At 44.5% G+C, this 101631-nt stretch carries 90 protein-coding genes and 6 tRNA genes (1 of these 96 cut by a window edge); 51 read left to right on the top strand and 45 right to left on the bottom strand.

Annotation, left to right across the window (positions count from 1 at the left end; genetic code table 11):
- Positions 1-63 precede the first annotated feature (63 nt).
- The 9 genes from NL626_RS04120 to lolB form a co-directional block, all read right to left on the bottom strand.
- A tRNA-Met gene (locus tag NL626_RS04120) sits at positions 64-140 on the bottom strand.
- 77 nt (positions 141-217) lie between these two features.
- Positions 218-292: transfer RNA gene (locus NL626_RS04115), tRNA-Gln, on the bottom strand.
- Between the two features lie 32 nt (positions 293-324).
- A tRNA-Leu gene (locus NL626_RS04110) sits at positions 325-409 on the bottom strand.
- Between the two features lie 40 nt (positions 410-449).
- A tRNA-Met gene (locus NL626_RS04105) sits at positions 450-526 on the bottom strand.
- 284 nt (positions 527-810) lie between these two features.
- Positions 811-1902, bottom strand: a complete 1092-nt coding sequence (gene ychF / locus NL626_RS04100) for a redox-regulated ATPase YchF (protein WP_005393178.1) — start codon at positions 1900-1902, stop codon at positions 811-813.
- Positions 1903-1912: 10 nt separating this feature from the next.
- Positions 1913-2503: an aminoacyl-tRNA hydrolase gene (gene pth, locus NL626_RS04095; protein WP_042524127.1), complete on the bottom strand. Its 591-nt coding sequence runs from the start codon at positions 2501-2503 to the stop codon at positions 1913-1915.
- Between the two features lie 151 nt (positions 2504-2654).
- Positions 2655-3599 (bottom strand): ribose-phosphate pyrophosphokinase, encoded by a 945-nt coding sequence (locus NL626_RS04090; protein WP_005393176.1) that lies wholly within the window; start codon positions 3597-3599, stop codon positions 2655-2657.
- A gap of 27 nt (positions 3600-3626) precedes the next feature.
- The gene (gene ispE / locus NL626_RS04085) at positions 3627-4499 is read right to left on the bottom strand and encodes a 4-(cytidine 5'-diphospho)-2-C-methyl-D-erythritol kinase (RefSeq protein WP_021034139.1); all 873 of its coding nucleotides are present in this window, start codon (positions 4497-4499) and stop codon (positions 3627-3629) included.
- On the bottom strand, positions 4496-5134 hold the full coding sequence (gene lolB, locus NL626_RS04080; protein ID WP_085570134.1) for a lipoprotein insertase outer membrane protein LolB: 639 nt from the start codon (positions 5132-5134) through the stop codon (positions 4496-4498). Before lolB ends, ispE begins: the two co-directional genes overlap by 4 nt.
- 134 nt (positions 5135-5268) lie before the next feature.
- Between lolB and hemA the strand changes: the two genes are divergently transcribed.
- From hemA to ybaK, 8 genes are all read left to right on the top strand, one after another.
- Positions 5269-6525, top strand: a complete 1257-nt coding sequence (gene hemA, locus NL626_RS04075) for a glutamyl-tRNA reductase (protein ID WP_005384104.1) — start codon at positions 5269-5271, stop codon at positions 6523-6525.
- A 29-nt stretch (positions 6526-6554) separates the two neighbouring features.
- Positions 6555-7643, top strand: a complete 1089-nt coding sequence (gene prfA, locus NL626_RS04070; protein WP_005382222.1) for a peptide chain release factor 1 — start codon at positions 6555-6557, stop codon at positions 7641-7643.
- Positions 7644-7646: 3 nt separating this feature from the next.
- Positions 7647-8501 (top strand): peptide chain release factor N(5)-glutamine methyltransferase, encoded by an 855-nt coding sequence (prmC, locus tag NL626_RS04065; protein WP_017634841.1) that lies wholly within the window; start codon positions 7647-7649, stop codon positions 8499-8501.
- A 40-nt stretch (positions 8502-8541) separates the two neighbouring features.
- Positions 8542-8925 (top strand): SirB2 family protein, encoded by a 384-nt coding sequence (locus NL626_RS04060; protein WP_005382225.1) that lies wholly within the window; start codon positions 8542-8544, stop codon positions 8923-8925.
- 6 nt (positions 8926-8931) lie between these two features.
- Positions 8932-9741, top strand: a complete 810-nt coding sequence (locus NL626_RS04055; protein ID WP_005384098.1) for a SirB1 family protein — start codon at positions 8932-8934, stop codon at positions 9739-9741.
- Positions 9742-9794: 53 nt separating this feature from the next.
- Complete coding sequence (gene kdsA / locus NL626_RS04050; RefSeq protein ID WP_005384095.1) at positions 9795-10646, top strand: 3-deoxy-8-phosphooctulonate synthase; 852 nt, start codon at positions 9795-9797, stop codon at positions 10644-10646.
- Positions 10647-10866: 220 nt separating this feature from the next.
- Entirely contained in the window at positions 10867-12549 is a 1683-nt protein-coding gene (ushA, locus tag NL626_RS04045) for a bifunctional UDP-sugar hydrolase/5'-nucleotidase UshA (protein WP_253657015.1), read from the top strand.
- Between the two features lie 102 nt (positions 12550-12651).
- Positions 12652-13125 (top strand): Cys-tRNA(Pro) deacylase, encoded by a 474-nt coding sequence (gene ybaK, locus NL626_RS04040; protein ID WP_154204786.1) that lies wholly within the window; start codon positions 12652-12654, stop codon positions 13123-13125.
- A 64-nt stretch (positions 13126-13189) separates the two neighbouring features.
- On the opposite strand, the gene rluF is transcribed toward ybaK, so the two are convergent.
- The 3 genes from rluF to NL626_RS04025 all read right to left on the bottom strand — a co-directional run bounded on the left by rluF (position 13190) and on the right by NL626_RS04025 (position 15296).
- Positions 13190-14347 carry a 23S rRNA pseudouridine(2604) synthase RluF gene (gene rluF / locus NL626_RS04035; protein WP_213901876.1) on the bottom strand — a complete coding sequence of 386 codons (1158 nt, stop codon included), beginning with the start codon at positions 14345-14347 and terminating at the stop codon, positions 13190-13192.
- A 94-nt stretch (positions 14348-14441) separates the two neighbouring features.
- Positions 14442-15023 (bottom strand): DNA endonuclease SmrA, encoded by a 582-nt coding sequence (smrA, locus tag NL626_RS04030; RefSeq protein ID WP_213894378.1) that lies wholly within the window; start codon positions 15021-15023, stop codon positions 14442-14444.
- A 132-nt stretch (positions 15024-15155) separates the two neighbouring features.
- Positions 15156-15296: a DUF3149 domain-containing protein gene (locus NL626_RS04025; protein ID WP_005382236.1), complete on the bottom strand. Its 141-nt coding sequence runs from the start codon at positions 15294-15296 to the stop codon at positions 15156-15158.
- Positions 15297-15555: 259 nt separating this feature from the next.
- On the opposite strand from NL626_RS04025, the gene NL626_RS04020 reads away from it, so the two are divergent.
- Positions 15556-15632: transfer RNA gene (locus NL626_RS04020), tRNA-Pro, on the top strand.
- Positions 15633-15953: 321 nt separating this feature from the next.
- On the opposite strand, the gene NL626_RS04015 is transcribed toward NL626_RS04020, so the two are convergent.
- Together NL626_RS04015 and NL626_RS04010 are read right to left on the bottom strand one after the other, a co-directional pair.
- Entirely contained in the window at positions 15954-16376 is a 423-nt protein-coding gene (locus tag NL626_RS04015; RefSeq protein ID WP_005382000.1) for a hypothetical protein, read from the bottom strand.
- A 112-nt stretch (positions 16377-16488) separates the two neighbouring features.
- The gene (locus NL626_RS04010; RefSeq protein WP_253657014.1) at positions 16489-17361 is read right to left on the bottom strand and encodes a TraB/GumN family protein; all 873 of its coding nucleotides are present in this window, start codon (positions 17359-17361) and stop codon (positions 16489-16491) included.
- A 494-nt stretch (positions 17362-17855) separates the two neighbouring features.
- Between NL626_RS04010 and NL626_RS04005 the strand changes: the two genes are divergently transcribed.
- Together NL626_RS04005 and NL626_RS04000 are read left to right on the top strand one after the other, a co-directional pair.
- Complete coding sequence (locus NL626_RS04005) at positions 17856-20507, top strand: beta-N-acetylhexosaminidase (protein WP_253657013.1); 2652 nt, start codon at positions 17856-17858, stop codon at positions 20505-20507.
- A 439-nt stretch (positions 20508-20946) separates the two neighbouring features.
- A complete protein-coding gene (locus NL626_RS04000) occupies positions 20947-21639 on the top strand; it encodes an oligogalacturonate-specific porin KdgM family protein (RefSeq protein WP_005382004.1) in 693 nt (230 codons plus the stop codon).
- 65 nt (positions 21640-21704) lie between these two features.
- Here the strand turns inward: NL626_RS04000 and NL626_RS03995 are convergent, their stop codons facing one another.
- Entirely contained in the window at positions 21705-22154 is a 450-nt protein-coding gene (locus NL626_RS03995) for a DUF411 domain-containing protein (protein WP_104975943.1), read from the bottom strand.
- Between the two features lie 21 nt (positions 22155-22175).
- Positions 22176-24872: a copper-translocating P-type ATPase gene (locus NL626_RS03990; RefSeq protein ID WP_213973555.1), complete on the bottom strand. Its 2697-nt coding sequence runs from the start codon at positions 24870-24872 to the stop codon at positions 22176-22178.
- A gap of 478 nt (positions 24873-25350) precedes the next feature.
- Here NL626_RS03990 and chiP point away from each other — a divergent pair, with 478 nt between their 5' ends.
- The 4 genes from chiP to NL626_RS03970 all read left to right on the top strand — a co-directional run bounded on the left by chiP (position 25351) and on the right by NL626_RS03970 (position 30399).
- Positions 25351-26472, top strand: a complete 1122-nt coding sequence (chiP, locus tag NL626_RS03985; RefSeq protein ID WP_005382007.1) for a chitoporin — start codon at positions 25351-25353, stop codon at positions 26470-26472.
- Positions 26473-26597: 125 nt separating this feature from the next.
- Positions 26598-27191, top strand: coding sequence for a DUF2057 domain-containing protein (locus tag NL626_RS03980; protein ID WP_213973554.1), 594 nt, complete (start codon positions 26598-26600; stop codon positions 27189-27191).
- A gap of 177 nt (positions 27192-27368) precedes the next feature.
- On the top strand, positions 27369-28796 hold the full coding sequence (gene gltX / locus NL626_RS03975; RefSeq protein ID WP_005384075.1) for a glutamate--tRNA ligase: 1428 nt from the start codon (positions 27369-27371) through the stop codon (positions 28794-28796).
- A gap of 640 nt (positions 28797-29436) precedes the next feature.
- Positions 29437-30399 (top strand): OmpA family protein, encoded by a 963-nt coding sequence (locus tag NL626_RS03970; RefSeq protein ID WP_006743033.1) that lies wholly within the window; start codon positions 29437-29439, stop codon positions 30397-30399.
- Between the two features lie 114 nt (positions 30400-30513).
- Here the strand turns inward: NL626_RS03970 and NL626_RS03965 are convergent, their stop codons facing one another.
- The 3 genes from NL626_RS03965 to NL626_RS03955 form a co-directional block, all read right to left on the bottom strand.
- On the bottom strand, positions 30514-31020 hold the full coding sequence (locus tag NL626_RS03965; RefSeq protein ID WP_005382011.1) for a hypothetical protein: 507 nt from the start codon (positions 31018-31020) through the stop codon (positions 30514-30516).
- 279 nt (positions 31021-31299) lie between these two features.
- Positions 31300-31376: transfer RNA gene (locus NL626_RS03960), tRNA-Arg, on the bottom strand.
- A 175-nt stretch (positions 31377-31551) separates the two neighbouring features.
- Entirely contained in the window at positions 31552-32685 is a 1134-nt protein-coding gene (locus NL626_RS03955; protein ID WP_005382012.1) for a flagellar assembly protein FlgT, read from the bottom strand.
- Between the two features lie 169 nt (positions 32686-32854).
- Between NL626_RS03955 and NL626_RS03950 the strand changes: the two genes are divergently transcribed.
- On the top strand, positions 32855-33493 hold the full coding sequence (locus NL626_RS03950; RefSeq protein WP_005382013.1) for a FlgO family outer membrane protein: 639 nt from the start codon (positions 32855-32857) through the stop codon (positions 33491-33493).
- A gap of 9 nt (positions 33494-33502) precedes the next feature.
- Positions 33503-33934 (top strand): flagellar assembly lipoprotein FlgP, encoded by a 432-nt coding sequence (flgP, locus tag NL626_RS03945; RefSeq protein WP_005382014.1) that lies wholly within the window; start codon positions 33503-33505, stop codon positions 33932-33934.
- 102 nt (positions 33935-34036) lie between these two features.
- On the opposite strand, the gene NL626_RS03940 is transcribed toward flgP, so the two are convergent.
- The 3 genes from NL626_RS03940 to flgA form a co-directional block, all read right to left on the bottom strand.
- The gene (locus tag NL626_RS03940) at positions 34037-34462 is read right to left on the bottom strand and encodes a flagella synthesis protein FlgN (RefSeq protein WP_005382015.1); all 426 of its coding nucleotides are present in this window, start codon (positions 34460-34462) and stop codon (positions 34037-34039) included.
- A 27-nt stretch (positions 34463-34489) separates the two neighbouring features.
- Positions 34490-34804: a flagellar biosynthesis anti-sigma factor FlgM gene (gene flgM / locus NL626_RS03935; RefSeq protein ID WP_005382018.1), complete on the bottom strand. Its 315-nt coding sequence runs from the start codon at positions 34802-34804 to the stop codon at positions 34490-34492.
- A gap of 116 nt (positions 34805-34920) precedes the next feature.
- Positions 34921-35667: a flagellar basal body P-ring formation chaperone FlgA gene (gene flgA / locus NL626_RS03930; protein WP_005382020.1), complete on the bottom strand. Its 747-nt coding sequence runs from the start codon at positions 35665-35667 to the stop codon at positions 34921-34923.
- Positions 35668-35743: 76 nt separating this feature from the next.
- On the opposite strand from flgA, the gene NL626_RS03925 reads away from it, so the two are divergent.
- The 16 genes from NL626_RS03925 to NL626_RS03850 all read left to right on the top strand — a co-directional run bounded on the left by NL626_RS03925 (position 35744) and on the right by NL626_RS03850 (position 53245).
- Positions 35744-36670, top strand: coding sequence for a chemotaxis protein CheV (locus NL626_RS03925; protein WP_005382022.1), 927 nt, complete (start codon positions 35744-35746; stop codon positions 36668-36670).
- Between the two features lie 11 nt (positions 36671-36681).
- Positions 36682-37509: a protein-glutamate O-methyltransferase CheR gene (locus tag NL626_RS03920; RefSeq protein ID WP_005382024.1), complete on the top strand. Its 828-nt coding sequence runs from the start codon at positions 36682-36684 to the stop codon at positions 37507-37509.
- Positions 37510-37812: 303 nt separating this feature from the next.
- On the top strand, positions 37813-38208 hold the full coding sequence (gene flgB / locus NL626_RS03915) for a flagellar basal body rod protein FlgB (RefSeq protein WP_005382026.1): 396 nt from the start codon (positions 37813-37815) through the stop codon (positions 38206-38208).
- 5 nt (positions 38209-38213) lie between these two features.
- Positions 38214-38627 (top strand): flagellar basal body rod protein FlgC, encoded by a 414-nt coding sequence (flgC, locus tag NL626_RS03910; protein WP_005393132.1) that lies wholly within the window; start codon positions 38214-38216, stop codon positions 38625-38627.
- A 17-nt stretch (positions 38628-38644) separates the two neighbouring features.
- Entirely contained in the window at positions 38645-39355 is a 711-nt protein-coding gene (gene flgD, locus NL626_RS03905) for a flagellar hook assembly protein FlgD (protein WP_005382029.1), read from the top strand.
- A 30-nt stretch (positions 39356-39385) separates the two neighbouring features.
- Positions 39386-40699 carry a flagellar hook protein FlgE gene (gene flgE, locus NL626_RS03900; RefSeq protein ID WP_253657012.1) on the top strand — a complete coding sequence of 438 codons (1314 nt, stop codon included), beginning with the start codon at positions 39386-39388 and terminating at the stop codon, positions 40697-40699.
- A 330-nt stretch (positions 40700-41029) separates the two neighbouring features.
- Positions 41030-41779, top strand: a complete 750-nt coding sequence (flgF, locus tag NL626_RS03895) for a flagellar basal-body rod protein FlgF (RefSeq protein ID WP_005382031.1) — start codon at positions 41030-41032, stop codon at positions 41777-41779.
- 18 nt (positions 41780-41797) lie between these two features.
- Positions 41798-42586, top strand: a complete 789-nt coding sequence (flgG, locus tag NL626_RS03890; RefSeq protein ID WP_005382032.1) for a flagellar basal-body rod protein FlgG — start codon at positions 41798-41800, stop codon at positions 42584-42586.
- 30 nt (positions 42587-42616) lie between these two features.
- Entirely contained in the window at positions 42617-43396 is a 780-nt protein-coding gene (gene flgH, locus NL626_RS03885) for a flagellar basal body L-ring protein FlgH (protein ID WP_005382033.1), read from the top strand.
- 43 nt (positions 43397-43439) lie between these two features.
- Positions 43440-44531, top strand: coding sequence for a flagellar basal body P-ring protein FlgI (locus NL626_RS03880; RefSeq protein WP_005393118.1), 1092 nt, complete (start codon positions 43440-43442; stop codon positions 44529-44531).
- Between the two features lie 16 nt (positions 44532-44547).
- The gene (gene flgJ / locus NL626_RS03875) at positions 44548-45474 is read left to right on the top strand and encodes a flagellar assembly peptidoglycan hydrolase FlgJ (protein ID WP_253657049.1); all 927 of its coding nucleotides are present in this window, start codon (positions 44548-44550) and stop codon (positions 45472-45474) included.
- A 160-nt stretch (positions 45475-45634) separates the two neighbouring features.
- On the top strand, positions 45635-47575 hold the full coding sequence (flgK, locus tag NL626_RS03870) for a flagellar hook-associated protein FlgK (protein WP_253657011.1): 1941 nt from the start codon (positions 45635-45637) through the stop codon (positions 47573-47575).
- Between the two features lie 13 nt (positions 47576-47588).
- On the top strand, positions 47589-48782 hold the full coding sequence (flgL, locus tag NL626_RS03865; protein ID WP_005382037.1) for a flagellar hook-associated protein FlgL: 1194 nt from the start codon (positions 47589-47591) through the stop codon (positions 48780-48782).
- Positions 48783-49209: 427 nt separating this feature from the next.
- Positions 49210-50364 (top strand): flagellin, encoded by a 1155-nt coding sequence (locus NL626_RS03860; protein ID WP_005382038.1) that lies wholly within the window; start codon positions 49210-49212, stop codon positions 50362-50364.
- A gap of 506 nt (positions 50365-50870) precedes the next feature.
- A complete protein-coding gene (locus tag NL626_RS03855; protein WP_005380447.1) occupies positions 50871-52004 on the top strand; it encodes a flagellin in 1134 nt (377 codons plus the stop codon).
- 116 nt (positions 52005-52120) lie between these two features.
- A complete protein-coding gene (locus NL626_RS03850) occupies positions 52121-53245 on the top strand; it encodes a flagellin (protein ID WP_005382040.1) in 1125 nt (374 codons plus the stop codon).
- Between the two features lie 94 nt (positions 53246-53339).
- Here the strand turns inward: NL626_RS03850 and crr are convergent, their stop codons facing one another.
- The 5 genes from crr to cysZ form a co-directional block, all read right to left on the bottom strand.
- Complete coding sequence (gene crr, locus NL626_RS03845; RefSeq protein WP_005382041.1) at positions 53340-53849, bottom strand: PTS glucose transporter subunit IIA; 510 nt, start codon at positions 53847-53849, stop codon at positions 53340-53342.
- Positions 53850-53970: 121 nt separating this feature from the next.
- On the bottom strand, positions 53971-55695 hold the full coding sequence (gene ptsI, locus NL626_RS03840) for a phosphoenolpyruvate-protein phosphotransferase PtsI (protein WP_005389298.1): 1725 nt from the start codon (positions 55693-55695) through the stop codon (positions 53971-53973).
- A gap of 140 nt (positions 55696-55835) precedes the next feature.
- Positions 55836-56093: an HPr family phosphocarrier protein gene (locus NL626_RS03835; RefSeq protein ID WP_005382043.1), complete on the bottom strand. Its 258-nt coding sequence runs from the start codon at positions 56091-56093 to the stop codon at positions 55836-55838.
- A 300-nt stretch (positions 56094-56393) separates the two neighbouring features.
- A complete protein-coding gene (gene cysK / locus NL626_RS03830) occupies positions 56394-57362 on the bottom strand; it encodes a cysteine synthase A (protein ID WP_005382045.1) in 969 nt (322 codons plus the stop codon).
- Between the two features lie 164 nt (positions 57363-57526).
- Positions 57527-58270 carry a sulfate transporter CysZ gene (gene cysZ / locus NL626_RS03825; RefSeq protein WP_025998633.1) on the bottom strand — a complete coding sequence of 248 codons (744 nt, stop codon included), beginning with the start codon at positions 58268-58270 and terminating at the stop codon, positions 57527-57529.
- A 251-nt stretch (positions 58271-58521) separates the two neighbouring features.
- Between cysZ and zipA the strand changes: the two genes are divergently transcribed.
- From zipA to NL626_RS03810, 3 genes are all read left to right on the top strand, one after another.
- Positions 58522-59478 carry a cell division protein ZipA gene (gene zipA / locus NL626_RS03820; protein WP_253657010.1) on the top strand — a complete coding sequence of 319 codons (957 nt, stop codon included), beginning with the start codon at positions 58522-58524 and terminating at the stop codon, positions 59476-59478.
- 90 nt (positions 59479-59568) lie between these two features.
- Positions 59569-61581 carry an NAD-dependent DNA ligase LigA gene (ligA, locus tag NL626_RS03815; protein ID WP_213893627.1) on the top strand — a complete coding sequence of 671 codons (2013 nt, stop codon included), beginning with the start codon at positions 59569-59571 and terminating at the stop codon, positions 61579-61581.
- A 510-nt stretch (positions 61582-62091) separates the two neighbouring features.
- Positions 62092-63501: a porin gene (locus NL626_RS03810; protein WP_154204773.1), complete on the top strand. Its 1410-nt coding sequence runs from the start codon at positions 62092-62094 to the stop codon at positions 63499-63501.
- A gap of 40 nt (positions 63502-63541) precedes the next feature.
- Here the strand turns inward: NL626_RS03810 and NL626_RS03805 are convergent, their stop codons facing one another.
- From NL626_RS03805 to bcsE, 6 genes are all read right to left on the bottom strand, one after another.
- Positions 63542-63724, bottom strand: a complete 183-nt coding sequence (locus NL626_RS03805) for a hypothetical protein (RefSeq protein WP_021707681.1) — start codon at positions 63722-63724, stop codon at positions 63542-63544.
- Between the two features lie 617 nt (positions 63725-64341).
- Entirely contained in the window at positions 64342-64803 is a 462-nt protein-coding gene (locus NL626_RS03800) for an NfeD family protein (RefSeq protein WP_253657009.1), read from the bottom strand.
- Between the two features lie 3 nt (positions 64804-64806).
- Positions 64807-65724 (bottom strand): SPFH domain-containing protein, encoded by a 918-nt coding sequence (locus NL626_RS03795; protein WP_047102903.1) that lies wholly within the window; start codon positions 65722-65724, stop codon positions 64807-64809.
- Positions 65725-65877: 153 nt separating this feature from the next.
- Positions 65878-67503, bottom strand: coding sequence for a cellulose biosynthesis protein BcsG (gene bcsG, locus NL626_RS03790; RefSeq protein WP_253657008.1), 1626 nt, complete (start codon positions 67501-67503; stop codon positions 65878-65880).
- Positions 67503-67679: a hypothetical protein gene (locus tag NL626_RS03785; RefSeq protein WP_191116321.1), complete on the bottom strand. Its 177-nt coding sequence runs from the start codon at positions 67677-67679 to the stop codon at positions 67503-67505. Before NL626_RS03785 ends, bcsG begins: the two co-directional genes overlap by 1 nt.
- Complete coding sequence (bcsE, locus tag NL626_RS03780; RefSeq protein ID WP_253657007.1) at positions 67676-69259, bottom strand: cellulose biosynthesis protein BcsE; 1584 nt, start codon at positions 69257-69259, stop codon at positions 67676-67678. The genes NL626_RS03785 and bcsE overlap by 4 nt, the downstream gene beginning before the upstream one ends.
- A 673-nt stretch (positions 69260-69932) precedes the next feature.
- Between bcsE and bcsQ the strand changes: the two genes are divergently transcribed.
- Genes bcsQ through NL626_RS03755 form a run of 5 tightly spaced genes read left to right on the top strand, consistent with a single transcriptional unit; the run spans position 69933 to position 80485 of the window.
- Positions 69933-70712 (top strand): cellulose biosynthesis protein BcsQ, encoded by a 780-nt coding sequence (gene bcsQ / locus NL626_RS03775; protein ID WP_253657006.1) that lies wholly within the window; start codon positions 69933-69935, stop codon positions 70710-70712.
- A 3-nt stretch (positions 70713-70715) separates the two neighbouring features.
- On the top strand, positions 70716-73349 hold the full coding sequence (gene bcsA / locus NL626_RS03770) for a UDP-forming cellulose synthase catalytic subunit (protein ID WP_253657005.1): 2634 nt from the start codon (positions 70716-70718) through the stop codon (positions 73347-73349).
- Positions 73339-75624 (top strand): cellulose biosynthesis cyclic di-GMP-binding regulatory protein BcsB, encoded by a 2286-nt coding sequence (gene bcsB / locus NL626_RS03765; RefSeq protein ID WP_253657004.1) that lies wholly within the window; start codon positions 73339-73341, stop codon positions 75622-75624. The genes bcsA and bcsB overlap by 11 nt, the downstream gene beginning before the upstream one ends.
- Positions 75624-76730, top strand: a complete 1107-nt coding sequence (gene bcsZ / locus NL626_RS03760; protein ID WP_253657003.1) for a cellulose synthase complex periplasmic endoglucanase BcsZ — start codon at positions 75624-75626, stop codon at positions 76728-76730. Before bcsB ends, bcsZ begins: the two co-directional genes overlap by 1 nt.
- Positions 76721-80485 (top strand): cellulose synthase subunit BcsC-related outer membrane protein, encoded by a 3765-nt coding sequence (locus NL626_RS03755; RefSeq protein WP_253657002.1) that lies wholly within the window; start codon positions 76721-76723, stop codon positions 80483-80485. The genes bcsZ and NL626_RS03755 overlap by 10 nt, the downstream gene beginning before the upstream one ends.
- 60 nt (positions 80486-80545) lie before the next feature.
- Here the strand turns inward: NL626_RS03755 and NL626_RS03750 are convergent, their stop codons facing one another.
- From NL626_RS03750 to NL626_RS03740, 3 genes are all read right to left on the bottom strand, one after another.
- A complete protein-coding gene (locus NL626_RS03750) occupies positions 80546-81400 on the bottom strand; it encodes a co-chaperone YbbN (protein ID WP_005388628.1) in 855 nt (284 codons plus the stop codon).
- Positions 81401-81872: 472 nt separating this feature from the next.
- Positions 81873-82700, bottom strand: a complete 828-nt coding sequence (locus NL626_RS03745) for an SDR family oxidoreductase (RefSeq protein ID WP_025766996.1) — start codon at positions 82698-82700, stop codon at positions 81873-81875.
- Between the two features lie 44 nt (positions 82701-82744).
- A complete protein-coding gene (locus NL626_RS03740; RefSeq protein ID WP_253657001.1) occupies positions 82745-83659 on the bottom strand; it encodes a TIGR01777 family oxidoreductase in 915 nt (304 codons plus the stop codon).
- A 255-nt stretch (positions 83660-83914) separates the two neighbouring features.
- On the opposite strand from NL626_RS03740, the gene NL626_RS03735 reads away from it, so the two are divergent.
- From NL626_RS03735 to yfcE, 6 genes are all read left to right on the top strand, one after another.
- Entirely contained in the window at positions 83915-84649 is a 735-nt protein-coding gene (locus NL626_RS03735) for a DUF1538 domain-containing protein (RefSeq protein ID WP_005382077.1), read from the top strand.
- Positions 84646-85437 carry a DUF1538 domain-containing protein gene (locus NL626_RS03730; protein ID WP_253657000.1) on the top strand — a complete coding sequence of 264 codons (792 nt, stop codon included), beginning with the start codon at positions 84646-84648 and terminating at the stop codon, positions 85435-85437. The genes NL626_RS03735 and NL626_RS03730 overlap by 4 nt, the downstream gene beginning before the upstream one ends.
- Complete coding sequence (locus tag NL626_RS03725; protein WP_005382084.1) at positions 85427-85777, top strand: P-II family nitrogen regulator; 351 nt, start codon at positions 85427-85429, stop codon at positions 85775-85777. The genes NL626_RS03730 and NL626_RS03725 overlap by 11 nt, the downstream gene beginning before the upstream one ends.
- Positions 85774-86181: a CBS domain-containing protein gene (locus NL626_RS03720; RefSeq protein WP_005382085.1), complete on the top strand. Its 408-nt coding sequence runs from the start codon at positions 85774-85776 to the stop codon at positions 86179-86181. The genes NL626_RS03725 and NL626_RS03720 overlap by 4 nt, the downstream gene beginning before the upstream one ends.
- 149 nt (positions 86182-86330) lie before the next feature.
- Positions 86331-86540, top strand: coding sequence for a hypothetical protein (locus NL626_RS03715; RefSeq protein ID WP_005382086.1), 210 nt, complete (start codon positions 86331-86333; stop codon positions 86538-86540).
- A gap of 75 nt (positions 86541-86615) precedes the next feature.
- Positions 86616-87161: a phosphodiesterase gene (yfcE, locus tag NL626_RS03710; RefSeq protein WP_017634822.1), complete on the top strand. Its 546-nt coding sequence runs from the start codon at positions 86616-86618 to the stop codon at positions 87159-87161.
- A gap of 39 nt (positions 87162-87200) precedes the next feature.
- On the opposite strand, the gene NL626_RS03705 is transcribed toward yfcE, so the two are convergent.
- Genes NL626_RS03705 through NL626_RS03690 form a run of 4 tightly spaced genes read right to left on the bottom strand, consistent with a single transcriptional unit; the run spans position 87201 to position 89708 of the window.
- The gene (locus NL626_RS03705; protein ID WP_005382088.1) at positions 87201-87479 is read right to left on the bottom strand and encodes a SelT/SelW/SelH family protein; all 279 of its coding nucleotides are present in this window, start codon (positions 87477-87479) and stop codon (positions 87201-87203) included.
- Between the two features lie 21 nt (positions 87480-87500).
- Positions 87501-88256 (bottom strand): sulfite exporter TauE/SafE family protein, encoded by a 756-nt coding sequence (locus tag NL626_RS03700; protein WP_253656999.1) that lies wholly within the window; start codon positions 88254-88256, stop codon positions 87501-87503.
- Between the two features lie 46 nt (positions 88257-88302).
- Positions 88303-88818: a transmembrane regulator ToxS gene (gene toxS, locus NL626_RS03695; protein ID WP_005382091.1), complete on the bottom strand. Its 516-nt coding sequence runs from the start codon at positions 88816-88818 to the stop codon at positions 88303-88305.
- A gap of 11 nt (positions 88819-88829) precedes the next feature.
- Positions 88830-89708, bottom strand: coding sequence for a transcriptional regulator (locus tag NL626_RS03690; protein ID WP_158173724.1), 879 nt, complete (start codon positions 89706-89708; stop codon positions 88830-88832).
- A gap of 271 nt (positions 89709-89979) precedes the next feature.
- Between NL626_RS03690 and htpG the strand changes: the two genes are divergently transcribed.
- The 3 genes from htpG (at position 89980) to hemH (ending at position 93979) form a co-directional block, all read left to right on the top strand.
- On the top strand, positions 89980-91884 hold the full coding sequence (gene htpG / locus NL626_RS03685) for a molecular chaperone HtpG (protein WP_017819957.1): 1905 nt from the start codon (positions 89980-89982) through the stop codon (positions 91882-91884).
- Positions 91885-92204: 320 nt separating this feature from the next.
- The gene (adk, locus tag NL626_RS03680) at positions 92205-92849 is read left to right on the top strand and encodes an adenylate kinase (protein ID WP_005382094.1); all 645 of its coding nucleotides are present in this window, start codon (positions 92205-92207) and stop codon (positions 92847-92849) included.
- Positions 92850-93016: 167 nt separating this feature from the next.
- Positions 93017-93979 (top strand): ferrochelatase, encoded by a 963-nt coding sequence (gene hemH / locus NL626_RS03675; RefSeq protein ID WP_253656998.1) that lies wholly within the window; start codon positions 93017-93019, stop codon positions 93977-93979.
- Positions 93980-94028: 49 nt separating this feature from the next.
- Here the strand turns inward: hemH and NL626_RS03670 are convergent, their stop codons facing one another.
- Positions 94029-95417, bottom strand: a complete 1389-nt coding sequence (locus NL626_RS03670) for a peptide MFS transporter (RefSeq protein ID WP_005382097.1) — start codon at positions 95415-95417, stop codon at positions 94029-94031.
- 334 nt (positions 95418-95751) lie between these two features.
- Between NL626_RS03670 and rfaH the strand changes: the two genes are divergently transcribed.
- A complete protein-coding gene (gene rfaH / locus NL626_RS03665) occupies positions 95752-96252 on the top strand; it encodes a transcription/translation regulatory transformer protein RfaH (protein WP_054701866.1) in 501 nt (166 codons plus the stop codon).
- A gap of 115 nt (positions 96253-96367) precedes the next feature.
- On the opposite strand, the gene asnB is transcribed toward rfaH, so the two are convergent.
- From asnB to nagA, 4 genes are all read right to left on the bottom strand, one after another.
- Positions 96368-98032, bottom strand: coding sequence for an asparagine synthase B (asnB, locus tag NL626_RS03660; RefSeq protein WP_130546539.1), 1665 nt, complete (start codon positions 98030-98032; stop codon positions 96368-96370).
- 230 nt (positions 98033-98262) lie between these two features.
- Entirely contained in the window at positions 98263-99852 is a 1590-nt protein-coding gene (locus tag NL626_RS03655; RefSeq protein WP_047102890.1) for a cation:proton antiporter family protein, read from the bottom strand.
- 81 nt (positions 99853-99933) lie between these two features.
- On the bottom strand, positions 99934-101148 hold the full coding sequence (locus tag NL626_RS03650; RefSeq protein WP_005382105.1) for an ROK family protein: 1215 nt from the start codon (positions 101146-101148) through the stop codon (positions 99934-99936).
- A gap of 2 nt (positions 101149-101150) precedes the next feature.
- Positions 101151-101631 carry the 3' end of an N-acetylglucosamine-6-phosphate deacetylase gene (gene nagA, locus NL626_RS03645; RefSeq protein ID WP_253656997.1) on the bottom strand. Its footprint extends 656 nt past the window's final position, so the window shows 481 of its 1137 coding nt (coding positions 657-1137); its start codon lies beyond the right edge, outside the window; it ends in the stop codon at positions 101151-101153.

Here is a 101631-nt window from a genome sequence, read left to right as displayed (position 1 = left end):
CACTTCCGCAACTTATTCTGTAGTTATCAAGGTAATTGGTAAAAACCTAAATAACGTTGTTTATGGTGGCTACGACGGGATTCGAACCTGTGACCCCATCATTATGAGTGATGTGCTCTAACCAGCTGAGCTACGTAGCCATCTTTTGGAGCGAGACAATATAAACCTTCACGCTCTCAGTGACAACCCCTTTTATAAAGGAATCGCACTTGAATAATGGCAGGTCTACCTGGATTCGAACCAGGGAATGGCGGCATCAAAAGCCGCTGCCTTACCGCTTGGCGATAGACCTGCAGGCAATAGTCACAATGACTATTTAAAATATGGTGCGGAAGGAGAGACTTGAACTCTCACACCTTGCGGCGCCAGAACCTAAATCTGGTGCGTCTACCAATTCCGCCACTTCCGCATCTATTTCTAACTGCTCTGATAAAAAGAACATTTAGGAATGGTGGCTACGACGGGATTCGAACCTGTGACCCCATCATTATGAGTGATGTGCTCTAACCAGCTGAGCTACGTAGCCAAAACCATATTTTTTGTTCTCAACGCTTTGTTGCCTTGTCGTTGGGAACGGCGCGCATTATGCGAAGTTGAGTGAGATCCGTCAACAGTTTTTTTTAATAAATTTCGGAAAAAACCTCGTTCGCTTCCTTTTTAAACAAAGAGGCGTGTTTATGATCTAAAACTGGAAATAAATTAGCTTGCAGTTGCGTAATTTATTTTTGTTCATTTACTTAAGGTATTAAAAAAGCCAGCTTAACAGCTGGCTTTTAGTGTAAATGAAGTGTTTAGAATTCATTCATTTAATTAAACATTGAAGCGGAAGTGTACAACATCACCATCTTTTACGATGTAGTCTTTACCTTCTAGACGCCATTTACCTGCGTCTTTTGCGCCATTTTCACCATTGAATTGGATGAAATCGTCGTAACCGACTACTTCTGCACGAATAAAGCCTTTCTCGAAGTCAGTGTGGATCTTACCTGCCGCCTGAGGCGCAGTTGCACCAACAGGGATTGTCCAAGCACGTACTTCTTTAACACCTGCTGTGAAGTAGGTGTGTAGAGTCAGTAGTTCGTAACCAGAGCGAATTACACGGTTCAGACCCGGCTCTTCGATCCCCATATCTGCTAGGAATTCTTCGCGATCTTCATCTTCTAGTTCAGATAGTTCAGATTCGATAGCTGCACATACAGGTACAACGACATTGTTTTCTTTTTCTGCGAACTCACGAACCGCATCTAGATATGGATTATTTTCGAAGCCATCTTCGTTTACGTTTGCAATGTACATAGTTGGCTTCAGTGTTAGGAAGTTTAGATAGCCGATTGCTGCTAACTCTTCTTTAGATAGCTCAACTGTGCGTGCCATGCCGCCTTCAGTTAGTACTGGTAACAGTTTTTCTAGTACGGTTAGTTCAAATTTTGCGTCTTTATCGCCGCCTTTTGCCTTCTTCGCGTTACGTTGAATCGCTCGCTCACAAGAATCTAGGTCAGCCATTGCAAGTTCAAGGTTGATCACTTCGATATCTTCAATGGGTGAAACTTTACCTGAAACATGAACAATGTTTTCGTTTTCAAAACAACGTACAACGTGGCCAATCGCGTCTGTTTCACGGATGTTAGCTAGGAATTTGTTACCTAAACCTTCACCACGTGATGCACCAGCAACAAGACCAGCGATGTCCACGAACTCCATCGTCGTTGGAAGAACTCTCTGTGGGTTAACGATCTTAGCTAGTGCGTCTAGACGTAGATCTGGCACAGGAACCACACCAGTGTTTGGTTCAATGGTACAGAACGGGAAGTTTGCTGCTTCGATACCCGCTTTAGTTAGTGCGTTGAACAGAGTTGATTTACCTACGTTAGGTAGACCAACGATGCCACATTTAAAACCCATGATAGTAACCTTATTCAGCTTTGAACGTGTGGAGGCGATTTTGTGCTTTAGATAGGCCATCCTTAATCAGGATATCTAGACAACGAACAGCCTCATCAGCTGCTGCATCTAAAAGCTCTTGCTCTTTAGCTGGCGCTTTACCTAATACAAAACCCGCCACTTTATCTTTGTGTCCCGGATGACCAATGCCAATACGAAGACGATAAAAATCTTTGTTATTGCCCAGTTTGCTAATGGTGTCACGCAGACCGTTGTGTCCACCGTGACCCCCACCTTTTTTAAACTTAGCGACACCTGGCGGTAAGTCTAGCTCGTCATGAGCAACCATGATCTCTTCAGGTTTAATTTGATAAAATTTCGCAAGCGCAGCGATCGATTTACCTGATAGATTCATGAAGGTGGTTGGGATAAGCAAACGGAGATCCTGGCCATTGACCATAATGCGTCCTGTTAGACCAAAAAACTTTGGTTCATTCTTCAGTGTAACGTTGTGAACGCGTGCTAATTCTTCTACAACCCAAGCGCCCGCATTGTGACGAGTTCTGGCGTATTCTGGTCCCGGATTAGCAAGACCAACAAGAAGTTTGATTGGTTGAGTCAAGGTTAGGATCTCTCTGGAATCTCAAAAAGCGCAGTATGATAGCACAGAATTCTCGCAGTGGGCGACCAAGGGATTTTCTGCCTATCGATACAAATAAAAAAACACCCCAAAGAGGGGTGCTTTTGAAATCAGTTTAACTGAAATGTTCGTATTAGTTGAACATTGCAGAGATTGACTCTTCGTTGCTGATACGACGAATCGCTTCAGCCAGCATGCGAGATAGGCTTAGTGTTGTCACTTTACCTGTTGCAGCCATCTCTTTAGACAGAGAGATAGAGTCAGTTACGATAACTTGGTCAAGAACTGAGTTCTTGATGTTATCCGCAGCGTTGCCTGAGAATACTGCGTGAGTAGCGTAAGCGAATACACGCTTGGCACCGCGCTCTTTTAGTGCTTCAGCTGCTTTACATAGTGTGCCACCTGTGTCGATCATGTCATCAACGATCACACAGTCACGACCTTCAACATCACCGATTAGGTTCATTACTTCAGAAACGTTTGCACGTGGACGACGCTTATCTACGATTGCGATGTCGATGTCGCCTAGTGCTTTTGCTGTTGCACGAGCACGAACAACGCCACCTAGGTCAGGAGATACCACTACAGGGTTATCTAGACCGCGAGCCTGCATATCTTCAAGTAGCACTGGCGTGCCGAAGATGTTGTCTACAGGTACATCGAAGAAGCCTTGAATTTGCTCTGCGTGTAGGTCGATAGTTAGAACGCGGTCAACACCAACGTTAGATAGGAAATCAGCAACAACTTTTGCAGTAATTGGCACACGCGCAGAACGTACACGACGGTCTTGGCGAGCGTAGCCGAAGTAAGGGATAACTGCAGTGATACGGCCTGCTGAAGCACGGCGCATTGCATCAATCATAACAACCAATTCCATTAGGTTGTCGTTAGTCGGTGCACAAGTGGATTGAATGATGAAAACATCGCTACCACGAACATTCTCATTGATTTGAACTGCAACTTCGCCATCAGAAAAGCGAGAAACAGATGCATCACCAAGAGAGATGTAAAGACGATCAGCAATACGTTGGGCTAGTTCAGGTGTTGCGTTACCAGCAAATAGCTTCATATCAGGCACGGTGGAAACCTCGGGTTTGCGTCCAGTTTAAATAGGTCGGTGTGAGGCTGATTGGTATTCAGCCAAAGTCTCTTTTAGTGGCGAAATATTGCGCCCTTGAGCGACAAATGCCGAGACTTTATCAGAGAGTTGTGCAAGGATAGTTTCTGCTTCAGATTTGCTCGAAAATTCAGCAAAAACGCAAGATCCTGTCCCCGTCAATCTTGACGGCGCGTATTGTAGCAGCCAAGAAAGTTGCTTATCAACCTCTGGGTAGAGCATTCGTACAATTTTTTCGCAATCGTTTACGCTTGGCGTATTTAAAAGTGTTTCTAGATCTCGTTTTGGGGTGTTTCGCGTTAGATCTGGATGACAAAAAACGTCGACGGTTGCGATAGATACATTCGGTCTGACGACTAAATACCACTTTTCTTCGGGATAAGCAGGAGAGAGTTTTTCACCAACACCTTCAGCAAAAGCTGCAAATCCGCGCACAAATACGGGCACGTCTGCGCCTAGTTTTAAACCTATTTCAGCCAGTTCGTCGTCAGTTAGGTTCAGTTGCCATAAGTAATTCAGTGCCACTAATGCTGTAGCTGCATTCGATGAGCCCCCACCAATGCCTCCACCCATAGGCAGCACTTTCTGTAGCTCAATATGCGCGCCAAAAGGGCAGTTTGAGTAAGTTTGAAGCGCGGTTGCTGCTTTCCAAATTAAATTGTCTTGAAGGGGCACACCTTCTATGTCTGGAGAAATCGTAATATCACCAGAATGGTTCGCTTGAATGGTGAGCTCATCGCCGTGATCGACGAATTGGAATAAGGTTTGTAACTCGTGGTAGCCATTCTCTGTACGGCCGTTGATATATAGAAAGAGATTCAATTTCGCTGGTGATGGCCAGCGTGTTGAAAGTTCAATCATTGGGTGATGTTCCATTTTGTGATCACTAGATTTATTTTGACATCAGCTGTGGTGAGTTTCAGCTTATTTGGCAGAGGGAGAGACTGTTCATGCCATTGAACGTCGCCATATCTTTGATAAGCAATACTCCAATCATTTAAACCAATTTGTTTGTTTAACGCTTGCAGTGTATTGGTTGGAGACAGTTGGAATTTGTCGGCATCGGTCGGTAGACCTAATAGCCAGTCAGGCATGTGTTCGACGGGCATCATCAACCCTGTAAGACGGTAAATCAGCTGGTTAGCACTGCGAGAAGAAAGGACCTGATCGTCGTAAGTTTCTACTGTGGCGCCTTGTGGGGTGATGGTGAGCTTTAATGCCGTTTGTCCGAGAATCGTTGTTAAACGCAACTGGCTTAGTGCTGAAGAATGTTTCCAGTAGAAGTTTAAATTTTGTCTTTGGTCTGGGCCAATATAACCAAGTTTCCCCGTTGCTTGAAAATCTTGGATGGTTTCGAGTCGCTGCTCATGAGCTTGCCATTCAACGCTGGTAACACTTTCAGGAACGGACGAACAACCAGCGAGCAGTAAGCTCGACAAGAAAAAAAGAATAAAGGAGCGTAACGTCATGTTTGATGGCTTATTAATCAGTTTCATCGGGAATCGCTCACAACTATAGCATTGAAAAGTCGCACTTAGGAAAACAAATCCGGCTTACCCTTTCAATAAATGCGTGCTTACAGTAAAATTCTGGACCTATTTTATAACCTATCCCAGAGATACCACGTTAGATGTCCTTGCTTGCTATTGGAATTAATCACAATACAGCGTCTGTCGACTTGCGAGAGAAGGTGGCGTTTGGTCCGGATAAACTCGGCCCTGCACTCGAGCAACTTAGAGAGCACGAAGCAGTTAACGGCAGTGTGATTGTTTCAACCTGTAACCGAACTGAGTTGTACTGCGATGTTAAGCAAGGAGCGCGAAACAAGTTGATCGATTGGCTTGCTCAATTTCATCAAGTGAGCCGCGAAGATTTAATGCCGAGTTTGTATGTTCATGAAGAACAAGCTGCAATAAAGCATTTGATGCGCGTATCGTGCGGTCTTGACTCTCTGGTGTTGGGTGAGCCTCAAATTTTGGGGCAGGTAAAGCAAGCATTTTCTGACTCGCGAGATCATCAAGCCGTCGATGCCTCGATTGATAAACTGTTTCAAAAGACGTTCTCAGTCGCCAAACGGGTAAGAACAGAGACAGATATTGGTGGTAATGCCGTGTCCGTGGCTTATGCGGCATGTACACTGGCAAAACATATTTTTGAGTCGTTATCAGATTCAACCGTGCTTTTGGTTGGTGCGGGTGAGACGATTGAATTGGTCGCGAAGCATTTAGCGTCCAACGGTTGCACAAAAATGATTGTCGCGAACCGCACTAAAGAGCGCGCGCAAGGCTTAGCGGACCAATTTGGCGCAGAAGTGATCAGTTTGAACGAAATTCCTGAACATTTGGCGAAAGCGGACATTGTGATTAGCTCAACGGCGAGCCCATTGCCTATTATTGGCAAAGGTATGGTCGAAACGGCTCTAAAGCAGCGCCGGCATCAACCTATCTTGTTGGTCGATATTGCGGTGCCGCGAGATGTAGAGTCGGAAGTCGGTGAACTGAACGACGCATATCTGTATTCTGTTGATGACTTGCAATCTATCATCGACAGCAACATTGAGCAGCGTAAAGTCGAAGCGATTCAAGCTGAAGCGATTGTTAGTGAAGAAAGCGCTGCATTTATGACATGGTTGCGTTCACTGCAAGCCGTCGATAGTATTCGCGACTATCGCAAATCAGCCAACGAAATTCGTGAAGAGTTACTGAGCAAAAGTTTGCAATCTTTAGCGGCAGGCGCAGATCCGGAGAAAGTGCTGCGCGAGCTGAGTAATAAACTCACCAACAAACTGATTCACGCTCCAACTCGCGCATTGCAAAGTGCAGCAGAGCAAGGCGAACCAGCAAAATTAACGATTATCCGCCAAACACTTGGCTTGGATGATCTATAACTCACGCTTTTTATTAAGAAAACGACACTATGAAAGCCTCTATTCTGACTAAGCTAGAAACGCTAGTAGAACGTTACGAAGAAGTTCAACATCTTCTTGGTGATCCTGATGTAATTGGAAATCAGGACAAATTCCGTGCTCTATCAAGAGAGTACTCTCAGCTAGAAGAAGTAACCAAGTGCTTCCAAGCTTATCAACAAGCACAAGAAGATCTTGTCGCCGCTGAAGAGATGGCAAACGAAGACGACGAAGAAATGCGTGAAATGGCGCAAGAAGAAATCAAAGAAGCGAAAGCGACGATTGAGCGTCTTACTGATGAGTTACAGATTCTTCTTCTGCCAAAAGATCCGAACGATGATCGTAACTGTTTCCTAGAAATTCGTGCAGGTGCGGGTGGCGACGAAGCGGGTATCTTCGCGGGTGATCTATTCCGTATGTACAGCAAGTACGCAGAAAAGCGTGGCTGGCGCATCGAAGTCATGTCTTCAAACGAGGCAGAGCACGGTGGTTACAAAGAGATGATCGCGAAAGTAAGCGGCGACGGTGCATACGGCGTGTTGAAATTTGAGTCAGGCGGTCACCGTGTACAGCGTGTTCCAGCAACAGAGTCTCAAGGCCGTGTGCATACTTCTGCTTGTACAGTAGCAGTAATGGCGGAAATCCCAGAAGCGGATCTGCCAGAAATCAAAGCAGCAGACCTGAAAATCGATACGTTCCGTGCATCTGGCGCGGGTGGTCAGCACGTTAACACCACGGATTCTGCAATCCGTATTACCCACTTACCAACGGGTACGGTAGTAGAGTGTCAGGATGAGCGTTCACAGCACAAGAACAAAGCGAAAGCAATGGCGGTTCTTGCTGCTCGTATCGTTCAAGCGGAAGAAGAGCGTCGTGCCGCAGAAGTGTCTGATACACGTCGTAACCTTCTAGGTTCTGGTGACCGTAGTGACCGTATTCGTACCTACAACTACCCACAAGGTCGTGTGTCTGATCACCGTATCAACCTGACCATCTATCGTTTGAACGAAGTGATGGAAGGTGACCTGCAGAGCTTGATTGATCCTGTGATTCAAGAGCACCAAGCAGACCAACTTGCGGCGCTCGCAGAGAACGGCTAATCGATGAGCCAAGTTCAATCGATTGAGCAAGCACTGAAAAGTGCGACGGCGAAACTGGCAGAAGGCGGCAAAGAGTCGCCTTCTCTCGATGCAGCTGTACTCCTTTGCCATGTCCTTGGCAAACCACGAACTTACCTGCTGACCTGGCCAGAAAAAGCATTAGAAGCAGAGCAAAAATCTCAGTTTGACGCTCTACTTGAACGACGTTTAACTGGTGAACCCGTCGCTTATATTATTGGTGAGCGAGAGTTTTGGTCTTTACCATTCAAAGTTTCTCCCTCTACCTTGATCCCAAGACCGGATACAGAACGTTTGGTCGAAGTTGCACTCGATAAGACCTACGAGCAGACTGGGCCTATTTTAGATCTTGGAACGGGGACGGGAGCTATCGCCATCGCGCTTGCATCTGAAATGCCAAAGCGTCAAGTGATGGGCGTAGACCTTAAGCAAGAAGCGAAAGCACTTGCAGAGTACAATGCTGAGCAGCTAAACATCAAAAATGTGACCTTTGCTCAAGGCAGTTGGTTTGAGCCTATTACAGAAGGTACGAAGTTTGCTTTAATTGTCTCCAACCCGCCATATATTGATGAAAAAGATCCACATTTATCCCAAGGCGATGTGCGCTTTGAGCCAAAATCTGCATTAGTTGCTAAAGAGAATGGCTTAGCTGATATTCGTCATATCTCGGATCTTGCTCGTCAGTATCTTGAAGTGGGCGGTTGGCTGGCATTTGAACATGGTTATGATCAAGGTGAGGCGGTGCGTGAGATAATGCGTGGCTTTGGTTACCAACAGGTCGCTACGGAAAAAGATTATGGCGGTAACGATCGAGTAACACTTGGTTGTCTGGCCAGTTAATCATGGAAGTCAGCAAACACTAACTAAAAAGAGAAGAAAAATGTACGTAGCTCTAAAACACATACACTTAGTGACGATCGCTCTCAGCGCGACGCTACTATCGATCCGATTCGTGTTAATGATGATGAACTCACCGAAGCGAAATAATCGCTTTTTGAAAGTGTTTCCCCACATCGTTGATACTGCATTGCTAGTGTCAGGTATCGCGCTTATTTTCATTACGGGTTTCATCCCGTTTACCGATGCCGCACCGTGGTTAACAAACAAAATCACCTGTGTACTGGCGTACATTGCGCTTGGATTCTTCTCATTGAAACTTGCGAAAAACAACCTACTGAAGATATTTGGCTTTTTCGGCGCATTAGGTTGGTTGGTCATGGCTGCAAACATTGCTGTGTCTAAGAGCCCTACGTTATTTGGATAAGACGTCATGTTAGAGTTTTTTGACGAAGATTTTGACAATATACCGTTGGTGGAAGGTGCGCTTGAGCTAAACAAAGCGATTAACCCAGAAACCAAAGTACATTGGGCGAAACAAGAGTTAGAGCGTCTTTACAAAGATGCAGAAGCCACGCTTGTTCATGAAACCGATGAAGAGCAACGATTTGATGCATTCCTACGACTGTTTTTCCATGAGTGGGGATTCAAAGGCGACGAGCAGGAATACTTTATTTCGGACAACAGCTTCATCGATAAAGTGTTGGAGCGCAGAAAAGGTATTCCTGTGAGCTTAGGTTCGATTTTGTTATACCTAGGCAAAAAGCTGGGGTTCCCGTTGAAGGGAGTTACTTTCCCTACTCAGTTCCTGTTAAAAGTCGACTGGATGCATAAGAAGCCAGACTACATCAACCCATTTAATGGTGAGTATGTAGGTGAAAGGATTCTTCAAGCTTGGCTTATTGGCCAAGAAGGACCGCTAGCTCAGCTAAAGCCTGAACATTTTGAGGAAGCTGACAACCCAACAATTATTGGTCGCTGGTTGGCGTTGATTAAAAGTGCGATGTTGCGCGAAGAGCATTATACGCTGGCATTACGTTGTACGAATCTTGCTCTAACGTTTGTGCCAGATGATCCATACGAAATTCGTGACCGTGGTTTTATTTTCCAACAGCTAGAGTGCCCTCAAGTAGCGGTATCAGATTTTCAGTACTTTATTGACCAATGCCCTGACGATCCGGCTTCCGAGCTACTAAAATCACAAGTTAATGTGATGAGTGAAACGCACGTCACACTTCACTAATTTTATCGATGTGCCGAACTGTGGCGTATCGTGGACAGAAAAAGAGAATCAAAATGGAACAGAAAATCGTTAATATCGGCGACATTCAGGTTGCTAACGACAAGCCATTCACCCTATTTGCAGGTATGAACGTTCTTGAGTCTCGTGATCTTGCGATGCAGATCTGTGAGCACTACGTAAAAGTAACGGAAAAACTTGGTATTCCTTACGTATTTAAGGCGTCGTTTGACAAAGCAAACCGCAGTTCTGTTCATTCATACCGTGGTCCAGGTCTGGAAGAAGGCATGAAAATCTTTCAGGAGCTGAAAGACACTTTTGGTGTAAAGATCATCACGGACGTTCACACTGAAGCGCAAGCTCAACCTGTCGCTGACGTGGTAGACGTTATTCAGCTTCCTGCATTCCTAGCTCGTCAAACTGACCTTGTTGAAGCTATGGCCAAAACAGGTGCGGTTATAAACGTGAAGAAACCTCAATTTATGAGCCCTGGTCAAGTGGGTAACATCGTTGAGAAGTTCGCAGAATGCGGTAACGACAAGATCATCCTATGTGAGCGCGGTTCTTGCCACGGTTACGATAACCTAGTTGTAGATATGCTTGGTTTTGGTGTGATGAAAAATGCTTCAAAAGGTAGTCCAATCATCTTTGACGTAACGCACTCACTACAAATGCGTGACCCATCAGGCGCAGCATCTGGCGGCCGTCGTGAGCAGACAGTTGAGCTTGCAAAAGCGGGTCTAGCGACAGGCATCGCAGGTCTATTTATCGAAGCGCACCCAAACCCAGACCAAGCGCGTTGTGATGGCCCATCTGCACTGCCTCTAGACAAGTTAGAGCCATTCTTAGCACAAATGAAATCGCTTGATGATCTAATCAAGAGCTTTGCAGATATCGATATCAAGTAAACGCCAGATGACTGGTGGTAACAAATACTATAGCCAACCGAGTGTTGGCTATTTTTTTATCTGAAAAACTGTAAATTCTCAAACTTGTTACTGATGAATTTGTTATTGCTAAACAATGCATCATAATTATTAAATCAATGTGTTAGGGTGCACGTGGTTTTCAAATAGATCGAATGCTTAAAATGTGCGTCAGTAATCCCAATAAGAAAAAGGTAAATAAATGAATCAGCGTCTGATGATCAAAACTGTTTTGAGTGCCGCTATCTTGGCCTCGTTAGCTGGGTGTGCTACGCAACCTGCACCAGAATGGAATGCCGATACAACCTATAAATTGACCGTGTTGCACACTAACGATCATCATGGTCGCTTTTGGCAAAATCGATACGGTGAATATGGCATGGCGGCGCGTAAAACGTTAATCGATGATTTGCGCGAAGAAATACAGGCTGAGGGGGGCAGCGTGTTACTGCTTTCTGGTGGTGACATCAACACAGGAGTACCTGAGTCTGATTTACAAGATGCCGAGCCGGATTTTAAAGGCATGAGCAAAATTGGTTACGATGCGATGGCTCTAGGTAATCATGAGTTTGATAATCCATTGGACGTGCTATTCAAGCAGCAAGAGTGGGCAAACTTTCCGATGTTGTCTGCCAATATTTACGATAAAAATACTGGCAAGCGTTTATTCCAACCATACGCGATGTTTAACAAGCAGGGCATTAAAATTGCGGTCATTGGTCTTACAACCGAAGACACAGCGAAACTTGGCAACCCTGAGTTCATTGAACAAATTGACTTCCGTGACCCAAAAGAAGAAGCCAAGAAGTTGATTGCAGAACTGAAAGAGACAGAGTATCCAGATCTGATTTTTGCTGTCACGCATATGGGACACTATGAAAATGGTAATAGAGGCATCAATGCTCCTGGCGATGTGGCGTTAGCTCGTTATTTGAATGACGGCGATCTCGACATGATCGTTGGAGGACACTCACAAGAACCTGTGTGCATGGAAGGTCCAAACGTTATCAAAAAGAACTTTAAACCAGGTGATGAATGTCAGCCCGATAAACAAAATGGTACCTTTATTGTTCAGGCACATGAGTGGGGGAAATATGTGGGACGCGCCGATTACGAGTTTCGTAATGGCGAACTCTCGATGGTGAGCTACGATCTAATCCCTGTAAACTTGAAAAAGAAAATTAAAGTTGATGGTCAGTCGCAACGAGTCTTGATCCAAGATGAGATTAAACAAGACGAAATGATGCTTGAGTTTCTTCGTCCTTATCAAGAAAAAGGTCAGGGCAAGCTAAACGTGAAGATTGCAGAATCTAACGGTAAGCTTGAGGGTGACCGCAATGTGGTTCGTTACCAGCAAACAAACTTAGGTCGATTAATTGCAACGGCTCACATGGAACGTGCGAAAGCAGATTTTGCTGTAATGAATTCTGGTGGTGTTCGAGATTCGATTGCTGCGGGTGATATTACTTATAAAGACGTGCTCACTGTTCAGCCATTTGGCAATATGGTTTCTTACGTTGATATGACGGGTAAAGAGGTATTAGATTATCTAAATGTCGTTGCAACTAAGCCTGTTGACTCTGGTGCTTATGCACAGTTTGCCGGCATTGCGATGAGTATCAATAATGGTGAGGTAACCAATGTGTTTATTGGTAATAAGCAACTTCGCTTAGATGGTAATTACCGCTTTACAGTACCAAGCTATAATGCTGCTGGTGGAGATGGTTACCCTAAAATCGACGATCATCCAGGGTATGTAAATACAGGTTTTACCGATGCTGAGGTTCTGAAGGATTATTTAGAAACACACAGCCCTATTGATGTTAATGAGTATGCCCCTTCAGGTGAAATCACGTATTTAGTTGATACGGCGATTGATCAGTAACCCAACAGAGAAAAAGCGATTGACTCAAACTCGCTGATATCATTAACTAAAAGCGCAGATCCAATTCAGTCTGCGCTTTTTGTTTTTATGAGGAGAATCTTGATGACTCCGGCCATTAATCTTGCGAAAAAGAAAAAAATTCCACACACCATCCATCAATATGAGCACGATCCTAGAGCCGATAGTTATGGTTTAGAAGCTGCTGAAGTGCTAGGACAGGATCCGAAAACAGTATTTAAAACCTTGTTGTTCTGCTTGAACGGGGAGCCAAAGAACCTTGCGGTTGCGATTATCCCTGTTGATCAAAAGCTGAACCTAAAACTGGCGGCGAAAGCAGCGAAGGGCAAAAAGGCCGATATGGCTGATCCGGAAATCGCGCAAAAGACCACAGGTTATGTCGTTGGTGGAATTAGCCCACTAGGGCAGAAGAAAGCCTTACCTACTTTTTTGCACGAAAGCGCAGTAGAGCAAGACACAATCTGTGTGAGTGCTGGTAAACGTGGTTTAGAAATTGAGTTAGCCCCGAGAGATTTGCTGAGCTTAACTCGCGGTCAGTTTGCACCTCTTTGTTTGTAAACTCATGACAAATAAAAAGGACGCTCATGAGCGTCCTTTTTTGATCTTGCCTGTCAGTGAAGCGTTACTTCTTCAGACTCAATGTACCACCAGTGCGTTTAGCTGGTTTACTTGGTTTCGCGGCATTTGGGTTCATGTAATGCTGCTTGGGCTTACTCGGTGATTGAGGCTTGTTTGCTGAATGCGTATTGCTCGATGCATCTGGTTTACGGTGTGATTTACTATGCTCGCCTTGCGGTCTGCTGCGTTCACCTTGTGGTTTCGCTTTGTAATGTTCTTTAGCTGGACGTCCGCCTTCATCATCACGCTGACGACGCTTTTGTTGACCTTTTTTCGAGTTTGGTGCATGACGGAATTCATCAGCATTGTTACCGCGGAAAGTTCGTGTCTTCTGGTTACGACGAGCAGTAGAATCTTGGTTTTCTTCTCGGCTATCAAACAGCTTCGCGTCGGTCGCTTTACGAATGTTGCGACCTCTAGAGTCTGTTTTTGATGCTTCTTCTGTACCTACCGAGCCTTCACACATTGCTAGGATCTCTGCCACTTCTTCGTCACTTAGATAACGCCATTTCCCATTCGGAATACCATCAAGAGAGATATTCATGATGCGTACGCGACGCAGCTTGAATACTTCATAGCCCAGCGCTTCACACATACGACGGATCTGACGGTTAAGTCCTTGAGTTAGCACAATACGGAAAGAGAATTTAGTCTCTTTTGTTACCTTGCAAGGTAGGGTGACTGTGTCGAGAATCTTAACGCCACTCGACATCTGTTTGAGAAACTCGCCTGTAATTGGCTTGTCCACGCGTACGACGTACTCTTTTTCGTGGCTGTTGCCTGCGCGAAGGATTTTGTTCACGATGTCGCCATCGTTGGTCAAAAAGATCAGACCATCAGAGGGTTTGTCTAAGCGGCCGATCGGAAAGATACGTTTTTGGTGGCCGATGAAATCAACGATGTTTCCAGGGACGTCTCTCTCAGTTGTACAGGTGATGCCTGTTGGTTTATTGAGAGCGATATAAATCGGCTTCTCTTTTGCTGCCACTGGCTTACCATCCACACAAACATCATCACCAGGTAGCACTTTTGTCCCCATTTCAGGTTTGTTGCCATTAATGGTGACACGGCCTTGCTCAATCAGTCTGTCTGCTTCACGGCGTGAGCAAAACCCCGTTTCACTGATGAATTTATTTAATCGTTTAGCGTTGTCTTGTGACATTTTTGTCTCCTAACGTTTCACAACGGCGAATGAAGCTCCCTTCCTCTAAGGGGAAGGAAGAATAAGGGCGGGCATTCTAGCATTAGGGTGAAATTTAGCCTAACCGTTTTTGGTGACGTTCGCGGGTTTCTAATTTCTTTTCCGCACTTTTTCTAAGTAGGACGTAAACGGCTCCAGTTCCACCGTGAAAGCGTTGCGCACTATGGATGCATTGGACTTCCTTTATTTGTCGTAGCCAACTGCTAACAAAGCTTTTCATCATTGCAGGTGGATTTGAGCGTTCTCCTCGGCCGTGGACAATAACGACCGTTCGTATGTCCATTGATAGGCACTGTTTTAAAAACTTTACGACTTCATCACGTGCTTCTTTCAATGTTTTACGGTGCAAATCCAAGCGAGCTTGGATTGGATACTTACCAAGGCGAAGTTTGCGGTAAACCCCGTCCTGTACACCATCACGTTTGAACTCAACAAAGTCCTCTGGCTTGAGCATTTCAGCGTGATCAAGTGATAGGTATTCTGGGTCATCTTCCGTTAACCAGATTGCTGCTTCGCGTTTTGCGAGCTGTGCTTCTGTTACTTGGTGTACTTTTTTGTGTTCGGTGGTGTCTTGAGTGATTGGCTTTACATCGCCCATCATCTGTTGAAATAGATCAAAATCGTCGTCGTGAGACATAGCAGTAATCTCATTAAGAACAGGGAAGAATAATAGGATTATATCAATGAGTGGTGCATTGAGATCAAATAAAAAACCGGAGTAGGCAAGTAACCGACTCCGGTGCAAAGCGTTTCTAGAGCTAAGCGAGATCTAGTGAGGAGATTTGTCGTTCATGATCTTGTATATGAAGAAACCGCCGTAAAATAACATCAGACCAATTGCCCCAAAAATTACTATCATTGACGATAGACCCACTGCATTACCAAATAGGAGATCAAGCCAAAAGTCCATACGTTTCCTCCAAGATGTTCCCGACAGGAATAAACTAAATGGCGGTGTCTTGTTGCACACTGATCTGGATCAATTATGTTGCTAAGGTTAATAAACTGTATTTTGTTGTGAGTTATCAGTCACATTTTACGTGCTAGTGTTCAGTTATTCATCAAACGAATTAAGACCTAAGGTTTTTTTGTAAAAAGCACTTGCGCCACAGTTCAGAATCCGTAATATACGCACTCGTTGACGGGGACAATTCCTCAGTTAAACATATCGGTGAATAGCGCAGCTTGGTAGCGCATCTGGTTTGGGACCAGAGGGTCGGGGGTTCGAATCCCTCTTCACCGACCATATTGAGAAAAAGGCTCTACAGAAATGTAGAGCCTTTTTCGTATTTGGTGATATTTATTTGGAACCAGAGGATCGGGGTCTGGAATGCCAGGCCTCTGGAAGCTCGGTCGCGTCGAATCCCTACTTCACCGACCACTTTTAGAAAGCCTGCTCAATGAGCAGGCTTTCGTCGTTTTTAGCGCTAGTAATTTTAGACTTCAATAGTATCGAATCAAATTGGGGTTCGCCTGATGTTCGAATATGGCACTTCACCGACACGTATTGAGAGGAAGGCTCTACAGAAATGTAGGGCCTTTTCATTTTTTAGAGTGAGTAAATTTATTACTTGATGTCACACGAGATAGTATTGATAGGAGTTTCAGAAGTAGTGAAGCAGACATAAGCGGTCTTTGGGTGATTTGGACCAATCTTGACGTAACCCGCTTTTAAATCGTCTTCATCAAACGTTACTGAGTGAGATTTGCTTGTATTTCCATCATAGTAAACCGCTTCAAAGCCTTGGTTCATCATATGTGCAACGCGATTTCGAGTGTGGGCTGTTGAAAACGTGATGTTCGCGCAACGCATCATTGGTTTTTCGGTAATAAGAAATTGACCACTCTCTTTATCTAAAACACCGCCTTTTACTTCCGGAGTTATATCAATAGCTTGAAAAGCTTCTACGTTGCATGGCGGTTTAGCATAAGACAGCGAAGAAGTGAGCATAATTCCAATCGTGTATAGGAATAAATATTTAAATTTCATATGAGTTGTTTTGTATCCACTTAGCTTAACGGCGATTTATAAGAAAGTTTGAATGAATTTTAAATGGTTGTATTTAAATAATTGTATTTAAATGGCATTTTTCAAACAATCACTAGATATCACAATTTGCTTGGCGCGTCTTACCCAGTGGTTTGATGTTAAAACCCCGATTTTTAAGCAGTTCAATCAGGTTATCTTTACCTACTAAATGCAAGCCACCAACAACAACGGTGTAACGACCCGCTTGCTGAGGTAGAACACTGCCAGTGTCGAGTTTTTTAGCCCAATCTCGATTACGCTCGTATAAAAAGGCTTGGTTAAACTCTTCTGTTGTATGATCGGTCAAAGAGGCTTCGACCAACATGCTACCATCACCGCTCTTCCAACTCTCTATCAAGCATTGAACCAACTCTTCTCCGCCATCATATTCTTCAATTGACGAGAGAAGTATCTCTTTACCGCCTTCTGATTGACCTGCGATTAAATCGATTTGGAATTGCACGGACTCTAGTGAAATGACCGGGATTTGCTTTTTATCAGCGAGTCCTATTAAGTGCATGTCGACCCCTTTATCAGAGACATACCCCAGTTTGTTGACTAAAGCGAGTTGGATGGTGAATGCAGCCATCCAAGGTGGGGAATTTAGGAGTTGAGTTTCTGGCAAACCTAAATCTTGGGCAATTTCAATTAAGTGGCGACGTTGAGCTCTGTCTAAAACATCTTTAGAAAGAATGGTTGTTTGTGGGTAAACCAAGCCTTCAGAATTCCTGACGTCTGCTTCAATAATCAACCCTGCGCTTTGGCTTAAGTGCTGGATGACCGTTCTAGGGAGTGGGTACATCGTTTTATCCCCCACATGTACCGAGCCAATAATCATAAGTTCGGTTTCCCCTTTTTTCGCTAACCAATGCTGTGGCTCTGCATAAGAGGAAAAAGGAGTCAAAGTAACAAGTAGAGATGATATGAGCGTCAAGAGACGAAACATAGAGTGGCCCTCAGATAAGATACCTTTAAACTTTATACGCAAAATAGCGTGAGGTTAAGTGCAATTTCTCCAGTGGTGTATTCGACAAAATCGTCATTTCTAAAAATATTGACGAGTTTTGACGACGAATAAATGAGAGTCACTTCACGAAAGGTAAATAGGTAATTCGCTTACTAATGGTTCACAAAATAATTAGGCGTGATCCAAATCTTACAAAATCAGTCGTAACTCATGAATATAAGTGACCTAGATCGCAGCAAACTCGTCAAAACAAGTTGTTCGATTTTGACGTGTATTGTAACTCCATGAAAATTAGGTTTTTATTGTTTTTGCTGAGTGTCATTTTTTGAACTGGATCACTTCCTATTTCTATTTATTTTACGCTTAGAAATAACAGGTTGTATGTTGAATGTAACGGTTAGGTACCTCGCATTTGAGGGGCCGAGATTTTTATCATTGTCGTTTTGAACCACTGACTTTTTTGGGGAAGTAAGATGTTTAAACCTAGTCTGATTGCTGTTTCTGTTATCACTACATTAGCAGGTTGCTCTGCGCTGAAAAGCTCTGAACAACAAGTTGTAAATTCGTTGGCTAATAATCTTGATATTCAATACCAAGTGTTGACTAACCACGGTGCAAACGAAGGTCTTGCTTGTCAGGACTTAGGGGCTGAGTGGGCGTCTTGTAACAAGGTAAACATGACGCTGGTTAACCAAGGTGAAGCGGTTGACTCAAAAGATTGGGCTATTTACTTCCACAGCATTCGTCTGATTCTGGATGTTGAAAACGAACAGTTCAAAATCTCTCGCGTAACGGGTGATCTACACAAACTAGAACCAACAGATAAGTTTGATGGGTTTGCTGCGGGTGAAGAGGTTGTGCTTCCTCTTGTTGCTGAATACTGGCAGCTATTTGAAACTGACTTCATGCCAGGCGCTTTCGTTGCTGCACCAAATGCAGAGCCTAAGATGATCGCTTCTCTTAACACAGAAGACGTTGCATCTTTCGTGACTGGCCTTGAGGGTAACAACCTAAAACGTACGCCAGATGACAACAACGTATTTGCGAGCGCTGTGTCTCGTTTCGAGAAGAACGAAGATCTAGCAAAACAAGACGTATCAACCACGTTACTACCAACGCCAATGTCTGTTGAAGCAGGTAAAGGTACGGTAGATATCGCGGCGGGTATTGCGCTGCCTAAAGACGCATTCGATGCGACTCAATACGCAGCAATTCAAGGTCGTGCAGAAGTGGTAGGTGTGGATGTTCGTGGTGATCTTCCTGTAAGCATCACTGTTGTTCCTGCAGACTTCACCGGTGAATTGGCAAAATCTGGTGCTTACGAAATGAGCATCAAAGGCGACGGTATTGCGATTAAAGCGTTTGACCAAACAGGTGCTTTCTACGCAGTACAATCTATCTTTGGCCTGGTAGATAGCCAAAATGCTGATTCTCTACCACAACTGTCTATTAAAGATGCGCCGCGTTTTGATTACCGTGGTGTGATGGTGGACGTGGCTCGTAACTTCCACTCTAAAGACGCGATTCTTGCAACGCTTGACCAAATGGCCGCGTACAAGATGAACAAACTACACCTTCACCTAACGGATGATGAAGGCTGGCGTTTAGAAATCCCGGGTCTGCCAGAGCTGACTGAAGTGGGTGCTAACCGTTGTTTCGATTTGGAAGAGAAAAGCTGTTTACTGCCTCAGCTTGGCTCAGGTGCAACGACAGACAACTTTGGTTCTGGCTTCTTCAGCAAAGCAGACTACGTGGACATCTTGAAGTACGCGAAAGCGCGTAACATCGAAGTGATTCCTGAAATCGATATGCCAGCACACGCTCGTGCAGCAGTGGTATCAATGGAAGCACGTTACGACCGTCTAATGGAAGAAGGTAAAGAAGCAGAAGCGAACGAGTATCGCCTGATGGATCCTCAAGATACATCGAACGTAACGACGGTTCAGTTCTACAACAAGCAAAGCTTCATCAACCCATGTATGGAATCTTCAACTCGCTTTGTTGATAAAGTGATTTCAGAAGTAGCAGCAATGCACCAAGAAGCGGGCACGCCGCTAACAACATGGCACTTTGGTGGTGACGAAGCGAAGAACATCAAGCTAGGCGCTGGTCTGCAAGACATCAACGCAGAAGACAAAGTAAGCTGGAAGGGTAACATTGATTTGTCTAAGCAAGACAAGCCATTCGCACAGTCACCACAATGTCAGGCGTTAATTGCAGACGGTACGGTAAGCGATTTTGCTCATCTACCAAGCCACTTTGCAGAAGAAGTGTCGAAGATGGTGGCAGAGAAAGGCATTCCAAACTTCCAAGCTTGGCAAGATGGCCTTAAGTACAGTGAAGGTGAGAAAGCGTTCGCAACAGAAAACACGCGTGTTAACTTCTGGGACGTTCTTTACTGGGGTGGCACATCATCAGTGTACGAATGGTCTAAGAAAGGTTACGACGTTATCGTTTCTAACCCAGACTACGTATACATGGACATGCCGTACGAAGTTGACCCGAAAGAGCGTGGTTACTACTGGGCGACGCGTGCAACAGATACTCGTAAGATGTTTGGTTTTGCACCAGAGAACATGCCTCAGAACGCAGAAACCTCTGTAGACCGCGATGGTAACGGCTTCACTGGTAAAGGTGAAATCGAAGCGAAACCTTTCTATGGTCTATCAGCACAGCTGTGGTCTGAGACAGTACGTAACGACGAGCAATACGAGTACATGGTATTCCCTCGCGTACTAGCAGCCGCTGAGCGTGCATGGCACCGTGCTGATTGGGAAAACGACTACAAAGTGGGTGTTGAATACTCGCAAAACTCTAACCTAGTAGACAAAGTCGCGCTAAACCAAGACTACAACCGCTTTGCGAACGTACTTGGCCAACGTGAACTGGCTAAGCTAGAAAAATCAGGTATCGACTACCGCCTGCCTGTACCAGGTGCGAAAGTAGAAGATGGCAAGCTAGCAATGAACGTTCAGTTCCCAGGGGTGACGCTTCAATACTCTCTAGACGGCAAGAACTGGCTAACTTACGCAGATAATGCTCGTCCAAATGTGAAAGGTGAAGTGTTTATCCGTTCCGTGTCAGCAACCGGTGAGAAAGCAAGTCGAGTGACCAGTGTGAAATAACTCAATTCTTGTAAGTTAATTTTTTGGCAAAGCCTCAACATCATGTTGGGGCTTTCTTTATTTTTTAAGGAAATTAAGCGTGATCGATGTCTAATTATTTTTCATTGATAAATAAGTTTTGGGTTGTAATGGTCAAGGTTATTGTGAACTGGATCGACTTAATCTGCTAAATATCAATAAATTATCTGTTTACGATCACACTTCTATTTTTTGAATAATTTTATAAAAATACGATAAGTGCCTGTATTTTCCATGTTTTTATCAGGGTTGTTGAGCGTCGGTTTGAACAAGATCACTTTTTAAAATGTTTTATTTTCCATCGCGAATTAATTGAAACAATATTGCGAACGCCAAGGAGGCACATTCCAAAGTTTGCGATAAAAGGGAAGAGATGCCCTCTAAAACTATCGCATAACGTGAATAAATAAAGGCAGTAATTATGAAAAACATTTTTGCACTGAGTGCTCTTTCTCTCGCTTTCGCTTCTAGCGCTTTTGCTGGTTCTTCTTACGTAACAGGTAATGTTCAATTCCACGATGATGGTCGAATTCATGGTTCGGACGTTACGTCTACACTGGAAGCTGGTCATACTTTTGATAACCAATTCGGCGGCTTTACGGTTTACACCGAATTTGATGGTATTCAGTTGGGTAAACTGGAAACAGAAAACGGTGGCGCAGGTAACACAACACCAGCAATCACTGTGGGTGGTGAGCAGTCATTTAATATTACCGATCATTTATGGGTTGCCGCTGGTTACCAACACCTGTTCTCTGCTGGCGAGAATGTACAGTACCGTCCATTGGTTAAGATCGGTTACAACTTCGATAACGGCATCTCCTTAAGTAACCGTACTCGTGCGCACATTGATGCGACAGACGCAGATGCGGATACAGATTACCGCATGGACAACCGCATCGGTTACGTGATGAATGAGGATGTGACGCTAAGCTACAACAACGTCTACATGATTGAAGCGGAAACCATGGACCACGAGCTTCGTGCAACGTGGACTCGTAAAGGTGTTCAACCTTACTTTGAGTTCCGTAGTCAAGCACACGGTGCAGAAAACGCGAGTGGTGACAGCCTAGTGAATAACGCTTTTGTATTTGGTGCTTCTTACGGCTTCTAATTTTATATTTGTCTTAACTGTCCATTAAGAAAAAGCCCAGCGGTTTGTCTCGCTGGGCTTTGTTTTTATTTGCCGTTGCCTTCGTGGTGGCTATATTCGAACACTTGTCCTTTTTCGTTAAAGGCGTAAACGGTGTAGCTGTCTTTTTTGTCGCCATATTCCATACCAGGGGAGCCCATTGGCATGCCCGGTACTGATAGGCCTTTTGCGTTACGTGGTGGATTTTTCAAAAACGCTTTAATGTCTTCGGCTGGAATGTGACCTTCAAACAGATAGCCGTTGATCTCTGCCGTGTGGCAAGAGTAAAGCTGTTCATTCTTGATGCCTAGATCGCGTTTGATGGCGTTCATGTCATCGTGCAATTTTTCTTCGACCGTAAAGCCGTTCTCTTCCATGTGTTTTGTCCATTCTCCACAACAGCCACAGTATGGCGATTTGTGGTTTATAACACCGGCTGCCAATACGTTGGCGGACACGGTCGCAAGCATTGCAAAGGTCAATAGTTTCAACTTCATAATACCCTCAAAAAGAAGTGGTTACTTTACTGAAAACAGTCGTAGTCGATTTGCATTACTAACGACAGTAATTGAAGACAGTGCCATTGCCGCTCCTGCGACAACAGGACTGAGCAAAAATCCAAACGCTGGGTAAAGCACGCCAGCGGCAACTGGAATACCCAACGAGTTGTAAACAAAGGCACCAAATAGGTTTTGCTTCATGTTTTTAAGTGTAGCGCGAGAGAGTTCAATCGCATGTACTACCGCCATTGGTGACGTGTTCAGGATGGTCATTTGCGAACTTTCAATGGCGACATCACTGCCGCTACCCATGGCAATACCTAGGTTGGATAACGCGAGAGCAGGGGCGTCGTTAATGCCATCCCCCACCATTGCCACGACATGTCCTTGAGATTGAAGTTGCTCAATGTGCTGAGCTTTCTCATCTGGCATTACTTGGGCAATCACTTCATCAATACCAAGTTCTTGGCCGATAGCATTGGCAACGTGTTGGTTATCGCCTGTCAGCATTACCGTTTTGATGCCTTGCGATTTTAATGCAGAGAGCGCTTGTTTCGCATCTGATTTGATCGGGTCGGCAATGGCGAGCAGACCGATCAGTTCGCCGTTCAATGCCACAGCTACCGGAGTCCACGCATTTTTTGCGCATTCATCGATGGCAGATTTTAGTGCGCTAGTCTCGACGTTCTCTGCTTGCATAAATTGAAGCGAACCAATGAGCAGCGGTTTATCTTGATACGTCGCCAAAATGCCGCGCCCGCGAACGTTCTCAAACTTGTCTAATGAGACATCCTTTGCGTCGTGTCGTTTGGCGTAATCACATACCGCTTTTGCCAGTGGGTGCTCAGACTGACGCTCTGCCGCATACGCTAAAGCCAATAGATCTTCTTGGCTGGTGGCGTGAGTAAACACTTGCTGAACGCTAGGTTTACCTTGGGTAAGCGTGCCAGTTTTGTCGAATACAACCGTGTCGACTTTGCTTGCCAATTGCAGGGCGTCGGCGTCTTTGATCAGAATGCCGAGCTCTGCGGCTTTACCCACTCCCACCGTGACAGAAAGTGGGGTTGCTAAGCCTAGAGCGCAAGGGCAGGCGATGATCAGGACGGTTGTGGTGACCACCAGCATATAACTCGCTTTTGGCTCTGGGCCAACGGCAAACCAAACGAGCGCGGCCAGTATTGCTATGCCAACAACGACAGGGACAAACACCGATGAAATCTGGTCTGCCAGTTTCGCGATGGCTGGCTTACTGCTTTGCGCTGTGCGCACCATGCGGATGATACGAGCCAGCATGGTATTTGCGCCAATGCCCGTTGCCTCAATGACTAATCCACCATCGGTATTTAATGTCCCGGCAGACACTTGAGCCTCTTGTGCTTTTAACACTGGTACTGGTTCACCAGTGAGCATCGACTCATCAATGTATGATTCACCTTGAATCACAACACCATCAACAGGCACTTTCTCGCCTGGTTTGATACGCAGCTTCATGCCTAGCGTGATTTGCTCAACCGTTATTTGTTGATCGCCTTGTTCCGTGATTACCGTAGCTTGCTGAGGTTGCAGGTTAATCAGAGCTTGCAATGAGCGTGTTGTGTTTGCTTTGGCTTTTGCTTCTATATAGTGACCAAGAGAAATTAAGCCGATGATCATTGCACTCGCTTCAAAGTACACGTGGCGTGAAGCAAGAGGGAACCAGTCTGGGAAAATCACCACAAGCATCGAATAGAACCACGCTGCGCCAGTACCGAGCGCGACTAACGTGTCCATGGTGGCTCGCTTGTGAGTAGCCGCTAACCAAGCGTTACTGAAGAAGTGTTTCCCTGCTGTGGCAAGAAGGAGTAAACATACGATACCGATCGCGCCCCAAGCTAATTGGTCGTTGGTGCTGCGAATCATCATATTGCCGCCAGCAACGCCCCAAATCATTAAAGGGGCACCGACGACAAGGCCAGCAATAGCATCCAGTTTGAAGCGTTTTTGCTGCTGACGTTGTTGCTGTGCTTGCTTTTCTTGCTGGGTTGCGGCGTCTTGTAGGATCTCTGCTTGGTAACCGGCTTGTTTTACCGATTCAACAATTGCGTTAAGGAGGTCATCAGAGTCTTGGCTTGCGAATACTAGTGCGCTTTGTTCTGCAAGGTTGACCTGTGCTTTCTCAACGCCTTCTACGTTAGTAAGTGCTTTCTCTACTGAAGAGACGCAACTCGCACACGTCATGCCTTGAATCAGCATTTGCAATTGAATACTCGCTGGTGGCACCTGCGTATCTTTAATATTGCTTTGCTTTTCTACCTGTTCGGTCTCTGGTGAGCTTTCGTTCTCTACTTCAACAGAATCAAGGTTGGCGGTATAGCCGAGTGTTGCTATTAAGTCGATCACTTGTTGCTCGGAGAGGAGGGTACGAATCTCTAAGTGCGTTGTTGAAGCCTCAAAAGAAATAACGTCTTGATTAGATTCTAATAAAGATGAAAGTTTTTTGACGCAACCGCCACAGCTTAAGCCTGAAAGGTTTAGCTCGTAGTGATTTCCTGCTTGGTAACCAAGAGATTCAATCGACGAGACGAGCTCTTTAAGAGAAGACTCGGTTTTGACCTCTACTTGCGTCGGGGACAAATTGAGGATCTCCACATCGTGATTCGCATGTAAAGCATTCTCAACTTTTCTCGCACAGCCCATGCAGTTGAGCCCTGATAAAGGTATAACTAACTGATACATAATCTGCACCTCAATAGTAGTGATGCTATGAGCTTAAACCTTCCTGCAAGGGTAAGGTCAATACCCATTTGCTACTCACAACAATTTCGTCAAAATCTCTCGAATCCCACAAGTGCACGGTCATTTTACTTGCGAGTGATCTCAAGGTTTTTTCTCTTTGAATATAAAGTTCCGTTAAAACACCTAAAAGATGAATGAAGTCGCTCACGTTTTTTAGATGCTCTCAATGTCAGTTCAGTGTCAAAACGTACTTTTAACGTTTTTTATTTTTTATATTTGATGTTAAGTAATTGTTTTTTATTGATTTATTTTATTTTTGATCTTCTCATTTTGAAGTCGCTCAGATTGCTGTAGGGAAAGTTTTTTAGTGCGAAAAAAGTTTGTCATATTTGCCCCGTCCAAACACTGTTTCAAGTTCCTGCCATGTCCTAGTTAGTGAATTTGAAAATGGAAAAAACTAAAAATATAGGGGTTTATAATGTCTTACCTAAAGAAAAGCCTACTTGCCACGGCAATTACCGGCATGATGTTCAGTGGTGCTGCATTTGCTGATGGTGCAAACAGTGACGCAGCAAAAGAGTTTCTAACCAAAGATTCATTTTCTTATGAAGTTTACGGAATCATCGCGATGCAGGCCGCGTACCGCGATTACGATTCTGGTAGCAAAGCAACGGACGATGATTTGGGTGGCATGCAGCTAAACAACGAATCTCGTATTGGTTTCCGTGGTAAAAAACAATTTGCTAACTTCGACCCTACTTTTATTTGGCAAATCGAAGGCGGTTATGTAGACCCTAGCTTTGGTGGCGAGGGCGCAGGTCTTGGTGAACGTGACACATTCGTCGGTTTTGAAAGTGCATCTTGGGGTCAAATTCGTCTGGGTCGCGTTTTGACACCTATGTACGAATTGGTTGACTGGCCAGCATCTAACCCTGGCCTGGGCGATGTATACGACTGGGGTGGTGCTATTGGTGGCGCCAAGTACCAAGACCGTCAATCAAACACTATCCGCTGGGACTCTCCAATGTTTGCTGACAAATTCTCCTTAGATATCGCAGCTGGTGCAGGTGATAAAGCAGGTCTAGGTGAAGGGGATGACTACTGGGGTGGTATCGCAGCACACTACAAAATTGGTCCTATCCAGTTAGATGCGGCATATGAAGGTAACCGTAATATCAAGATGGAAAGCCAAACGTGGGAAAACAACACGTACTTGGTAGGGGCACAAGGCTGGTTTGATAACGGGATCTCTTTCTTTGCGCAATACAAATACATGGAAGCGGACGCAAGCAATGGTGTGAGTGAAAAGCAAGATGCAATGTCTGCCGCTATCATGTACACCACGGGTGATTGGCAATACAAACTGGCTTACGCCGCTAACTTTGATCTCGAGCGTGATGGTAAGAAAATTAACGATACAGCGGACGATGTGTTATCAGCACAAGTTATGTATTTCGTAGACCCATCGGCAGTGCTGTACGTACGTGCTCGTACTCTAGACTTTGGCGACGGTGCGTCTCAATTAGATAAACCAACAGAAGCACGTTGGAAGTCTGCTGACTACGACGAGTTCTCTGTGGGTGTTGAATACTACTTCTAATAAAGAAGTAGCTAAAAGGGCGGAAACGCCCTTTTTGTCTTGATACTGATTCAAATAAGCCTTTGGAATGACTGGCCTGTAAGTTTCAGAGGCTTATCTAAATTGGTATAAAGTGAGAAACCACGATGAAAAAAACAACGACACTTCTCGGACTTTGCGCAATGCTTTCTGCGCCTGCTTTTGCTGCTCAACTGACTCTGCAAGCTGAACTGGTTCCTCGCGTTCTCAACGGTGAGTTCGTGTACCCTGAGTGGATTTCCAAAAATAACAGCATCGAGTTAAAGGATGGGGAAAACCAATTGGCGGTAACGGTTGGACAAATCGTATTTGAAGATGGAAAGCGCCGTAAATTCGATTCGCAGCCGCTGGTATTAGAGTTTGATGCAGAAAAAGACACCGAGCTTTCTCTGACTTATCAAACATTCCGTACTATTGAAGAGGCGAGAGCCTTCGAACTCGATCCTAAAGTGGTATTGAAAGACAAAAACGGAAAAGAAGTGGCATTCTCTATGGTTCAACTTCGTAAAGGTGGTTTGCAAGGTTTTCGTGATTATGAACGAGAAGTTGCCGACTATAATAACGCAATGAATAAAGAATCGACTAAGGCAAGCATTGCGTCTTCTCCAGCGGAAACCAAAACAATCAAAGCATCGTTTAATGAATTGAGCCGTGAAGAGCAGCAAGAATTTATGCAATGGGCAATGCGTAACCTGAAGTAATTTCGTCTCGTGCTTTAACAGTAAATAGCAGGGCTGTGCCTTTTTGGTTCTGCCCTGTTTTTATTTCTGTTGTCAAACCGATTGTAGAATTGACTTACGGTGGTAAAATGTCGCCACTTTTATCCTTGACATTACAACGAGAGATCTCTCGTTGCTCATTACCCCTAAGGAACTCAAATGACGGTTAAAACTCGTTTTGCTCCTAGCCCAACTGGCTATCTACACGTTGGTGGTGCGCGTACTGCACTTTACTCTTGGCTATACGCTAAAAACCAAGGTGGTGAATTCGTTCTACGTATCGAAGATACAGACCTTGAGCGTAACTCTCAGGAAGCGGTTGATGCAATTCTTGAAGGCATGGAATGGCTAGGCTTGGAGTGGGATGAAGGTCCTTACTACCAAACTCAACGTTTTGACCGTTACAACGAAATGGTTGATAAGCTTCTTGCTGAAGACAAAGCTTACAAATGTTACGCCTCTAAAGAGCTGCTAGATGAAATCCGTGCAGAGCAAGAAGCAAATAAAGAAATGCCTCGCTACGATGCTAACCATCCAAAAATCAAAGCAGCAAACGAAGCGGCAAAAGATGGCGATCCATGTGTTATCCGTTTCCGTAACCCGAAAGAAGGCAGCGTAGTATTTGATGATCAAATCCGTGGTCGCATTGAAATCCGCAACGATCAAATGGATGACCTAATCATTCGTCGTACTGACGGTTCACCTACTTACAACTTCTGTGTAGTAGTGGATGACTGGGACATGGGTATCACTCACGTTGTTCGTGGCGAAGACCACATCAACAACACGCCTCGTCAAATCAACATCTACGAAGCCCTAGGTGCGCCAGTACCAACATTTGCACACTGTGCAATGATCCTGGGTGATGACGGCGCGAAACTGTCTAAACGTCACGGCGCTGTATCAGTCATGCAATACCGCGATATGGGTTACCTGCCTGCGGCACTAAACAACTACCTAGTGCGCCTTGGTTGGTCTCATGGTGACCAAGAAATCTTCTCTCAAGAAGAGATGATCAATCTATTTAGCCTAAACGCAGTATCTAAGTCAGCGTCTGCTTTTAACACTGACAAACTGCAATGGTTGAACAACCACTACATCAAGAACTCAGATCCTGCGTACGTTGCTGAGCATCTACAATGGCATCTAGATCAACAAAAACTAGACGTAACGAATGGTCCTGCTATCACTGACGTGATCAAGCTAGTGGGTGAGCGTTGCAACACGCTAGTTGAGCTAGCTGAGCAAATCCGTTACTTCTATGAAGATTTCTCTGAGTTTGAAGCGGGCGCAGCGAAGAAACATCTACGTGGCGTGGCTAAAGAGCCTCTAGAACTTGCATTAGCGAAAGTGGAAGCACTAACTGAGTGGACGACAGCGAACATCAAAGATGGCGTTATCGCAGCAGTATGTGAAGAGTTGGAAATCGGCATGGGCAAAATCGGTATGCCATTACGTGTTGCTGTAACAGGCGGCGGTCAGTCTCCTTCTGTCGATGCAGTAATGGAGCTGGTTGGAAAAGAGCGTTGTATTGCTCGCATTAAGATGGCGCTTGAGTTCATTGCTGAGCGTGAAGCAAACGCATAATTGCTTTGAACTGAACGTTCTTTTGAATAAATAGTCACAAAGCCGCGGTGAGCAACCGCGGCTTTTTTGTATCTTCAATTTAGATAACGAGAAACTTTCTCTCATATTGGTGAATGAAGAGATGGTTTCACCTGTAATTTACCTCAATATGGATAAGATTTTTTAATCCAAATATCGTTGGCATGAATAAAAAACGAGCGATTATATATCAAATATCTGATTGATTTTTATCCATGTTCCTTAAAGTTCCATTTTGTTTGTCTCATTTTTAAGAAAAATCTTTGCTTTAGCTATGTTGTTCCAAAAAATAAAGCAAACGTTTGCGTAGTGATTGCGTGGGGATTTTTTTGCTTAAGATCACATGTTGTCGAGATTTTTGATGACAATAAATTGACAGAATTGGGATTTTTCTCGCGATTTCTTAGCGTTATAGTTCATCCCGTCAGCGATACCGAGATGGCGATATGTATCACTGAGCAGGAAATGTACGTAAGTTGCTTCCATAAAAAAAATGCATGTGCATAAAAAGAAGCTGACTAAGTATCTCACTCAAGGAATGAATAAAAAGAATTGAAATACAATGTCAGTCAGACGGCGCATTTCGGCATCTAACAAAAGAACTTCTTTAGAGGAATCAATAATGAAAAAATTAGCAGCGGTAATTTCAGCGTCTCTACTTATGGCTTCAGCAGCACAAGCAGAAGTATACGTTGGTGGTAAGATGGGTAAGTCATGGATGGAAGACGCGTGTGTAGCGGGCCAGGCTTGTGACAAAGACGATTCTACTCTTGGCGCTTTTGTTGGTTACGAAATGAATAAATACTTCGCAGTAGAAGCGGGTTTCGACAACATCGGTGATTTTAACCAAACTTCTTTCGGTGGCCACGTAGAAGCAATCACTCTTGCTCCTAAATTTAGCCTACCAATCACTGAAGACATCGCACTTTACGGTAAAGTGGGTGGCGCTTACGTAATGTTTGATGGCAAAGATGATTACTCTTACCTAGGCGCGGCTGGTCTTGAATTCAACCTAAGCCAAAACGTAACAGCTCGTGCGGAATACCAAACACTGACTGACATCAGCAACGATGTAACTCGTGCGACAGGTAACACTGCAACACTAGGTGTTTCTTTCAAATTCGGCGGCAACGATGAGCCAGTAATCGTAGAAGAGCCAGTTGTTGTTGAAGAAGTGGTTGTAGAAGAAGTGGTAGAAGAGCCAGTTGTAGTTACGAAAACATTCGAAACTCAAACAATTGGCACAGGTAGCTTCGATCTAAACAGCACAACTCTAAAACCAGAGAGCGCTGCAAAACTTGATAACCTAGTTGCTTTCCTAAACGAGCACCCACAAGCGAACGTTGAAGTTGTAGGTTACACAGATACGTCTGGTCCAGCAGCTTACAACCTAAAGGTTTCTGAAAAACGTGCTGAGTCTGTTGCTAACGCGCTCGTTGAAAAAGGTATTGATTCATCACGTATCCAAGCTCGTGGCGAAGGTGAAAACAACCCAATCGCTTCAAACGACACTCGTGAAGGTCGTCAACAAAACCGTCGCGTAGAAATCGTTGTTCCAGAATTTGAATACCAAGTTCAGCAATAAGCTCCTATTCGACCGTAGTATAGAAGACTGAAGCTGAAAGCCCCAAAGAGTTCGCTCTTTGGGGCTTTTTATTTCTCTTTAAAAACTGACTGAAATGTTCAAAGTGGCTAGGTATTACTTAAGATCAATGCTGTTTAAACGCCCCATAAATGTCAGGATCTCCAAGTTATCTTTATGTGCTTCTAACAACGCTTTTTTGGTTTGCATGTAGGCGGCAAGTTTGCCGTACTTACTAATAGAGCGAACCACCGTTTTATATTTATACTCACCGTCATCATTGAACTCTCGCCACTTGGCGATGTAACACGTATCTCGGTTGTCAGGGTTTTCAAGAGTAGGGTTAGGCTTGTGAACGATTTTAGGCTCAACGCTATGTGGAAGCCTGGTCATTAAGTAAGGGTCTTTCAAAAGACGTCGCCAGAATTTGCCCCACATTTGCCGGCCTAACTCGTTTCTCAGCTTAATGGCTTTTTGTAAGCCTTTCTTTTCTCCAATACGAACAAATCCTACCGAGCGGTGTAGTACCGTATCCTCGGGGGTATGGATATGTATCTTAAAGGCTGTCTTGCCTTTAGAAATAAAGCGGTGTCCAGTGTTAGTTATTAAATTGCTCTTAGACATAGTGCTAACTAATAATTTTATTAATAGCTAAAAGGGTAAGCAAAACTCATAGATAATTAAAGTAATAAAATACAAAACTGTAAATAGGGCTTGTTGAAATGATTTCAAGGGGAAGAAGTCAGATCAGTAGAAGGGTTTATCCCGTAACCGAAACACCCGATCCGATCATATTGATTACTGGGAAGATTATCTAACACGGTGTACTAGGGGGAGCAGTGCGAGGCTTGAAATTGAAGATACAAAAAAGCCTTAGCTCAAGTGGGAGCTAAGGCTATGATATGGCGCCCCCAGTAGGATTCGAACCTACGACCTGTCCCTTAGGAGGGGACTGCGCTATCCAGCTGTGCCATGGGGGCGTAATACCAATAGTTGCAGTTCATTGCACTGTTTTACTGAGTTCAAATCTAGCAATCTACCAGATCTGTATCAGCATCACGTTGAACGATTCGCTACGGTCATTGGTATAATCAAATAAGATGCGCTGCCTATGATATTCAAAAGTGAGCATATCTCAAGACTTAATGTTTGCTTTTATAGGATCTTGTTCATTACGTCGCCAATTTGAACGCTAGATGCTAAATTTGGCTGATCAATCGTCAGTTCCGCTTCGTGTTCGTATATGCGTGATACCGTTAATGTAATTTCGCTTTGCGAGACTTTGTTTCTTGGCAATCCATTTTGGTCGATAAACGACGCGGTGTGCCAAAGCTGCAATTTGTCTCCCTCTTTTACGCCGTGCATACGGCCGAGATCCATCGTTACGGTATTACCGAAGACTGCCACAACCTCTGGCAGTGTAATTTTGCAAGATAGCTCCGACTCCAGATCCAACATAATATTGCGACTAACGCGAAGCATCATCTCGCCATAGGTCGATGCCCAAAAACGTGCACTACGAGTGTCCACTTGACTCGTCTTAGCAAATGGCCAACGCGCGACCTCACGGTAGGCTTTGTTGAAGATTTCATGGCCAGTTTTACCATCAAATACTTTCATTTCTAACGCAAACTGACGATTGATGATGTCATCTTGCAATAGTTGAGATTCGACCGTTGCAGTGAGATCGGTAATGACCCCTCCAATGATGTATTGTGCGCCATTGTCTTGCGCGATCATTTGAGTGCGAGCAGGATAGTTGCTGCTTATTGAGTAGTCCGTTGTACCAACAGACACAAAGCTGCGTGAGGTTTGATCAAGTTGACGGTTCACTACGTGGCTAAAATCGTCACCAACTTGATAAATTTGTCCCATCACTGCTTGTTGTGGTGATGCGACCTCAATATTGCCGACCAGCATTGTCTTTTTGTATTGATCGGTGTGGCAACCCGTTGCCGATGGATAAATATCAACGCGGATTTTTACCTCGACTTTACCGCGACGTTTGCGTTCAGACTCCACCAAAATGTAACGGACTTCATGATTGGTAAACTGGTATTCGTTGCGACTTTCTTCTAATAGCGGCATCAAGTTGCTAATACTGCCAATATCTGCGCCCGAAAAATTGACGGCTTTGAACAGCGCGTCTTCCAACGCATGGAGCCTTGCCGTCTCTTCTGAAGAAACGATGGTGGCAACGCCTGTGACTTCATACCAAGATGCCATTACCTTAAAAGGCACAAGCATCACTAAAGTGATTGAAAACAGACTGTTTAATATTTTTTTCATTGGTTACAACCGTTCGGGTATAAATATTGCTTTAACAAATTCAGTGAAGTTTGGTGGGTTTTTCTTCGTTAGGCAAACAAAGAAAAGCAAAGACTGTTCCAATATTCACTTTCTTGGAAAGGAATTAATAAAGAACGGTATCACCTAAGATTATCTGGAGAATCAAACCATGAAAAAGTGGCTTGTCGCTGCATCGATGATGACGCTTCTGACATCGTGCGCGTACTCACCGATTTACAATGGTAAAGAACCTTACTCGGGAAGCCAGTTCATGCTGATGGATAGTCCGCGTCATACGATGGACTTTTTCATTGAGAGCATGACAGAAGACCTGATGGTTTCTAATGTGGCAGTATCAGCGCGGACACCGATTGCGATTACCTCGTTTGTTGATCTACAAAATATGGATGCAACAAACTGGTTAGGTAACTCGGTCTCTGAAGGTTTTATCCATCAGTTTCAGCGCCGAGGGTTTAAAGTGGTTGATTTCAAAACTACGGGCTCTATTCAAGTGACGCAACAGGGCGATTTTGCTTTAAGTCGTGATTGGCAAGATTTAGCTCAAGAGCAGCAAATTCAGTATGTATTGACCGGAACGATGCTGCGCCAAGAGGGGGGAGTGCTTGTCAATGCACGCGTGGTTGGCATGCAAAGCCGTGTAGTTGTAGCGACAGCGCAAGGTTTCCTTCCGGCTGACCGTATTGGGCGTGACTTAGATACGTTAAATAGCATCCGCACACAAGATGGTGTGTTGATTCGTTCTGACCCTACCATTCGTCAGCCGTACACTGTGATTCTCCGTCCATAGGATAGAAGCATGAAGAAGTTATTATTTATTGTTGCCACACTGATATTGGTTGGGTGTCAGCCATTACAACAGATGCGTCAAGATGAAATCTTAGTGGCGGTGGGCTACGCCAGCGTCAGTGAGCAAACAGGCCGCACAGTAGAAGAAAAGCGTGTACGAGCAATGCGCGCATCAAAAATTGATGCTTATCGTGAGCTAGCAGAGCAAGTTTATGGCATGCGTGTTAGTGGACGTGCAGAGCTGCAAGACCAGCGTTTGGGTATTGAAAGCACCACTGGTGCCGTCGATGGTGTAATTCGTGGTGCAGAAGTTGTGCGTAGTTATCTTGTTGAAGACAGTTATGTGACTGAGCTGCGTCTGGATATCCGTAAGATGGATAAGCTACGTGATTATGGAGAAGTTCAGCAGGTGCCTGAGAAGCGTCAGCAAACCTTGTTTTAAACCATTTCACTAGACAGATAATCTTTTTGAGCGGCTTATTGGTAACAATGAGTCGCTTTTTTATATCTACGTGAGCGCGGGAATTGAGGGTAGGAGTGACGTTTAAGCTTTTATATTGGTGCCAAGCGTCGAGATGGTGTGGGTTTTTCCGCCCGCATTGTAGGTCATGCCAACTTTGCCATGAGTTCGCTGAAGCATGTTGTTGAGTTTATTGAAGCTCAGCTGTGCGCGACTAAGCGATTCGCCATTTACTTGGTTAACTTGTTGACAGTCTAGGACGATCGATTGGATTTGAGCAACAACCTGACTTAGGTGCTCATCTTCAGTAAGTTGATTGACGTGCGGGTGAGAGGCGATTCGCTGATCAGTTGTTCTGAGCTGATCAATGAGCGTCATCTTCTGTTTGGCAATGTTCTCAATCTCGGTAGAGACACGCGCCGTGATTGCTTGTGTTTCTTGGCGTAAAACAGCGGAAAGTGCCTTAGCATTTTCTAGTTGGAAATTGACGAGATCGACTAATGCTGCCATAAAATACTTACCTTCGGCCTAAGTCAGTTAGCTTTTGCCTTGCAATTCGTTTTCAAACTTAATCATGTTGTCAGCCAATTTTTCAGGATCGACTTTGTATGAACCGTTTGTGATAGCTTCTTTGATTGCTGCAACTTTGGCGCTGTCATATGCCGGAGAAGCTGCCATATCCTTCTGGAGTTTACTGACGGCTTTACTTTGCTGGCTGAGTGATACTGCGTCTTGTTGCGCTGGCGCCTTTTTTGATTCTGTCGTGCTGGTAGCATTGGAATCGTTACGTGCAGGTGCGCGACTTGTTGTCGTCATCATTTGCCCTGAACGTATATTATCTATACCTGCCATGTTTAACCTTTGCCTTGTATCGTAATACTGGTATCCAGACTATCGACCAGCGCAAAAATAACTTTAGTCATTTTTTGCATTTTTATTGATCAGTTTAAACACGCTACCAGTGGGTATTAAAAATTAACAGTGATTTCCGCAATGTCAGTCACTATGCCTTCTATTATACGTTGTGACTTATCATTTTTCACTCTTACTTGATCGCCAGCTGAACCATCCTGCAATGCTGTGCCTTGCGTTGTGATCGTCATGCCAGAATTCACCGCTTTGATAATGACCTTTTCATTTCGGCATACCACACAAACATCATTTCTCTCTACGACATCGCCTAAACGAACATTACGCTTTAGCTTTGCCCCAACCACTTGATCGTAGCTAGAAAATCCATCTTTACGAAAGCGCTGTAGCTCGATCATGGAAGTGGTAACATCCGATGCGCTGACGATTTCTCCTCTCCCTAGTGTTCGTGTAGCGACGATCATTGGTACTGATACCGAGATCCTCACAGGGACATAGACTTTCCAGTCATCCGGTTGGCATTCCACTAACACATTGATGTTACTTCTCGTGCTGCTGGTGGAAGAGGCAGATGTATCTAACGGAACAGGGCAATCCGTTGCTTTTATTCTCGAGTCGATCTCTGCCGCATTAACAGATAGCTCGCCACCATCAGGCTGATCAACCGTAGCAAGAATATGTTGTTCTGCTGCTGTTTTTATTTGCTCGATCTGATTATCTGAAGCTGAATGAACAAAAAAGCTAAACATACTGAGCAAAATGCCGATAGACTTAGCGTACTTTGTAATTAGCGCTCTACATATTGTCATAGTCAATGGTGTCGAAGTGAAAGTGAAATACGCCATACTGTCTCCCTGGTATCGTGCTTGCCAGTGGTAGAGTATCATTTAAAAACAAAAAGTTTGAGATGGAGATGAGCATATGACGGGGATTCTTGACTCGGTGAATCAGCGTACGCAACTCGTCGGTCAGAACCGATTGGAATTATTGACCTTTCGACTGATGGGCCGACAGCGCTACGGCATTAACGTATTCAAAGTGAAAGAAGTACTACAGTGCCCTAAGCTGACTTCAATGCCAAATCTACACCCTCTGGTTAAAGGTATCGCTCATATCCGCGGCCATACCGTGTCCGTTATTGATTTGAGCCTGGCAATTGGTGGCCGCCCAACCACTGATTTAGATAAATGTTTTGTTGTTATTGCAGAATTTAACCGTACGATCCAAGCATTTTTGGTATCATCGGTTGAGCGTATTATCAATATGCATTGGGAAGCGATTTTGCCACCGCCAGACGGCGCAGGTAAAGCGCACTATTTGACTGCCGTGACAAACATTGACAATGAGCTGGTTGAAATCCTTGACGTTGAAAAAATCCTGGCAGAAATTGCGCCAGTTGATGAAACGATGGATTCCGCTATTGGCGAAGAAATCGCACAAGCAGAACAAGAAAAGCCTATTGTACGCCGCATACTGATTGCTGATGACTCGACGGTCGCGCGTAAACAGGTAGAGCGTGCGATTACATCCATCGGTTTTGAGGTCGTATCTGTCAAAGACGGCAAAGAAGCGTACAATAAGTTGATTGAAATGGCTCAAGAAGGCAATATCTACGATCAAATTTCGTTGGTTATTTCCGATATTGAAATGCCAGAAATGGACGGCTATACCTTAACGGCTGAAATTCGCAGACATGCCGATTTGAAAGACCTTTATGTTATCCTCCATTCTTCATTAAGTGGTGTATTCAACCAAGCTATGGTTGAGCGTGTAGGTGCCAACACCTTCATTGCGAAATTTAACCCAGATGAGTTGGGTAACGCGGTTAAATCTGCATTAACACAATAAAAGAGACATTAATGACTGCTATTACAATCAGTGATCAAGAGTATCGTGACTTTAGCCGTTTTCTAGAATCGCAATGTGGCATCGTGTTAGGTGATAGCAAGCAATACCTCGTGCGTAGCCGACTGAGTCCTTTAGTGACGAAGTTTAAGCTCGCATCGTTATCAGATTTGCTACGTGATGTTGTTACAGGGCGTAATCGAGAATTACGAGTCGCCGCTGTGGATGCGATGACGACTAACGAAACCTTGTGGTTTCGAGATACTTATCCGTTCACGGTTTTAGCTGACAAATTATTGCCAGAAGTAGCGGCAAGCAAGCGCCCAATTAAGATCTGGTCTGCTGCCAGTTCATCGGGCCAAGAACCGTATTCTATTGCAATGACGATCCTGGAAACGCAACAGCGCAAGCCGGGCTTGTTACCAAACGTGTCCATTACAGCCACAGATATTTCGGCAAGTATGCTCGAGATGTGTCGTGCAGGGGTGTACGACAACTTGGCTTTGGGTCGCGGGCTTTCACCAGAACGTCGTCGCACCTTCTTTGAAAATGCGGACGGTGGTCGCATGAAAGTCAAAGATAACGTCAAGCGTTTGGTGAACTTTCGTCCACAAAACCTGATGGACAGTTACGCACTGATGGGTAAGTTCGACATCATTTTCTGTCGTAACGTATTGATTTACTTTTCTCCAGAAATGAAATCTAAAGTGCTTAACCAAATGGCGAGCAGTTTAAACCCTGGTGGTTACTTGCTGTTAGGGGCATCAGAGTCGCTAACTGGTCTGACTGATAAATTTGAAATGGTGCGCTGTAATCCGGGCATCATTTACAAGCTTAAATAGCGGTATCTCTTCATTGATAGAAAAGCCTGACTTCGTGTCAGGCTTTTTTGTTTGTTACCTTTCTGCGCCGAGCGCTTCATGTATCACTCAATTAGTTGAAGCGCGTTTTTGCCTTGTGCCCTCAACACGGTGTATCTTTATTAAGTGAGCAAAGTGATACGACATGACATTCCAGTTACTTTGGCTCACTTATTGCTATTTCAATTCACGGTAACCACTAGGTTGGTGTAATGCTTTAGGTTTTGGCATGCTAATTGCTTTTTGGTTATCAATCACGGTCAGTTCTTAATTGTAGAGGCAAACATGGCTATATCTTTTGACAATGCACTAGGCATCCACCAGCACACGGTGGGCGTACGTGAGCGCAATGCAGAGGTGATTTCCACCAACATCGCACAAGCAAACACGCCTGGTTACAAAGCAAGAGGTTTAGACTTTGCGAAGGAATTGCAAGCGGCAACATCTGGGGCAAGCATTGGTCTTAGTCGCACAGATGGTCGGCATATTCCTGCCACTACAACGTTGGTTGGGGACAAGTTATATCGTCTTCCTACGCAACCAGATACGGGAGATGGCAACACGGTAGACTTGGATTTAGAGCGTAACTTGTTTATGCAAAACCAAATCAGACACCAAGCATCACTCGACTTTCTAGGCAGCAAATTCAAGAACTTAACCAAAGCAATCAAAGGGGAATAATTTAGATGAGCTTATTTAACGTTTTCAATGTGACAGGTTCCGCAATGAGCGCTGAATCCGTTCGTCTGAATACTACCTCAAGCAACTTGGCGAACGCCGACAGTGTCAGCAGCTCTGCGAAAGACACTTACAAAGCGCGTCATGCCGTGTTTGGTGCAGAGTTAAGTAACGCCATGCGTGGCGGTGATACGGTGCCAGTGAAAGTGATGGGTATTGTAGAAAGTGATAAACCGCTGAGTGCGGAGTACAACCCAGACCATCCCCTTGCAAACGAAGAAGGCTACATTTACAAGCCTAACGTCAATGTAATGGAAGAAATGGCAAACATGATTTCAGCTTCTCGTGCATACCAAACTAATGTACAGGTCGCTGATTCTAGTAAACAAATGCTGCTGCGTACGCTGCAGATGGGTCAATAAGGATAAGGGGGTAGCGTATGGCCGGAATTAACAACGTTGGTCAAAGCGGCTTGTCCTATATCGACCAGCTTAAAAGTCTACAAGAGAGTAACAAGAAAGCGGAAGAGAGCACGGGTAAGCAGGACCTAAAACAGGAAGACTTCTTATCATTGCTCACGAAGCAACTGTCTCAGCAAGACCCTTTTAAGCCGGTAAGTAATGACCAGATGATTGCGCAAATGGCTTCATTTGCGACCGTTGATGGCATTGGCAAGATGAACACTCAGTTTGAGAGTTTGAATTCGTCAATGACATCAAATCAAGCGTTACAAGCTTCCTCTTTGGTAGGGCGTGACGTATTGGTCCCAGGAGCAGCAGGTGTGAAGCAGGACGACGCACCAATGGCGGCAATGGTTAAGCTTTCACAATCTATCGATAATCTGTTTGTTCGTGTAGAGGATGAAGCTGGCCAACTGGTTCGTACCTTTGAGGTAGGGGCGAAACCAGCCGGCGACACGCGTGTGCTTTGGGACGGTAAAGATGAAAGCGGAAATCCACTGCCAGCTGGCAAATACAAAGTGAAAGCGTCTGGCTTAGTTGAGGGGGAGTCGCAAGAGTTCCCAGTATCGACGTATGCCAACGTAAACAGCGTATTGCTTGGCAAAGGTGACGGAAACGTATTACTCAATCTGGCTGGTTTTGAATCGCCAGTTCGACTTGCAGAAGTATTGGAAGTCGGCAAAGCGTAGTCATAGCTCGCTAGATTAGGAGATTTTGGAATGTCATATGTATCTTTAAGCGGTTTGTCCGCCGCCCAACTGGATTTGAACACCACCAGTAACAACATTGCGAACGCCAACACGTACGGCTTTAAAGAGTCCCGTGCTGAGTTTGCTGATGTCTACTCTAACTCTTTATTTACTAACGCAAAAACCACACCGGGTGGTGGTGCGCAAGCAAGCCAAGTGGCACAGCAGTTCCATGAAGGCTCTAGCATTTACACCAACAACCCAATGGATTTGCGTGTTTCGGGGACAGGTTTTTTCGCTGTAGCGAAAGAGCGTCTAACTCCACAACAGAATGAACTGACACGTAATGGTGCATTTCACTTAAATAAAGAAAACTACATGGTGACCGCGAACGATGAGTTCTTATTAGGTTACCAAGTGGACCCAAGCTCTGGTGAGGTTTCTTCATACGAGCCACAACCCATCAATATTCCTGCTGAATTTGGTAAGCCAAAACAAACAGCAAACATTGAAGTGGGTGTGAACTTGCCAGCGAACGGCGATTTGAAAGATCCAACGCAGTTTGATTTTTCAGACCCAGATACATACAACCGTTCAACCTCTTCGACAATTTATGACTCGATGGGTCAGTCTTACAAGCTAACGACGTATTACTTGAAAGATCAGACTCAGCCAAATACATGGAACACTTACTACACCGTGACAGATAAAGAAGGTGAAAAGCCTTTAAATGTTGCGGCTGGTGATGCGCAAACGCCAACAGGTCATGTGGGGCATACCATGAAGTTCAACAACGATGGTACGTTGGCGAGCTTGAACAATGGTCAGCCAATCACTTCTGTGGCTCTGGGTGATCCGGCGACGAACACGATACCAGTCGATATGAATGGTGCCGATCCTGCGCAGACGCTTAACTTCGGCTTAGGCTCAGCAACACAGTTTGCGGCTCCGTTCGAACTGACTAAGTTTGACGAAGACGGTGCAACAACGGGCTTCCTAACCAAAGTTGACTTCGATGAAAACGGCAGCGTATTGGGAACTTACTCAAACGGTGAAAACGTTACATTGGGTCGTGTTGCTCTCGTACGTGTTCCAAACGAGCAAGGTCTGGATAAGAAAGGCGGCACTCAATGGGATTCAACGCAGTTCTCTGGTGACAAGATCTGGGGTGAATCAAATAAAGGCTCTTTCGGCACCATCAACAACGGTATGCTAGAGCAATCAAACATTGATATGACTCAGGAGTTGGTGGACCTGATCTCTGCTCAGCGTAACTTCCAAGCAAACTCACGTTCGCTAGAAGTACACAACCAACTACAACAGAATATCTTACAGATCCGCTAGAGCACTAGCTGGGTCATTCGATACTCTGCTTGAGTAAGCAATGGCGTGTGATTGCTTCTTAGTAATTACCGCTTTGTTCATTTTCATCATGACATTCATCTGATGCTTAGCCTGAATACACCTCACTCAGGCTAAGCATGCTTTGATCTACGATTTGCCGCTGTTGCCGCCGTATGGATCAAAACCTTGCCTCTCGTTACAGTTTTCTGCCTCTATTGACCTCTTTTCATTGTTGGTTCTTAATCCAAAGTATTGATTTATAAGTCTATTTTTGTTTTGGCATAACTATTGCTTTTACTCCGTGTACAGAGAGATTTTTTGGAGTAATTTATGGATCGCGCACTGTTTCTCGCAATGAGTGGGGCCAAGCAAAATATGCAGGCACTACAATTGCGCGCTAATAACTTGGCTAACGTAAGCACGACCGGATTTCGGGCTGATTTAGCACAGGCTCGCTCAATGCAGGCTTATGGTGAAGGCCATCCTTCACGTGTGTTCAGCATGACAGAGCGTCCAGGGCATAACTTTGCTCAAGGTAGCGTGATTACAACAGGGCGTGATCTGGATGTGACGATTGAAGGCAGCGGCTGGATATCGGTACTCGATCACACAGGGAAAGAAGGGTTGACCCGTAACGGCAACCTAAAAGTCGATCAAAATGGCATGCTTACCAACGCAAGTGGTCATTTGGTGCTGGGTGAAAACGATGCGCCGATTACTTTGCCTATTCCTCTCTCCAAAATTGAAATCGGTCGGGATGGCACCATCTCTGTGCTTCCTCAAGGTGCCCCGGCAGAAGAATTCCAAGCGGTTGATCGCATTAAGCTTGTTAAGCCTAATGACCAAAGCTTGTTTAAAGACACCAATGGCTTATTTCGCCATAAAACTCCAAACCAACCTTACGAAGCAGACGCGACTGTTAGCCTCCAGACGGGAGCGATAGAAGGCAGTAACGTGAATGCCGTAGGTGAAATGACCGCATTGATTGACTTACAACGTCAGTTTGAAATGCAAGTCAAGATGATGAGCACAGCTGAAGAAATGGATAAATCTTCAGATTCACTGCTTCGTATGAGTTAACAGAGTTAGAGGTTCACTATGCATCCAGCACTATGGGTAAGTAAAACAGGTCTAGACGCCCAACAAACCAACATTGCCACGATTTCGAACAACTTGGCGAACGCTTCTACTGTCGGCTACAAAAAGAGCCGTGCAGTATTCGAAGATTTGTTCTATCAGAACATCAACCAGCCTGGCGGCCAGTCATCTCAGAACACGGAACTGCCAAGTGGCTTGATGTTAGGTGCGGGTTCTAAAGTAGTTGCGACGCAAAAAGTGCACACGCACGGCAATGCACAGACAACGACCAACGCACTGGACATGATGGTGGAAGGCGACGGTTTTTTCCAAGTGACATTGCCGGACGGCAACATCGGTTATACCCGTAACGGTCAGTTCACGCTAAATGGTGAAGGCACGTTAGTCACGTCGGGTTCTGGCTACCCTGTAGAACCTGAAATTGTGATTCCAGAAGATGCGATTTCTATCACTGTCGGTACGGATGGTGAAGTATCGGTTCGCGTCCGTGGTCAGCAAGACAACCAAGTCGTTGGTCAGCTAACCATTACAGACTTTGTTAACCCAGGTGGCCTAGAGCCAATTGGCCAGAACCTTTACTTACCAACGGGTGCCAGTGGCGATCCACAAGAAGGTGTTCCTGGTTTGGACGGTTTGGGTGAAATCCGTCAATCCATGCTGGAAGCGTCCAACGTGAATGTAACGGAAGAGTTGGTCAACATGATCGAAGCCCAGCGCGTTTACGAAATGAACTCAAAAGTGATCTCGTCAGTCGATAAAATGATGAGCTTCGTTAACCAGCAATTGTAACGATTAAGAGCAAGATTTGAGGAGCTCACGATGAAACGTATTTGCCTACTCGCTTTGATTGCTACGATGTCGGGCTGTGCCATGTTGGAACCGATTGAAACGGATGAAGTGACACAAGCAACCACTGTGGTCGACGCAGTAGAAGGCGATAAATCGAAAGAAGAGAGCAGCGGTATTGTAGATACTTTACGTGGTAGAAGCGATCCGGTTGCTGGCGATCCTGCTTGGGCTCCAATTCATCCGAAAAACAAACCTGAGCATTATGCTGCTGCAACAGGTTCGTTGTTTAGCGCCGAGCACATTACCGATCTATACGACGATTCTAAACCACGTGGTATTGGCGATATTATTACCGTAACACTGGATGAGACAACCAGTGCGACGAAAAGCGCAAATGCCGATTTATCGAAAACCAATGAAGCGCAAATGGACCCGCTTCAAGTGGGCGGAGAAGAGCTGCAAATTGGCGGAAAATATAATTTCTCTTATGACTTAAACAACTCCAACTCATTTGCAGGTGACTCTTCTGCAAAGCAGAGCAACAGCATCAGTGGTTACATTACTGTTGAGGTGATTGAAGTACTGGCAAACGGCAACCTCGTGATCCGCGGTGAGAAGTGGATGACGCTAAATACAGGTGATGAGTACATACGTTTAAGTGGCACTATTCGTCCGGATGATATTAATTTCGACAACACCATTGCATCAAATCGCGTTTCTAACGCAAGAATTCAGTACTCTGGCACTGGTTTGCAACAAGATATGCAAGAGCCAGGCTTCTTGGCACGATTCTTTAATGTAGCGCTATAACACGCCCTGCTGACGGCAATTTGACTGCAAGAGATAAGTAAGCATGAAAAAACTCCTTTTAGTACTGATGAGCGTTGCTCTGTTTTCTACCGTAGCCCAAGCCGCACGTATCAAAGACGTCGCGCAAGTGGCAGGTGTACGAAGCAACCAACTCGTGGGTTATGGTTTGGTTTCAGGCTTACCTGGTACGGGTGAAGCGAACCCGTTTACAGAGCAAAGTTTCGCCGCCATGCTGCAAAACTTCGGCATTCAGATGCCGCCGGGCACAAAGCCAAAAATTAAAAACGTTGCCGCAGTCATGGTTACGGCAGAATTGCCGCCTTTCTCTAAACCGGGTCAGCAAGTGGACGTGACAGTCTCTTCCATCGGAAGTGCTAAAAGTTTGCGTGGTGGTACGCTACTACAAACGTTCCTCAAAGGTCTCGACGGTCAAGTTTACGCGGTTGCTCAAGGTAACTTAGTAGTGAGCGGCTTCAGTGCTGAAGGCGCTGACGGTTCTAAAATCGTAGGTAACAATCCAACCGTTGGTCTTATCTCTAGTGGTGCGACAGTAGAGCGAGAAATTCCAAACCCATTTGGTCGTGGTGATTACATCACGTTCAACTTGCTTGAGTCAGACTTCACAACGGCTCAACGTATGGCGGATGCTGTAAACAACTTCCTTGGCCCACAAATGGCGAGCGCTGTTGACGCGACATCAGTGCGCGTGCGTGCTCCTCGTGACGTCAGCCAGCGTGTTGCGTTCTTATCGGCAATCGAAAACCTAGAGTTCGACCCAGCAGATGGTGCAGCCAAAATCATCGTTAACTCTCGCACGGGCACCATCGTAGTTGGTAAGCATGTGCGTCTTAAACCAGCAGCAGTAACGCACGGCGGCATGACGGTTGCGATCAAAGAAAACCTGAATGTTAGCCAGCCTAACGGCTTTTCTGGTGGGCAAACCGTAGTCGTACCAGACTCGGATATCGAAGTCAGCGAAGAGCAAGGCAAAATGTTTAAGTTCGAACCAGGCTTAACGTTGGATGATTTGGTCCGTGCCGTGAACCAAGTCGGGGCTGCGCCTTCGGACTTGATGGCAATTTTACAAGCATTGAAGCAAGCTGGTGCCATTGAAGGCCAGTTGATCATCATTTAATGGTTAGGAGGTAGGTATAATGAACAATCCTAACGACATTGGTTTTATCCATGACATCAGTTCTCTGGATACTCTGCGTCAAAAAGCAGTGAAAGAGGGAAAAGATGGCGAGCAAGAAGCATTGCATGCGGCTGCTCGTCAGTTCGAATCGATCTTCACCTCCATGATGTTGAAATCCATGCGTGAAGCCAATGAGGGCTTTGAGTCCAACATGATGAACAGCCAAAACGAGAAGTTCTACCGACAAATGTTGGATGAACAGATGGCGAGTGAATTGAGTTCGTCTGGTTCAATGGGACTGGCCGATATGATTGTTAAGCAATTAACGGCTGGGCAAGGGAACGACAAAAAAGAAACGGCTATGCGTGATGCGGCAAACAATGCTGCGGAATATCGTCGTGTTGACCCGAAAAAAGCGCGCGAGATTGAACAGCGCTTGATTGAATCTGGTCAACTATCTCGACCAAGTAATGAACCCACTCGATTCGATTCACCAGAATCCTTTGTTAACTCGATGAAGCCATACGCGGAGAAAGCTGCGAAAGCCCTAGGTGTCGAGCCATCTTTGCTACTTGCGCAAGCCGCTTTGGAAACGGGGTGGGGACAAAAGGTCGTGAAGAACGCGCGTGGCAGCAGCAACAACCTATTTAATATCAAAGCAGATCGAAGCTGGCAGGGTGACAAAGTGACGACTCAAACTTTAGAGTTCCACGATAACACGCCAGTGAAAGAGACGGCAGCGTTTCGCTCCTACTCAAGTTACGAAGACAGCTTTAATGACTTTGTACGATTTTTGAATGACAACCCACGTTACGATACAGCATTGCAGAAACGCGGGAATTCAGAGTTGTTTATTCGCGGTATCCACAGTGCGGGTTACGCGACCGATCCGAATTACGCAGATAAAGTCCTGCAGGTGAAGGATAAAATCGAAAGTATGTAATGTCTCTGCGACAATTTATGACGTTCTCGAAGGCTTGCCATAGTGCAAGCCTTCACTTTATCTGAACATTTACGCCTTTCTATCACTTGGCACATCTTTTGCTTTTAATGTGTCTAGGTGATCGGTTTTGCCGATTTATATTTCGTTTTCGGGGGCATGTATGGCGTCAGATCTTCTGAATGTAGGTACTCAAAGTGTGCTTACTGCTCAGAGACAATTAAACACCACTGGTCATAACATTTCTAATGTTAATACAGAGGGTTATAGCCGTCAGTCTGTTATCCAAGGCACGAATGATCCGCGCATGTTTGGTGGTTCTACCTACGGCATGGGTGTGCATGTGGAAAATGTTCGCCGCTCGTGGGATCAGTTTGCCGTGAATGAACTGAACCTGTCGTCGACCAACAATGCCAACAAAACGGATACCCAAGACAATCTTGATATGCTCTCTAGCATGTTGAGCTCCGTAGCATCGAAGAAAATTCCCGAGAACCTGAATGAGTGGTTCGATGCGGTAAAAACCATGGCAGATACCCCGAACGATTTAGGGGCACGAAAAGTGGTATTGGAAAAGGCGAAAATCTTCTCTGATACATTAAATGATTTCCACGAAACCGTTCGACTGCAATCTGATGTCACCAATAAAAAATTGGATATGGGCATTGAGCGCGTTAACCAACTTGCGTTGGAAATTCGCGATATTCATCGACTGATGATGCGCACCCCCGGCCCACATAATGACCTAATGGATCAGCATGAAAAGCTGGTTACTGAGCTGTCAGAGTACACCAAAGTTACTGTAACCCCACGCAAAAATGCGGAAGGGTTTAATGTTCATATCGGCAATGGACACACACTTGTTTCTGGTACGGAAGCAAGCCAGCTCAAAATGATCGATGGCTATCCGGATGTTCATCAAAGACGATTAGCAATGGTGGAAGGGAATGGCATTAAAGCGATCAAGTCTGATGATATGGATGGCAAAATCGGCGCTTTACTTGAAATGCGCGACAAACACATCCCACAACTGCAAGATGAAATGGGCCGTTTAGCGACGGGTTTCTCCTACAAAATTAATCAGCTGCAATCTCAAGGTCTGGATCTCAACGGTAAGATAGGTAAAGACGTATTTACCGATGTGAACTCTGAGCTGGTGGCAAAATCTCGAGTTTTTGCTGCGCCTGACTCTCAAGCTGATGTTGCGGTTTACATCGAGGACATTTCCGCGATCAAAGGTGGTGAATATTCGCTGCGTTATGATGGCGACCAATACAGCGTGACAACACCGAAAGGTGAGCAAATGTCGTTGAACATCGACCGTTCGGATTCGTCGTTTGTTCTGGATGGTATGAAAGTGCAAATTGGTGAAGGCCTTGCCGCCGGTGAGCGCGTATTGCTCCGCCCAACGAGAACTGGTGCAGCCATCATAAAGATGGAAACCAATGATGCAAAAGCTATTGCCGCACAAAGTTATGAAGCCTCAACCACTTTTGCACAAGGTAACGCCAAGTTTAAAATTCGTGAGGCGGGGGATGTTAAAGAGTTTGAGGTTACCGTACAACCAGCCGACGAGAAGCATGATAAGCCGTGGTTAAAGATCACGGATAACAAGGGTAATTTACTATCGGACAAATACTCATACCCGTTAGATAAAGATAACCCGATGATTGAAATCTCAGTGCCGAAAAGTCATCCGCTGTATAAAAACGGCGATGCAACCGTGTTTGAGTTGAGCGAAGGCGCACTGATGAATGATAAATTCACCGCAAACTTGGTGCCTTCTGAAGGTGGTAACGGCAACTTGAGAAAAATGCAGAAGATCCAAACAGACAAGATGATGGATGGAAAATCCAGTACCTTGATCGATGTTTATCATAACCTCAATACCGAAGTTGGACTGAAGTCTTCTACAGCAAACCGTTTAGCCTCCGTCGCTCGTTTAGAGCATGAAGCGGCGCAAGAGCGCGTTGCTTCTATTTCTGGTGTTAACCTCGATGAAGAAGCGGCCAACATGATGAAGTTTCAACAAGCGTACATGGCTTCATCACGTGTGATGCAAGCGGCGAATGATACCTTCAATACCATTTTACAACTGAGGTAAGGAGAAGAGATAAGTGCTAACCCGAATTTCTAGTTTCCATAACTATCAGTCCGTACAAAATGATCTGCGTCGTCAAGAGAATAAGGTTCACCACAACCAAGAGCAACTTGCTTCAGGGAAAAAGTTACTGAAACCTAGTGACGACCCCCTCGCTGCGCATTACATCCAAAACATTAGTCAGCAACAAGAACAGCTACAACAATATCTTAGCTCGATAGTGTTGGTGCGTAATCGTCTAGAAAACCACGAAGTTAATATCGCCAATGCGGAGAATTTTGCCGACGAGTCGAAGCGCTTAACGATGGAGATGATTAACGGTGCGTTTTCTGCGGAAGACCGACAAGCAAAGAAGCGTGAGCTAGAAGAGATTGCGAACAACTTCCTTAACTTGGTGAACTCGCAAGATGAATCTGGTAACTACGTGTTTGCTGGCACTAAGCCAAAAAGCCAACCATTTTATCGCGATAAAGATGGTAGCGTGCAATACGCTGGGGACGATTATCAGCGCAAAATGAAAGTCTCCAGCATGCTTGAGATGCCAATGAACGATCCCGGCAGCAAGCTGTTTATGGAGATACCAAACCCATTTGGCGACTATCAGCCGAATTACGATCTACAAAACGGCTCTGAGCTGTTGCTAAACAAAGCTACTAACGTTGACGCTAAGGATGATGCGGCGTATCGCGTGACATTTGTCGATATGAATAACGGCAAATTTGGTTACCAATTAGAGCGTAACGGCAAAGTAGTGGATGCCGATGAGTTTTCACCAGAGAAAGGGATTGAATACAAAGGCCTGAAAGTGCACGTAAAAGGCCAAATTACGCCTGGTGACAGCATTGAGATCGAAAAGCGGGCAGAGTTCAGCATTTTCGATACCTTCAAGGATGCAATGGCATGGTCAGACAAATCGGTTTCGGATACGTCGGCGACCGCCAAATTGCACCAAATGACAGAAGAATTCCACGCTGCTTTTATCCATTTGAATAAAGCGCGTACAGATGCCGGTGCTCGATTGAGTACGCTGGATATCCAAGAGCAAAATCATGAAGACTTTAATTTGTCTCTGGCAAAAGCGAAGAGCAACTTTGAGGACTTGGATTACTCTAAAGCCGTGATCGAGTTCAGTGAAAACTCGCGAGCGTTACAGGCATCGCAACAAGCATTCGGTAAGACCAAAGATCTAACGTTGTTTAACTACATCTAGTATGACACTCATACACATTGTCTGATTTTGATGCCTTATGTGCAAAGCCTTAAGCGCGATAAGTCGACGTAACCTGAGAGTCTGAGATGTTATGCGGCACGATTTTACCCAAAGCGGCAATGATGCGGGAGGCAAGTCGGGCGGCAACAGGGCAGCGTTCAATACCCATGGGCTAAGATGAGTCTGACAAACCGGAAATAGCTTAATGATAAAGCTAACTTATTGTTTATTTGATTCTTTTAAAAGTAGTTAAATAATTTACTCAAGTTGGCACACAAATTGTATTGAAAATATCAGAACAGATTTAGAGATTCTAAACCCTGCGTTTAAGGCAGATTTAGCAAGTAACTTTTACGGTCAGTGCTTATCCAAATGAGAGTAAAGCTGGCCGCTTCGCAAAAGCTTGCGAACTCAACAGGAGAGCAAAATGGCTGTAACAGTTAGTACTAACGTCTCCGCGATGACCGCGCAGCGTTACCTAAACAAAGCGACTGATGAATTAAACACGTCGATGGAGCGCTTATCTTCAGGACATAAGATTAACAGTGCAAAAGATGATGCGGCAGGTCTACAGATCTCTAACCGCTTAACTGCACAGTCTCGTGGCCTAGATGTCGCAATGCGTAACGCGAACGATGGTATCTCGATTGCACAAACCGCTGAAGGTGCGATGAATGAGGCAACCTCTGTCATGCAACGAATGCGTGACCTTGCGATTCAATCATCGAATGGTACTAACTCTCCAGCTGAGCGTCAGGCGATCAACGAAGAGTCAATGGCATTGATTGACGAGCTAAACCGTATTGCAGAAACCACTTCATTTGGTGGTCGTCGTCTATTGAACGGCTCATTCGGTGAAGCAGCATTCCAGATTGGTGCGAGCTCAGGTGAAGCCATGATCATGGGACTCACCAGCATTCGTGCGGACGATACTCGCATGGGCGGTGTGACCTTCTTATCTGAGAACGGTAAAGATAAAAACTGGAGCGTTGACCCAGCTAAATCTGACTTGAAGATCACGCTACCAGGTATGGGTGAAGACGAAGACGGCAATGTTGATGATCTAGAAATCAACATTAATGCCAAAGCGGGCGACGACATCGAAGAGCTTGCCACTTACATTAATGGTCAGTCTGATATGATTAATGCGTCTGTAAGTGAAGATGGCAAGTTGCAAGTTTTTGTCGCGCATCCAAACGTTCAGGGTGAGATTTCTATTTCTGGTGGATTAGCATCTGAGCTTGGCCTGAGTGATGAACCTATCAGAACGTCAGTACAAGATATTGATATGACCACGGTACAAGGTTCTCAAAACGCGATTTCTGTGCTGGATTCGGCACTGAAATACGTAGACTCGCAACGTGCAGACTTAGGTGCGAAGCAAAACCGTCTGAGTCACAGCATCAACAACTTGGCAAACATCCAAGAAAACGTTGACGCATCGAACAGCCGAATTAAAGATACAGATTTTGCGAAAGAAACCACGCAAATGACCAAAGCACAAATTTTGCAACAAGCAGGTACATCGATTCTTGCTCAAGCGAAACAGTTGCCAAACTCTGCAATGTCACTATTGCAGTAGTTTACTTAGCCTGTACTCAATACATTCAGACGTGGATGGGAATGCAGGCTTTTGGCAAGCAGCTTTACAATAGAATGAGCGGCTCTCTCATCTCTCACCTGCCAATCATTTTCAATGTAAAGTTGCACTCGGTATGCCGGAAATGTGTTCATTTCTCTTGATCTCCACATAGGCTCTGGCGACCAACCTAGCCCCAGTTCTCTCAAAGGAAAAGGGGCTTTTTCTTTTCTAATCTTCACGTCTATCGTCTGCGAACTTACCTTTAATTGTTTCCTTTTGCTGATTTTCTATACAATTTAGCCCTCTCGGCTCGATTTGTGGAAACTTGAGCACTTTTTCTTACTTTTCTTCAATTTTATTAGCTAAATCTCGCAATGTTATTTTTTTAAACTTTTTTCTAAAGCTTCTGAATTTGGTGTCGTTAATAGAGGTAACTTTGAGAGAACTACTTGGTTTTCCGAGACGTCGGAAACCGCTACACCGGAAAATCAATTGGAGAAATCACCATGGCAGTGAATGTAAACACTAACGTATCAGCGATGACCGCTCAGCGTTACCTAAACAACGCAAACTCAGCTCAACAAACTTCTATGGAGCGTTTGTCTTCGGGTTTCAAAATCAACAGCGCAAAAGATGACGCTGCGGGTCTACAAATCTCGAACCGTTTGAACGTACAAAGCCGTGGTTTGGATGTAGCGGTTCGCAACGCGAACGACGGTATCTCGATTGCACAAACTGCTGAAGGTGCAATGAACGAGACCACTAACATTCTTCAACGTATGCGTGATTTGTCTCTACAATCAGCAAACGGTTCAAACTCGAAAGCAGAGCGCGTTGCGATTCAAGAAGAAGTGACCGCGCTAAACGACGAACTAAACCGTATCGCAGAAACCACTTCTTTCGGTGGTAACAAGCTACTAAACGGCACACACGGTGCGAAATCGTTCCAAATCGGTGCGGATAACGGTGAAGCAGTGATGCTTGAGCTAAAAGACATGCGCTCAGACAACAAAATGATGGGCGGTGTGAGCTACCAAGCTGAAAGTGGTAAAGGTAAAGACTGGAACGTTGCTGAAGGTAAGAACGACCTAAAAATCAACCTAACGGACAGCTACGGCCAAGAGCAAGAAATCAACATCAGCGCAAAGGCGGGTGACGATATCGAAGAGCTTGCGACTTACATTAACGGCCAAACTGACCTAGTGAAAGCCTCAGTAGACCAAGACGGTAAACTGCAAATCTTCGCTGGCAACAACAAAGTTGAGGGCGAGGTCGAGTTTTCAGGCGGTCTATCTGGTGAACTAGGCTTAGGCGAAGGCAAAAAAGTAACAGTAGATACTATCGACGTAACCTCAGTTGGTGGCGCACAAGAATCTGTTGCTATCATCGATGCGGCACTGAAATACGTAGACAGCCACCGCGCAGAGCTAGGTGCATTCCAGAACCGTTTCAACCACGCAATCAGCAACTTGGACAACATTAACGAGAACGTGAATGCGTCGAAGAGCCGTATCAAAGATACAGATTTCGCGAAAGAAACGACGGCAATGACCAAATCACAAATTCTATCGCAAGCGTCAAGCTCAATCCTTGCGCAAGCGAAACAAGCGCCTAACTCAGCGCTAAGTCTGCTAGGTTAATCAATTTAACAAAGCAAGAAACCAAAGCCAGGCTCATCCCTGGCTTTTTGCTTATTGGCTATAACGATTCAGATGTGTCCTGACAGTATGTTCGATAAGGCATTCATATCGATTAGATGATCTCTTTAAATTCCAATGTTTCTGCGATGGTGGCGCAGAGACACCTGAGTCAAGCAGCTGCGCAAAATGTTGAGTCACAACGCAACCTAACTTCGGGGTTTCGAATCAACTCGGCGAGCGATGATGCGGCAGGTTTACAGATATCGAATACTCTCCATGTACAAACGAGAGGGCTTGATGTCGCCTTAAGAAATGCGCACGACGCTTTTTCTGTTGCTCAAACAGCGGAGGGAGCATTGCACGAAAGCAGTGACATATTGCAACGCTTACGCTCTCTGGGGCTTCAAGCAGCAAACGGCAGTTATGACTCAAGTGATCGGCAAAGTATTCAATATGAGGTCGTAGCGCTGCAAGATGAGCTTGATCGTGTCGCGATCACGACAACATTTGCGGATAAAAACCTGTTTGATGGATCTTACGGTTCACAAAGTTTCCATATTGGCGCGAACGCTAATTCAATCTCTTTGACGTTACGTAACATGCGTAGCCATATCCCAGAGATGGGAGGGCAGCATTATGTTGGTGATGCGGTCGATAAAGATTGGCGAGTCACTAAAGATAACCAAACCCTAAAAGTCGAATACCAAGACAGTAAAGGGCAAACCCAAACGGAATCCATTGGACTCAAATTGGGTGACCGTATAGAACAGGTCGCCACTTACATCAATGCTCAACAATCGATAGTGAATGCTTCAGTAACGGAAAACAACGAACTGCAATTCTTCGCTTCTACGATGAAGGCGCCAGAGGGTGTGGTTCTCGATGGGAGTTTAGCGGATGAGCTTGATGTGAGCGCTGGTCAATTAGTCACAATGGATGACATCGATATGTCGACGGCAGGTAAGGCGCAGCTTTCAATTGGGGTGATTGATGCAGCAATTAAGTATGTTGATTCGCACCGGAGTGAAATTGGCAGCTTTCAGAACCGTGTAAACGGCTCGATGGATAACTTAAATACTGTGAATCGGAGTGTTACAGAATCCAAGAGTCGAATAAGAGATACAGACTTCGCAAGAGAATCTACGGAAATGGTGCGTTCTCAAGTGCTCCAAGATGCGACAACTGCATTACTCGCTCAAGCGAAGCAAAGGCCGAGCTCAGCACTAGGCTTGCTCAGTTGAACGTGTTTCAGCGATGCACATCGCTCAGAAAAAAGTCAGATAATAAAAAACGCTGCCATTGGCAGCGTTTTTTTCGTGTTCGATTAAGTAAAAATTACTTAGTTACACGTAGAACTGGAGTTTCACCAACAGTTACAGAACCAGAAAGCTTGTTTAGCTCTTTGATTTCGTCCATGTTAGAGATAACAACTGGAGTTAGCGTTGACTTCGCTTTCTCTTCTAGAAGAGCTAGATCGAATTCAATTACAGTGTCGCCAGCTTTAACAGTTTGACCTTCTTCAGCGATACGCGTGAAGCCTTCGCCTTTTAGTTCAACTGTGTCGATACCGAAGTGAACGAAAAGCTCAACACCGTCGTCAGACTCGATAGAGAACGCATGGTTAGTTTCGAAGATCTTACCGATAGTACCGTTTACAGGAGCTACCATTTTGTTGCCTGCTGGCTTGATAGCAATACCGTCACCAACGATTTTCTCAGCGAAAACAACATCTGGCACGTCTTCGATGTTTACAATCTCACCAGAAAGTGGCGCGATGATTTCGATAGCACCAGCGTCAGCGCTGTCATCAGATACAAGCTTCTTAAGTTTGTCAAACAGACCCATTGTGTCATGCTCCTAAGGTTTGGTTTTATTCTGTCGAATTATAGTATACCAATATAGCTCATTAGACGACTTTTTTCGCCGTCTAATGGCCATTAAGTATTGAATTACTTGGTACTACCGATTACTGAGCTTTCTCAGCAATAAACTTTTCTACCACGGCTTCGATTTCTTCTGCTGTCGGTAGAGAAAGGGCTTCTTCAGCCATTGCTTTCACTTCTGCGAAGTTAGAGTTACGAACTACTTTCTTCACTTTAGGGATAGAGATACCGCTCATTGAGAACTCGTCCAGACCCATACCTAGAAGTAGAAGTGTTGCACGCTCGTCACCTGCAAGTTCACCACACATACCAGTCCATTTACCTTCTGCGTGAGAAGCGTCGATAACTTGCTTGATCACTGTAAGTACAGCTGGTGATAGTGGGTTGTATAGGTGAGAAATCATCTCGTTACCACGGTCAACCGCTAGTGTGTACTGAGTTAGGTCGTTTGTACCGATAGAGAAGAAAGACACTTCCTTCGCTAAGTGGTGTGCGATCGCAGCAGCAGCAGGAGTTTCAACCATAACACCGATTTCGATGTTTTCGTCGAACGCGTGGCCTTCAGCGCGTAGCTCTTCTTTGTACTCTTCGATCGCTTTCTTAAGCTCACGGATTTCTTCGACAGAGATGATCATTGGGAACATGATACGCAGTTTGCCGTGTGCAGAAGCACGTAGAATGCCACGTAGCTGATCACGAAGGATTTCACGACGATCCAGACTGATACGTACAGCGCGCCAGCCTAGGAATGGGTTCATCTCTTTTGGAAGATCCATGTATGGGAGATCTTTATCGCCGCCGATATCCATAGTACGGATGATCACAGCTTGACCGTTCATTGCTTCCGCAACTTCTTTGTACGCTTGGTACTGTTCTTCTTCAGTTGGTAGCGCAGTACGGTCCATAAATAGGAATTCAGTACGGTACAGACCAACACCTTCACCGCCGTTACGAAGGATACCGTCACAGTCTTTCACTGTACCGATGTTACCGCAAACTTCTACACGGTGACCGTCAGTCGTTTCTGCGTGTAGGTCTTTCAGTTTCGCTAGCTCTTCTTTTTCAGCTAGGAATGCTGCTTTAACCGCTTTCGCTTCTTCTAGCTCAGCTTCTGATGGGTTAACAACAATCTTGTTGTTCATTGCGTCAAGAATCAGCATGTCGCCATTCTTAACTTTCTTCGTGATGTCGTTAGTACCAACGATAGCTGGAAGCTCAAGTGAGCGAGCCATGATTGAAGTGTGAGATGTACGACCGCCGATATCACAAGCAAAACCAAGCACGTAGTCTAGGTTGATTTGTGCAGTTTCAGATGGCGTTAGGTCGTAAGCAACAAGAATTACTTCTTCGTTGATATCGCTAAGCGAAACAATGTTGATGCCTAGTGCGTTCTTAACAAAACGAGAACCGATATCGCGGATGTCAGTTGCACGCTCTTTTAAGTATTCGTCGTCTAGAGACTCAAGAGCACATGCTTGCTCTTCGATCACTGAGTGGATAGCGTGATCAGCAGTCATCTTGTCGTTTTTGATAAGTGCTAGGATTTCCTCTTCTAGCTCTTCGTCTTCAAGAAGCATGATGTGACCTTCAAAGATCGCTTCTTTTTCTTCGCCAAACGTTTCAAGCGCTTTTTGCTTGATAGTTTCTAGCTGAGCTGCAGATTTGTTACGAGCGTCAAAGAAACGCTGAACTTCAGCTTCTACTTGATCGTCAGAAATAGTGTTTGTGTTTAGGACAATTTCATCTTCTTGAAGTAGTAGTGCTTTACCGATTGCAATACCAGGAGATGCTAGGATGCCTGAAATCATAGCCTTACCTTAAGTTTGGTCAACTTTATAAAACGGGAGAATAATGGGTGCGCTAACGAATAGTTTTAGCTTAGTTTTGAGCCTATTTCCAACGAAGCCATTTTGCTTTCACAAAATGGCTTCTGGAGTAGGAGACCGGATTAGTGTAGTTGGTCCATTAGAGCAACTAGGTGGTCAACTGCTTGCTGAGCTTGTGGGCCTTCAGCAGAAATAGTAACTTGAGTACCTTTTACTAGGCCTAGTGTTTGTAGTTTGAACAGGCTCTTAGCGCTAGCGCTTTTACCGTTAGAAGTCACAGTGATGTCTGCGTCGAATGCTTTTGCTTCTTTAACAAACTGTGCAGCTGGACGAGTGTGAAGGCCGTTTTCTGCTGTGATTTCTACTTGCTTCTCGTACATGTGATATACCCCAATAAATGTATTTTTTTGTTAGTTTGTGACCAGATTTTAGCTTAACTGCTTTACATCTTGTGCGCTAGCACGGGAAGAGTTCAAAGCGCGTCAGTTCTGATACTAGTCAAAAGTTTGGTAACTACGCAACTGTTTGCGTGCGTAATCACTTTGAAACCTTTTTGTGTTCTGCTTCTTTATTTTGAAGCTAGAAATAAAACACCCTGATATTACCAAAGGTAGGGCAGGGATCAACAAAAAAGCCCCTAAACGGGGCTTTTTTAAACTAAAAATTGATTTGAACACATATTATTGTTGGTTCTCTTTTTCGGTAAAGATACCTGCAAAGAGTGCTGTACTTAGGTAACGCTCACCGGAACTTGGCAAGACAGTTACAATTGTTTTTCCTTCAAATTCAGGTAGTTCCGCAAGTCGGTTCGCTGCAACAACCGCTGCGCCAGATGAGATACCAGCTAGGATACCTTCCTCTTCCATTAGGCGACGAGCCATCTCAATCGCTTCTTCTGAGGTAACTTGCTCAACACGGTCAATAATGTCTAAATCGAGGTTACCAGGGATGAAACCAGCACCGATACCTTGAATTTTGTGTGGGGCAGGTTGGATTTCTTCGCCAGCAAGTGCTTGTGCAATAACCGGAGACTCTGCTGGCTCAACTGCAACAGAAGTGATGGCTTTGCCTTTTTCACCTTTGATGTAACGGCTTGTACCTGTGATAGTACCGCCCGTACCAACACCAGCAACGAATACGTCGATTTCACCGTCTGTCGCTTCCCAAATCTCAGGGCCCGTAGTCTTTTCGTGGATTTCTGGGTTCGCTGGGTTGTCAAATTGTTGAAGAAGTAGGTACTTCTCAGGGTTGCTTGCTACGATTTCTTCTGCTTTAGCAATCGCCCCTTTCATGCCTTTCGCCGCTTCAGTCAGCTCAAGGTTCGCGCCTAGTGCTTTTAGTAGCTTACGGCGTTCTAGGCTCATTGATTCAGGCATGGTCAATGTTAGCTTGTAACCGCGAGCAGCCGCTACGAATGCTAGAGCAACACCTGTGTTACCACTGGTAGGTTCTACAAGCTCTACACCTGGCTTAAGAAGCCCCGCTTTCTCTGCTTCCCAAATCATGTTTGCACCGATACGGCACTTAACACTGAAGCTAGGGTTACGCGCTTCAATTTTCGCGAGAACTTTGCCTTTACTTACTTTGTTTAGACGAACGAGAGGTGTATTACCAATAGTAAGAGAGTTATCTTCGTAGATTTTGCTCATAGTGATGTTCCTTCATTACACGTTGTGTGAATATGGATAGAAGAATATGCGGTATGAAAAAAAGGGAAAAGGATTAAAAAGTTATATCTTATTAGGTTGGCCCAGAACTTGATAAAAGAAAAGGGAAAAGCTGGCGCTGATCCCTTTCCTTAATCTCTAATCGACTATCGTTGGTGCTTAAACTCCGCGACCCACATAGCGGTTGCACCACATATTGCTACAGGCATGACAATGAGGTTCAAAATTGGGATCGTCGTAAATACAGACACCAATACCCCAAAGCCATAGGCCTTACCTTGCTTTTGTTTCAATTTGTAACGCATGTCGTTAAATGGGATTTTGTGGTTATCAAACGGGTAGTCACAATATTGAATCGCGAGCATCCAGGCGGTAAAGATAAACCATAAAAATGGTCCTACTGTTTGTCCAAGGGCAGGGATGAGCAATAACAGGAATAGGCCTATTGCTTTAGGTAAAATGTAAAGGAGCTTTCTCCACTCACGAGCTAAAACGCGAGGAACATCTTTCAGGACGGCAGTGAAACCATCATCATTTACTTTTTGTCCCGTTAAGTACTCTTCCACTTTTTCAGCCAAGAGGCCATTGAATGGCGCGGCGATAAAGTTCGCGAGCGTGCTGAAAAAATAGGAGAAGGTAGCGAGTATCGTCAGAGCGAGTAAAGGCCAAAGAATGTAAGTTAACCAGGATAAAAACTCAGGCAGCTGCCCAATCCAGCCTTCTATCCATATATTAAGGTTTGAAAATAGATAGAAGATGGCACCACCTACAAGCAAGATATTTGCAAGTAGAGGTAAGATGACAAAGCGCCTGATTTTAGGGGCAAGTGCCAATTGTATCCCGTATAGAAAATAACCGAACCCGGTTCTCTGCTGATTGTTTTGCTTCATGTCTATTTTGGCTTCGTGTAAATGAAAACTCATTGTACCTGTGAGGACTTTTCTTTCAATGCCCTGACAAATGACGTCTTGTTAAGTGGAATCGTGGCAAGAATCACAACAAAAAACGGAACTTCTTGCATTAAGTTGTTCTAAATCTACATATAGTTTTGGTAAAGTAAACGTATCATTCAGATTTATTGCACTTGGGTTGCTGCTCAAGGAACTGCGAGTAGTAAAAACAAGTATATTGAGAGTAAATAATGCAGGAATTGCGATTCGTACTCATTGTTGTTGGCGCATTAGCCATCGCGGCATTACTGTTTCATGGTTTATGGAGCAGTAAAAAAGAAGGCAAAGCAAAGTTTGGTAACAAGCCACTTGGTAAGCTGGATGTTGACCAAGAAGACAAAAATGATCTTGTTGAGAAAGAACGAGACTTCGCTCCCGCTCCTGAAGATGACTTTGAGATCATTCGCAAAGATCGCAAAGAGCCAGATTTTGGGATGGCGAATTCTTTCGACAACAAGTTTGAATCTGACCCGTTATTCGGTGGTCCATCTGAAGTCAAACAGACGCAGCAGGAGCCGGATGACATCCCTTCATTTGTTGCAGAAAAAGATAAAGAAGAGGACGTTGAGCCTGTTGTTCAAGCACCAGTAGCTGAAGAGCCATTCCAGCCCGCTGTGGAAGTAGACGCTATTCCCGCCGCGTTTGATATTACGGAGAAAGAACAGCAAGTAGAAATTACTAGTGATCCTGTTGTTGCGGAGCCTAAAGAAGAGCCAAAGCCAGAACCTGAAATGCAAGTGATTGTATTGAATGTGCACTGTGCGGGTGAAGAGCCATTTGTTGGTACTGCTTTATTTGAGAGTATGCAACAAAACGGCTTAATTTATGGCGAGATGGATATTTTCCACCGTCATGTCGACTTGTCCGGTAACGGCAAAGTGCTGTTTAGCGTCGCTAATATGATGCACCCTGGTACGTTTGAGCATGCTGATCCTGCTGAGTTTACAACGAAGGGTATTTCATTCTTCATGACATTGCCTTGTTATGGCGAGGCTGAACAGAACTTCAACTTAATGCTTCGAACTGCGCAGCAAATTGCTGATGACTTAGGTGGTAACGTACTTGATGACCAGCGCAACTTAATGACGCCAGATCGTTTAGCATCTTATCGACGTCAAATAGTTGAGTTTACTGCCGCTAACGCATAATCTTAACAGCAAATAATAATAGGGCTCCGGATGGAGCCCTTTTTCTTGGATTTCCCAACCTCACCGATTGAAAATACACGGGGCTTTACTATGTCTGAATCAGTACTTCAGCGACTAGAAGAACTAAAAGAGTCGTTGCATTACCACGCTGTGCGTTACTACGTGGAAGATAACCCAGAGATCCCTGATGCCGAGTACGACCGTTTAATGCGAGAGTTACTGGATATTGAAGCTGAGAACCCTGACTTAATAACCGTAGACTCGCCAAGCCAACGTGTCGGTGGACAACCTCTTTCTGCGTTTAGCCAAGTGACGCATGAAGTACCGATGCTTTCGCTTGATAACGCGTTTGATGATAGTGAACTTGATAGTTTCCACAAGCGCGCACAAGAGCGCGTGGGCAGCCAGAGTGTGAAAGAATACTGTTGTGAGCCTAAATTGGATGGACTCGCCGTAAGTTTGTTATATGAGAATGGCGTGTTAGTTCAGGCGGCCACTCGAGGCGATGGTACTACGGGTGAAAACATAACAGAGAATGTGCGTACGATTAAAGCCATTCCTTTAAAACTCAGGGGTAATGACTGGCCAAATCGTCTTGAAGTTCGTGGTGAAGTCTTTATGCCGAAAACTGGGTTTGAAAAGCTCAATGAATTAGCAAGGAAGAAAGGCGAGAAAATCTTTGTCAATCCACGTAACGCTGCGGCAGGTAGCTTACGACAATTGGATTCACGTATTACGGCTTCTCGTCCGCTTAGCTTCTATGCATACAGTGTAGGCGTGGTGCAAGGCGCAGAATTGGCAGCAAGTCATTACGAACGCTTTTTGCAAATCAAATCTTGGGGGCTGCCAATGTGTCCGGAAACTAAGCGAGTTGAAAGCTTGGCGGATGTAAAAGCTTACTACCAAGATATATTGCAGCGTCGTGATGCCCTCCCTTATGAGATCGATGGTGTCGTTATTAAAATTGACGATATTGCCGTGCAAGAGCGTCTGGGGTTTGTTGCTCGCGCTCCACGTTGGGCGATTGCCTACAAATTCCCAGCTCAGGAAGAAATGACGACACTGAATGAAGTGGAGTTCCAAGTCGGTCGCACTGGTGCGATTACACCTGTTGCTAAACTAGAGCCTGTATTTGTTGGTGGTGTAACGGTAAGTAATGCGACGCTTCATAACGCAGATGAGATAGAACGTCTGCAGGTCAAGATTGGTGATCACGTTGTGATCCGCCGTGCTGGCGATGTTATTCCCCAAGTCGTATCTGTCATCAAAGAGCGTCGACCAGAAACAGCACGAGATATTGTTTTCCCAACTCAGTGTCCTGTTTGTGGTTCGCATGTTGAGCGGATCGAAGGAGAAGCGGTAACACGTTGTATGGGGGGCTTAGTTTGCCAAGCCCAACGCAAACAAGCGCTAAAACACTTTGTTTCTCGTAAAGCGTTAGACGTTGACGGTTTAGGCGATAAAGTGATCGAGCAGCTTGTTGATCGTGAGATGGTGAAAACTCCTGCTGACTTATTTAAGTTATCAGCGGGGATTTTAACCGTACTAGATCGCATGGGGCCAAAGTCTGCGCAGAATATTGTGAATGCGTTAGAAAAATCCAAAGAAACAACTTTACCTCGGTTTTTGTATTCACTGGGGATCCGTGAAGTTGGCGAGGCAACCGCAGCAAACTTAGCAATGCACTTTAAAACGTTGGGAGCGATCCAAAATGCTACCGAAGAGCAGTTGATTGAAGTGCAAGACATCGGTGCTGTGGTTGCTCAACATATTACGACTTTCTTTAGTGAAGAACAGAACCAAGCGGTGGTTAAAGATTTGCTTGAACAAGGAATTCATTGGCCAGAGATTAATACTACTGAGCAGGTGGGGGAATTACCATTAGAAGGTAAAACAGTAGTATTAACGGGAACACTTTCTCAACTGGGGCGTACAGAAGCCAAAGAAGCCCTCCAAGCACTGGGGGCTAAAGTGACGGGTAGTGTTTCTAAGAAAACCGATATTTTGTTTGCTGGTGAAAATGCAGGTTCGAAGCTCGCAAAGGCACAAGAACTGGGTATCGAAATTAAAACAGAACAAGACTTACTCGAATTGATGAATTAAGTCTTCTCAAAAAAGCTAAAAAATAACTAAAAGCCCCGTATGGTAAGCATGCGGGGCTTTTTCTTGCTCATAATTAAGTGTTTTTTTATTGAGTAATTGATGCCTTTGTTCTTTTCAGTGATCAAGATCGAACCTTGGGTTATTGGTTTTTTTGGCTTTTTTAGTCTGCGAGTGACTTCAAGTTGATACTTTCAGGTTAAATTTAAATGTTTGATTTTAAATGATATTTTGTTGAGTTGTGTTGGTGTTGTTAAAAATAAGATCTGGATCAATAAGTTATATGGAACTTTGGAGTGGCTCATATTTTTTTAGAAAAAAAATAAGTTCCATTTGGATGTTTTTAGCTGCGAAGTTAGTCTTAATCACGTGGATACACGGTGTGTATGCAGGAACTAAAAAAAGCCAAATTAGAAATAATGAGGTTTGATCAGGAATTTACTTCTCTCCTTCGGCGGCCAACTAAAGGTGAGATAGAAAAATACAGCTATATCCATTTTTAGGAGTTTTTCCATGGACAAATTTTTTAAGGTTTCAGCGTTAACCGCAGCAATGTTTGGTGTTGTTGCTGTCGCTCCAGCTACAGCGTCTACTGAAAGTGCAGCAGGTGGCGAGTACGTAGAGAAAGTGAACGAATTTATGCAAGACTCAAGTCTAAATGCATTATTCATAGTTGATACTCGTTCACGAACTCGTACAACAGGTAAGCCCGGCGGTGAAAATGGTGACCGTTGGAGTCGTCTAAACTACTCTTCTTACAACGCAATTTTAGACTTCACTTCTGGCTACCACGATGGTTGGGTGGGCGCAGATGTTGCGGCTTACTACTCTGGCGATCTTTACAACGATAGTCTTTACAATTCAAACGAAGGCTACCTATGTAACGAAATCTCAACTTGTAACAACCTAGACTGGGGTGCAGGTGATGGTCAGCAGCTTAAAGTTTACAAAGCAGCGCTGAAATTCAAAGCAAACGAAAACTTTAATGCTCGTTTCGGTATGTTACAGTCTGGTGGTAACGGTACAATCGGTAACGTTTGGAGCTTTGTACCTGGTACTTACCGTGGTTTCGAACTGAACGCTAAACTTGGTGATTTCAACCTAAGCTACTTTGGCGCAGACCAATTTACAGCACCTTGGCTGCTTCACGAAGATGATTACGCACCAGCGCTTTGGTCTGACACTTCATGGAGCTACCTACACTCTCTAGGCCTAAACGGTAACCTAACTGACAGCTTGTTTATGCAACTTGGTTTGGGTCAAGCTACTGGCGTTCAATATGCAAATGGTGTTGACTGGGGTGCAGGTCAAGTAACTAGCTACCACAACGAAACTGACAACACTTCTTACAAGGCTTACTTGAAGTACACTGTTAGTGACCGTACAACTCTAGCATTTGATTTCTACGGTGTTGACGATGATGTGAAATACGATGGTCTAGGTTTCCACACTGGTCTATCTTTGAATCAATCTTTCGGCAAGCTAGCTTGGATGTCTGAGTTGCGCTACACAGACACAGATAACCGTGCGGACTTCGTTCCTCGTACTATTCATACATATGGTATGAACAATGGTACTTGGTCTCAGTGGTGGGACGCGCTATCTGACTGGAACAAAGCGGGTGAGCTAGCATGGTACAACCGTCTATCTTACAACCAAGGTAACGGCTGGAACTACTACCTAGGCTTTGGTTACGGTACTGGCGCTGACTCTGCAGCAAGCGGAGCATCAGGTGACTGGGATTACGAAAGCGAATACGCAGTTAACGCAACAGTATCTTACTCACTACAAAGTGGCGCGCTTAAAGGTTCTACCATTCGTTTACACGGTACAATCCTAGAACGTGATGAGTACGCAGGTGCTGGCGATGCGGATGAAACAGACTTACGTCTACAAGTTCTTATCCCTTACAGCTTCCACTAATACTTAATGAGATAATAAAAGGAGCCGCTAGGCTCCTTTTCTATTTCACTTCTCGGCCGTCGTATATTTTGCAATATAACGGTGGCAACATATGTACATTACCGTTTGGCAACTCACACTTTATCTCTGGGCCTAACGTACGACCACCGGATGCACCATTAGCATGAGTGGTTAACGGAATTATGGCAAAAGATATTACTAATAGACCAGATAAAAATCTCATAATAATCACCTTAATATAAACTTTAAATATCTACGTACTGATATAAACCGTGACTACGCAGAAAGGCAAGGTTGAATAGGGCTCTTATATCAAACTAAGCTCTTACTTCTTTACTATTCCCATTCTCCACCTCTAAATCGACACATTTCACTTGGAATATTCGTAACGTCGCCACTTGGCATCTTACATTCGACTATAGGTCCCAAATTAGTTGTACCGCCGTTTCCGTTGTTGTAGGCAAAGGAAGAAAAAGAAAAAATACCGCACAACATTAAAAAGAGAAGCTTATTCATAGTACATCCTCTTACTTACCAAATAAAAAGCACTCAACTTAAATGCTTATGCGTTAAGTATGTATCCGAGGATAAAAAGATCAAAAAATAATTCAATAAAGTTTTATTTTTTAAAATAAATTTAGATCGATAATTTACCTTGATATATTTCTATCTTATTGATTGTCGTGTGTTGAATAATTAAATAATAGGAAATGGGAGGTAGGGTATTAATAATATTACTAATACTTATTTTTTTCTCGATTTTAATTAAGGTAATGAAATGAAAGCAGTTGTTTAGATTAAAGTAATGGAGCATGATTTGCCCCATTACTTTGGCATAAATTAATTAGAATCAGGCTCAATGATTAAAATAATACCTTCAACATCGGTGATTCTTACGCGGATACCGGCTGGAAGTGCTTGATCCGATTGTGCGGACCATGTGGTATCGGCTACCTTGATGCGATTGAGCCCGACGGAAAAGTCTTCTTCAAGGATAAGAGTACGCCCAATTAACTGCTTGTACTTTTGGTTCAGATCTCTTTCTTGGTCTTCTTGCTTGTCTTTAGACCATTGTCGTCGCCACCAAAGCCAGGTGGTGATTAAGCTGAAGCTTGCAAAGCAAAGCCATTGTAATTGCCAGCTCATTGGCAAAACGGTCATGATTGCTCCAACGATAAGTGCAGACACCCCGAGCCAGAGAAAATACCCTGCGGTACCAAGTAGCTCAACTGCTAAAAGAGCAAAGCCAAACGCTAGCCAATGCCAGAAAGAGATACCTTCCAGCAAACTAAAAAAGTCCATAAATTATTCTTTACCTTGCTGTTTAAACATTTCTGCTATCCCTGCAACCGAGCCCATTAGTCCGGTTGCTTCTAATGGAAGCATAATGATTTTACCATTTTCGGCTTGACCAATGCTCTTGATCGCTTCGGTATAACCCTGTGCAATGAAGTAATTGACGGCTTGCATGTCACCTTTTGCAATGGCTTCGGAAACCATGTAAGTCGCTTTTGCTTCTGCTTGCGCGGCACGCTCACGTGCTTCTGCATGGAGAATAGCAGACTGCTTTTCGCCTTCAGCTTTTAATATCTCTGATTGTTTATGACCTTCGGCCTTTAATATCTCAGCTTGGCGAACCCCTTCTGCTTCAAGAATTTCCGCACGCTTATTACGCTCGGCTTTCATTTGCGCATTCATTGCAGCGGTCAGATCGGCTGGTGGCTGGACATCTTTAATCTCAATTCGTGTGACTTTTACGCCCCAAGGGTTTGTTGCTTGGTCAACAATTGCCAGCAGCTTGGAGTTGATCATGTCACGCTGACTCAGCATTTCGTCCAACTCCATTGAGCCTAAAACGGTACGGATATTGGTGAGAGTTAAATTTCTGATGGCATGTTCCAAATCGTTGACTTCATAAGCCGCTTTGGCAGCATCGATCACTTGAACAAATCCGACAGCGTCAATAACCACGTTAGCGTTATCTTTTGAAATGACCTCTTGCGCAGGAATATCGAGAACGCGCTCCATCATATTTACTTTTTGACCAACTTTATCAACGAATGGAATGATCAAGTTTAAACCCGGCTTTAATGTGTGGGTGTAGCGTCCGAAGCGTTCAACTGTCCAGTTGTTTCCTTGCGGAACCGTTTTAATGGCTGAAGATAAGATAACGACAGCAAGAACGACGAAAATACCGATGGTGATCAGTGAATCAATTGGCATGAGTTATTCCCTTAAGTGCATAATGTTCGATCCATTTTTACCTATTTATAGACAATAGACAATTGAAGTTCTGAGACCTTTGAGAGGTTATTGGTTTTTTATATGACAAAGGCCGGAAACACCGGCCTTTGTCATTGCATGGTTTTATTCTCGCTATTTCGCGGGGTATTCAATCCAACTTGAACCATCAAGAGAAACATAATACTTCCCTTGTACTTCAATCACAGTAGAGCCTGAGTTCTGCGCGACAATTCGTGTTTCTGGTAGGTTCTCTGTCAATATTGAAGGGCTAAACGTCTTACTTTGATAAATGTTTTTATCCAGGATATTCGAAACGAGCTGCGACAATGCCAGATAGCTAGATGGCTCGCTTACGTGTTCGGTGTTGCCCTGACGCTGAATTCCTTCTCCGAAGATTTTAATTCCTACCGGTGTATGAATGATTGTCGGTGCAGGAATTTCTCGCATACCTGAAATTTGCATGCGGTCTCCTCGCATACCACCACCATGTTCTGGTACCAAAGCGACAACGATGTTGCGTTTTGAGGACTCTAAGGTTTTAAAGAACGCGTGGAGGTCATCAAGCAAATTCTTAAGGCGCATTTTGTAGCTAGCAATAGATGTGCTTGAGTTCGCATTGATGATCCTGTTGCCATCATGTAGTGAAATTGAGTTGTAGAGTGCCACGACTTTGTCGTCACTACTGTTAAGTCTTTGCTGCCACCAGTTATCCAATACTTGCTTATCGCGGAAGATCGAAGAGCCATCAAAAGATTTTTGGTAAGGAGTTAAGCCTTCTTGAGACATAAGAGCCCCTTGTAAGTCGCCGTCTTTTTTGATCAATTCAAGGAAGCTATCAAAGACACCATTGTGGTTCATCAGTAAATTTTCTGTGAAGCCTAGTTCTTTCAAACTTTCGAACAAGTAGCACTGCTTTGATGGTGCTGGCTGGAACAGTTGACTGTGTTCTTGTTGACCACAATTGGCTCGTAGCAGACGAATGACAGCAGGCCCACTGTATGACGTAGCGGAGCTAAAATTGTCGAACATGATGTCAAACTCTTTGAACAGAGGATGATCAGCCAGTCCTGCAATTTCGATGTCATCCCACGCGACCGAACAAATACTCAAGAACAGCAAATCAAAAGGAGCATCCATTGCGCTGTTGGTATCGAATGTCACATGTCGGGAAGCTTCTTTAGAAAAGAAATCTGCAGTTAACGTGTTGAGACTGGCATCATTAATTTCCGTTATTTGAGGTTGTTTGCTAGCAGTAACCTCGGTTGTTGGCTGTTGTTGGGCTACTTCTGCAGCCACTGTTGTCTGAGGTTCAGTCGTCATAGGAATACTTATATAGACCATCGCAATAACCACAAAGACCGAAACCCTAACAAACTTGCTCAAAATAAAGTACGCACCACACAAAGCGAGCAATCCGAGTATTGCTTGGAATGATAAAAATCGTCCCAAAAGCTCGACCAGATAACTCGATTCAAACTGCATTAACTGTCCCGCTTGAGCCCAAAGACGGTTTAGAGGAGGTAGGTAAGAATCGTAATGCAAGAGCCACGCTGCGGCGACAAATGAAACGATATGGCGCACCGCATTTAGGCTTTTCATCGAGATAGGAAGCAGGATTAAGATCAACAGCGCAAAGTTTTCCATTGGATGGAAATCGATGATTCCTTGAAAATAGAGCGCTGTTTTTGCGATAAAGTAAATGTTCCACCAGCCCAATCCTATAGTGAGGGGGGTAGAGTCATGAGAATGCGATGTCATTACTTAAGCTTCTTGGTGTTAGTGGCTGATGTATCTAGCTCAAAATAGCGCGAGCGTTTTAAGTGTTTGTGGTAAAAGCGTCGGGTAGCGTTTACTAGGTCACGTAGAAAGTATCCTAGGAGTAGGCCAATACCTGAACTGATACTCACGGTCAGTAAAAAATCGTTAATATTCATGAACGTTCCTTGAGCTCAATGGTTTTTTTCACAGCAAACAAAGGAGGAACATCAACCATAGAATTAATGGCGTTATGGAATATTTTCCTCTCTGTCGCCAGAGCTGAAACGTCGTCGGATATGACGGCTTCATCTTGAACGATGAATTTTAACTCTGTTTCGATATCTAATTGAGTATCAAACGTGTGAGTTGAGTGAAATAAGTCTCTCACTGGGAACTCAAATATATTGTTGAGTGCAATGTCAATATCGCTATGTCGAATAGCACTGAACAAGACATACAGAGCTTTGTTGCAGGCTGTCACAACGTCGCCATCTCTTCGAATATGGCAAAGACGTAAACATTCCTCTGCCGTCATGCCTGGTAATAAGTTCAGCTTGATAAGCGCAAAGTTCACATTTGAGTGTGTTGAGTGGGAAATGACGTCAATACAGTATTGGCTAAAGTCCTGGTTTTGTAAGTAGCCTTTGCTACCAAACTTAAGGTCATACTTTAAGAGCGCCTCTAAACTGTCAGGAATTGGACGCGTAAGCATCTGGCCTTGAATTGCTTCAACCTGAGTCATAAAGCGCATTGGGGGGATTTGCGCGTGAGAAATGAAGTTTGCCCCCGAGCGAAGTAAGAACTTTTCATCTGCATATCTCAGACATTGTTGGGTCTCCCTGACAATAATCTTTAGCTGACGGCCATACGCGGACCTTAAACGGTAGCAATCTAACGCGATCTGTTGAACTTCGCTTTGGTTATCACAGCTGAAAACAATAGTTGAAGAGCGAGGGTTGTTTAACATCGCTATGAGCTCTTGATTACTCTCAGCCATACTCATCCCTTTTGGGGCTTTCTCGCTTTCTCTGAAGGCTCCTCTGCTGATATATATTCTATCACTATCCGATTTGTCTTCCTGTATGGCACGAGGCTGATGCGTTTCGTAAGACGTTGCTTTTAGCTTCTTATCTTTAGTGTTAGAGAGAAGGTATTCGTCTTGGGAAATTACACCGTGTTTATTGGACCAAAAATCCACAAGATAGCAGTAGCGAGCATCATCTAATGATGTCATGGTCGCCAAACCAGCGATGTATCTATTATGAGAAATAAGAATGGGCTTTAATACTGAAGTCGTCAGATGCCCATATATACAAACATTAATAGTGAGTTTTTTATTATTTGCTAGTTCATTTAAGTTTCGTAGGAAAATACTTACAAAATAATCATCACTTGATGATAGTAGTGAATCTGGAACTACTAATATATATGTGGAGAGTTTCTTTATATTTGTTTGGCGAATGTCTTTCACAAGATTTATAGCGTTCGGCGCTTTATTTGTGAATTTGTTGCTAAGAAAGAAACACTGTTCAATATGGAGTGTGGATAACTCATTGAATTTGCATAAGGCTTCATCATTCAATGCAGACAAAAAAGTTTCCTTGTCTGTAAAGCTTGTAAGTGAAGTGTTGTTATTTTCTGGTAGCGTACTGAACAAATAATCAATGACCATTTGCTTATGTGTAAACAAGTTTACATAAACAGAACTTATCTCTTTTTCAGAAGTAATAGCGGATAACCCGGAGATTGCTGACATCAAAAGGCCTTATATTCAATAGTTTACTGTCATTGTGCGTTGTGGCTTACAATCCGCTGTATGCTAATCGTTACAATGTTAACTTTTCTTGGCGACAAGAAAATGACGCCAAGATATTAAACGAAATTGATCAAAAATTAAAATAGTTATAGCATTGCTTCATATGATGTTTATAAGTTTAAATTCAATAATTTTCAAGCCTATGATTTTGCTGTAAATTATTTATTTCACTTATATGTCGTAAATGGATAATTACAATTCACCTTCATAACCCCTGTTTCTGAAGTCAAACATCATTTAGGGATTTATTAATTATGTGAACTAATAAACAGCCCTGTTCACATTCATTAGCATTCTGTAAATATGAGACGCATAGTGCGATGCGTCAATTTCTTAACAATGGAATTTATACTGCAAAGAGTAATTGGCGGGATTGCCATTACCGCAGTTTAAACACCGTTATATTGTGAAAAAATGTTGTGACTGAGTCTGCAAAAGATATTAATTCGATCTACTCTTCTTATAACTTAACTCAACATAAGTATATTGAAACAACAGAAAACGAGTCTTACGTGCAAGCTAAAAATAAGTGGTTGGTCTTTCAAGCCAATGGTGCTCGTAATGCTCTGTTTCAAGTGCGTATTAAGCAGACAGGTTTAGAGACTGAAGCGATATGAAACGCCTTCTTTTTGTTAGTTTAAAAGGTGGTTGTGGCTCAACGACCGTCGCTGCGAACTTGGCACAAGCATTAGTTAAGATAAACAAACAGGTACTGGCCATTGAGGTGGTGCCTAACAGTTTACTGCAAACTCATCTTGGCTTGCCGCAGGAAGAGAAAGATGGCTGGGCGAAACAACTTCTTTCAGATAAACCTTGGATCCAGGCTGGTTATGAAAGCCCACAAGGTGCACTTTTTTTACCGTTTGGCCATCTGAATTCTGAGCAGTTAAAAGCGTTTTTTAACGAGCGTTCTCACTACCTGTCAATGCTAGGTGAAATGACGTTGCAAGTGAGCGAAAACCGTGGTGAGCAGTGGCTGCTTTTTCACGCCGACTTAGCAGAGCTTACTGATCCTGAAGTGCGATCTTTTGTCGACTCAATGGATATGATTGTGGTGGTGGTAACGGCAGACGCCCTGAGTTATCTCACTCTTCAATCTTGGCTACAACATGAAGAGCTATCGAGATTGCTTCGCTCTGACAAATTACGTTTTTTGGTGAATAAGTATCAGCCAGAAACCGAAATTGGTCGTGATTTCATGTTGGTGCTGAAAAAGGAACTTAGCGAATCCTTGATTCCTGTTTCGATTCATCGAGATACGGCATTGCTTGAATGTGTGGCAAACCTGACGACCGTTCAACACTATTCGCCATCGAGCCAAGCCGCAAAAGATTTTCAGTCTTTTGCTTTTTGGTGTGTATCAGCGTTATCAAGCGCTCAGGACCAAAGCTAATTTATGCGAAGTCTTAATCTGATTTTCCAACGTTGGGTAGTGGACCAATTCAGACTGCAGAAGAACGCTTACGAGCAAGCCTGGAATTGCAAAACAAACTGGGTTGGTGAGTGTGCTTTGTCTTTTTGGTTTTCATTGAGTTTTGTATTTTTAAAGCCAGTTATTTCGGGTGTTCCCTCATGGAAACTGCCTTTGGTTTACTATCCAAACGTTAATTTTGCTGCGCCAAGATGGTTTGATCCTGTACGTTTTATTATCCAAAGCGTGTGGTTGCTTTGCTTCAAGCAAAACGTAAATACAGCATGGTCCAAAAAAACCAGCAGCTTAGCGATGACTTTAGCCGAACAAATTCGCAATGCGTTCTACTTGCCATTTGAATTGGTTGCAAAAAGCGTCCGCTGGTTAGAACAGACAGCGAACAACATCAAAGATCCACAAGTTCGAGAGCGTATTAAAGCAAGTAAGTCAGCGATGGCGTTGAACTACACCTTGCTGTTTTTCGTGGTGTTAATCGCTTTGCTGTGTTTTACGGTGCCATTTGGTTATCAGGCTCAGACTGTCTTTGTGTTGTTACTCTGGGCATTAGCGATGATGGTTCGTCGCATGCCGGGTCGTTTTCCTACCATGCTTTTGATCATCTTGTCGGTTACGGCCTCATGTCGATACTTGTGGTGGCGTTATTCGTCTACCCTGAACTGGGACGATCCTGTTGCTTTGTTTCTAGGGGGCGTTTTACTTCTAGCTGAGACGTATTCTTGGATTGTGTTGATGCTTGGCTATTTCCAAAATATCTGGCCATTGAATCGCAAACCTGTATCGATGCCACCGGATCAGTCAACTTGGCCAACCATTGACTTGATGATCCCTACTTACAACGAAGATCTCGATGTTGTGAAAGCGACGGTTTATGCCTCGTTAGGTGTCGATTGGCCGAAAGACAAACTCAACATCCACATTCTGGATGACGGCAAGCGTGATAGCTTCCGAGATTTCGCCAAAAGTGTAGGGGTGAACTACATCCGCCGCCCAACGAATGAACATGCGAAAGCCGGTAACATTAACTATGCGTTGAAGCAGACCAGCGGTGAGTTTGTTGCGATTTTTGACTGTGACCATATTCCTACACGAGCATTTTTTCAGCTCACAATGGGGATGTTCCTGAAAGATCCAAAGTTGGCGCTTATTCAGACGCCGCACCATTTTTTCTCACCGGATCCTTTTGAGCGTAACTTATCGAACTTTCGTAACGTGCCAAACGAAGGCAACTTGTTTTACGGCCTGATTCAAGATGGTAACGACTTATGGGATGCGACTTTTTTCTGTGGCTCGTGCGCTATTTTACGTCGAGAGCCTTTAGAGGAAGTCGGTGGTATTGCAGTCGAAACCGTGACGGAAGATGCGCACACGTCTCTGCGCATGCACCGTTTAGGCTATCGTTCTGCATATCTTAAGCAGCCGATTTCTGCTGGTTTGGCGACAGAAACATTGTCTGCACATGTTGGGCAACGCATTCGTTGGGCTCGCGGGATGGCGCAGATATTTAGGGTAGATAATCCATTGACTGGAAAGGGGCTTAAGCTCTCTCAACGGCTTTGTTACGTCAATGCCATGCTGCACTTTCTATCTGGTATCCCGAGGATTGTATTCCTGATCGCACCCTTGGCTTATTTGTTGCTGCATTCCTACGTGATTTATGCACCAGCGCTGGCGATCATTTTGTACGTATTACCCCACATGATTCACGCCAGCATGACCAACTCTCGTATGCAGGGTGACTACCGTTATTCGTTTTGGGGTGAGGTATACGAAACCGTGCTTGCTTGGTATATCGCAAGGCCAACAACGGTGGCTTTGTTTGCGCCTCATAAAGGGACATTCAACGTAACGGCAAAAGGCGGTTTAGTTGAAAAGTCTCACTACGATTGGGTGATCTCCCGACCATATTTGGTTTTGGTTGCACTCAACATTCTGGGCTTCGCTGTAGGGATTTACCGAATGGGGTGGGGGCCTCAAGACGAAATCGGTACGGTTATCGTGAATCTCGTTTGGACGATGTACAACTTGTTGATTTTAGGTGCTGCTGTCGCCGTTGCGGTAGAAGCCAAGCAAGTGCGAAAAGATCACCGAGTAGAGGTGGCGATTCCTGTCGCGGTAAGGCTTCACTCAGGACACTTGATTCAAGCGCAGATGAAGGATTTCTCTTTGGGTGGCGTGCGCATTGAAATAGACGGAGTCGATGAACCAACCTGTGCGTACCTACTTGGCCAAACCTTAGAAGTGATCCTCAATCGCGGTGGTCAAGAGTTCGTGTTCCCGATGACGGTTGCCTATGCTCATAAGGGGATATTTGGTTTACAACTCAACGAATTGTCTCATCAACAACAAATCCAATACGTCCAATGTACATTTGCACGTGCAGATACGTGGGCGAAATGGCAACAAGGCTATCAATCAGATAAGCCTCTCTCGAGTATGCAGGCTGTACTGCAAGTCGGCTTTAATGGATACAAACGCTTGTTGCAACATTGCCCTAAATTTGTTCAGGCCAGTGTGGATGCACTTTTATTTTGTATCGAATTTATTTGGTCACTAAGACCTCGTTATGTCCCAATCAGGACCTCAAGTCATGCTAAATAATAAAAAACTAACAGCGTTGACGACGGCTATCACTCTCATGTGTATGTCGGGCAGTCTCGCGGCACAAGAAGTAAGTCAGCAACAACCAACGCCTTTGGCACAGCAAGATGCTGAAAATTCGACCGTATTTAAGCGTGTCATTCCATTTAGTCAATTGGGTTACAGTGGTTCAATTGCTATTCAAGGTAGTGAGGCCAGTGCTTATATTGGTTTCGGTTCGCGACTTGATGAGGTGGTGTCTAATGCCACGTTGTACTTTGACATCACACCTTCACCAGCGTTGCTCTCTTTGGTTTCTCACGTCAAAGTGTATTTGAACAACGAGCTTATGGGAGTGGCGTCAATCGTCGATGGTCAGCAAGGTAAAAAATTGAGCTTATCGATGCCGCTGGATACTCGTTACTTCAGTAACTACAACCAAATTCGCTTTGAGTTGATTGGGAATACTCAGAAAGAGTGTGCCAATCCAAATGACTCGAGCATTTGGGCTGAGATCAGCCAAAGCAGTCGAATTGAAATGTTCGCCCAAAAGACAATGTTGGAAAGTGACTTGAGCTTGTTGCCAGCGCCGTTTTTTGATGTCCGTGATTTCAGCCAGTTAAATCTGCCTGTCGTTATGGGCGGCAAATACGATCTGGATGATGTCAAAGCTGCCGGTGTCTTGAGCTCTTACTTTGGTGCTCTTGCGGGTTGGCGTGGCGCTCAATTCCCTTTTAGTGTCGACACGTTACCTAAGCGCAACGCCATTGTCTTTGTTACCAATGACAACAAACCTGAGTTTCTGAGAGATTTTCCAGACACGGATGGGCCTCGTCTTCAAGTCATCACTCACCCAACTGACCCGTACGTGAAGCTTCTTCTAGTGATAGGCCGTGACAGTAAGGATCTTAACGTTGCGGTGCAAGGTTTGGCGTTGGGAAACCAACTTCTTACTGGGCCAATCGCGAAGATTAATGAAGTCAAACAAATCAAACCACGAGTCCCGTACGATGCGCCAAACTGGGTGAGTACGGCTCGTCCCGTTGCATTATCTGAATTAGTCGAACAAAAAAGCATGTTGCAAGTGGAAGGCCGAACGCCTCCTCCAATCAATGTGAGTTTGCGCTTACCACCCGATCTCTTTACTTGGCAGAGCCGTGGTATATCGATGGATCTTAACTATAGGTATTCGCCACCTGCTGCGGATCATTCTGGTTCTCGCCTGACTTTGAGCATCAATGACCAGTTCATTGAGGCGTTTAACTTAACCACAAAAGGCCAAGGTGGTGAGTCTAACCGTGTGCGTGTTCCTCTGTTAGATGACAGTATTCTGAGTGGTGATGCGCTTGTTCGTATTCCGGCCTTTAAAGTTGGCAGTAAAAACCAAATCGAGTTTGAGTTTGGCTTTGCGTCGGTGACTGATGGGCAATGTCAGGTGACGCAACCAAGTAAGCAATACGCGGTCATTGATGGTGACTCTACGGTGGATTTTAGTGGTTTCCCTCACTACATCGAAATGCCAAATATGCGCGCTTTTGCTACTTCTGGCTTCCCTTACACGCGCATGGCCGATTTGTCAGAAACTGCGATTGTTGTTCCAGAGAGAGCTCCAAAAGAAGTGTTGCAGACCTTCTTAAACGTCATGGGCTCGTTAGGAAGTGATTCTGGGTACCCAGGTATTCAGGTGCTTTTGACAGATAAATGGAATGCTGAGCAACTAAAAAATAAAGACATCCTGACGATTGGTGTTGTGGATGCACTAGAAGAAGCCGCTAATAACCCTGACCAAGTTAACTTAGTGGTTAAAGAAGGTCAGAGACAAATTCGCCTGCCAAGCAAAAATGAAAAGCAGCTAGGAATGAACTGGATGAGTCCAAGTGATGCTCGTCAAGCCGCCGCAGATTATGTTTCTGTTGAGGCAGAAGGCTCTTTTGCTGCTATTTATGGTGCAGAATCGCCATTTACGAAAAAACGCAGCGTCATTTCTATTATGGCGGCTCACCCGTCAGATTTTGCGTCGGTTGATCGCGCGTTGGCTGACTCCGGTAAAGTGGAGCACATGTTTGGCTCGGTAGTGACGTTGAGAAATAACGAAGTAGCAAGCTACAACGTGGGTTCGCACTACTATGTTGGTAAGCTTCCTGTGTGGCAGCTCGTTTGGTATCACTTCTCTAATCACCCAGTCATCGTTGCGTGCTTTGCCGCCTTGCTAGTGGTGATTGTAACCATTGTGCTTTGGCGCGTATTACGTCAAGTCGCGTCTAGACGTTTAGAAAAAACTGAGGAAGAGGAATAATGAAAAAACTCATCTCATTCCTTATGTTGTTCGTGTCTCCTTACTTGTGGGCTAACACCTGCGAGTGGCCACAATGGGAAACATTTAAGTCGGTATACATGGAGCAAGGCCGAGTCGTTGATGGCAGTGACGAGCGTATGATTACAACCTCGGAAGGCCAATCTTACGCATTGTTTTTTGCCTTGGTTGCCAATGACCCTAAAACCTTCGATCAGGTTTTAAAATGGACTCAATCACATTTAGCTGGTGGGGACTTGACGGCAAGGCTTCCCGCTTGGTTGTGGGGAAGAAAAGAAAATGGTCAGTTCGGAGTGTTGGATTCTAACCCAGCGTCAGATTCTGATTTGTGGATAGCTTACTCCCTTGTTGAGGCGGGGAGATTGTGGAATAACTACTACTATCAGACCCTTGGACATCTGATCGCGAGTCGTATTTTACGTGAAGAAACCGTCAACATAGCGGGAGTTGGAACGGTATTGTTGCCAGCTCCAACGGGCTTTGATGCCGACGGCCAGCACCGTGTGAATCCGAGTTATGTTCCGTTACAACTGATTGCTCGTATGCAGTCGCTGTACCCGCAATACAACTGGGATTCAATGTACAAGGCAAGTGTTCACATGCTAGAGAAAACGATGCCAGCTGGCTTTAGCCCAGACTGGGCAGCATTGAGAAATGGTCGTTATAGCTCAGATGTGGTTACAGGGCCGATGGGCAGTTACAACGCGATCCGCACTTATCTTTGGGCGGGTATGCTAAATGACCAAGTTTCAGAAAAAGCAGTATTAGTACAAAAAATGCAGCCGTTTGTCGCGGCAACCAAAGCCCTTGGTGCGCCAGCGAGAGAAGTAAATACTGAAACGGGTAAATATACCCAAGCAGGAAGCGCAGGTTTTTCTGCTGCGGCTCTTCCTTTACTCGCGGCTTCTGGTGAATCTACGCTGTTGGAGACGCAGTTTCGTCGTGCTCAAAATGAACTTGTGGTGGACAAAAACGATCATTATTACGACAACGTATTAAGTCTATTTGGGCTTGGTTGGCATGAAGAACGTTACCGTTTTGGTGTGCAAGGTGAATTGCTTCCTGCATGGAGCGAGAGATGTCAGTAACAGGACGCGCGTTATGGTGGATTCCACTGGTTGCTTTGGCGACTGGTGGCGTCGGCACTGTGCATGCAGAAAGCTTTAGTTCAAAACCTCTGACAAAGTCGCAGCTCGCACAGGTCTACAAGCCTATCGAGCTGGTTCAATTTTCCACATCATTAGCACGAGTTGACTCGGTTGAGTGGTTGGTTGAGCAGCTAAAACTGGCGGACGCGATTGGCCGAGATGATATTGTCGAGAGTACTCTGGAGAGGCTGTTCGCGATTGAAGAAAGCAATCCAACGGGGCTTTTCTATCAAGCGAATATGTATCTGAAACGTAAGCAGCCAGAATTAGCAAAACCGGTATTTGAGCGCTTAATCAGACAGGCGCCTCATTCGCCTCAAGCGAAAAACTTGTCATCGATTATGGCCATTCAGGGAGAGAAAAGAGCGGATTATCAGCGCGCTCAGTTGCTTGCAAAATCTGGTCGTTACGATGAAGCGATTCAAGCTTACAAAGCCCTTTTCCCAAATGGAATGCCATCACCAGCGTTACAACTGGAATTCCTACAGTTGCAAAGTAATTTGCCAGGCAGTTGGAGCTCGGTAAAACAGGGACTGGAACGTTTAAATGCAAATTATCCTAGTGTTCCGTCTTTTCAACTCGCGTTAGCCAACCACATTCGCAAAGATAATCCTGCCGATCCATGGATTCTCGATACCTATAAAAAGTTAGCGCTTGCTCCTTCGGTTGGAACAAATGCGGCAACGTCGTGGTTGCGTGCATTGGATCAATTGCCTATTTCAGATCAAGTTGTTCAGCAATATGCCATCTTAGCTAGCTACTACCCGTCTGACATGGAGATACAAAGAGCGAATCAAAGCGCGAAAGATCGCTGGAAAAAGGAAAAGGAACTACGCAAAGACCCCACTTATCTCGCCAAGCTCAAAGGGTTAGCGTTGCTCGAGGAAGATAAAACCGACCAAGCAGAAGCTCAGCTGCGTTATGCGTTGACGACTCGTCCGCAAGATCCTGAATTGCTTGGTGCTATGGGTAAGGTTTATCTACGTAGAGGGCAGCAACAAAAAGCGCTCGGATACTTTAAACAGGCTCAGCACTTAGATCATAATCCTGACTCGGCCTCAAAATGGGCAGCGCTAATCGAGACTTCTCAATATTGGGCGTATCTTGATCAAGGTGATGCCTTGGTCGAAAAAGGCCAGTTTAAGCAAGCAGAAAGCGCTTATCAAAAAGCGATTCAAGTAGATAAATCCCAACCTTATGCTTATTCATCATTAGGCTCTTTGTATCTGGTACAAGAAAATTATGCCGCGGCAGAGAAGGTTTTCAAACAAGCTTTGCAACTGGATAGCAGCAATAGCTCTGCATTGCGTGGTCGCTTAGATGTTCGTATTCAGCAGCAAGATTGGTCTGGCGCGGAAGCACTCGCGCGCAGTTACTCAGCCCCACAGCAGAAAGTGGTCGCTGAAAAAATAGCGAGCATCAAGTCGGAAGTTATTGTGACTCGTCTGCGGATCGCAATCGCTCAAAATGATCAGGCAACGATGAAAGCGTCCGTAGAGGAATTGATTGCGCTACAGCCAACCTCCCCATGGTTAAGGCTTGATATTGCTGACGTGGTTCATTCAATGGGCGACAAAGTACGCGCGGATACGCTGATGTCCGATTGGGCTACATCTAGTAATGACCCTGAAATGAAATTTGCTTACGCGCTTTATCTCGCGCAGGACTTCAACGTGAATGAGGCCATCGCTGAGCTAGAGAGTATCGCACAACATGACATGACAGACGCAATGCAGCGCAATTTAACCCGCTTGAAGCTTGATGCTCAGTTGAGAGACATTCAAACGCGTTACTTAGCTTCTCCCGAATCAGTAATGGCGACATTACGTGCGCTAGAGTCGGATTATCAAGGTCAAATTCAACCGCTCGCTCGTCTAGTGAGTGCGTGGTTAGACATTGATGAAGTTAAGGAAGCTGAGAGGATTTTCCAAAACATTTCGCTTTCAGAAGATTGGTCAACCGATGACAAACTGGCTTACGGCAGCATGATGGTAAGCTTGAATCACTTTGAAGATTTTGATCGTTGGTACGCGGACTTAGCATTAAATTCCGCAACACAAGATTTAAGTGCTTCGGAAGCATTACAGCTTGATGAACTCAAAACCCGTCGACTGTTGAGTCAAGCGGATCTGATGCTGGTTAATCAACAGCCTAAGCTTGCGTTGGATTTGTATGAACAAGTTTCTTTAAAGCCTGAGCCATTTAAAACTCAAGCAGAAATTGGCATGTTGCAAGCCAGTGCTTTGACTGGAGATGAAGCGACGTATCACGACATGCACCTCATTTTGAATAAAAAGCGCGATAGCTTAACTGCGGCACAGTTGATGACAGTGGCCGCGGTGTTTAATCAACAAGGCTATCGAAATGACGCTAATGCGCTAAATCAGTTGTTGGATGCGATGCCTGATGCTGACGCATTAGCATTTCGCAATAGCATGTCTATAGCAATGGAAAATCAACAGTGGGCGTTAGCTGAAACACGCGCCTATCAAGCCTTAAATCGTGACCGAATGGATAAAAATCGTGAACCTGAAGAGGCGAAAAAAGAACCCCTAAGCTTACGCGAGCTATATGATACTGCTGACGAGTACTGGTTGACTCGTAACGTCAAATCGGACATCGATAAACTGCATGATCGGAGTGATGGGCATGTCATGATTGGCTGGGATTACAGTGCACGAGATGGCCGTAATACTTCGAATCAAGTGCCCATAGAAGCCCGAATCCCGATAGAGAGCTGGGATGGGCACCTGTTGCTAAAAGCCGATTATGTTTCTATCGATTCAGGTCAGTTGGACTATTATGAAAAAACCACCGATTCTGACAGCACTTCGTTCCAAAATGACGCATCAGGTATGGCATTTGGAGTGGGCTGGCAGGCTGAAGATTGGTTGGTCGATATCGGCACGACACCAATTGGTTTCGACCATACCACATGGGTTGGTGGTGTGCGCATCAATGGGGACCTGGGTGAGTTCGGTTGGACGGCAGAAGCTTCGCGTCGCCCAGAGACCAGTAGCGCGCTTTCTTATGCTGGAATGTCTGTCCCTAGCGGCACGACTGACCCTCAAGGGACTAAATGGGGCGGAGTTGCTCGTACTGGTGTGAAGTTGAGCTCAAGTTGGGACATTGGTGGCCCTTACGGTTTTTGGAGTAGCTTGCAGTATCATGTTTTGACTGGTGAAAAGGTTGAGGACAACACTCGTTTAGGCGTGCTAGGTGGAGCGTACTACAAGTTAATTGCAACGGATGACCAGCGTTTAAGTATAGGTACGAACTTAATGTACCTTGATTACGACAAAAATCTGGGTGAGTACACGCTAGGTCACGGTGGCTACTACAGCCCGCAAAGTTACTTCTCGGTGTCTTTACCTATCAACTTTTATGGCCGATACAACAGTTCTTGGTCATATCAATTGAGTGCATCCGTCTCTAACTCTTGGACTAAGGAAGACGCGCCATACTTATCGACAGTAGCGGAGTCAGACAAAGGTGGTGGTTTTGGTACGTCGTTGCAAGCGGCGGTGGAAAAGCGAGTCAGCAAACGTTGGTATCTTGGTGCGTTAGTCGATGTACAACGTTCTGAGTTTTATACACCAAACCATTTCATGCTTTATGCCAAGTACACCTTTAATGATCGTTGGCAACCAATAAAGTATCCGCCAGCAGCACCAACGTTGTATAGCGACTTCTAACAAAAAGCAAAGGCCGGAAATCCCGGCCTTTATTGTCTTATTCCTAGAAGAATGCGGCGCTTAGTACAAAATTGAGTAAAGCTGGCGACGATATTTGCTTGCTAATGCGTTACCTTGACCTAGCGCACTGAGAATATCCATAAAAGTCTTCTTCACGTCACCGTCTTGGGCGCCCAAGTCTTTTTTAAGAATATTCCACAGCAGTTCCAACGCTTCTTCATCCCGACCAACTTGGTTGTATTGTACCGCCAATTCACAAGCGAGTTCGAAGTTTGCCATGTCTGCTGCGTATGCTTGTTCTAGTCGCTGTAACTCAGGGCTATCTGCAGCCTGCAAATGCAGCTCGAGCTTGGCTATTAGGCTCTTGTAGTAGTTATCTTGATACTCGAGAGGGATAGCGTTCAGTAGTTCTTGGGCAATATCAAATTGTTTGGTTTCTAGCAAACAATCAGCCATCGCGAGTTTCACATCTCCACGCTCTTGCAGCTCTGGCGGCAAAGTGTGGATGATGCTCAAAGCCTGAGCATGCTCACCTTGCTGAAGAAGTTCACTGACTTGTTTTAATAGTTGTTCATCTGGGCTTGGCAAATGCTTTTGTAGCATGGTAGCAATGGCATCAATTGGTTGGGGGCCTCCCAGACCATCGACGGCTTGACCATTTATAAACAGCGCGATAGTTGGCAATACTTGCACGCCAAATTGAGACGCTAAAGCGGGCTGATCTTCACAATTTAGTAGAGCAAGCGTAAATGCACCGTTGTACTGTTGAGCAAGAGATTGCAACTCAGGGAGTATCTGTGCGCTTTCTGGCTGAGCGTTGGCCCAAAAGTGGATCAAAACGGGCGTGTTCATTGATCCTTCAAGCGTTTCGCGAAAGTTCTGTTCTGTTATCTCAACGATAAATGGGGATTGCATCAGAGTATCCTTGCCTTGTGTCTTGTCGTTGATATTAGATATGGAGTTGATTTAGGTGAAATTCAAGCGACATTCACCATCAATAATGAATCATTCTATTTTGAGAAAACGTGAGGTAATAGAGTGAGGTTATTGCTGCTCAGGTGTTAGATAAAAAGAAAACGCTGCCGAAGCAGCGCAATTCTAATGCTATTTGTTAGTGCGGTATCAAAATAGGATGAACATGGTCAACACTACACCCACACTAAGCCAGTTAAGCTGATTTAATGTCATTGTTGCCTCGCAGTAGTATAAACATTGCTACAAAACGTAATGGGTGGCGATACCAAATCTAAGCAACTCAATCACTTTGGGCGAAAGAATCCCCGCTGAATTGCGTAGAAATTGATTCGTTTAGTTGAGGCTTTTTTAACCTACATGTTCATAATGACATCACATTGTTACGGTGAAATTACATTTCGACAAAACTTTTTTATGCAGCCTGTCGCAAAATTTTATCAAGTACACGGGTTGGTAATAGTCTTTTCAAGACTGCGAATAATTTAGTCGGTGTAGTAATTCGATAACGAATTTTCGGTGAAACGCTAGTTAATGCATGAAGAACTGGTGCGATGCAAGACTCTGCAGGCAAAACAAATCGATTATTAGACTTGTCGTTGTTGAGTCGCTCTCTTTGTCCTTCATAAGCATGACGATGGGGGCTAGATTCAATATCAACCCACTTCTCAAAGGCTCGTAATGCATTGTTTCTAAATTGAGTTTCGATCGGTCCTGGTTCTATCAATGCCACTTTGATATTCGTATCCGCAAGCTCTAGCCTGAGCGTATCTGTCCAGCCTTCTAAGGCAAATTTTGATGCATTATAGGCACCACGGTATTTCATTGCGGCAAAACCAAGAACAGAGCTGTTTTGTATGATGCGTCCTTCGCCTTGCTGGCGCATATGGGGAAGCACTTCTCTGACCAACTGGTGCCAACCAAAAAAGTTGGTCTGAAATTGATCTTGAAGAGCCTCGGTGGGTAAGTCTTCCAGTGCTCCGGGCTGACCATAGGCACCATTATTGAACACTGCGTAAAGCTTACCTTCTGCTAACTCTAGCGCTTGCTTCACGCCCGAAGAAATGCTTTCTGGGCTATTTAGGTCTAGATTGATGCAGGTTAGCCCTTCATTAATTAGGCGCTGGACATCTTGTTCTTTCCTACAAGATGCAATGACATTAAATCCCTTGTTTTGTAGGGCGTGAGCGCACACGTAACCGATGCCGGTTGAACAACCCGTAATAAGAATCGACTTTTTCATAATTTAATTTAAGACTCAGAAACCTTGATTAGAGCCATCATTCATCAGCTCCGTTCATGAAGCAAGTGCTTGAGTGCTGGCTCTATTCTGGAGTAGCTAAATTTAAAGCCCAGTTCGGTGAGTTTTTTGGGTTTGGCTCTCATGCTATCGAACAATAAGCAGGAAGATTCTCCCATTAGGAGTTCCATCGCCCATTTAGGCGTGAACAAGATATGCGGACGTTTTAGCGTTTTAGCTAGTGTGCCGCTGAATATACGATTAGTCACAGGATGGGGGGCGCACATATTGAATGCACCGTGGGCATGTGGTGTTTCAAGCAAGTACATGATGGCGCGGACCATATCTAGGATGTGAATCCAAGGCATGTACTGATTACCGTTCCCAAGTGGGCCGCCTACGCCAAGCTTGTAAGGTAATAGCATCTTTGCCAACGCACCACCATTAAGGCCGAGTACCACGCCAGTTCTCATTAGACAAACCCGAGTTTGCTCCGACTCTGCGCGCTTGGCTATTTGCTCCCACTTTGCACAAACCTCGTGAGGAAAGTCGTCGCTATTAACATGTAAGCACTCATCAAACGGATGGTCTTGTTGATCACCATAGTAGCCAACTGCCGAGCCACTAATAAAAACAGAGGGAGGTTCGGTACTTGCGTGGATCAGCTCAACAATTTGTTCGGTAATTTTCCAACGACTTTTGCAGATTTTTTCTTTTTGCTCGCTGGTCCATCTTTTATCCGCAATAGGCTCACCTGCAAGATTAATGACGGCATCAACGTGATTGAGATCGGCGAACGACTCGAACGAGTCAAGGTATTCGATATTACCCAGATCAGCATGCTGTAGGTGTTGTTTTGCTCGCTCTGGAGAGCGTGTAAGTAGCATAACCTGGTGAGTTGATAGCAGCTTGAGCAACTCCGAGCCAATAAACCCAGTGCCACCTGTGAGTAATATCTTCATGTTATCTCTTTGAATGTACACGTATTAGAACATTATAGTCGCTTTGTGCTTAGCTTGATCATCTCAACACCATTATTTCTAGGATAGTGACAAGCTGACAGAGAGGCTATTAACTTCACATATTAGAAAATATGTAACTAAATGTTATAGATGGCGCTAGTGCATTCACGGTAGAAGAGTGAAATCTATGCCAGACTAGAAGTTATCGCTCATTGGAACGAGCGTAATCAGTTTGCACAATCAAGGAGGATAGGCATGGAAGCATTTGTTGCGCTTTTTCGAGCGCTCCTCAATAGTGCTCGTGATTTATTACCCATCATCATTGTTATCACTTTTTTCCAATTAGTCGTTTTGCAAGAGCCGCTGCCCAACCTGGTCTCCATTCTTTTTGGCTTGTTGCTTGTCGTTTTAGGATTAACCTTTTTTATCTTTGGCCTAGAACTTGGTCTTTTTCCTATCGGAGAGAGTATGGCTCAAGCCTTTGCAAAAAAAGGCAGCGTGTTTTGGTTATTAGTCTTTGCGTTTTGTTTGGGGTTTGGCACCACGATAGCTGAACCTGCATTAACCGCGGTAGCGGAAGAAGCCTCAGAAGTTGCGGCAGAGGGCGGAATGATCGCTAACTCAGAGCAGTCCATGCAGGATTACGGAGAAGGACTTCGAGTAACAGTAGCTCTCTCTGTGGGGATAGCCATCGTTATCGGCGTTTTGCGTATCTTAAAAGGGTGGCCGATTCATTACATGATCATTGGTGGCTACGTCGGCGTTGTAATACTGACGTGGTTTGCACCTGAAGCCATTATTGGCGTTGCTTACGATTCCGGAGGTGTAACCACGTCCACCATAACAGTACCTTTGGTCACTGCACTGGGTGTCGGTTTAGCGTCTTCTATTAAAGGGCGTAACCCTATGGTGGATGGCTTTGGTTTAATCGCTTTTGCCTCGCTGTTACCGATGATGTTTGTGATGGTTTACGGAATGGTCGTAACATGATTTCAATTGATCATTTCCTAGACACTTTGTTATCGACCGTTCGAGACGTCGTTCCCATCGCCAGCATTATTTTTGGTTTTCAGTTAGCGGTGTTAAGGCGTCCTGTTAGCAACCTTAAGAAAGTTTTGATTGGGTTCGTTTATGTGATTTTCGGGTTAGCTCTTTTTTTACTTGGATTAGAAATGGCGTTGTTTCCACTTGGGGAGACGATGGCTGTGCAATTAACGGCGCCGGAGTTTTTACAAGAGTTCAAAGTATCGGTAGGGAAAGCCTTAATGTGGGTCGACTATTATTGGGTTTACACCTTCGCCTTTTTTATAGGCTTTAGTACCACGATTGCAGAGCCTTCTTTAATCGCTGTAGCGATAAAAGCAAACCAAGTCTCTGGAGGCAGTATCAGTATTAACGGCTTGCGCGTAGCCGTTGCGTTTGGGGTGGCAATTGGTATTGCATTAGGGAGTTACCGGATTGTCGTGGGCGATCCCATTCATTATTACATCATCGCGGGTTACATCGTCGTTGTGATTCAAACGTTTTACGCTCCTAAGCTTATTGTTCCACTCGCCTACGATTCTGGAGGCGTAACAACTTCTACCGTCACTGTCCCACTTGTAACTGCATTAGGGTTAGGGCTTGCTTCGACCGTCCCTGGAAGAAACCCAATGATTGATGGCTTTGGCTTGATCGCGTTTGCCAGTCTATTTCCTATGATCTCTGTGATGGGCTATGCGCAAATAACCCAGTGGCTGAATAAAAACGTCTCGGAGGAAGAAGAAAATGCGCTTTAAATTGATACTTGCGTTTGTGGAAGACAGCAAAACAGACAAGGTGTTGGACGCTGCACGCGATGCTGGCGCGACCGGTGCTACAGTGATTAACAATGCTCGCGGGCAAGGTTTAAATCAAAAGCGAACGTTTTTTGGTTTAACGCTAGAAGTGCAAAAAGATGTGCTGCTGTTTGTGGTCGAGGAACATCTATCTCGACACATATTAGAGACCATTAATGAGGTTGGTGAATTTGACAGAGAGTCGGGACAGGGGATTGCTATTCAGATCGATATTGAAGATGCAGTCGGTGTCGCGCATCAAGTCGAGACATTGACCAAAGTAGTCGAGGATGAATTATGAGTGATCAAACGATAATTAGAGTTCGAGATGTTATGGCGGCAACGTATGTAATGGTTGATGGACTGATGACCGTATACGAAGGCATAACGCTAGCGAAAAAATACCAAGTCAAAGCGCTGGTGGTGAAAAAGCGAGATGATAATGATGAATATGGCATCGTGTTGATGAATGATATCGCCAAAAAGGTGCTGGCGAATAATCGTTCTCCTCAGCGCACAAATATTTATGAAATCATGACCAAGCCCGCTTTGTGTGTCGAACCAGATATGAACGTAAAATATTGTGCACGTTTGTTTGAGCGATTTGGCATAAGCAGAGCGCCGGTCATTGAAAGTGGCGAGGTCATTGGGATGGTGAGTTATAACAATATTGTCATCAACGGTATGGTGCGAGAAGAAGTGTAATAGGTTGATATAAATGAAAAATCAACGAATTTTTTCTCAAGTCAGCGACTGTTACAAAGAACTAAAATATTTAATATATGTTAGGTTGCATATGTGTTAATTCACCATTATTCTTTGCGCCCTAAGCCTAATGTCGAGGAATCTGTATCATGCCTTTAGTCTCTTGCCCCGTGTGTGAGAAACAAATCTCAAAACGCGCTCATGCATGTCCAGGATGCGGAGAGCCCGATCCGCTGCACCATCTAGCCAAATCAAAGTTTATGTCGATGGTGTTTTGGATACTGGTGTTGGTTGGAACAGCGTATGCAGCATGGTTCTATGTTTTGCCTATGGTCATTGAATCATTGCGCTATCAGTAGTATTCAAACCGTCGTAGGTTGAGCTGCTAAAAAAATGCCGTAGAATGACCTCATACTTTTTGAGGAGACAATGTCGTGAAACTATTTTTTGCCTCAGACCTGCATGGCTCTTTGCCAGCAACTAAAGAAACCATTGAGCTATTTCTGGCCTCTGGTGCGCACCACCTGATTTTGCTAGGAGATACGCTAAACCATGGGCCGCGAAACCCTATTCCGGAAGGCTACAACCCTCCACAGGTAGCAGACTTATTGAACCAATACAGTGATCAAATTATTTCTGTACGTGGCAACTGTGATAGTGAAGTGGACCAAATGCTATTGAAGTTTCCAATGATGATGGATTACTCATGGGTGCTACTTGAATCTGGCAAGAGAATCTTTTTGACTCATGGTCACTTGTACAACTCTGAAAAACGGCCGCCACTACGTGAAGGTGATATCATCGCCCACGGTCATACACATGTTCCCGTCGCAGAGATGCAAGATGGAGCCATTATATTCAACCCAGGCTCGATGACATTCCCACGTAATGGCTTACCGAGAAGCTTTGGTACTCTAGAAGACAATAAGCTAACGGTAAAAACGCCAGAAGGCGAAGTATTAGCACAAACCATGATTTAACGGTTTTACTAAGTAAAAAAATAGGGAGCGAATTGCTCCCTATTTTGTGTCTGAATGTCCTAAATCGCGTTCTGGGTCGATAATGTCTCTAACGCGCTGTTTTAGCACCTTGGCTTCAGGAAAGCCGCTGTCTTTTTTCCGTTCCCAAATTTGCTGGCCATTACAGAAAATTTCGAAGCGACCACCTGTGTCTGGGTGTAAGCTGATTGTTTCTATTTCTTCACTAAAAGTATGCAGTAATTCTTGCGATAGCCAAGTTGAACGCAACATCCAGTTGCACTGGCGGCAGTAATAAATATCAATGATTGCTTTATCCATGAAACTTTCCTTTTAATCTTTTTAAACCAGCAACTTGATGCCCACCGCAAACGTGAGAATTTCGAATGCAACTTTAATCACTCTGTTACTGTATCGAGTCGCGGCCCATGCGCCTAAACTGCCGCCTAGAAAAGAGCTTAACAATAAAACAGGTAACCAAACCCAGTGAATAGGCGCCCCTGCCTGTACGACGGCAATGCCTCCAATGCCATTCCAAAACAGGCCGACACAAATCATGGTGTAAGCAACGGCTTGTTTGTAGTCGTAACCAAACCAGCGCACCAAAAATAGTGTCACGAGCAAACCAGAACCTGCGGTAAGAGATCCGTTAATGATGCCGATAAACAGTAAGCCAATTCCACCAATAACCCAACCGATAGGATGACGGTTACGTATTACTTCAGCTTGGCCTAGCGATGTCTTAAATCGCGAGTAGATACCTAGCGCTAGGATCATCGTACCGAGCATCTTTTCCGCGATACCATCAGGGATCTGTACAATTAAGTTAGCCCCTAAAATCACGCCAATACTACCGGACAATATAAGGTAGAGCGCGATTTTCCATTTAATAGTGCCTGATCTTAAATGCGTGCTTGCTGCGCCTAAGCCTAAAGCGACCGAAGCCACTTTATGTGTGCCTAGCGCAACGGAGAACGGTAAGCCGAGAAAGATGAGTAAAGGGAATTGAAGCAAGCCTGCTCCGCCACCGGAAAGTGAAGCCAGCGTGTTGGCGATTAGTGAACCGAAAAAGAGAGTAGTGGTATCTAGCCAATCCATAAGCAAAACAAAGGGGGCGTCTTGCCCCCTTATCATCCAATCAAAATTAGTTTTTAAACAGTACCGAAGAACCGTGGTTCAAGCTAGTGAGCAAGAGTGTTTTTTCGTTCACGACGTCAATACGACGACTTTGCTCCGCATCTAGCTTAAAAATTTGAGTAATCAAACGTAGCTGTGCTTCGGAAAAGTCTTTTGATTGAGAAGATGAAATATCTTTAAACTCCGAAGGCGAGACCAACAAATAGTTGTCACTTACTTCCCAGCGGCCTTTTTCCGAGATATTTATCGTTGATTCTGCGGTTGAACCTTGAGCGAATAGTTTTATATTTGCTACGCGAATATAGTCACCATTAGGGAGATATTTCACGTTTGATTCAACATTAACTCGGCGTAGTGGGCCGACAGTATCGTCAGGTAGGCTGTCTGTAATGACTGTGACCATGGTCGACTGCCATTCGTTTGCTGTGAGGAGCTGCTCCACTTTTAGGTCACTTCCCCAATACAACCAACTACTGAAAAGAACGGATACGGCCAAAACCGCAGATGCTAATTTAATCTTCATATTGGCCTCCTTTATTTGCAGATGTCTGTTGGATCGTTTTGACCTGCGAAAATACGCAGTGTTACGTTCTCGTAAGAGTGGTTACTGTCATGAATGTAGTTCAGAATCAGCTGGTTATTTTGTCCACCAGTGGCAATCACTTCCACTGGCAACGAGTCTTCTGCATGGTGCTTCACGTAGCGCTCAATGCATTGCTCTATTGAAGGCAACCAGTTGTTGATTTGAGGGTGATTTACAGGTGTCATCACTGGTACATTTTGATACTCACCAATCTGACGGAATTGGGATTCCGCAGGGTTCGTGAATAACAATACGCAAACAGGAAGCAGCAGAGACAAAAAGATAATGACACGCGGTAGCCAGTTAATCGTGTTAGATGCTGGCTTCGGCTGAGTTTTAGTCGGCTCTACTTGAGGCTCAAGATCAGCAGTAGTATCGGTCACTATCTCTGTTGGTGGTGTATCGCTCGCTTCTAACTCCACTGCTGGCGCTTCTTGTTCAGAAGCGGTTTCTTCAACGTCAGTGTTAGAGTCAGTAGAAAATGGGCTCAAGCGTTCCACTGAACAAATGAGTTGGTAGCCACGTTTAGGTACCGTTTTAACAAACTCTGGAGATTTTGTTGAATCCTTCAACATCTTACGCAGAGTAGAAATCGCTTGAGTCAGGCTTGAGTCATCCACCTCAAAACCTTGCTCACGCCAAACAAACTCGTGAAGCTCGTTACGGGTTAAAACTTCGTTTGGTCTCTCTGCCAACATCAGAAGTATACGGCTTTCGTTGCTTCCTAATCGTACAACGTCGTTGCCGTTTTGTTGGTCAGCGAGCGAATTACTATTTGGATCAAAGGTGAACCTTTGAGCAAGTAGAAATTTGGTGCCAATGTTAGTCATTTAGTTCTTCTTAGATGGATGATGTTGTAATTATGGTGATTTATGTCACAAAATTACCGGGGCGCTTGGAGTGCGCACGACATTTTAGATGCTTTTAGACGGGTAGGATAATTAAAATTTTCTAAAAAAACACCGTTTTTAGCAATATTGACCTTGAATTTACATTTGTCAGCCACATGTTAAATGACATCTCGGTAAGGTGATTTCAAGGGGAAAGTCACAAACTTGTCCCTATGAAAAAGCCAATTAGTTTAGATGTTATGGAGCACACATGAGCGAAACCGTATCTCAAAATAAAGAAACTCGTGGTTTTCAATCAGAAGTAAAACAACTACTGCATTTAATGATCCATTCTCTTTATTCAAATAAAGAGATCTTTTTGCGCGAGCTGATCTCTAACGCATCAGATGCATCAGACAAACTGCGCTTTCAGGCGTTATCTAACCCAGATCTATACGAAGGTAATGCAGACCTTTGCGTGAAACTGTCGTTTGATGAAAGCGCAAATACCTTAACCATTTCTGATAACGGTATCGGTATGAGCCGTGATGATGTGATTGAGCACTTAGGAACAATCGCAAAATCTGGTACAGCTGAGTTTTTCTCAAAGCTATCTGAAGAGCAGAGCAAAGACTCTCAGCTTATTGGTCAGTTTGGTGTTGGTTTCTACTCGGCATTTATCGTTGCTGACGCCGTTACCGTGCGCACTCGCGCTGCGGGTCTAGCCGCTGATGAAGCGGTACAATGGCACTCAGCGGGTGAAGGTGAGTACACCATCGAAAACATTACCAAAGAGTCACGTGGTACCGACATCATTCTTCATATGCGTGAAGAGGGTAAAGAGTTTTTGAATGAGTGGCGTCTACGTGACGTTATCAGTAAGTACTCTGATCACATCGGCATTCCTGTTTCAATCCAAACTGTTGTTCGTGATGACGAAGGCAAGGAAACGGATGAGAAGAAGTGGGAGCAAATCAACAAAGCCCAAGCACTGTGGACGCGTAACAAATCTGATATTTCTGAAGAAGAGTATCAAGAGTTCTACAAGCACGTATCACATGACTTTGCCGATCCATTGGTCTGGAGTCATAACCGTGTAGAAGGTAAAAACGACTACACGAGCTTACTATACATCCCATCGAAAGCACCTTGGGATATGATGAACCGCGACCACAAATCAGGCTTGAAACTATACGTACAGCGCGTATTCATTATGGACGATGCAGAGCAATTTATGCCGTCATACTTACGCTTCGTACGTGGTTTAATAGACTCAAACGATTTACCGCTAAACGTATCGCGTGAGATCTTACAAGACAATAAAGTGACTCAGTCTCTACGTAATGCTTGTACTAAGCGCGTGCTAACGATGCTCGAGCGTATGGCCAAGAATGACGAAGAGAAATACCAATCATTCTGGAAAGAGTTTGGTCTTGTGATGAAAGAGGGCCCTGCGGAGGACTTTGCAAACAAAGAGAAAGTTGCAGGTTTATTGCGCTTTGCTTCAACTGAAGTGGACTCTTCTGAGCAAACTGTGGGCTTGGCGTCTTACGTTGAGCGCATGAAAGAAGGTCAAGATAAGATCTACTACTTGACGGCAGACAGCTATGCAGCTGCGAAAAACAGCCCTCACTTAGAACAGTTCAAAGCGAAAGGCATTGAAGTTATCTTGATGTACGACCGCATTGATGAGTGGCTGATGAACTACTTAACTGAGTTTGATGGTAAACAGTTCCAGTCAATCACTAAAGCTGGGCTTGATCTAAGTCAGTTTGAAGATGAAGCAGAAAAAGAGAAGCAAAAAGAAACCGAAGAAGAGTTCAAGTCGGTTGTAGAGCGCACGAAGTCTTACCTAGGCGATCGTGTGAAAGAAGTTCGTACGACCTTCAAACTCGCATCTACGCCTGCTGTTGTGGTAACGGACGATTACGAAATGGGCACTCAAATGGCGAAGCTTCTTGCGGCAGCTGGTCAAGCTGTGCCGGAAGTGAAATACATCTTTGAGCTAAACCCTGAGCACGAATTGGTTAAGCGTATGGCTGACGAAGCCGATGAAGAAGCGTTTGGTCGCTGGGTTGAAGTTCTGCTTGGTCAGGCAATGCTAGCGGAGCGAGGCTCTATTGAGGATCCAACAGAGTTCTTAGGAGCCGTTAATCAACTTTTGACTAAGGTGTAATAACCTCTGCAAATCAAAAAGCTCGCATTTCGCGAGCTTTTTGTTTGTTGTCGCAAAATTTTGCATCTCAAGTGCTGAGTTAATAATCAATAGGGCGTGAAAGAGGGTACTGTTAACATTCTTTAGTCTTAATACACTCTTTGCTCAGAGAACCTGTGATAGAATCTGCGACTTGAATGTGAGTAATAAGGCGTGTATTTTTGCTCGCCTATATACGTTATACCGAAACTTATCGTTGCAGGTGCTTCTCAGGTTTGATGTCTAAGAGGTCAGCTATTGTGAGCTTCGGTATAAATCTTAAATATTAAAGAGGATAAATCATGCGCATCATTCTTCTAGGTGCTCCAGGTGCAGGTAAAGGCACACAAGCAAACTTCATCATGGAAAAATACGGTATTCCACAAATCTCTACTGGTGATATGCTTCGTGCTGCTATCAAAGCAGGTACAGAGCTTGGTAAACAAGCTAAAGCTGTTATTGACGCTGGTCAGCTAGTTTCTGATGAAATCATCCTTGGTCTTATCAAAGAGCGTATCGCTCAAGAAGACTGTGCAAACGGTTTCCTACTAGATGGTTTCCCACGTACTATCCCTCAAGCTGACGGCCTAAAAGAAATGGGCGTAGACGTAGACTACGTTATCGAATTTGACGTTGCAGACGATGTGATTGTTGAGCGTATGGCTGGTCGTCGTGCTCACCTTCCTTCTGGTCGTACTTACCACGTGGTTTACAACCCGCCTAAAGTGGAAGGTAAAGATGATGTAACTGGTGAAGATCTTGTTGTTCGTGATGACGACAAAGAAGAAACAGTACGTGCTCGTCTAGGTGTTTACCACGAGCAAACTGCACCGCTAATCAACTACTACGGCAAAGAAGCTGAAGCAGGCAAGACTAAGTACCTTAAGTTTGATGGTACTAAGCAAGTAGCTGAAGTTAGTGCGGATATCGAGAAAGCACTATCTTAATTTGCTGAAGTCAAAAATTTAATATTTTGATATATTGAAAGCGGCCCAAGTGGTCGCTTTTTTTAGTTTACTCGTAAACATATATCTAATTAACTTCAGCTCGGCTATTCGTTACTTCGAGGTTACTTAAATATATGAACCAAGCCGTTTACCATGAATAGGATGTTATGAAAGAGAATAATAAACAGGGTGTACTCCTAGTTAACCTGGGAACTCCTGACGCACCAACCGCTCCTGCCGTAAAGCGCTTTTTAAGTCAGTTTCTTCATGATCACCGAGTGGTAGACATGACTCGATGGCTTTGGTGTCCACTATTGCACGGCGTTATCCTTCCTATCCGAGCTCCTAAAGTTGCCAAACTCTATCAATCAGTATGGATGGAAGAGGGCTCGCCGTTGATGGTGTACTCTAAACGCCAAATGGAAAAGTTGGCACAAAAGCTTGATATACCTGTAGAGCTTGGTATGACGTATGGTAACCCAAGTTTACAATCAGGCTTTGAAGCCCTTTTGGCGCAAGGCGTTGATGAAGTCATTGTTTTACCTTTGTATCCGCAATACTCGGGCACAACAACTGCAGCGGTTTCTGACGGAATCACTAAAGCATTTAAAAACCTGCCTGTGATGCCAAGCTTTAGCTTTATTCGTGATTATTACAATCACCCGAAATATATTGAAGCGTTAGCGCATTCAGTTCGTGAACATTGGCAAAAGAATGGTCAGGGAGATTACCTGCTGTGTTCTTATCATGGTATTCCAAAACGCTATGCTGACAATGGTGATGTTTACCCACAGCATTGTGAAGAGACGACTCGCTTGCTTGGGGAAGCGTTAGGTTTAAGCGAACAACAAATTGGCATGACGTATCAGTCCCGATTTGGGAGAGAAGAGTGGCTTCAACCTTATACCGATAAGACCCTAGAGGCACTTCCTGCAAAGGGTGTGAAAAATATTAATGTTGTGACCCCCGCATTTTCGTCAGATTGTTTAGAGACGTTGGAAGAGATCTCGGAAGAGTGTAAAGAGATTTTCCTTGAAGCAGGTGGTGAAAACTTTACCTACATCCCTTGTTTGAACGATAGTGAACTTCATATCGAGATGATGGTTGAGTTAGTTCAATCTAAACTTTAGATACAAAAAAGGGTCGCAATAGCGACCCTTTCTACGTTTAGTTGAGCGATCAAGCAACTTGTACTTGCTGCTCTTCTACTTGCTCTGCCGTGCTGTGCGTATTTTCAGCGCCATGCATCCAGCGAACGAGTGTATTAGAGAATAGGAGCAAAATTACGCCACTTACGGTTGCGCTGACCGCAATACCACTAAAGATAGCCATAGCGCCTAACTCGCCTACGTGAGAACCCACATAGCCCGCAACATAGTTAGCAATCGCATTACAGCCAAACCATGCACCCATCATAAGTGAAGCTAAGCGAAGCGGTGCTAATTTAGTCACCAATGAAAGACCAATTGGAGATAAACACAGCTCGCCTAATGTGTGGAAGAAGAAAGCGCCGACCAACCATAACATCGATGTTTTTACTGTTGTATCTCCACCTTGTTCTAGCACTGCGCCAACCATACAAAGGAAACCAATCGCCAAGAAAAATAGTGCCATCGCAAATTTCACTGGCGAAGTAGGTTCACGTTTACCCAATTTTACCCAAAGGACAGCCAGAACTGGCGCTAGAGTAATAATGAAAAATGGGTTTAGTGATTGGAACCACGCAGCAGGAACTTCGAAACCACCAATCATGCGATCAGTATATTGTTGAGTGTAGATGTTCATCAGACCACCAGCTTGTTCAAAGCCTGCCCAGAAGACAATAGTGAATAAGCTCATGACCAGAATTACTTTTAGTCGATTCACTTCTTCTTTGGTGAGTGGCTGCTTCGTGGTGGCGTTTTTGTTGTTTAGATCTCGTTTCGCCGCTGGTTCGCGACCAATATCACCAAGCCATGATTGAGCCAGTACCATTTGCATCACTAGGCTAACCAGCATACCCACACCAGCGGCAACAAAGCCTGCTTTCCAACCGTAAGAGGTTGTCACAGAGCCAGAAACGACGCCGGCAAGTAATGCACCTAAGTTGATACCCATATAAAAGATAGTGAATGCGCCGTCACGACGGTTGTCACCTTCTTGATAAAGGTCGCCAACCATGGTTGAGATATTTGGCTTAAAGAGACCGTTACCAGTGATAAGTAGGCCAAGACCTAAATAGAAGCTGTGTAGCGAACCAATACCTAAAGCATCAGCAGGAAGTGCAAGAGTAAACTGGCCGATGGCCATTAACGCGCCACCAAGCAAAATTGAGCGACGTTGACCTAAATAGTTATCTGCTAGGTAACCACCGATAAGAGGCGTGATATACACAAGCCCTGTGTATATGCCGTATAGGTCTAATGCGTCTTTGGTTGACCAGCCAAGGCCACCATTCATTGTTGTATCAGTAAGGTAAAGCACGAGAATGGCACGCATTGCGTAGTAAGAAAAGCGTTCCCACAGTTCAGTACCGAACAATAAGAACAGGCCACGTGGATGACCAAAATATTGATGTTGGTTTGACATAAGCTCTTCTAATAATAGTTATTACATTTTTTAACGACTTCTACGTATACAATGCAATTCAACGAGTGACAAATAATAAAATTTTGCCATTCGACTATTTTTGTTTGTTAAGTGGCTGTTTTTGATTGAATTTGCAGATTATATGATGGTGTATTGGTTGTGTTACAAACTTAATTTCCATTTTTGCATATGGACTTCTTTATCGTAAGTTGCTGAAAAAATGTCGTTAATGCGAGCGATGTATAATCATACTTTTATAGATAAACTGAATATCAATGACTCAACTTTGGCTTAATGCTAGGATAAAAACAAAATAGAATTGGCTAGTAAAAAGATGAAACGTTGGTATCTACTTTATTGTAAACGTGGGGAGCAGGTTAGGGCGAAACACCACCTTGAAAACCAAGGTGTAGAGTGCTTTTATCCAACTGTAGAAGTTGAAAAGATTTTGCGCGGTAAAAGACAAAAAGTCGAGGAACCGCTGTTTCCTTGTTACGTATTCGCTTACTTTGATTATGAGCAAGGGCCAAACTTCACCTCAGTCCGCTCTACTCGAGGTGTTGTTGACTTTGTGCGTTTTGGTGCTCAACCGAAAGAAGTTCAAGGTGACTTGGTCTTCGAATTGATGCAGCTAGAAAAGTGTTGTAATGACAATACCGTTTCTGAATGCATGCCAAAACCAGGCGATCAAATTAGAGTTAAAAGCGGTCAATTTGCGGGCATAGATGCCATCTTCCAAGAACAAGATGGTGAGAAACGCTCAATTATGCTAGTTCAGATGATCACCAAGCGTGTGCCTGTCAGCATCGACAATAGTGATTTAGATTTAAAATAGCCTAATTCCATCAAACATAAAAAGAGGTGCAAAAGCACCTCTTTTTGATCGTATCTAATTTTCTGTCTGTTTTAAAAGGGTTGGACGAACCGACCCTTATCTTTATCGTAGAGAATTAGTATGAGTCGTTGTGAACGGTCTGTACTGCACGACCTGATGGGTCAACACAGTTTTGGAACGATTCATCCCATTCAATCGCCTTCGCTGAAGAACACGCTACTGAAGGGCCTCCTGGTACACACTCTGCTGCTGATGGAAGTGGGAATAACTCTTCAAAGATTTCACGGTACACGTAGCCTTCTTTTGTCGTTGGTGTGTTGTATGGGAATCGATATTGAGCTGTTTCCATCTGCTGGTCTGTCACTTTCTGTTCTGCTACTTCTTTCAGCGTATCGATCCAGCTGTAGCCAACGCCATCAGAGAATTGCTCTTTTTGACGCCATGCGATTGATTCTGGCAGGTAGTGCTCGAAGCACTCACGAAGGATGTGTTTCTCCATTTTACCGTTGCCACACATCTTGTCTGCTGGGTTCAAGCGCATTGCTACATCTATGAACTCTTTATCTAGGAAAGGTACGCGTCCTTCAACTCCCCATGCTGCCAGCGACTTGTTAGCACGAGCACAGTCGAACATGTTCAGAGCAAGCAGTTTACGCACTGTCTCCTCGTGGAACTCTTTCGCGTTTGGCGCCTTGTGGAAGTAAAGGTAGCCACCAAAGATTTCGTCAGCGCCCTCACCAGACAATACCATCTTGATACCCATCGCTTTGATCTTACGACCCATTAAGAACATAGGTGTTGATGCGCGGATAGTCGTCACGTCATACGTTTCAATGTGGTAAATCACGTCACGAATCGCGTCCAAACCTTCTTGAATCGTGTACGTCATTTCGTGGTGAACGGTACCAATTTGGTCGGCAACTTCGCGAGCTGCTTTCAGGTCAGGCGCCCCTTCTAGGCCAACAGCAAAAGAGTGCAGTTGAGGCCACCAAGCTTCAGACTTTTCATCATCTTCAATACGCATCGCTGCAAAGCGTTTTGCTACCGCAGATGTAATAGAAGAATCTAGACCACCTGAAAGAAGCACACCGTAAGGCACGTCAGTCATTAGTTGGCGTTTAACAGCCGCTTCTAGCGCTTCCGTCAATTCTTCTTTGCTAGTGCTGTTACCTTGTACTGCTGCGTACTCGTTCCAGTCACGAACATAGTAACGTGTTGGCTCAGTATCTTTAGAGCTGTAGTAGCTACCAGGAGGGAATTCACTTACTGTTTTACATACTGGAACAAGAGCCTTCATCTCTGATGCCACATAGTAGTTACCATGCTCATCGTGACCTTGATAAAGAGGGATAATACCAATATGGTCACGGCCGACTAAATACTCATCTTTTTCTTCGTCGTAGAGCACAAAAGCGAAAATACCGTTTAGTTCTTCAAGGAGATCTGCCCCCATATCTTGGTAAAGTGCAAGAATGACTTCACAGTCTGAATCGGTTTGAAATTCGTACTTTCCTTCGTAACGATCACGAATTTCTTTATGGTTGTAGATTTCACCATTGACGGCAAGGATGAGCTTCTTATCAGGGCTGTATAGCGGCTGTGCACCACTATTTAGACCAACAATCGCCAAGCGTTCGTGCGCTAAAATAGCACGCTCTGAAGAGTAAATCCCAGACCAGTCTGGGCCACGGTGACGAAGTTTTTTCGACATCTCTAATGCGATAGGGCGCAATGCGGCTGCATCGCTTTTAATGTCTAAAATGCCAAATACTGAACACATACTACATCCTTACTAAACTAAACAATTTCTAATCGGTATGGTTTAAATTTGCCATTACTAATAAAAAAAGCAACGTTTTATGATTAAAAAAATGATAAAAGGCCTTGTTGTATGGAAAATATTTAACTCAACCGTTGTTTTGGTGAATGAGATCAAGGTTTGGTATAAAAACTATACAAAAAAGGCTTTCTATCAATAGAAAGCCTTCCGAAAAATATCAGTGCTGTTGCTTATTTAATTGGTGTGAATTTAGGCTGAAGTTGTTTACAGACGTGTCGAGCAAAACCGCTACCAGCTTCACTATAAATATTGAATGCTGCGTCAACGCCATTTTCAAGTAAGCCTTCCAATTGATCTGGGTATTCGGCGATAGCGGCAATTTGCCCCTTATATTTTCTGCGTTTAAGCTGCTCAAGTGCTGTTTGGTTACCTTGATGATGTGGCATTGCAAGCAGAACCAGTTTTACATGACCTGTATCTAAAATTCGCTCCCAGAAATCCGGGTCGGTGGCATCACCAGAAATAACATTTCTTCCTTCTGAACGATGATGATGTGCAGCGTCTTCACGAATTTCTATACCCAATGAAATTTTGCCATAGCGTGAGCGTAGCTCATCATAAGCGCCCGTCCCAATACGCCCCATACCTAAGATCAATACTTGGGCATGACCTGGGTTGATGAGTTGGTCGCGTTGATTGAGCTTTTCTACCGCTGTCTCTTGCAGCCACTTACCTGAATGTTGATAAATTTTATGGCTAAGGCGGTTAAGTGGCGCGGAAATTACAAAGGATACCGACACCGCAACCGCAATCGCAGCAAGCATATCACTTGGCATCCAGCCCATTTTATAGGCCAACCCAGCAACAATAAGACCAAACTCACTGTAGTTAAATAGTGATAAAGAGGCGAGCAAAGAGGTACGTACTCGAAACTTAAAATGATTAATAGTAACGAAGTACAAGAGTCCTTTGATTGGTAGCAGTAAGATAAATAGCAGGGCGAGAACGACGCCATTCACGCTCAATGAGGCGGATAAACCAATGTTTAAAAAGAAGCAGACTAAAAAGAGCTCCTTCATATTGAATAATGACTTGGATAGTTCTGAGGCTTTTGGGTGACCTGCGAGTAGCATGCCTAAAATTAGCGCGCCCAAGTCTGGTTTCATCCCGACCAACTCGAATAGCCCAGCACCGATAACAAGCGCGAAGAAAATACCGAATAGCACTAGCATTTCGCCGTGGCCAACTTTATCGAGCAGCTTATAGAATAGAGGACGAAGGAAAGGCAGTGCGAACAAACCGATGGCATACCATTCTGGGACTTTTCCGGTTGAAGCAGTCAGGAATACTACGGCAAAAATATCTTGCATAACCAAGATACCGATCGCGAGTGTGCCGTAGGTCGCGTTCATTTCGCCTTTTTCTTGCAATGCTTTTACGGCAAAAACGGTACTAGAGAACGATAGTGCAAAAGCTAAAAGCAGGATTTGGCTGCCGTCCATACTGGCTAGCGAAGTCAAGCCCAGTAGTTTTAAGCCGGATAACGCTAGGGCAAAAAAAGCGGTAGAGAGTATGTTGTGGGCGGTTGCCCCTCCCCATATTTCTTTGGACAGCAGGGTTTTTACATCGAGTTTGAGTCCAATAGTAAACAGAAGAAGAGTAACACCAAGATCTGCGAGAGTGACGATAACGTCATTGCTTTGGTAACCAAATGCATGCAAGCCAAATCCAGCTAGTAGAAAACCAACGAGGGGAGGGAGGCTGCATTTAAGCGCAATAAAACCAGCTAAAAAAGCGGCTGTAATTAGAATAATTTCCATACTGTTAAGCTGTATTCCTGATATACAAAAACGGGCTGTGAAAACACAGCCCGAGATTGTAACTCAATTGGTTGTATAAACTTAGTCTTCCAGTAACTTTTGTAACAAAACTCCGTTCAGCATAGCGCGTTTAATCATCGCAAATGCGCCCATCGTTGGCTGCTTATCAATGTGAGAAGCCACGATAGGGAGGTCGTTATGGAAAGTTTTAAGAGATTGATTCTCTACGTTGCGTTGAATTGCAGGGAAAACAATATCTTGTGCTGCAGTAATATCGCCAGCAATTACAATTTTCTGTGGATTAAATAAGTTAACCGTAATCGCAATCGCTTTACCTAGCTGGTTGCCCACTCGCACTAAACTCTGTTTCGCAAGTTCATCACCATTCATTGCGTGCTGACATACCGCTTCAATTGTGATGTTTTCAAGGTCGGTTAAGCTTGATTCGTATCCTTGAGTAATCAGTTGCTTCACTCGTTGAATAATCGCTGGGTTTGCAGCTACGGTTTCTAAACAGCCAAAGTTTCCACATTGGCATTGCTCACCAAGCGGGTCAATTTGGATATGACCAATTTCACCGACGTTGCGGTTAAAACCAAGAAAAACCTGGCCGTTAACGATAATACCTGCGCCAGTACCGCGGTGGACGCTAACCAAAATAGAATCCTGGCAGTCTTGGCTTGCTCCAAAGTAGTGCTCAGCCAACGCCATGCCACGTACGTCGTTGCCAACAAAGCATGCTGTATTAAACTTCTCTCCAACAATTTCACCGAGAGCAAGATTATCGATATCGGTATTAGGCATGTATTCGACCACGCCAGTTGTTGGGTTAACAAGGCCCGGTAAAGTGATGCCGATAGCGATGAGTTGATCAATTTTGTCTTCGCAACGGCTTACGAAATCTTTTAATAAATCGATAAGCCCTGCGATTAAGTCTGCTTGGTTAGTGTAGTGCAATTCATGCTGATCTTCTGCCAGCGCGGTGCCACCTAAATCGTATAAACTGAACTGTACGTAATCTCGACCTAAGCGAACGGCAATCGAATGAAAAGGTTTGACTTCAGTAGTCAAAGAGATCGCACGACGACCACCAGTTGAAGCTTGTTGGGCGACCTCCTTAATAAGGCCGCGCTCTAAAAGTTGGCGGGTTATTTTGGTAACACTAGCAGGCGCGAGCTGACTCACGTCCGCGACTTGAATACGGGAGATAGGACCTTGCTGATCAATCAGCCTATATACCGCAGCGCTGTTAAGCTGTTTTACTAAATCTACATTACCAATCTGTCCGCCATTCATGCTTAATTTTGCTCGTATTGTCCGTTAACAACCGTCGCTTTTACTTTAAAGTCACGATCGAAAATAGTCAGGTTTGCAACCATCCCTTTTCGAACTCGGCCAAGGCGATCCTCAACACCAATTGCTGTTGCTGGGTATAACGTGGCCATTCGTAGAGCTTCGTCTAAAGCGATCCCCGCGTGCTCAACTGAATTCTGAACTGCTTCAATCATTGTCAAAGCTGAGCCGCCTAGCGTGCCATTTTCATCAACACACTTACCATCTCGGTAATATACTTTCTTACCGACAAAAATAAAGTGATCAATGTTAGCACCTGCTGGAGCTGTGGCATCCGTCACCAAAACAAGCTTTTCACCTTTGATTTTATGAGCAATTCGGATGTTTGCGTAGTCGACGTGAAAACCATCAGCAATAATGCCAGCATATACGTCAGGAGTATCGTAAATTGCACCAACAACTCCTGGTTCACGACCAACCATTGGT

The sequence above is a fragment of the Vibrio sp. Y58_MX_L22 genome, from assembly GCF_024181865.1.
GTDB lineage: Bacteria > Pseudomonadota > Gammaproteobacteria > Enterobacterales > Vibrionaceae > Vibrio > Vibrio alginolyticus.
Note: the sequence above shows the minus strand (reverse complement) of the source record. Positions and strands in the feature narration are given on the sequence as shown.

What these genes read in the sequence shown, in the direction of transcription:
- ychF (WP_005393178.1), bottom strand. Translation starts at nt 1,902, where the DNA reads ATGGGTTTTAAATGTGGCATCGTTGGTCTACCTAACGTAGGTAAATCA.
- ispE (WP_021034139.1), bottom strand. Translation starts at nt 4,499, where the DNA reads ATGATTGAACTTTCAACACGCTGGCCATCACCAGCGAAATTGAATCTC.
- lolB (WP_085570134.1), bottom strand. Translation starts at nt 5,134, where the DNA reads ATGAAACTGATTAATAAGCCATCAAACATGACGTTACGCTCCTTTATT.
- hemA (WP_005384104.1), top strand. Translation starts at nt 5,269, where the DNA reads ATGTCCTTGCTTGCTATTGGAATTAATCACAATACAGCGTCTGTCGAC.
- prfA (WP_005382222.1), top strand. Translation starts at nt 6,555, where the DNA reads ATGAAAGCCTCTATTCTGACTAAGCTAGAAACGCTAGTAGAACGTTAC.
- prmC (WP_017634841.1), top strand. Translation starts at nt 7,647, where the DNA reads ATGAGCCAAGTTCAATCGATTGAGCAAGCACTGAAAAGTGCGACGGCG.
- NL626_RS04060 (WP_005382225.1), top strand. Translation starts at nt 8,542, where the DNA reads ATGTACGTAGCTCTAAAACACATACACTTAGTGACGATCGCTCTCAGC.
- NL626_RS04055 (WP_005384098.1), top strand. Translation starts at nt 8,932, where the DNA reads ATGTTAGAGTTTTTTGACGAAGATTTTGACAATATACCGTTGGTGGAA.
- kdsA (WP_005384095.1), top strand. Translation starts at nt 9,795, where the DNA reads ATGGAACAGAAAATCGTTAATATCGGCGACATTCAGGTTGCTAACGAC.
- ushA (WP_253657015.1), top strand. Translation starts at nt 10,867, where the DNA reads ATGAATCAGCGTCTGATGATCAAAACTGTTTTGAGTGCCGCTATCTTG.
- ybaK (WP_154204786.1), top strand. Translation starts at nt 12,652, where the DNA reads ATGACTCCGGCCATTAATCTTGCGAAAAAGAAAAAAATTCCACACACC.
- rluF (WP_213901876.1), bottom strand. Translation starts at nt 14,347, where the DNA reads ATGTCACAAGACAACGCTAAACGATTAAATAAATTCATCAGTGAAACG.
- smrA (WP_213894378.1), bottom strand. Translation starts at nt 15,023, where the DNA reads ATGTCTCACGACGACGATTTTGATCTATTTCAACAGATGATGGGCGAT.
- NL626_RS04025 (WP_005382236.1), bottom strand. Translation starts at nt 15,296, where the DNA reads ATGGACTTTTGGCTTGATCTCCTATTTGGTAATGCAGTGGGTCTATCG.
- NL626_RS04015 (WP_005382000.1), bottom strand. Translation starts at nt 16,376, where the DNA reads ATGAAATTTAAATATTTATTCCTATACACGATTGGAATTATGCTCACT.
- NL626_RS04010 (WP_253657014.1), bottom strand. Translation starts at nt 17,361, where the DNA reads ATGTTTCGTCTCTTGACGCTCATATCATCTCTACTTGTTACTTTGACT.
- NL626_RS04005 (WP_253657013.1), top strand. Translation starts at nt 17,856, where the DNA reads ATGTTTAAACCTAGTCTGATTGCTGTTTCTGTTATCACTACATTAGCA.
- NL626_RS04000 (WP_005382004.1), top strand. Translation starts at nt 20,947, where the DNA reads ATGAAAAACATTTTTGCACTGAGTGCTCTTTCTCTCGCTTTCGCTTCT.
- NL626_RS03995 (WP_104975943.1), bottom strand. Translation starts at nt 22,154, where the DNA reads ATGAAGTTGAAACTATTGACCTTTGCAATGCTTGCGACCGTGTCCGCC.
- NL626_RS03990 (WP_213973555.1), bottom strand. Translation starts at nt 24,872, where the DNA reads ATGTATCAGTTAGTTATACCTTTATCAGGGCTCAACTGCATGGGCTGT.
- chiP (WP_005382007.1), top strand. Translation starts at nt 25,351, where the DNA reads ATGTCTTACCTAAAGAAAAGCCTACTTGCCACGGCAATTACCGGCATG.
- NL626_RS03980 (WP_213973554.1), top strand. Translation starts at nt 26,598, where the DNA reads ATGAAAAAAACAACGACACTTCTCGGACTTTGCGCAATGCTTTCTGCG.
- gltX (WP_005384075.1), top strand. Translation starts at nt 27,369, where the DNA reads ATGACGGTTAAAACTCGTTTTGCTCCTAGCCCAACTGGCTATCTACAC.
- NL626_RS03970 (WP_006743033.1), top strand. Translation starts at nt 29,437, where the DNA reads ATGAAAAAATTAGCAGCGGTAATTTCAGCGTCTCTACTTATGGCTTCA.
- NL626_RS03965 (WP_005382011.1), bottom strand. Translation starts at nt 31,020, where the DNA reads ATGTCTAAGAGCAATTTAATAACTAACACTGGACACCGCTTTATTTCT.
- NL626_RS03955 (WP_005382012.1), bottom strand. Translation starts at nt 32,685, where the DNA reads ATGAAAAAAATATTAAACAGTCTGTTTTCAATCACTTTAGTGATGCTT.
- NL626_RS03950 (WP_005382013.1), top strand. Translation starts at nt 32,855, where the DNA reads ATGAAAAAGTGGCTTGTCGCTGCATCGATGATGACGCTTCTGACATCG.
- flgP (WP_005382014.1), top strand. Translation starts at nt 33,503, where the DNA reads ATGAAGAAGTTATTATTTATTGTTGCCACACTGATATTGGTTGGGTGT.
- NL626_RS03940 (WP_005382015.1), bottom strand. Translation starts at nt 34,462, where the DNA reads ATGGCAGCATTAGTCGATCTCGTCAATTTCCAACTAGAAAATGCTAAG.
- flgM (WP_005382018.1), bottom strand. Translation starts at nt 34,804, where the DNA reads ATGGCAGGTATAGATAATATACGTTCAGGGCAAATGATGACGACAACA.
- flgA (WP_005382020.1), bottom strand. Translation starts at nt 35,667, where the DNA reads ATGGCGTATTTCACTTTCACTTCGACACCATTGACTATGACAATATGT.
- NL626_RS03925 (WP_005382022.1), top strand. Translation starts at nt 35,744, where the DNA reads ATGACGGGGATTCTTGACTCGGTGAATCAGCGTACGCAACTCGTCGGT.
- NL626_RS03920 (WP_005382024.1), top strand. Translation starts at nt 36,682, where the DNA reads ATGACTGCTATTACAATCAGTGATCAAGAGTATCGTGACTTTAGCCGT.
- flgB (WP_005382026.1), top strand. Translation starts at nt 37,813, where the DNA reads ATGGCTATATCTTTTGACAATGCACTAGGCATCCACCAGCACACGGTG.
- flgC (WP_005393132.1), top strand. Translation starts at nt 38,214, where the DNA reads ATGAGCTTATTTAACGTTTTCAATGTGACAGGTTCCGCAATGAGCGCT.
- flgD (WP_005382029.1), top strand. Translation starts at nt 38,645, where the DNA reads ATGGCCGGAATTAACAACGTTGGTCAAAGCGGCTTGTCCTATATCGAC.
- flgE (WP_253657012.1), top strand. Translation starts at nt 39,386, where the DNA reads ATGTCATATGTATCTTTAAGCGGTTTGTCCGCCGCCCAACTGGATTTG.
- flgF (WP_005382031.1), top strand. Translation starts at nt 41,030, where the DNA reads ATGGATCGCGCACTGTTTCTCGCAATGAGTGGGGCCAAGCAAAATATG.
- flgG (WP_005382032.1), top strand. Translation starts at nt 41,798, where the DNA reads ATGCATCCAGCACTATGGGTAAGTAAAACAGGTCTAGACGCCCAACAA.
- flgH (WP_005382033.1), top strand. Translation starts at nt 42,617, where the DNA reads ATGAAACGTATTTGCCTACTCGCTTTGATTGCTACGATGTCGGGCTGT.
- NL626_RS03880 (WP_005393118.1), top strand. Translation starts at nt 43,440, where the DNA reads ATGAAAAAACTCCTTTTAGTACTGATGAGCGTTGCTCTGTTTTCTACC.
- flgK (WP_253657011.1), top strand. Translation starts at nt 45,635, where the DNA reads ATGGCGTCAGATCTTCTGAATGTAGGTACTCAAAGTGTGCTTACTGCT.
- NL626_RS03860 (WP_005382038.1), top strand. Translation starts at nt 49,210, where the DNA reads ATGGCTGTAACAGTTAGTACTAACGTCTCCGCGATGACCGCGCAGCGT.
- NL626_RS03855 (WP_005380447.1), top strand. Translation starts at nt 50,871, where the DNA reads ATGGCAGTGAATGTAAACACTAACGTATCAGCGATGACCGCTCAGCGT.
- NL626_RS03850 (WP_005382040.1), top strand. Translation starts at nt 52,121, where the DNA reads ATGATCTCTTTAAATTCCAATGTTTCTGCGATGGTGGCGCAGAGACAC.
- crr (WP_005382041.1), bottom strand. Translation starts at nt 53,849, where the DNA reads ATGGGTCTGTTTGACAAACTTAAGAAGCTTGTATCTGATGACAGCGCT.
- ptsI (WP_005389298.1), bottom strand. Translation starts at nt 55,695, where the DNA reads ATGATTTCAGGCATCCTAGCATCTCCTGGTATTGCAATCGGTAAAGCA.
- NL626_RS03835 (WP_005382043.1), bottom strand. Translation starts at nt 56,093, where the DNA reads ATGTACGAGAAGCAAGTAGAAATCACAGCAGAAAACGGCCTTCACACT.
- cysK (WP_005382045.1), bottom strand. Translation starts at nt 57,362, where the DNA reads ATGAGCAAAATCTACGAAGATAACTCTCTTACTATTGGTAATACACCT.
- cysZ (WP_025998633.1), bottom strand. Translation starts at nt 58,270, where the DNA reads ATGAAGCAAAACAATCAGCAGAGAACCGGGTTCGGTTATTTTCTATAC.
- zipA (WP_253657010.1), top strand. Translation starts at nt 58,522, where the DNA reads ATGCAGGAATTGCGATTCGTACTCATTGTTGTTGGCGCATTAGCCATC.
- ligA (WP_213893627.1), top strand. Translation starts at nt 59,569, where the DNA reads ATGTCTGAATCAGTACTTCAGCGACTAGAAGAACTAAAAGAGTCGTTG.
- NL626_RS03810 (WP_154204773.1), top strand. Translation starts at nt 62,092, where the DNA reads ATGGACAAATTTTTTAAGGTTTCAGCGTTAACCGCAGCAATGTTTGGT.
- NL626_RS03805 (WP_021707681.1), bottom strand. Translation starts at nt 63,724, where the DNA reads ATGAGATTTTTATCTGGTCTATTAGTAATATCTTTTGCCATAATTCCG.
- NL626_RS03800 (WP_253657009.1), bottom strand. Translation starts at nt 64,803, where the DNA reads ATGGACTTTTTTAGTTTGCTGGAAGGTATCTCTTTCTGGCATTGGCTA.
- NL626_RS03795 (WP_047102903.1), bottom strand. Translation starts at nt 65,724, where the DNA reads ATGCCAATTGATTCACTGATCACCATCGGTATTTTCGTCGTTCTTGCT.
- bcsG (WP_253657008.1), bottom strand. Translation starts at nt 67,503, where the DNA reads ATGACATCGCATTCTCATGACTCTACCCCCCTCACTATAGGATTGGGC.
- NL626_RS03785 (WP_191116321.1), bottom strand. Translation starts at nt 67,679, where the DNA reads ATGAATATTAACGATTTTTTACTGACCGTGAGTATCAGTTCAGGTATT.
- bcsE (WP_253657007.1), bottom strand. Translation starts at nt 69,259, where the DNA reads ATGTCAGCAATCTCCGGGTTATCCGCTATTACTTCTGAAAAAGAGATA.
- bcsQ (WP_253657006.1), top strand. Translation starts at nt 69,933, where the DNA reads ATGAAACGCCTTCTTTTTGTTAGTTTAAAAGGTGGTTGTGGCTCAACG.
- bcsA (WP_253657005.1), top strand. Translation starts at nt 70,716, where the DNA reads ATGCGAAGTCTTAATCTGATTTTCCAACGTTGGGTAGTGGACCAATTC.
- bcsB (WP_253657004.1), top strand. Translation starts at nt 73,339, where the DNA reads ATGCTAAATAATAAAAAACTAACAGCGTTGACGACGGCTATCACTCTC.
- bcsZ (WP_253657003.1), top strand. Translation starts at nt 75,624, where the DNA reads ATGAAAAAACTCATCTCATTCCTTATGTTGTTCGTGTCTCCTTACTTG.
- NL626_RS03755 (WP_253657002.1), top strand. Translation starts at nt 76,721, where the DNA reads ATGTCAGTAACAGGACGCGCGTTATGGTGGATTCCACTGGTTGCTTTG.
- NL626_RS03750 (WP_005388628.1), bottom strand. Translation starts at nt 81,400, where the DNA reads ATGCAATCCCCATTTATCGTTGAGATAACAGAACAGAACTTTCGCGAA.
- NL626_RS03745 (WP_025766996.1), bottom strand. Translation starts at nt 82,700, where the DNA reads ATGAAAAAGTCGATTCTTATTACGGGTTGTTCAACCGGCATCGGTTAC.
- NL626_RS03740 (WP_253657001.1), bottom strand. Translation starts at nt 83,659, where the DNA reads ATGAAGATATTACTCACAGGTGGCACTGGGTTTATTGGCTCGGAGTTG.
- NL626_RS03735 (WP_005382077.1), top strand. Translation starts at nt 83,915, where the DNA reads ATGGAAGCATTTGTTGCGCTTTTTCGAGCGCTCCTCAATAGTGCTCGT.
- NL626_RS03730 (WP_253657000.1), top strand. Translation starts at nt 84,646, where the DNA reads ATGATTTCAATTGATCATTTCCTAGACACTTTGTTATCGACCGTTCGA.
- NL626_RS03725 (WP_005382084.1), top strand. Translation starts at nt 85,427, where the DNA reads ATGCGCTTTAAATTGATACTTGCGTTTGTGGAAGACAGCAAAACAGAC.
- NL626_RS03720 (WP_005382085.1), top strand. Translation starts at nt 85,774, where the DNA reads ATGAGTGATCAAACGATAATTAGAGTTCGAGATGTTATGGCGGCAACG.
- NL626_RS03715 (WP_005382086.1), top strand. Translation starts at nt 86,331, where the DNA reads ATGCCTTTAGTCTCTTGCCCCGTGTGTGAGAAACAAATCTCAAAACGC.
- NL626_RS03705 (WP_005382088.1), bottom strand. Translation starts at nt 87,479, where the DNA reads ATGGATAAAGCAATCATTGATATTTATTACTGCCGCCAGTGCAACTGG.
- NL626_RS03700 (WP_253656999.1), bottom strand. Translation starts at nt 88,256, where the DNA reads ATGGATTGGCTAGATACCACTACTCTCTTTTTCGGTTCACTAATCGCC.
- toxS (WP_005382091.1), bottom strand. Translation starts at nt 88,818, where the DNA reads ATGAAGATTAAATTAGCATCTGCGGTTTTGGCCGTATCCGTTCTTTTC.
- NL626_RS03690 (WP_158173724.1), bottom strand. Translation starts at nt 89,708, where the DNA reads ATGACTAACATTGGCACCAAATTTCTACTTGCTCAAAGGTTCACCTTT.
- htpG (WP_017819957.1), top strand. Translation starts at nt 89,980, where the DNA reads ATGAGCGAAACCGTATCTCAAAATAAAGAAACTCGTGGTTTTCAATCA.
- adk (WP_005382094.1), top strand. Translation starts at nt 92,205, where the DNA reads ATGCGCATCATTCTTCTAGGTGCTCCAGGTGCAGGTAAAGGCACACAA.
- hemH (WP_253656998.1), top strand. Translation starts at nt 93,017, where the DNA reads ATGAAAGAGAATAATAAACAGGGTGTACTCCTAGTTAACCTGGGAACT.
- NL626_RS03670 (WP_005382097.1), bottom strand. Translation starts at nt 95,417, where the DNA reads ATGTCAAACCAACATCAATATTTTGGTCATCCACGTGGCCTGTTCTTA.
- rfaH (WP_054701866.1), top strand. Translation starts at nt 95,752, where the DNA reads ATGAAACGTTGGTATCTACTTTATTGTAAACGTGGGGAGCAGGTTAGG.
- asnB (WP_130546539.1), bottom strand. Translation starts at nt 98,032, where the DNA reads ATGTGTTCAGTATTTGGCATTTTAGACATTAAAAGCGATGCAGCCGCA.
- NL626_RS03655 (WP_047102890.1), bottom strand. Translation starts at nt 99,852, where the DNA reads ATGGAAATTATTCTAATTACAGCCGCTTTTTTAGCTGGTTTTATTGCG.
- NL626_RS03650 (WP_005382105.1), bottom strand. Translation starts at nt 101,148, where the DNA reads ATGAATGGCGGACAGATTGGTAATGTAGATTTAGTAAAACAGCTTAAC.